Here is a 110,510-nt window from a genome sequence, read left to right as displayed (position 1 = left end):
CGAAAGCGGACTGCACTGACGGGCAGTCATGCGCTGGCGCTGTACTGCATCCGCATCCGTCGTAACGATTACGGCTCCTATCGTGGCCGTGGATAGTATGAAAAATGTCCGAAATATCGATCTATTAATTCTTTTCATTTCTATACTCCTAAAAACATTAACTTTAAAAATACTTTTTAGAATTGAATTAAAATTACCTGTGGTCAACTTACGAATTGTTAGTAGATGGCCATATCACTGCCTCATTTCGGGTTATCAACCATGGCTTAATCTATCTTAGCTAGTCTCTACGGCGAACCGGGGGACTTATGCCCGCCGTTGGAGAACGCCTCGTGAAACGCTTCATTGCGCAGACAGTCTTTTTGTTGCTGATCGCGGCCCCTGGGGCTGCCGATGCCGGTACAACCATGAGGACCGCCGGCAAGGCCTTCGCGCCGCCGGCCTTCGCATCCTTCTGCGCCCGCGAGCCGCGGCTCTGTAACACTGGCGGCGGCAAGAAGGCCGTCGTTCTCGCCCCGGAAAAGATCAGCGAGCTCAAACAGATCAACAGCACCGTCAATGCAAGCATCCGCGAACGCAGCGACCGCGCAAATGTCGGCAAGGACGATGACTGGCGCGTGCCGACCGCTTACGGAGACTGCGAGGACTTTGCAATTCTGAAGAAGCGGGAACTTCTGAAACGGGGGTGGCCGGCCTCGGCTCTGCTACTCACGGTTGCGCGTTATCGCGGGGAGGGCCACACGGTTCTCACCGTCCGCACGAGCGAAGGTGACCTTGTGCTCGACAATAGGACCAACTCGGTCAGAGATTGGTCACGCACTCCTTATAATTACTTCGCCCGACAATCCCAGTCGAACGGCAAGCGCTGGGAATTGATCGCAGGCGCCCAAAATATCTGATTTCGACTGAATGGGCGCTTTTCCAAGGCGGGAAAACCGCTACTGCGTGGAATTGATCTAATCCGCGCTGAGGGCCACCGCCGGCTGGAGGCGCGATGCATTTCTGGCCGGTAGATAGCCGAAGAGCAGGCCGGTGAGAAACGCACAGGCGAAGGCAAGCGCGACGGGGCCGGGCGTGAAGCTGACGGGCATGCCGAAGGCTTTAGCGGCGTAACCGGTCGATAGACCCGCCACGATGCCGATCGCCCCGCCGATCGCGGAAACGACCAGTGCCTCGACGATGAACTGCACGAGTATGTCCCGCTCGCGCGCTCCGGTCGCCATTCTCACGCCGATCTCGCGTGTGCGTTCGCTGACGCTGACGAGCATGATGTTCATCACGCCGATGCCGCCGACGAGCAGCGAAATCGCTGCGACCGATCCCAGGAAGAACTTCATGGTGTTCGAAGTCTCGGTAAAGGCCTCGCGCACGGAGGACATATTGGTGATCTGGGTATCGTCCTTCCTGTGGCGCTCGTTAAGCAGCGCCTGAATTCTCTCCTGGGTCAGGTCTATTGCCGAGGCATCCTGCACCTTGACGGTGATCGTGCGGATGTTGCGCTGACCGAAGAGGCGCATGCTGCCGGTCGTGAGCGGCACGAGGACCACGTCGTCCTGATCGTTGCCGCCGGCGCTAGCGCCCATCCCGCTCATCACCCCGATCACCTGGAAGGGAATCTTGTTCACGAGCACGTATTGACCGATCGGGTCGGAGCCCTCCGGGAAGAGCGTCTTGACGACGGTCTCGCCGAGCACCGCGACCGGTGCGTATGTTTCCATGTCGTTCCGGTTGATGAACTCGCCGCGGCCGATCTTCCAGGACTTCGCTTCCGTGAACTGCGGCACCGTTCCGTTAGCGGTCGTCTGATAGTCGATGTTGCCGCGCCGAAGCGTCACGGTGCTCGTCATTTCCGGGACGGCGAATGCGACATTCGCAAGCTCCGTGATCGCGTCCGCATCTGCCGGCACGAGGGTAACATTCGTCCCGCCGGCGCTGCCGCGGAAATTCGCCATGCTGGGGCGGACGACGAGAAGATCCGACCCCATCGACGAGATGCGGTCGAGTACCGAATTCTGCGCGCCGGTGCCGATGGCGAGCATGGCGACAACCGAGCCGACGCCGATGACGATGCCGAGAAGCGTCAGGATCGTACGGAAGAGGTTTGCCCGCAGCGCCCGCAGTGCCATCTTCACCGCTTCCGAGACGTCCGCGATAGCCGCGAAGCCCTCACGCGTGCTTTGGGCGAGACCGACGGCTGCATCGGGATTGCTGCGTCCCTTCTTGGAGCGGTCGGCAACGATCCGCCCATCGCTGATCTCTATCAGCCGGTCGGCCTGTGCGGCGACCTCGCGCGAATGGGTGATGACGATGACGGTGTGGCCGTTTTCGTTCATATCGCGAAGGAGGCGCATCACCTCTTCGCCGCTCTGGCTGTCGAGCGCGCCGGTCGGCTCGTCGGCAAGGATGACGCGGCCTCCATTCATCAGGGCGCGGGCGATCGAGACGCGCTGCTGCTGGCCACCGGAAAGCTGGTTCGGACGATGATCGAGCCGTTCGCCGAGCTTGAGCGACTGCAGGAGCGCCTCGGCACGATCGTGCCGGTCGCGGGCGGAAACGCCGGCATAGACGGCGGGTACCTCGACATTCTCCCGGGCGCTTGCGGTCGGGATCAGATTGTAGGACTGGAAGATGAAGCCGAAGGTGCGGCGGCGCAACGCCGCGAGGGCGTCGCCGTCGAAGCCGGAGACGCTTTCGCCTTCGATGAAGTAGTTGCCCGAGGTCGGCTGGTCGAGGCAGCCGAGAATGTTCATCAGCGTCGACTTGCCGGAACCGGACTGGCCGATGATCGCGACGAACTCGCCGGCCTCGATATCGAGGGAGATATGGTGCAAGACCTCGACGGCGATGTCGCCGTTGAAATAGGTCTTGCTGACATCCCGGAGTGAAATGAGCGGAGCCATCGGCGTGCTCAGAACATCGGCGGCATGCGCATGCCGCGCCGGTTGGTATTGGGACCGCGGTTGCCGTTCGTGGCGGAGGCAGCGTCGACGACGACTTTCTCACCTTCCTCCAGCCCGCGGACGATTTCGGCGCTCACCCGGTTGCGGACACCGACCTCGACGGTGCGCGTCTGCCTCGCACCGGACGGCGCGACGACGGTCACTTCCGCTCTTGCGGGCCCGTCGGAGGCCGCCGCCTCCATGGTGCGGAGTGCCGTGCTCGGGACGACCAGCACATTCTTGGCCGCCGCCTGGACGAAGAAAACCTGCGCGCTCATCGACATCATCAATTCGCCCGTGGGATTGGGGACATCGAACAGGGCATAGTAGAGGACGACGTTGTTCTCGGTATCGGGCATCGGCTCGATCTGACGCAACTTGCCGGTGAAGCGCTTTCCGGGCTGTCCGAGAAGGGTGAAATACGCATCCATGCCGAGCCTCAGCTTGCCGACATCGGCTTCGGAGACCTGCGCCTTGACCGTCATCGTGGAAAGATCGGCGATGGTGACGATCGTCGGCGTCGTCTGGTTTGCGTTGAGGGTCTGTCCCTCCTTGGCGGGATCGTCGACGATGGTGCCGGCCATCGGAGCATAGATCTTGGTATAGCCGAGATCGACCCGGTCCCCGGCAAGGGTGGCCTTCTGCTTGCGGATCTGCGCCTCGATCGCCTGCACGTCGGCGCCAGCGGCCGCATGATCGGCGACGGCCTGGTCGAGCGTCGATTGCGAAACGCTTTTCGTGGCGACGAGATTGCGTTGACGCTCGATGTTGGCCTGCTTCAATACGAGCTGGGCCTTCTTCGAGACGAGCTGCGCTTCAAGATTGGCCAGTTCCGCCTCGTCGATCTCGATCCTGTTCTCGATGGAGGCGGGGTCTATCTCGGCGATGAGCTGATTCTGTTCGACCTTGTCGCCGATCCCGACATGCAGCGACTTCAACTGGCCGGAGACCTGTGCGCCGGCATCGACCGATTTGACCGCCTCCAGCGTGCCGACGGCAGTCACGCTCTCTTCGATGTCGCCGCGCGTGACCGCCTGAGTGATCATGGTGGTGGCCGGCTGCGCGCCCTGGCGGCTCCAGGCATAGTAGCCCGTGCCGACGATAGCGAGCACCAGGAGCGCAAAGATCCAGCGGCGGCGCGAACGGCGCTTTTTGCGTGGCGGCATCACCGGAGCCGGGATGACGGTGACGTTCGACGGTGTCGAACGCGACGCTTCGTCCGTCGTCTTGGCTGTCTTGCTCATCGTTTTTCTCTATCCCAGGCATCTTCATTCAACATAAAGATCAACCCGATCAGCGAAAAGCTTTGAGATCATTATATTTTCGTAATGTAGAGAGGCGCGCACCGGTAAAGCGGGCGCGGGGGCGACGCAGGCACGGAAATCGGAGTCCCGACAGTGGGTTGCTCCCATTTTTGTCCGGGGCTGCCTTGAAACGAACCGGATATCCAAAACCGCTTGACGTCGCCGGATCGGACAATTAGAAACCTCACGAACCGTACCGTACGGTACTGATAGGGCGAAGCGAGTGCAAAGCGTCGGAGCGATAAGAGAGGCAGGTGCCGCAAACGGCCTGACCGAGCGCCAGGGAGCGGTGCTCGAACAGGCTTTGCGCCTGCTTGTCGATGGGGGCGAAAAGGCGCTGACGACGGCGGGAGTGGCGCGCGCAGCGAACTGCTCCAAGGAGAGCCTCTACAAGTGGTTCGGCGATCGTGAAGGGCTCCTTTCGGCGATGATCGCCTTTCAGGCGAGCAAGGTTCGCACGCTCGACGTCTCCGCCGCAAAGCTGGACGGGGGCAGCTTGAGGGTGCATCTCGTCGCTTTCGCCAAGGACCTTCTCGACGTGCTGGCGGGCGACGTGTCGCTGGCGCTCAACCGGCTGGCGATCGGACAGGTGAGCCGGGAAGGCTCGAAGCTCGGCCACATGCTGCAGGAACGCGGCCGCCGGCAGATCGGACGCAGGGCGGGAGCGCTGCTCGAAGCGGGCCGCAAGGCCGGTCTCCTGGCTTTCGACAACGCTGACGAAGCCTATGGCGCTCTTTACGGGCTCGTCGTCTCCGACTGGCATTTGCGCATGCTTCTCGGCGAGGAGCCGGGTAGCCTGAAGAAGGATTTCAGCCGCAGGGCGGAGCGGGCGGTCGACGCCTTTCTCACGCTCTACGGCGCGAAAAGGTAGGGCGGCCGTATCTGCGGCTGCCAAAGCGAAACGGACAAGCAAAGGGAAGGAAAATTCGATGCGCGTCTATTACGATCGTGATGCCGATCTCAACCTCATCAAGTCGAAGAAGGTCGCCATCATCGGCTACGGCAGCCAGGGCCGCGCCCATGCGCTGAACCTCAAGGATTCCGGTGCGCAGAACGTCGCCATTGCGCTTAAGTCGGGTTCCGCCACGGCAAAGAAGGCCGAAGCGGACGGCTTCAAGGTCATGACGGTTGCCGAAGCTGCCGCCTGGGCCGACCTGATGATGATGGCGACGCCGGACGAACTGCAGGCCGACATCTACAAGGCCGAGATCGCCGGAAACATCCGCGACGGCGCGGCAATCGCCTTTGCGCACGGCCTGAACGTCCACTTCGGCCTCATCGAGCCGAAAGCCTCGGTCGACGTCGTAATGATCGCGCCGAAGGGCCCGGGTCATACGGTCCGCGGCGAATACCAGAAGGGCGGCGGCGTCCCCTGCCTGGTCGCCGTTCATCAGGACGCTTCCGGTAATGCCCTCGATCTCGCTCTCTCCTACGCCTGCGGCGTCGGCGGCGGCCGCTCGGGCATCATCGAGACCAACTTCAAGGAAGAGTGCGAAACCGATCTCTTCGGCGAACAGGTCGTTCTCTGCGGCGGCCTGGTCGAACTCATCCGCGCCGGTTTCGAGACGCTGGTCGAGGCTGGTTATGCGCCGGAGATGGCCTATTTCGAGTGCTTGCACGAGGTGAAGCTGATCGTCGACCTGATCTATGAAGGCGGCATCGCCAACATGAACTACTCGATCTCGAACACGGCCGAGTGGGGCGAATACGTCACCGGACCGCGCATCATCACCGAAGAGACCAAGGCCGAGATGAAGCGGGTCCTCAAGGACATCCAGACCGGCAAGTTCACCTCGGAATGGATGCAGGAATACCGCTCCGGTGCCGCCCGCTTCAAGGGTATCCGTCGCGTCAACGACTCTCACCAGATCGAGGAAGTCGGCGCGAAGCTGCGCGCGATGATGCCTTGGATCGGCAAAAACAAGCTGGTCGACAAGGCGAAAAACTAAGATCTGCCTGCAATGAACAAAAGGGAAGCCGGAGCCCACGCTCCGGCTTCTTCATATGCAGCGGCTTACATCGGATCCTTACCCTTCATGGCATTCGCCATATGGGACTTGCACTTTTCCTGATCGTTGGCCGCGAGTGCCTCCTTGGCCATGGCGAGTTCCTTCTGCGCCATCTCCTTCCGACCCGTGTCGGTGATCTGGCCCACGTCAGTCTCGAGCTTCGTCATGCCTGCCTGGTCGCAAACCATATCGGCCTGAGCAAAGGCTGGGGACACGCAAGCGGCGGATATCGCGGCTGCAACCAACATTTTTCTCAACATCTGTAACCTCCAGTTTCGTCGCTTCATGCGATACACGGCTCCAAACCACCGAGGGACCGATCAGTTCCTTGCCGCAAGCTGCCGGTGCTCCCGTACGCAAAGCCGTCACACACTTTCCTGGAGTGCTCTAAGCACGCAGTGACGCGCGGCAGATGCATCCGGCATTGAGAATCGCGACGGCGTCGCTATCCTGCGAGGCGCGGGCCTTCGGCCAGCCTCCGAGCGAGGGCGAAATCCAATGTCACCAACGCGCCGTAAGCTGACCACCATTTTCTGCGCCGACGTGCAGGATTATTCGCGCCTGATGGGGAAAGACGAGGAGGGAACGCTTCAGGCTCTCAAGCGCAGCCGGGATGCCATGGCGCGCCTGATCGAGGCGCATGAAGGACGGGTGGTCAATACGTGGGGCGACGGGGTGATCGCGGAGTTTCCGAGCGTGGTGGAGGCGGTGAGGGCGGCGATAGACGTTCAGAACGAGTTGGCCGGACTGAATGCCGAGCGGCAAGGCGAGGCGCGGATGGATTATCGCATCGGCCTCAATCTCGGCGATGTGATCGCTGACGGCGACGACCTTTACGGCGACGGCGTCAATATCGCGGCCCGCCTGCAAGCCTCGGCGCCGGCCGGTGGCATCGTGATTTCGAGCACCGTCTATGATCAGGTTCGCAACAAGCTGACCGTCGGCTTCGAATTCCTTGGCGCGCTGACGGTCAAGAACATCGACGGGGGCGTTCCGAGTTATGTGGTCCAGATCGGAACGGCCGAGGGCGCGGTGTCGCAAAAACGGGGCCGCGACTGGGGGAGGCCGGGTGCACTTCCGGACCGCGAGACCCCGGCCGCCGAGACCGAGGCAGGGCGAGCGACGATCGTAAGACGCGCAGCGCCCGGCCGTCGCCTTTTCGGCGTTCTCGCCGTAGCCGCAGCGGCGGTCGTTGCCATAAATCTGCTGTCGTGGGAGGGAACGTTCTGGGCCAGATGGCCCCTGTTTGCGCTGGCCTTGATCGCGATGATCGGTGGCCTGTGGACGTCCACGCGGCTCGACCGCGGACTGGCCCTGCTCGGGGTAGCCGGATTTGCGGTCCTTGCGGTCAATCTCCTTTCCTGGGAGGGGAGATTCTGGGCGGTATGGCCTCTGCTTGGAATTGCGGTGGCGGCGGGACTTCGGTGGGTCACGCACCGTCCCGGACGGTGAGCACCGGCTCGCATAGGTTAAGCGGCGAAATGCATGCGGTGTAACCGGAAGTTGACGGGACTCGGCAAGCCGTGCATTGTGCCCCCAAGGAAGATAAAGCTCAGCAGGCATTCGCATCGGAACGACGTTCAGATAAATCTTTTCGGGGGGGCACTGTGAGGAGAGGCCGGGAGTTCCTTTGCGCGGCGGCGCTGGCGTTGGTCGTGGCTGCGCCGGCAGCGGCGGCGGATCTGGTGATCGCGATGCCGCCCTGGCCATCCGGACAGGCAGCCGCGAACATTCTCAAGCTCGGCATCGCCAAGAAGTTCAGCCTCGAGGCGGAGGTGCGCGAACTCGGGACGCTGACCGCCTTCATCGGCCTCGAAAAGGGCGAGGTCGATATCCAGCCGGAGGTTTGGCGGCCGAATTTCGACGAACTCGTCCGCAAATTCGTGACCGAAAAAGGCGTCGTGACGCTCAGCGAGCGTGCGGTGCCTGCATGGCAGGGGCTTTGCGCCACGCCGGAAGCGGCTGCGACGATCAAATCGGTCGCGGATCTCGGCGATCCGGCCAAGACCAAGATACTGGATACCGACGGCGACGGGCGCGGCGAAATGTGGATCGGCGCCACCGAATGGCTTTCGACGGGCATCGAACGGGCGCGGGCGGCGGGCTACGGCTATGCGGCGAACCTGACGCTCGTCGAGGCCAAGGAGGAAGTGGCGATGGCGGCGGTCGACGCGGCGATCGCGACCGCGCGCCCCATGGTCTTCTACTGCTATGCTCCGCACCATGTTTTCAAGCTGCACCAGATCTCCCGACTCGAGGAGCCGCCTCACGACCCGGCGAAATGGAAGATCGCGCCGCCGAACGACCCGCTATGGGTCAGCAAATCGAGCGCCGCCACGGCCTGGGACGCCGGACAATTTCAGATCGGCTATGCGACGGCGTTCGCAAAGAAGCATCCGGAAGTCGCGCAGTTCCTTCAGAAGGTAGATTTCTCGCCGGATGAAGTGACGGCGATGAGCTATGCGCTCGAAGTCGAGCGGCAGGCGCCTGCGGACTACGCCAGGAAATGGGTTGAAAGCCACGCGGAACGGATCGACGGATGGGCGAAATGACGATGCTCCAGACGCTCTCGAAAAGACAGGCAGGCCGGCGTAAATTCGGCAAGGCGCTGTTTCTCCTCGGTCTTTGCCTCGTTCCGCTTGCAGCGCTTGCCCAAACCCAGATCTACGATTCCAAGACGAAGAAATGGGTGAACTACGACAAGAGGAAAGCGCGACAGTACTTCGCGCGAAACAATCAGGTTCCCGAGGCCTTTCGCCGGCAGATGGTGCCGTTCCGCACGGCAGAAGTTCCGGGCACGATCATCATCGATGGCAACCAGCATTTTCTCTATCTCGTGCAGCCCGGCGGTCAGGCGATCCGCTACGGCATCGGTGTAGGCCGCGAAGGTTTCGGCTGGGCGGGCATCGTTCGGGTAGGGCGCACGGCCGAGTGGCCGACCTGGACGCCGCCGGCCGAGATGGTTGCGCGCGATCCGAACGCGGCAAAATGGGCAGGCGGCATGCCGGGCGGGCCCGACAATCCGCTAGGCGCTCGCGCGCTCTACCTTTACGAAGGTGATAACGATACGATCTACCGCATCCATGGTACGGTGGAGCCCTGGACGATCGGGCTGGACGTTTCCTCCGGGTGCATAAGAATGAACAATGATGACATTATCGACCTGCATTCGCGCGTCAGCGTGGGCGCGAAGGTCATCGTGCTGATGCAGGGGGCTGCTCTCTATAAGGGCGTGTGACCGGATAAGGGCGTGTGACCGGCCGAAACGCGGCCGCACGGGCGAGAGCGCGAAGATACGGGCGATAGGCCAAGACCGGAGGATGTGGATTTGTCGACGAGTAAATTGGGAAGCCGTCCAATTCAAGCGTCCGTGATGGCTGCGGTCTTTCTTCTTGCCGCATGCCAATCGACCCCGGAACCTCAGGAAATGGCCCGCACGAGCCTCCAGACAGCCCCCGCCGACCTGCAGCTCTTGTGCGCCAATGCCGTGGTCGCCCAAGCCGGCGGCGCCAAGGTCCTGCCGATGAGTTCTCGACAGCTCGATGCGACGAGCTACAGCGTCGACCTCGATGCCGCCGGTCGCAAGTTTACCTGCATCGTGGACAGCAGCGGCAGCGTGAGGTCGGTCCAGCCGGCATAGGTATTCAAGACGGCGGATGCAAACAAACGCCTCTTCCGGTTCGCTTTTGCGGCGCAGTATAAATGTTGCGCCGCATAAAAATTAAAGAATAGAGTTCTCCTTTGGAAGTTATCCGGAGAATTTTCTTCCAAAAATTCTGAAATTGTGTTCTGATACCCTTGTGGGTAGGAGGAGCACTATGTCCACGATCATACAACACTTCGCTCTTTTCGATTTACTTATCTTGGCTGGGATCTCTTTTCTTCTGATCTGCAGCTATTTCGACGAGGGTGAGGCCTGAGTATCAGGAAGCGTTCGCCGCCTCCTGCCGACCGGAACTTATCCGGTCCGGCCCTTGGCGTCTCGAGCCGAAGCGGCTAGCCGATCGTTGCCTGCCGGTGCTGACGGCCGCGGCGACACAGTCCCGTATGCTTCGATCCCGTACGCCGCCCTTCCCAACGCCTCCCATTTCCGACGAGCGTATCGAACGTCTGTAACTGCACGACTGGCGTAACGGCGCAGGCGACAGCTGGCAAAATAGGTCAGGAATATTGACTTAAATATTGCGCTGTGTTCATGTCCCTCGGATGCAACCGGGAGGACCTCCATGCTGGATTGGGAAAGCATTTTCGCCACGCGCTCGAGCCGGATGAAGGCTTCGGAAATCCGCGAATTGCTGAAGCTGCTCGATCGTCCCGACATCATTTCGTTTGCGGGCGGAATTCCCGATCCTGAGCTTTTTCCGAATGATGCGTTCAGGGAAGCTTACGCCGAGATTTTCGATGGGCCGTCGGTCGGTGCCGCGCTGCAATATTCGGTGAGCGAGGGCTATCGGCCGCTTCGCGAGTGGCTCGCCGGGCAGATGGCGGCACTTGGCATTCCGGCGAGCGTCGACAACATCTTCATCACCTCCGGGTCGCAGCAGGGGCTCGACTACCTCGGCAAGCTGTTTCTGTCGCCGAAAGACACGGCGCTCGTCACCTGGCCGACCTATCTAGGTGCGCTGCAGGCCTTCAACGCCTATGAACCCAATTACGATCAGCTGAACCCCGCCGGCAACCGGACGCCGGCAGCCTATGCCCAGGCTGCAGCGGAAGCGGGCGGGCGCGTCAAGTTCGCCTATCTCTCGGCCGACTTCGCCAACCCCACCGGCGAGACGGTGGGCCGCGCCGGGCGCGAGCACGTCCTTGCACTTGCCGAGGAGCTCGACATCGCCATCATCGAGGATGCGGCCTACCAGTCGCTGCGTTATGACGGCGAGGCGATCCCGCCGATCCTCGCGCTCGAGATCGCCCGCAAAGGCGACATAAACAGCACGCGCACGATCTATTGCGGCAGCTTCTCGAAGACGCTGGCGCCTGGCCTTCGCGTCGGCTGGATCTGCGCCGCCGAACCGGTGATCCGCAAGCTGGTGCTGATGAAGCAGGCCGCCGACCTTCACTCCTCCACCATCAACCAGATGGCGATCGCGACCGTCGCCGGGCGGGGCTTCGAGGCGCAGGTGGCGAAAATCCACAAGGCCTACAGGCAGCGGCGTGACGCGATGCTGTCGGCGCTCGAAAAATACATGCCCGCCGGCGTCACCTGGACGAAGCCCGAAGGCGGCATGTTCATCTGGGTCACGCTGCCGAAGGGGAGCGACGGCGCTGAGCTGCTGGCCAAGTCGATCCAGACGGCCAAGGTGGCTTTCGTCCCCGGCCGCGCCTTTTTCGCCCACGGGTCCGGCGAAAACACCCTGCGGCTCAGCTTCTCCTGCGCCAACGACAGGATGATCGACGAGGGCATCCGCCGGCTGGCCGATCTCATTCACGGCGAGGTCGCGCAGGCGGCCTGAGTGGAAGTCGCGGCAGGCTGGCGATTTCGCCCCTCATCCGCCTGCCGGCACCTTCTCCCCGCAAATCGGGGAGAAGGGACAAGCGGCATGCACTCAGTTCCAATGAACCGTTGCGGAGAGATATCGAGCGGCTACCGCGAGTCTCCTTCGCCCCGCTAGCGGGGAGAAGGTGCCGGAAGGCGGATGAGGGTGCATAAAGAGCTGTCGTCGCTCAAATATGCGGCCCGAGCAGCGACAGATCGGCTTTGCCGAGGCGGTCCTTGGCGGTCCAGAGCTGATGCCAATAGGGATAGATGACCGGCGGCAGGCTGACGGCGTCGAGGAGCTCGCGTTCCTCGTCGGTGAGCTTCAGGCCGGCGGCGGCGAGATTGTCGCGGAACTGCTCTTCGGTGCGCCCGCCGATGATCACCGAGGTGACGGCATCTCGGCCGATCAGCCAGGCGAGCGCGACCTGCGCCGGCGACACGTTGCGCTCGGCGGCGATCGCCACCAGCATTTCGACGATCTTCCACAGCCGTTCCTCGTCGCGGATCGGCGGCTCGTTCCAGCCGGCAAGCTGGCGGGTGCCTTCCGGCGACTGTCCGCGCCTGTGTTTGCCTGACAGAAGGCCGCCCGCCAGCGGACTCCAAACGAGGATGCCGAGACCCTGGTCGATGGAGATCGGGACCAGTTCGTACTCGGCCTCGCGTGCTTCGAGCGTGTAATGAATCTGTTGGCTGACGAAGCGCTGGCGGTGTTCGAGCGCACTGATGCCGAGTGCCTTCATGATGTGCCAACCGGAATAGTTGGAGCAGCCGATATAGCGCACCTTGCCCTGGCGCACGAGCGTATCGAGCGCTTCCATGGTTTCCTCGAGCGGCGTCTGACCGTCCCATTCGTGAACCTGGTAAAGGTCGATCACGTCGGTCTTCAAACGCTTCAGGCTCGCCTCGCAGGCGTGAACCAGGTGATGGCGCGACAGACCTCCGTCATTGGGGCCGGGGCCCATCGAGAAGCGCGCCTTGGTGGCGATGAGCACGCCGTCCTTGCGCTTTCCGCCGAGAACTTCGCCGATGATCTCCTCGCAGGCGCCGGTCGAATAGATGTCCGCCGTATCGATCAGATTGACGCCCGCATCCAGGCAGAGGTCGACATAGCGGCGGGCATCCGCGACACCGACATCGCCGACCTGGGCGAACTTTCCACCGCCGCCGATCGTCATCGTACCCATGGTGATGGTCGAGATCTTGAGCCCGGAGCGGCCGAGCCGACGATATTCCATTGTCTCGCTCCTTGTGTTGTTGGTCGCCTATAGGATGTTAGAGGAATCTTGCGGGTATCGCGTCCTTATAGGGAAACAGCGGGAAGTAAGGCCGCGCCTCGGCCAAGGTGCGCTGGAAGGAGGGGCGCTCCAGCAGACGCTCGAAATAGGCGCCGAGGTTCGGGTGCGTGCCGTCGAACGGGGCCACGATCCCGGCGTAGAAGAGGGCGGGCGCGGCGGCGCAGTCGGCGATCGAGAAGCTTTCCCCGACCGCAAAGCGCCGGTCCTCGAAGTGGCGTTCGGCAAGGTCATACGCGTTCGCAAGCGCCGCTTGCGCATCGGCGACGCCGCGCCGGTCGTTCTCGCCGGAGGCGCGCAGCGTATCGGTCACGATCTTCTGCATCGGGACCTGGACGTAGAGGTCGAAGAAGCGGTCCCAGAGCCGCGCCTCGAGCGCCAGGGCGTCGTCGTGCGGTATCAGCGGCTGCTCACCGGGGTAATGCTGGTCGAGATATTCGATGATCACTGACGTTTCCGGCACCGTCCTGTCGCGTGCAGCATCGTGCAGCACGGGGATCTTGCCGACGGGCCAGACCTCCAGATAGCGAGCATGCTCCGCCGGGTCTCCGAGATCCACGACCTGCGGGGTGAACGGCGTGCCGGCTTCGTAAAGCGCGATCAGCACCTTGTGACAGAAGGAAGCAAGCGGATGAAGGTAGAGGGTGAGCGTCATGCGACATGTCCTTGGGCCGGCCCCATTGACTATAGCGCGGATTCGGGAGGGGAAAAGCAGGCTTCTCTGCAGCGCCCTTTAGGGTGGAAATTCCTCATAACCCTAACCGACGGTTGCCATGAAAATGCCGGGATGCCCTGATGGTCTGCATCCGGCATGCTGCCGCCCAGGATCCCGCTCGATGTTCATTGCCCATCTTCCCGCCGGCTACATTCTCACCCATTGCATCGCTCGAAAGAATGAAACCATCCGATCCCGCGCGCTCGCGGTAGGGCTGATCTTCTCCGTGCTTCCGGATTTGGATCTGCTTTATTTTTACCTCGTAGACGGCCGGCGTACGCCACATCACGACTACTGGACCCATTTGCCGATTTTCTGGCTGGGGGTTGCGGCGCTCACGGCCGCGGCGCTGATCCTTGCCGGGAAGCGGCACTCTATGTTTCTCGTTTGGGTCGCGCTCGCAAACGTGATGATGCACCTTCTTCTCGATTCGATCGCCGCAGACATACGCTGGCTCCATCCCCTTTCAGGGACCCGCTTCAACCTCGTCGAGGTGCCGGCGCGCTTTGAGACCTGGTATCTCAATTTCATACTGCACTGGACGTTTGCGGCGGAAATTGCGATCTGCGCGGCCGCGTTGTGGGTCTGGCGGATGCAAAGGCGCAGGAACCGGGATCGCAGGGTCGAAGGAAACGCCGCAGAGGGGACCGAGCGAATTCACGCATGAAAACGACGCGCAAGGGCGCGTCGCAAAGTGGTACCAGCCTACAGCGCCGCGCGCTCATCAGACGTGCGAGGATCGCCGTAGCTGCTGTGCAGCCGGAGGGCGCGCCTCAGCGCGCGCGGGCTACTTTCTTCGGCGACGGCAACAGACCTTCGCGTTGAAGCTTCTTGCGCGCCAGCTTGCGGGTGCGGCGGACAGCTTCTGCTTTTTCGCGGACGCGCTTTTCGGACGGTTTTTCGTAGGCGCTGCGCATCTTCATTTCGCGGAAGACGCCTTCACGCTGCATCTTCTTCTTGAGAACGCGAAGAGCCTGGTCGATGTTATTGTCCCTGACGAGTACCTGCAAAGTATATCCTTTCCGATTTTATAGGATTGCTGATTGGGTTCTTTATTTCGGCGTCCTGATGTTCAAGGGTTTGAACCAGGGCTTGCCTTCGACCGATGCCGCCTGGCCGTGTTCCTGGACCGGCGAAGCCGTTTCCGAAGGATCGATGTCGTGTTCGAAGATACGCCGTTCGAAGTTCTCCGTTCCGAACCGCACCCGATATTGCGCTTCCCCATGTTCGGCCGCGGGCAGGATGGACACGATGCGGCAGGTCCGGTCCGCAGCGGCCGTGCGCGTGAGATCGGCTCTCAGGACGACACTGTCGCCAACGCTGTAGGTGTTCCGGCCCATGGCCATCTCCTTCGTCCGTGCCACCCGGGGGCGGCACAAGCAAAAAAGGCCGGGCGTTACCCCGACCTCCTCTTGAGCGCCGCGCGTCTTTACCAGACGCGCTGGGGCGCCCCGTCATTCAAACGCTCCCTGCCAGTACATCCGTGGTCAGCGGAGGCGAATGACGAATTTATGCGGCCCGCAGATTGTCTGCAGAGCTCTTGCCGGACTTGTTGTCACGGACGATGTCGTAGGTAACCTTCTGGCCTTCTACGAGCGAACGCATTCCAGCGCGTTCAACGGCGGAGGCGTGCACGAATACGTCCGTGGCGCCATCGTCGGGCTGGATGAAGCCGAAGCCCTTGGTGCTGTTGAACCACTTTACGGTGCCTGAGTTCATAACGATTTCCTTTCAATCGCTAGAGTTCCCGGACGAATATCAGCCCGGTTTGATCGATATTGAGAGGAAATCTGACGAAGCGCTTCGGCGCGTAGACAAAGGTCACAAGCAAGTTTCGATGAGCTATATATAAACGCTGCTTCGAGATATGCAATGGATGAACCGAATTTAATTGTGAGAGGGACTCACCCCGTCCCGAAAATACGATCAAGCCGCTGATTTGAATCGCCAATAATATTTTAGAGAGATCGTCCGAGAACATTCGTGGAACTCTCCGGCCGGCCGACGAGCTGAGGTTTTTCCGGCTTTTCGCTGTCACATCCCTGTAAAACACCCGCTCTATCCCTCGGCGCGATCTTTCTCCGACCGAGGGCAAATTCATGAAACCGCTTCTCCCCGCCGTCGCCGCAGCGCTCGTCGCCGGCCTCCTGTCCACCGCCGCTTTCGCGGAAAGCCTCGTGCTTTACACCAGCCAGCCGAACGAGGACGCGCAGGCGACGGTGGACGCGTTTCAGGCCGCGAATCCGGGTGTCGAGGTCGAGTGGGTGCGGGACGGGACGACGAAGATAATGGCCAAGCTGATGGCGGAGATCGAAGCGGGCAACCCGGTGGCGGACGTGCTTCTGATCGCCGACACGGTGACGATGCAGCGGCTGAAGGAAACGGGATATCTGATGCCCTACAAATCTCCGGAAGCGGCGGCTTATGACGCCTCGCTCTTCGATGCCGAGGGCGCCTATTATTCGACGAAGATGATCACGACCGGCATCGTCTACAACGCTTCCGCTTCAATGAAGCCGGCCGGCTGGCAGGATCTTGCGAAACCCGAGGCCAATGGTCTGGTCACCATGCCGAGCCCGCTCACCTCGGGTGCGGCGCTGATCCATGCGCAGACGCTTGCCGGCATCGACGGGCTCGGCTGGGACTATTACAAGGCGCTCGCCGAAAACGGCGCGACGGCCGCCGGCGGCAATGGCGGCGTATTGAAGGCGGTCGCGACCGGCGAGAAGGCGTTTGGCATGGTGGTCGATTTCATGGCCATCCGCGAGAAGGCCAAGGGTGCGCCGGTGGAATTCGTCTTCCCGGCCGAGGGCGTTTCCGCCGTCACGGAGCCGGTCGCCATTCTGAAGACCGCAAGAAACCCGGAGACAGCAAAGAAATTCGTTGATTTCCTGCTCTCCGAGGAAGGCCAGCAAGTTGCGGTGAAAATGGGCTATATCCCGGCGCGCGACGGCATGGCCTTGCCGGAGGGCTTCCCGGCGCGCGAGACGATCAAGGTGCTGCCGGTCGATGCTGCCGAAGCCGTGAAGAACTCCGAGGCGGACCTGAAAACCTTCTCCGGCATTTTCGGTACCAACTGACCTCTCGATGCCGGACACTGACGAGAATCGCCCGCAGCGGGCGCCGGGTACCTTGCACGCCGGCTGCCGACCCGAATGCGGAGGAAGGTTCCGGCTTGAAAAAGCTGGAGCGCCCGCTGCGCGTTCTATCGAAGGCGCGGTCCTGGCTTCGGTTCGCATTCGACGGCGCGATGGAGGAGGAGGCCGACCGGAGCAGGGAACCGAGCCGGGCTCCGCTACCGAAACCGCTGACGCGGACGCTGCGCGGCTTCGAGGTGCCGCCGTCACCTTACGTGACGGAGGGTCGATCGCCTAAGGCGAACTCTTCGAAGGCCGGGACGGGTTGGCGAGCGGCATATTTCCGGCTGCGTGGCCCGCGCATGTCTGCGGGCGGGGAGCCCGCATGGCTCCTGGCGGCGGTGTTCGGCGCAGTCTTTCTGCTTTCGGCGCTGCCGCTGATCCGACTCGGATGGGCAGGTATCAAGGGACTCGAAGGAGGCGAGGCGGTCGGGGTGCTCTTCGAGGCGGCGACCTTCGCGGCGCTCCGCAATACGCTGATCACGGCGGCCGGCGGCACGGCGATCTCGCTCTTCGTGGGGGCACTCTTCGCCTTTGTCGTGGCGCTTACGGACATCCGTGGCAAGCTTGCCTTGAGCTTCGCTTTCATGCTGCCGATGATGATCCCCCCGCAGGTGACGGCGCTCGCCTGGGTGGAGATGTCGGGTCCATCGAGCCCCCTTCTCAAGACGCTGGGGCTTGCACCGCCGCTCGGCAGCCCTCAGCCACTCTATTCGCTTGCGGGGATCGCCTTGCTTCTCGGCGTACAGCATGCGCCGCTCGTCTTCCTGGCGATCAGGGCCGGACTTGCAGCGGCGCCCCGCGACGGGGTCGAAGCGGCGCGGCTTTGCGGCGCCTCGCCCTGGCGCGTCCTTAGCGACATCGTTCTGCCGCTTTCCTCTCCGGGGCTCATCGCCGGAGCGGCGATCGCCTTCGTATCCGGTATCGGCAATTTCGGTATCCCGGCGATACTCGGCATTCCCGCCTCGATCGAAACGCTGCCGACCTTGATCTTCAGCCGGTTTGCGAGTTTCGGTTCGTCCACCTTCGGCGAAATCGCGGTGCTTTCGACGCTGATCGCCCTGATTTCCGCCGCAGGGCTGCTTCTGCAGCAGCGAGCGCTCAAGCGCAGAGACTATCGCCTGATCGGCCTTGCCGGCGCGAGGGCCGCCTTCACGCTCGGGCGCATGCGGTTCGCCGCGGAGGCGCTGCTTTGGACAATCCTGGCGCTGCTGCTGGTCGCACCGCTTCTGGCGCTCGTCGCAAGTTCCCTGGTGCCGGCCTACGGCGTGCCGCTGAGTTTCGACACCATGACCTTGAACGCCTATGGGGAAATACTCTTCCGCCAGTCGATGACGTTGACGGCGCTCAAGAATTCCCTTTTCCTCGCCTCCGCCGCTGCAGTCGGCCTGCTTGCGGTCAGCGTACCGGCCGGTTACCTGCTCGTGACGCGGCGCGGGCGGCTTGCCAGTCTGATGGCGATCCTCATCGAGATCCCCTATGCGCTGCCCGGCATCGTGCTCGCCGTCGCCTTCATCCTTGCCTTCGCGGCACCGCTGCCGCTGATCGGCGTTTCGATCTACGGTACGATCTGGATCATTCTTGCCGCCTATTTCTCCTCCTTCCTCGCCGTTAGCCTCAAGCCGGTGATGAGCGCCTTCCTGCAGATAGATCCCTCGCTCGAGGAGGCGGCGCGGCTTGCGGGCGCGGGGTTCCTGCGCCGCATGCGCGATGTGCTGCTGCCGCTTCTGGCGCCGGCCGCCGGCGCTTCGGTCATCCTCGTCTTCCTGATCGCGGCGAACGAATTGACCGTCTCGGCGCTCCTCTGGTCCGCCGGCACGCAGACGCTCGGCGTCGCAATCTTCAATCTCGACGACAGCGGCTCTTCCGATCTCGCCTCGGCGCTCTCGGTGCTCGTCGTCGTCATGGTCATCGGGCTGATGGCGGCGCTGGAATTCCTCGCGAAATATTTGCCGGAGGGCGTGCTGCCATGGCGCAACTGATCCTCAACCACCTGACCAAAAACTTCGGTGTCAAAGGTGCAGAGCAGGTGAGGCCGGCCGTTTCGGACGTGTCGCTGGCGCTGCGCAAGCAGGGGTTTCTCGCGCTGCTCGGGCCTTCCGGCTGTGGCAAGACGACGGTGCTCCGGATGATCGCCGGCTTCGAGCAGCCGACGGACGGCTCGATCGAGTTCGGCGAGCGCCGGCTTTCGGATGCAGCCCGTGTGCTGCCGCCGGAGAAGCGCAACATGGCGATGGTATTCCAATCCTATGCGCTCTGGCCGCATATGACGGTGGCGGAGAATGTCGGCTACCCCTTGAAGGTCCGCGGCTTTTCCGGCGAGGCCTGGCGCAAGCGGGTAGGCGACGCGCTTTCGCTGGTGAAGCTTACCGATTTCGCCGATCGGCGGCCGGCTGTACTTTCCGGCGGCCAGCGGCAGCGTGTGGCGCTGGCGCGCTGCCTGGTCACGGAACCGGACGTGGTGCTGCTCGATGAGCCGCTCGCCAATCTCGATCAGCATTTGAGGAAGTCGATGGAGGAGACCTTCCGCGCCTTTCACGAGCGCTCCGGCGCGACGATGATCTATGTGACTCACGACCAGGCCGAGGCGATGGCGCTTGCGACCGACGTCGCGGTGATGTCGGAAGGCAAGCTTCTTCAGGTGGCGCCGCCGGCGGATATCTATGCGCGGCCTGAGGGTCGGGTGGTGGGGGGTCTGATCGGTCGCGGCGCGATCGTGCGGTTGAATTTGCCGGAGGGAGCGGGGCGTGCGCTCGACTGGCCGCTCCTCCGCGCTGCGCTTGCCGACAGGCGCGCCGGCAAAGGGCATGCAGTCGAAGCGCATGCAGGCGAGGGGCCGCTTTGCGACGTGCTCATTCGTCCGGAGCAGGTTCATCGGGATGGCGAAGGCATCCCGATGCGGGTTCTCTCCTCGGTCTTCGAGGGCGAACGCTCCGCACTCACACTCGCGCTGCCCGACGGGCAAAGCCTCAAAGCCTATAGCAGCGTGCCGCTCTGCGACGGTGCTCGCGTTCCTTTCGTCGTGCGTGGAGGCTGGCGGCTTTAGACAAAGCTTGCGGCGACAGGCGGCCTTGCGGGCCGGAACCAGCCTTGGCCTTGCACGTTCCACCGTGCAGCACGACAATAGCGGCGGCTAAAGATCGAGCGGATCCGGCGGCCGGTAACAGAAGGAGGCGGCACGCAGATGTATGTCATGGCTCTTGCGACGGATTACGACGGTACACTGGCCGATTACGGTGCCGTCCGTCCGGAAACTCTGGAGACCTTGAAGAGGCTGAAGGAGAGCGGGCGCAAGCTTCTGCTCGTGACCGGGCGCGAGCTGCCGGACCTCAAGAGCGTGTTTCCCGAAATCGATGTGTTCGACAAGGTCGTCGTCGAGAACGGTGCGCTGCTCTATACGCCGGAAACCGGCGAGGAGCGGCTGCTTGCACCCTCGCCGCCGGAGGCCTTCATCGAGCGCCTCAAGGAGAAGGGCGTCGACAGGATGTCGGTCGGCCGTTCCATCGTCGCCACCTGGGAGCCGTTCCAGACAGCCGCGCTCGAAGCGATCAACGAGCTCGGCCTCGAACTCGAGATCATCTTCAACAAGGGCGCCGTCATGGTGCTCCCGACGGGTGTGAACAAGGCCACGGGGCTGAAGGCGGCCCTGAAGGAGATGGGGCTTTCCTTTCTCAACGTGGTGGGGGTGGGCGATGCCGAGAACGATCACGCGCTTTTGAGGATGTGCGGCTGCGGAGCCGCCGTGGCCAACGCCTTACCGGCGCTCAAGGACACGGCCGACGTGATCCTCGAGGGTGTGCGCGGGGCCGGCGTCGAGCAACTGATGAACCGGATCATGGAGTCCGATTATGCGTTGTGCGCGAGTGCCCGCCACCAGGTGCCGATCGGTGAGGATGACGAGGGGCCGGTGGAGATCGGACCGCAGGACGTGCTGCTGATAGCGGGGAGTTCCGGCATCGGCAAGTCGAGACTGGCGACCGCCCTTGCGGAGCGATTACGGGAACGGCGCTTCCAGCTCTGCATATTCGATCCGGAGGGCGACTATGAGGGGCTTGAAGGCGCGGTGACCGTGGGGAACGGGTCTGTCGCGCCTACGGGCAGGGAGGTGCTGGAGCTCCTGGCCAATCCGGACGATAACGTCGTCGTCAGCGCAACAGGCGTCGAGCCCAACGACCGGCCCGAGTTCTTCGCCGGCCTGATGCCCGATTTGTCGGCGCTGCGTGCCAAGACCGGCAGGCCGCATTGGCTGATTATCGACGAGGCCCATCATCTCATGCCCGCAGCGCGCGACAGTGCCTCGCTCGCGCTTTCCGACGACCGCTCCGGCATGATCATGATCACGGTCCATCCGGACTCCGTCTCGCCCGATGCTCTCAAGGAGATCACTGCGGTCGCAGCGCTCGGTCCCAAGGGGCGCGACGTAATCGCGACGGTTTGCTCCGTCTTGGGTGAGGCGCTGCCGGACGGGCTGGATGCTTCTTTCGGGGAAGACGAGGTTCTTTTCTGGCGGCGCACGCCGCGCACGCCGGTTCGGCGGATCAAGAGCGAGCAACCCCGGGAAGCCCGCAAGCGGCATACGCGCAAATATGCGGAGGGCCGGTTGGGCGAGGAGGCAAGCTTCTATTTCCGCGGTCCGAAGAACGAGATGAATTTGCGCGCCCACAATCTGACGATGTTTCTGCAGATCGCCGAAGGCATAGACGACACGACCTGGGAGCACCATCTGCGCCACGGCGATTACTCGAAGTGGTTCGAGGAACGCATCGGCGACGAGGAACTGGCCGAGGAGGCTGCGGGCATAGAAGAGGACCGTTCGCTCTCGCCTGCCGAAAGCCGGCAGAGGCTGGCCGAGGCGGTGCGCCGGCGCTATACCGCGCCCGCATCCGAAGCGGGTTGAACCGGCGCCCGCGGCGGGCGTTGAAGAGACGCCTCTTTACTTTTTCGGCTTCTGCTTCGAGGCGGCGCTGCGGCCGTCGGAACTTTTCGAACGTTCGTCGAACCGATCGGCGCCTTTTCTAAGGTCCGATCCCTTTTGTGCTTCGGTCTTTTTCTCTTCCTTGGCGGCGCTTTTGTGCAGGCCGGTGCTGGATTGCTTGCCCTTCGCCGTCGGGGCTTGTTCGGTACCCATGGCAGCCATTCCTCCTTGCGCGAAACCCAGATTGAACGTGCCCGGATATTTCTTTGTTCCCCTGCCGACGAAGGTAGTTGTGGACTGCCATGATTTTGTCGCTCTTGCCTTCTCTGTGGCTTTTTTGAATTCCTAGAATGAAGGCGCCTGATTCGCGCCGCACCGCATTCGCTCTCCGTGTTCCGAGTTTTCGGGCGGCCGGGGAACTGCCCAAGGAGAAGAACCATGACGGAATACAAGAAGCCGATCATTACCGAGATGCGCCCGAAGATCACGGTCATCGGCGTCGGCGGCGGCGGCGGCAACGCGATCAACAACATGATCGCCGAAAACCTGCAGGGCGTCGATTTCATCGCCGCGAACACGGACGCGCAGGCGCTGGCGACGTCGAAGGCGGAGCGGCGAATCCAGCTGGGCGCTGCCATCACCGAGGGTCTCGGCGCCGGTTCGGTACCCGACATCGGCAATGCGGCCGCGCAGGAATCGATCGACGAGATCATGGACCACCTCGGCGGCACGCATATGTGCTTCGTCACGGCAGGCATGGGCGGCGGCACCGGTACGGGAGCGGCGCCGGTGATCGCGGAAGCGGCGCGGCGGGCCGGGATCCTGACGGTCGCGGTCGTCACCAAGCCCTTCAGCTTCGAGGGACAGCGGCGCATGCAGACGGCGGAGCTCGGCGTCGAGCGGCTGCGGGAGAGTGCAGACACGGTCATCGTTATCCCCAACCAGAACCTCTTTCGCATCGCCGATGCCAAGACGACCTTCGCCGACGCATTCATGATTGCCGACCGGGTCCTCTATTCGGGCGTCAGCTGCATCACCGACCTGATCGTCAAGGAGGGGCTGATGAATCTCGACTTCGCCGACGTCAAGACGGTGATGAAGGGCATGGGCCGGGCGATGATGGGCACGGGCGAAGCGACCGGCGAGAACCGCGCGATGCTGGCGGCGGAAGCGGCGATCGCCAACCCGCTGCTCGACGAAGTCTCCATGCGCGGTGCCAAAGGCGTGCTCGTGTCGATCTCCGGCGGAATGGACATGACGCTTTTCGAGGTGGACGAGGCGGCGACCCGCATCCGCGAGGAAGTTTACGACGAAGCCGACATCGTCGTCGGTGCGATCTTCGACCGGAGCCTGGACGGCACTTTCCGCGTGTCCGTCGTCGCGACCGGCCTCGACAGCAACCGCGGAACTCAGGCGACGGCGCCGGAGGCCATGAACGGCCAGGCGGCCGCCGCTCCTTCGCGCACGCTGCAATAGGATAGGGCGACCCGGCGGATACCCCCGTACGGGGGAGATGTCACGAAAGTGACGAACGGGGGCGGGGTTTCAGGGAACACAACCCTGCTGCAGTTTGCCCCGCAAGGGGGGAGAGGGGACGTGCACCACGTGGGCGATTTTATTTGCGGTTACGCTGTGGTGGACAGGCGCCGCCGCATGTCCCTTCGAGCGGGCCATTCGGCAGCAGCTCGATATCAGTCAGGCAGGCCGGCGCGGCGCAGATCGCTGACGAAACGGGCGATGAAATCTTCCGGCATGACCGGCACGCTGCCGAAGTAGAATTCGGCGCGGGCCGTTTTCACGGTCATGTCCGGGCGCCGGCGAAGAAGGTTTGCCACGGCCGAACTGCGTTCGTCGGTCCGGTCGATGGCACCGAGCGAGGCCGCCAGGACCATTGCCGGCCAGAATGTGGCGTTCTCCTGGCGTAGGGAGGCACGGGCCGCTTCGGCGGCTTGCGCGAAGCGACCCGACTGATAGTGGGCGATAGCCACCATATTGTAAAAGGTCCACAGATGCGGATCGCGGGGGCTCAACCGGAAGGCTTCGTTGATCGCGGCAATGCCTTCCTCCGGGCGGCCGACATAGCAAAGCGCTTGCCCGAGGGCGAAGTGGCCCTGGGCGAAGCTTGCATCGAGCCTCAGCGCATTCCGCAGATGGTCTATGCCACGCTGCGGCTGGCCGCCGAGCGCCCGTGCCCGGCCGAGCGCAAGATGGGCGGCCGGCTCACGGTCGTCGAGCGCGATTGCGCGTTCCGCGAGCGCCGTCGCGTCGGCGATCCGCTCGGCCCGCTCTTCCAGAGGGCCGTACCAGCCGAGCTGTATATGGACATAGGCAAGCCGCGCATGGGCCTGGGCAAAGGCGGGCTCGAGATCGACCGCCCGCTCGAAGAGCGTCTTGGATATCCTCAGATTTTCCAGATCGAACTTGTAAAGATGCCATAGCGCCTTCAGGTAAATGTTCCAGGCATCCATGTCCGTCGCGGTGTGGCCGCGCCACGCAGCGAATTCGATGAAGCCGAGTTCCGGCTCCACGGTGCCGGTGATCTGCCCCGCGATCTCGTCCTGGAGCACGAAAACATCGTCCAGCATGCGGTCGTAGCGTTCTGCCCAGAGCAGCATGCCGGTTTCGCCGCTCAGCAATTGCGCCGTGATGCGGATGCGGTTGGCCGCGCGACGTATGCTGCCCTCGATCACATATTTGACACCCAGGTCTTCCGCCACTCTCCTCGCGTCGACCGCCTTCCCCTTGAAGGTGAAGGAGGAGTTGCGAGCGACGACGCGCAGCCACCGGCATCGGGCGAGCGTGGTGATCAACTCCTCGGTAAAGCCGTCGGAGAAATGTTCCTGTTCGTCGGCGCTCGAAAGATTCACGAAGGGTAGGACCGCGATCGATGGGCGCTTCTTACCGGGCAGGGGGTCGGTTTGCGCCGGCGCCGGCGGCACTTCCCCTGCCGCGCCGCCCGGCTGCCAGCGCCAGGCGCGCAGCGGACCGGGAAGATCGGCGAATGTCCTGCAGCCGATTTCGGTCAAGGGGAAATCCACCTTCAAGCCGATCTGGTCATAGACCTGCTGCGACACGCACACGCCGCCGGGCGGCGCCATTTCCTGCAGGTGCTCGGCAACGGCAATGCCTTCGCCATGGATGTCGCCATCGTCAGCGACGATATCGCCGAGATGGACGCCGATGCGCAACTCCAGACGCTCCGCTTCGGCGCCTCCGGCGTGATCATGCATCGTTCGCTGGATCGCGATCGCGCAGGCGACCGCGTCGAGGACGCTTGCGAATTCCGCGAGCGTCCCGTCTCCCGCCTGCTTGACGATCCTTCCGCCATGGACCGCGACCAAAGGGAGAATGAAGGCATCACGGCATTGCTTGACCGCCCGGTACGTGCCTGCTTCATCCAGCCCCATCAGCCGGCTATAGCCGACGACGTCCGCGTCCATGATCGCTGCCAGCCGCCTCATGCCGTCCGTCTCCCGGCGATGTCGTGAGCGAAAATACCGATCGGTTGAACATGTGTGAGCGGTAATTCGTGCGTACTTTCCGGTCCGCTCCAAAGAGCCGCGGACGCCATGAAAAATCGCATTGCGATCGCCTCGAGTGGGAGAGTAGCAATGGGGAAGCGGCAAGTCTATCGGGGCGAAGACCGCTATCTACGGCTGACGCGCCAGATGACATTGCCGACATCGTCGGCGACGAGCAGGGCGCCCTGCTCGTCGATCGCAACGCCGACCGGCCGGCCCATCGCCTTCCCGCTCCGGCTGACAAAGCCGGCGAGGACGTCTCTCGGTCGTCCGTTCGGCTTGCCCTTGGCAAAGGGAACGAAGATCACCTTGTATCCGCTGTGGACGCTGCGGTTCCAGGAGCCGTGCTGGCCTACGAAGGCACCGTTGGCATAGGCGCGCCCGAGCGATGCGCCTTCGGAGAATGTCAGCCCCAGCGAAGCGGTGTGCGAACCAAGAGCGTAGTCGGGTTTTACCGCCTTCGCCACGAGATCCGGGCGCGGCGGCTTGACGCGCGTATCGACATTCTGACCGAAGTAGCTGTAGGGCCAGCCATAGAAGGCGCCGTCCCTGACGGAGGTCATGTAGTCCGGAACGAGATCGTCGCCGAGCTCGTCACGCTCGTTGACGGCGACCCAGAGCTCGCCGCTTTCCGGGTTCCAGGACAGGCCGTTAGGATTGCGCAGGCCCGAAGCGAAGACCCGGGTGCGGCGACTTGCCTTGTCCACCTCCAGAACGGCCGCGCGATATTTTTCCGCAGCCATGCCGTTTTCCCCGACATTGCTGTTGGAGCCGACGGTGACATAGAGCTTTCGTCCGTCCGGGCTCGCGATCACGTCTTTCGTCCAATGGTGATTGAGATTTCCCGACGGCAGGTCGATGATCTTTTCCGGCGTGCCCAGGCGAGTCTGACCGCGGGAATAGGGGAATGCGACGAGCGCGTCGGTATTGGCGACATAGAGCTTGCCCTTGGAAAGCGTCATGCCGAAGGGAGAATTGAGACCTTCCGCGAAGGTTCTGCGAAGATCGGCGACACCGTCGCCGTCGGTATCGCGCAGAAGCGTGATCCGGTTGGCGCTTGGCGGTGCGGCACCCGCTCGTTTCATCGCCAGCTTCATGAATGCCTTTTTGAGGCTGAAGCCTTCGTCGTGCTTGGCCGGTGCATTGGTTTCGGCCACCAGCACGTCGCCGTTCGGCAGTACATGCAGCCAGCGCGGGTGATCGAGGCCCGCAGCGAAGGCGTTCACCTTCAGCCCTTTTGCGGGTGTCGGCGTGGCGCCTTCCTGCCAGCCTTTTGCGTCGGCGATGTTGACGGTCGGGATCACCGTGGGGTTCGGCTTCGGCAAAGTCGGATTCGGGCCGTAGCCGACCAGGCCCGTCGTGCGAGCCGCATTTCGGGCCGAAACGCCGGCGCAGCCGGCCATAAGCGCACCGGCCATGGTGATGACGATCAGGTTTCGCGGAACGGTAGTCATGCCATGCCCTCCCGAAGAGATCGGCCGCTCTCGCAGTGAGACAGAACGCTGTGCCATACTATTCCCTTCCGCATCCGACTGGCAGCGTTCTCCGCTCGTTCCCTGCAATCTTTGCGAGGGGCGCATTCGGGAGTATTCTCTCCTGCAGCAAGAAAAAAATCGGGGCGCAGCGCGTCTCCAGACGATGCTTGTGCCTCTTCAGCGATTGTGAATGCCCGCGAAAAAGTCCGCTCCCAAAAGGGGAGGGAGTTCGCGCGCAGCCTTGGGAGGAAAGCATGAAACACAAAGCCGAAAGCGGGGGGCCATCGCGCCGCAAATTTCTCCGCGGCGCCGCAGCGGCCGGGGCGGCCATGGCTGCAGCGCCGAGCATCGTGAGGGCACAAGGGCCGGTCAGCATGCGCTGGCAAAGCACGTGGCCGTCCAAGGACATCTTTCACGAGTTCGCGCTCGACTTCGCAAAGAAGGTCAACGATATGACTGGTGGCGACCTCAAGATAGAGGTGCTTCCGGCCGGTGCCGTCGTGCCGGCATTCGGACTGCTCGACGCGGTTTCCGAAGGAACGCTCGATGGGGGCCACGGCGTGATGGTCTATCACTACGGCAAGCAGACTGCGCTGGCGCTGTGGGGATCGGGGCCCGGCTTCGCCATGGACGCCAACATGATGCTGGCCTGGCACAAATACGGCGGCGGCAGGGACCTGCTCGCCAAGCTTTACGAGTCGATCGGCGCCAATGTCGTGTCGTTTCCCTACGGGCCCATGCCGACACAGCCGCTGGGCTGGTTCAAGAAGCCGGTGGCCAAGGCCGAGGACCTGCAGGGACTGAAGTTCCGCACCGTCGGTATCTCGATCGATGTGTTCACAGGGCTCGGCGCAGCGGTCAACGCCTTGCCCGGAGGCGAGATCGTCGCCGCACTCGACCGCGGTCTGCTCGACGCGGCGGAATTCAACAATGCCTCATCCGATCGCCTGCTCGGCTTTCCCGACGTCTCCAAGGTGTGCATGCTGCAGGGCTATCATCAGAATGCCGAGACATTCGAGATACTGTTCAACAAAGGAAAGTTCGACGGCCTGCCGGACCAGATGAAGGCAATCATAACCAATGCGGTGGACGCGGCGTCGGCGGACATGGCCTGGAAAGCGATCGACCGCTACTCCACGGACTATCGCGAGATGCAGACGGCCGATCAGGTCAAGTTCTACAAGACGCCCGAAGCGATCCTCAAGCGGCAACTCGAAGTCTATGACGAGGTGGTGAAGAAGAAGTCGGCGGAAAATCCGGTGTTCAAGGAGGTTCTGCAGTCCCAGATCGCCTTTGCCGAACGCGCGACACGCTGGGAGCAGGATACCGTCGTCAACCGGCGGATGGCCTTCGACCACTATTTCGGGCGAGACGGGGTCGCCAAGTCGCTCTGACTTCATCCCGATCCAGCACATCACCGGCGCAGGGCCGGTGATGTACGGTCAGGACCTGGCCATCCCGGGGGTGCGCGTGAACGTTCAGCATCTGCTCATGAGGATCGACGCCATCAGCGTCTGGACCGGCAAGGCGGCGGCGTGGCTGATCATCGGTCTGATGATGCTGGTCTGCGGTGAAGTCTTCAAACGCTATATCCTGAACATGCCGACCGCATGGATCTTCGATGCCAGCAACATGCTCTACGGCAGCCTCTTCATGCTGGCGGGCGCCTATGCCCTGGCGCAGAACGCGCATGTGCGCGGTGATTTCATCTACAGTTCGTTGAAGCCGCGCACGCAGGCGGCGTTGGACCTCATCCTTTACATCTTCTTCTTCCTGCCCGGGATCGCCGCCCTCATCTATGCAGGCTACGACTATGCCGCATTGTCATGGCGGATCGGCGAGCACTCGACGGTGACCGCCGAAGGGCCGCCGATCTATTACTTCAAGACGGTCATTCCGATCGCAGGCGCACTCGTCATTCTTCAGGGACTGGCGGAGATCCTGCGCTGCATCATCTGTCTCCGAACCGGGGCGTGGCCGGCGCGGCTGAAGGACGTCGAAGAGATCGATGTCGTCGCCGAGCAGCTTGCCCATAGCGAGCATCTGGACGAGGAAACGCGTGAGGCTGCCATCGAACGCGCGCAGGATATCGACAGGGCGGCCCGGCAGCGCGGCCTCGGAGGGGGAGAGCGGTGAGTGAACCTTTTCTTGGCTTGACGATGCTGGGCCTCATCGTGGTCGTGATCATGATGGGATTTCCGACGGCCTTCACCCTCATGGGTCTCGGAATGCTGTTCGGCTTCTACGCCTTCTACAATCCGGTGGAACCCTGGATCGACAATCGCGTCTTCGATCTCATGGTCCAGCGCACCTACGGCGCCATGACCAATGACGTGCTGATCTCCATCCCGCTTTTCGTGCTGATGGGCTACGTGATGGAGCGCGGCGCGCTGGTCGACAAGATGTTCTACAGCATACAGCTGTCATTCCGGCGCGTTCCGGCATCGCTCGCGGTGACAACGCTCATCGTCTGCACCTTCTGGGGCATCGCCAGCGGCCTCGTCGGCGCCGTTGTCGTGCTGATGGGGGTGATCGCCATGAACCCGATGCTGCGGGCCGGTTACGATGTGAAGCTTGCCTCGGGCGTCATCACCGCCGGAGGCACGCTGGGCATCCTGATCCCTCCTTCGGTGATGATCATCGTCTATGCGGCCGTCGCCGGCCAGTCGGTGGTCAAGCTTTATGCGGCGACGATGTTTCCCGGCTTCTTTCTGGCGCTCCTCTATCTCGCCTATGTTCTCGGCTGGGCGATGCTCAATCCGAAGATCGCTCCGAGCCTGCCCGAGGAACAGACGCGCGTCCCGGTGCCGCCATGGATGACGCATTTCGCAGAGGTCTATTCACCCAACATGCTCGCCGGTCTTCTCGCAGCGCTCGTCTCGCCATCACGCGCGCTCGGGATCAAAGGGGAAGAGGGACGGCTCACCTATTGGAAACTCGTCAAGAACCTTGCTGCGGCGCTCTTTCCGCTTCTGCTGACGGCGTCCACGCTCTGGCTTCTCTGGTGGTATGTCGTCATTCATCAACAGGCGGCCGCGACCGAAGCACCGGAGGGGCTGGAAGAGCTCGGCGCGCCGGTCGCGGATGCCGGGCCTGCAGCGGCTGGCGGCCCTGCGACGAGCTTCTACGTCTGGTTCGGCCTCGCCGCCGCAGTCGCCGTCTTCGCGCTGCTGCGCTACTACCGCAACATGACGGCGGAACGGCTGCAGGTGGTGAAGCTCCTCGTTTCCTCCGTCATGCCGCTCGCAATCCTCACGGTGGTGGTGCTCGGGGTGATCCTGTTCGGCATAACCACCGCGACGGAATCCGCCGCCGTCGGCGCGGCCGGTGCCTTCCTGCTGGCACTCCAGGCGCGGACGCTCGACTGGCAGCGCACCAAGGAAGCGGTGTTCCTGACCGCGAAGACGACCGCCATGGTCTGCTGGCTCTTCGTCGGGTCAGCGCTTTTCTCCGCCGTTTTCGCGATCCTCGGCGGACAGGCGCTGGTGGAGCAATGGGTTCTCGCGCTGGATCTCACGCCGGTGCAGTTCATGATTTTGTCTCAGGCGATCATCTTCATTCTCGGCTGGCCGCTCGAATGGACCGAGATCATCATCATCTTCGTGCCGATCTTTCTGCCGATGCTCCACCATTTCGACATCGACCCGATCCTCTGGGGCGTGCTCGTCTTCGTCAATTTGCAGGCTGCGTTCCTGTCCCCGCCGGTTGCGATGTCGGCCTACTATCTCAAGGGCGTGTCACCGCCGCAGGTGACCCTCAACCAGATATTCGCGGGCATGATGCCTTACATGCTCATCGTCATTCTCTGCATGATCATGATGTATATCTGGCCGGGCATGACGCTCTGGCTGCCCGACTATCTCTATGGCTGACGCGCTTGCTGCGGCGTTGAACGGTGCCGCGGAAATGACCCGGCGCCCTAGGAGCGCCCATACAAAACCAGGGCCCGCCGTCAGCGAGCGGGTCCTGGTAAATTGCGGCGAAAATTTCAATCTCTCTATTTTCCCGGCGGCAATATCACACCCGGCTGCCAGACGCCCCGGGCATATCCATCACTCTCCGCCCGGGGGCTGCCGCGAGCTCGACCGGGTAAATCCTCGCAATCGGCGTTCACCCCGAAGGGAGCTCCGATCTAAATTGCTACTGAAATCATTTCCCTGATTGCACCGTTAGTTTTGACGAGATCGGTGGCCTTGGTCCAGTAACTTTTCAGGGCGATTTGTTACGAACGACGACCGATTCTTGCGCAGCAGGCGGCTTGGAGAGCGGTACAACCGAGCGCTTCCTGTAAAGATTTCATAAAAGCCGAACGTGTTTGGTAACGATCTTAAAATTAGTTAATGCTTATGTGTTGCGGTGGGGCTGCTGAGAGGGAAGGCTATGAGGGCCGCGACGTTCCGCCTGCATCTGAGAAGATTGGTGCGCGACAGGGGCGGCAACTTCGCCGTTCTGGGCGCGATCGCTTTCGTTCCGATCATCGGCGCGGCTGCGCTGGCGATCGACTTCGCCGGGGCTTACCTGGAGGCGGAGAAAATCCAGAGCGCTCTCGATGCGGCCGCGCTCGGCTCGGTCCGGGCCTATGGCGAGGGCGCCACCGAGGACGAGGCCTACGCCGCGGCGCAAAAGTTCTTCTGGAGCAATTATACGCTGCCGCAGGAGAGCGTCGTCGACGCGCTGGCCGTCGCCACGGAGCCGTCCACGCAGGCGCTGTCCGTAAAGTTCACGCGCAATGTGAATGAAGATACCGCTACCGCCGAGTTCGTGCTGGACCACAAGCCGCTCTTCCTCGAGCGCCTGCCGCTGCAGATCCGGCGCCTGGCGATTGCCGCGCGCGCCTCCGGGGCGGAGGCCTGCATTCTTGCGCTTCATCACACGGCAGACCGGGCATTCGAGGTCAGCGGCAGCGCAATTGCCGATCTGACGGGATGCGCGGTCCTTTCGAACTCCGACGACGATCAGTCGGTCTATATCGGCGGCTCAGGCAAGCTCAAAGCCGAGTGTCTTTACGCGGCGGGCGGCATCTACAGCTCGCCGCAGGCGGTACAGCTCGCCTGCGAGGCCGCCGTGGAGGGATCGCCGCGCATACCCGATCCATTTGCGAGCAAGGTGCTCCCCAGGCCTTCGGGCTGGACGGATCTTTCCGGCTGCGGTCAGGCCTACGTCGCCGGAGGCGGCGGCAACGGCGATTGCAACGGCACCGGAAAGACACCGAAAAATGCCGACGGCTATGTGGTGACGCTGAAACCCGGTACCTACGGAGGCCTGGATCTGAAAGGAGCAGTCGCACTCCAGGCGGGCAATTACATCATCGACGGCGGCCGGCTCGAACTCGGCAGCCAGACGGTCGTCAGCGGTCAGGGCGTGACCTTTTTCCTGATCAACGATGCGGAACTCAGGATCAATGGAGGCGCCACCTTCAATATCTCGCCTTCGCTCGAGGGCAGTTGGGCCGGCTTCTCGATCGTTGCAGAGCACGGCAACACCGCACCAGCCGTCATCAACGGCAACAGCAAATCCTCGCTGACAGGGATCCTCTATTTGCCCGACGCCGGCGAGCTCCAATATGCCGGCAACGGCACGACCAGCGGTGAGTGCATCAGATTGATCGCACAGGAGATCACGCTGATCGGCAACAGCACTTTCAAGATGGATTGCAGCAAGGAGCTTGCCAATACCCATTTCAATTATCCGGGCGCCATTCGTCTGGTGCGCTGATCCTGAAAGCAGCGACGCCAGGCCGCCATGCTGGCCGCCGGGGCGGGACAAGGGTCAACAGCCGCCGACCGATAGGCAAAAACGCGCCAATTTCGGGCCACAGTAGCGAATTGGCGAAGAAATCGACGCCAATTGCGCAAGTCAAGCGGTCTTTGCCACAATTTCGCTTCACCTAGCCGGCAAGTTTTCGCCTGCTGACCACCGGCTGGCAGGGGAATTTCGAACTCTCGCAAAGCGAACGCCATCAGGTTGGGGGCACGGCCATTGCAATTCGCGGGCCGGCTGCAACACCGCGCTGAAAATCCATATTCGGTTTTCGGAGACGGTCATGTGCAGCCTCAAAGCGCTAGAGAGTCCTTTGTGCTTTGTGCCGAAGGCGTAGTGCAGCCTTGACGGCTGCCGACACGGTACCGCTCACGGGCGGACCGTGCAGCGATCCAGGCATGCGGCCTTGGCGCCTTTAACGGGCGCTGGGCGCGGCCGTTGCTGCACGCCTCGGTGGAGGACGCTCTAGCCCTTTGATTCCGGAGCCATCTTCATCTGCGATCGGGACGCATTCCCGAATGCGGAGCGGCTCGGCGCGTGCATATGCGCGTCTGCGGAAGGGGCGAACTTCTTGCGATGGACGGAGACGAAGAGGCAGGCGAAGGCCGGCATGACGCCGTCCGCGCCGGCTGCATCTTTTGGATCGAAGTCAATCCGGAAGATGCGGCAAAACCAGGTGCTACGGCGACTTTGCGTCTGATTGGACGCGCAGCGCCGTGAGGGAGACCAACTCATGAAGGTTGTCGCGCTTCTGACTGCAGCATTTCTTGCGCTTACGTCACCCGACACCGCATCAGCGGGAATGCTCACCCAGGCCCAGCAATATGCCGGGCTGCACGAGGTGAAGAACAACAGGCGCCTGCGCGCCGCTCTCGGCATCAATCCGGCCCGTACGCCCTGGTGCGGCCATTTCATGGGGATGGTCGCCCGGAAATCCGGCCGGCAGCCACCGAAGAGCTATGGCATCGCCCGCTCGTGGCTGAGGTTCGGTGCGCCCGTCAAGCTGTCCTACGCAAAGCCGGGCGACGTCGTCGTCGTCAGAGCCGGACGGAGCTATCACGTCGGCGTCCTGTCGCAGATGTCCAAATCGACCGCACGTCTTATCGGCGGCAACCAGTCGGGTCGCGTGCAGTTGTCCTATTTCAGCCGGGCCCAGGTGGTGGCGGTAAGACGATAGCGGCCAAGGCCGCGCACGGGCTCATCGCAAGGTTCCCGGCGGATGGCGACGCCGCGGAGGGCTCGCGCGCGGCACAATCTGCAGCTTTACACTCTTGCTCGTCCCGCTCTAATCTCCGCGGCAATTCAATGTGGAATTGCCCCTGATGTCGCTTCGCCTTGCCACCTTCAATATCGAAAACCTCATGAGCCGCTTCGATTTTTCCGGCTTTCGCAACCAGCTCAAGCAGGATCGGGTGTTGCGGCTCTTCGACGTTCGCAGCGAGGCGGAGTACCAGCGTCTGGAAGAGGCACGCACGATCGCGCATACGGACGACACCCGGCAGATGTCGGCGCTGGCGATTGCCGATTGCGACGCCGATATTCTCTGCCTGCAGGAGGCCGACAACATGGCGGCGCTGCAGGCCTTCGAATATGGCTATCTGTTTCGCATGGCCGGCAACGGCTATCGCCAGAAATATCTGATCGAAGGCAACAACTCCCGCGGCATAGATGTCGCCGTGCTGATGCGGGAGGAGACCCGCGACGGCCAGAAGATCGAGTGCCTGGAGGTAAAGAGCCACGCTGCGCTCACCTATGAGGATCTCGACCTTTTCAACGACGAACTGGCACTTACGAACCGGCCCCGCGACCGCATCTTCAAACGCGATTGCCTCGAATTGGATGTGAGAATCGGCGGGAGGCCGCTGACCCTCTATGTGGTGCATTTCAAGTCCATGGGGCCGGCGCGCGAAGGTCTCGACGGCCGGCAGGCGACGATGGCCGTGCGTGTCGCGGAGGTGAAGGCCGTGCGCCATATCATCGAACGCCGCTTCGGCCGCGGACATACGGCCGACAAAGTCTTCGCCATCTGTGGCGATATGAATGACTATCAGGAGAAGGTGAAGGTGCTGGGCGACCGGCGCAACGGCTATGAATTCGTGCCGCATGAGGAAACGACGAGCGCGCTCGACATCCTCAGTCACGACGGTTTTGTCGAAAATCCCAATCTGCGCCGGCCGGTCCTCGACCGCTGGACGCTCTTCCACAGCAGGGGGCCGGAAGATCGGCATCTCTGCCAGCTCGACTATATCTGGCTGTCGCCGGAGCTGGCGCGCCGCAACGCGGCCCGGCTGCCTGAAATCATCCGTTCCGGGCAGCCCTATCGCACGATCTTTCCCGCGGGGCAGGAGGTCGAGCGTTATCCGCGCACCGGCTGGGACCGTCCGAAAGCCTCCGACCATTGCCCTGTTGTAATGACCTTGGATATTTGAAGATGACCTTACTGGAAACCAGCCAGGGGCAATGGCCTCTCGACGGGACGATCTTCCCGGTCTCGGACATCGATATAGAGGTCTCGCCCGAGCCCCATCCGTTCCATCTGGCAGAGGCGGATCGGGCGCGCGAAAGCTGGCGGCGGGAAATCGCCGCGAACCCACACCTTTTCGACGGCCGGATGGTGCTGCAGAGATCGGTCCGGATCACGGACGGGCGCATCAGCGCGCGGGCCCATATCGTTCCCTATTCGACCTTTCTCTGGTGGCGGAAAACGAGGGCGGCGGGCGCGAGCCATATCTTCGGCATGCCGATGCTCGTCTCTTCGGACGGCGCTTTGATCGCGATCCGCATGGGTGCGCACACGGCCAATCCGGGCCGGGTCTATAGCCCCGGCGGTTCGCTGGAGCCGGAGGACATCATCGACGGGCGCTGCGACGTCGGGCGCAACATCGCGCGCGAGGTCATGGAGGAAACCGGCATCTCGCTTTCCGAGGCGATCGCAGAACCGGGCTGGCACGCCATCCGCATGGATGGCACCCTTACCGTTTTCCGCGTTTTCCGGTTGGCGGCCACGGCGGAGGAAATCCTTGCGCGGGTGGCGGCGCATGTTGCTGCCGATCCCCATCCCGAGATCGACGAGGCGGTGGCGATCCGGGGGCCAGAGCCGACCGCACATAATTATCCGCCGTTCATTCCACCCATACTTGAATGGCTTTTTGCGCGTAGCCGCGGGCAGCAGATGGCGTGAAGGTACGTCGCCGCGGGCATTTTGCCTTGCCGCCGGGGCGCTGGCGTTGCAAGGTCGCGAGCGGTGCGGCACAGCAGAGTTTTGACCCGACGTCGCGGCGTCGGCAGACGGGATCTTCGTAATACCGCGCTACCCGGACCTAATCTGCAACGACCCGGACCAATAAGGGGACATGTATGGCACGGCGTTACGCGATCTACGATGTCTTCACCGAGAAACGGCTGGCGGGCAACCCTCTGGCAGTGGTGTTCGAGGCCGAGGGGCTTGCCGAGGAAGCCATGCAGGCGATCGCCCAGGAGTTCAACCTTTCCGAAACGGTTTTCATCCTGCGGCCCGGCAACGCCGCCCATTCCGCCCGGCTTCGGATATTCACGCCGGCACACGAGCTGCCCTTCGCCGGACACCCGACAGTCGGAGCGGCCGTAGCAATTGCGGAAGCGGCCTACGGGGAGGCCAACAGTGCGCTCGAACTGATGCAGGTGCTGGAAGAAAGCGTGGGGCCGGTCCGCGCTGCCGTCAGGCTGAAGCCGGGAGCGGCGACCTTCGCCGAATTCGACCTGCCGCGCAAACCGATCCGGCTCCACGCGCAGTTGGACCGGCAGGAGATCGCCGACGCACTTGCGCTCAAGACCACTCAGGTCGGCTTTGAAAATCATGTGCCGTCGTTCTGGAGCGCCGGCGTTCCCTTCGTCATGGTGCCCCTCCATGACGTCGGCGCGGCGGCTTCGGTGGAATTCGATCCGCAGCGCTGGGAGCACCTGGCACCGCTTGCCGAGGGCCGGCTCGCTGCAGCCTATCTCTACTGTCGCGGCGGCATCAATCATACAGCCCGCTTTCATGCCCGGATGTTCGCCCCCGGCATGGGCCTCGTCGAAGACCCGGCAACCGGCTCGGCCGCGGCCGCTCTTTCAGGCGCCATCAACTTCTTCGACGGCCTGGTCGATGGCCACCACCCCATGCTGATCGAGCAGGGGGTCGAAATGGGCCGCCCTTCCTTCATTCATCTGCATCTGGACATAGCGGAGGGCAAGATCGCGAGCGCGCGGATAGGCGGCCATGCCATAAAAGTTGCCGAGGGGGAGTTGACGGTCTGAAGTGGCGGCGAAGGACGCACGAATGCACCGCGCTGAAATTTTTGCAGAAAACTTGCAAAGGGCGCTGGACAAGCCCGGCGAACGCCATTATACGCCCCACCAGACCGCAGCGAAGCGGTTCCGGTCGGGTGATTAGCTCAGTTGGTAGAGCAGCTGACTCTTAATCAGCGGGTCCACGGTTCGAGCCCGTGATCACCCACCAAAACCTTAAATTTTCTCTCGGAACGCAGCAATGGTTCGGCCTACGCCCTGATGGCTCGGGCTCAGCGGACGCCACAGCCTCTTGCCTATGACCGGCGGGAGCACATTCCGGGAAAGATCAAGAACTTCGTCAAGCTTGGCAGCCGGACCCTGCGACCGCGGCATCCGTTTGCATTCTAGGCCGACGGTTCTGCCCTCAGCCGGCGCAAGATCCGCGGTTGCGGCGGAGTTGAATTCGCGCGCCGATGCCGATAAACGCTTCCTCTCGCAGCGGTCGATCGGGAGCAGACCTTGAAAGAACTTCACTATCCTTTTCGCCGAGCTGAGAGCGAGCGGGTTCGGAGAGGGATATTCGATCGCGTTCTTACCCGTTACGAAACCTACAAGCTGACGGCGCGGGTCCGCAAGCGGAGGCGGACGATCGAGATGTCGTGCCTGACGCCGGGCGGGCAGCGGGCGCTCGGCAAGGAAGACATTCCGCTCGTGTTCAATACGCATAACGACCGGAAGCTGCTGCCTTCGTTTCTCGCGCACTACCGAAGGCTCGGCGTTACCCGCTTCATCTGCGTCGATGACGTATCGTCGGACGGGACGCGGGATTATCTGCTTGCGCAAGCCGACGTGGACCTTTGGAGCTCGCCGGTGCGGTATCGCGATGCCCGCAGGGGGCGTGAATGGCGAGAGGCTCTGTTCGAGCGCTATGGCTGGAACCGGTGGTATCTGAATGTCGATTCCGACGAGTTCCTGATCTACGAGGATTGCGAGAACCGGCCGCTCGATGCTCTTCTGCGAGCGCTGGAGAGCAAAGGGGAAAAGCGCCTCGCAGCCCCGATGCTCGACATGTATCCGATCGGACCGCTCGGGGCTGCCACGCTCGACAGCGATGATGGCCGCATGCCGTGGGAAATCGCCGATCATTTCGATGGCTCCGGATACGAGATCAGCTATACGAAGCGGGCGATCAGCATCACGGGCGGCCCGCGAAAGCGCAAATTCGCCCATCTGCTCGAACTCATCAAATATCCTGTCATCTTCTGGGACAAGGAATGCAGCCTCGGCGTCAGCATTCATCAGCCGTTGCCCTGCGAAAGGAATTTCACCGCCGTCTCCGGTGTGCTGCTGCACTTCAAGTTCTTCTCCGACTACAAGGAAAAGATCGAACAGGCAGTCGCCGACGGGCAGTATTTCGATGCTGCGGCCGTCTACCGCAAGATGTTTGAAGATCTTCAGGAGACCGGTGAGTTCGACTTTTCCGATGCGTGCTCGACGCGGTTCTCGAGTTCCAGGCAGTTGCTCGAACTCGGCTTTATCGGACCCGTGCGCTAGCCGTAGCCGCGTCCGAGGCATCGGGAGGAACGGCGCCAAACGCCTCAATCGGGTGGACAGTTTACCGTTAGCTCACGCCGAATAGGAGGAAAGACGGGGCAGCACTCTTAAATTCCTGCGCCTCTGGCTCTATATGACCTCTTATTGACCGATTGCGGTCGAGAGACAGGGAAGGGTGGAAATGCAGCGTTTCGGACGTGTTCTGGCCATTGCGGCAATCGGTGTTGCGGCGATGATGACGGTGGTCGACGTCGCTGACGCGAGGCGGGCAGGCGGTGGCTTCGGCTCTCGCGGCAGCCGGACCTTTTCCGCCCCGCCGGTCACTCGGACGGCACCGGCACCGGCCGCGCCGATCGACAGAACCATGACACCGCGGCAGAGCACCCAGCCTTCTACCGCGACCAATCCGGCCAGCCAGAACCGGACCAATGCACGGCCGGGCTTTTTCAATGGTTTCGGCGGATCCATGCTCGGCGGTCTCATGATGGGCGGTCTCATCGGCATGCTGCTCGGCCATGGCATCGGCGGCGGCATCGGCTTCCTCGGCCTGCTGCTGCAGGTCGGCCTCGTCGTTCTGCTGATCTCCCTGGCAATGCGCTTCTTCGGCCGCAACCAGCGTCCGGCCTATTCGGCGCCCGCTGCCTCGGCCCGCTCTTCGGCGGCAGCCGGCGCAGCCCCGTCCTTCCGTATTCCGCGGATAGGTGAAGCCATGGGTGGTGCTGCCACAGGGGCGTCAGCCGCCGCACCGGTACCGGTGCAGACAGATGAGATCAGCGTGGGCCAGGACGATCTCGATCGCTTCGAGGCGATGCTGAAGGATGTCCAGGCTGCCTACGGAGCGGAGGATTATGCGGCGCTGCGTAAGCTGACCACACCCGAAGCCATGTCCTACCTCGCGGAAGAGCTGAGCGACAACGCAACAAAGGGTCTCAAGAACGAAGTCCGCGACGTTCACCTCGTTCAGGGCGACCTCGCGGAGGCATGGAGAGAAAGCGGTACCGAATATGCGACGGTCGCCATGCGCTACGAGAGCATCGACGTGATGCGTGACAGGGCCACAGGCAGGGTCGTGAGCGGCAATGCCGACGAGGCGACAGACGCCGTCGAGATATGGACGTTCGCGCGAAAGCCCGGCGCCGACTGGCAGGTATCTGCCATCCAGGGCGTCGAGGCCTGAACGCCCGCCAGCCTAACCGCCGGGCGGCAAGCCTGCCACCGGCATCACGATCCGATCAGAAGAAGGCGAAGATCGGCTATTGACGGCGCCGCTCTTTGCCGCTCTTTTCTGACGGGCGGATTCGCCTTAACATCTTGAATTCCGGTTGAGTTCTGCGCGGTGGTTCGTTCAGTCCGGCACGTGTCGGCCTGCTGATCTTTCGCCCGCAGCCGATCGAGGAGCGGCGATATGACGAAGCTTGGCAAGACGGGTGGCAGCGCGCGTACAACGTTCTGCGCTGCGGCGATCACGGTGTGGGCCCTTGCCGCCGGCGTCGCCGCAGCGGCGGATTGCAAGAGCGCTGCTGGACCGGGCACGGACTGGCAGGACTGCAACAAAAAGCAGATCATGCTGGGTGGTAGCGACCTCCCGGGAAGCAATTTGTTCAACACCGATTTTACGATGACCGACCTGCGCGGGGCCAATCTCACGTCCGCTAATCTGGAGAAGGCGACGCTCGTTCGTGCTTCGCTCGCCAGGGCGAAAGCGGACAAGGCGAATTTCAGCAGGGTGGAGGCCTATCGCGGCAACTTTTCAGCCATCTCTGCGGAGAATGCATCCTTCGCAAGTGCCGAGCTGCAGCGCACCGACTTCAGCGGAGCACGGCTGGCAGGCGCCGACTTCGAGAAAGCGGAACTCGGGCGCGCCAATTTCGACAAGGCCGTGCTGACGGGCACGCGCTTCGCGATGGCCAATCTTTCGCGCGCCAAGCTGAGCGGTGCGGTTCTCGAAGGACCGATCGATCTGGATCGCGCCTTTCTTTTCCTGACGAGGATAGAGGGCGTCGACCTTTCCAGAGCCTCCGGGCTCACACAGGAACAGGTCGATCTCACCTGCGGTGACGGCGCGACCAAGTTGCCGTCGGGACTGGCCGCGCCCGCTAAATGGCCGTGCCCTCCCGATGACGATTGAAGCGTGAAGGGCGGGCGCTTCAACGATCACCGTTCGGTGCCGCAAGCTCGGCGGACACAAGCCTGAGACCCGGTCGTGCCTGCGGCGACTCCGCGCCGGCTCTCCGTTGCGGCCGATCGTCCTGCGCCGCCGCTTCAGCCAGATCATAGCCGAGAGCGAAGGCGATTTTCTTCAGCATTTCGCGAGCGCGAAACTCATGACGGGCGATGGCCTGGCTTTCGGTGACGAAGTAGGCGGCACTGACAGCCTCGATGAGATTGAGGGCAGCGAGATTGACGACGGCGTATGTCTCGGCGCGGATCACAGGGCGCCTCCGAATTGCTGCCGGGGATTGTGCGTACCGAGCTGCCGCTGGACCTGGCTCGCATCCGCGCCGCTGCCGAACTCGCGCTCGCGATCGAGTGCGAAGAAGGCGTCGTCGACGAGATCCGACGCGGGCCGGGCTTCACGCTGGAAGACATGCCCATCTGCACCAAGATGCCAGGCGAGCGAAGCCAGACTGGAATAGGCGGAGGAGAGAAAGCACTTCAGCGCCATCTGGTTCTGCGCGTCGGTTGAACGGAGAAAGTCGGCGGCGAAGAGTTCGTCGACTTGGTCATGAAGATCGGATCTGATGCGGGGGAGGGACATGTGGCGCTTATTCTCCTCGTATCGCTGCCGGCGTTCGTCCGCCGTGCAATTCTGCCCTGTGTTCACCCAACATTGCATCCGACACGATACATGTCAACACGAATTGTGTTGAATCGGACGACATGAGTGATGTCGTCGGGGTGCGGCAAAGGAATAAGCTCGCTGGTTCGACTTTCGCCTGACGACTGGGGGCTTTGCGTCCCTCAGGCGTTGCCGGCGAGCGCGATATAATGGACCGAGTGAACGGTACAGGCTTCGAAGCGCAGTTCCTTATGGGGGTTGAACTGCTCGAGAACCAGTTCGGAGCTGTTGTGGCGCACGAACTTCTTGACGTAGGCCAGCAGGGCCCCGCCTTCTTCCAGCCGAATCTGAGCGATCACGTAGTCGCCTTTCCGGACGCGGCGGCTGGGATCGACGAAGCAGACCTCGCCGTCTTCGTAGCGCGGGTACATCGAATCGCCTGAAACCGAGACCGCATAGGCGCCCGAGATGTCCGAGAGTATCGGCGGCGCCATGACTTCGTACAGCACGTTGCCGTTCATTATGAATTCACCATCAACCCCGCCGACTGCCTGACCGAAGACCGGGATCTTTTCCCCCTGGCCGATTACCTTGGCGCCGATCCGGGCGTTCGGCGCGTCGACTTCGACCATTGTCGAGCCGGTCGCGGAGCCCGTGGAGCTTCGGCGGTCGGTGCCGGTCAGCAGCCAAAGCGGGTCGACATTGAACTTGCGGCCGTAGATCTCGGCTTCGCTGAGTTCGAACTCGTTCTGCCCATTCTCGTGGGCGCGATAGGTCGAGGCCACGATGCCCAAGGCATTCGCTGCGTCGGAGGCGAACCGATAGCCCGCTTTGACGCGCGCCTCGCGCAGTCTTTCAGCTCTTTCGCTCATGGCATGGGACTTAGCAATGTTGATAACATAAATCATGTTGACAACACGACATTATAGATGTCATTGGTAAAGTCAAGTCGCGGCTGCGGAGGCACCGCGGCTGCTGGGAGCACGGGAAAGGGAGTTCGGGAGCAGTGGCGGAGAATTCGGAACTGGCAAGGCAGACGCGACATTATCGCGCCGTACGGGAGCGGCTGGCTCGCCCGAGCGAAGCGATGGGCCGATGTGCGCGCATCAAAGAACTCGAAGGACAGTTGGTCGACCTTGTTTCCGACAACGAAGCGAAAGGACGGCGGATTGAGAGACTGGAAGCCGATCTCGCCGATGCGGGAGCGCGGCTGCTCGCGCAGGCCCGAATTCTGCTTGGCAGCCGAGATAACGGTGCGTCGAATGAGAACGGCCGCGGCAGAGCGCCGATCGAGGAGATCGTTGCTGCCGTGCTCGAGGATTTTCCCGGTGTTAGCTGGGACGACATCATCAGTGTGCGCCGGGAGCGCCGGCTGGTGAAGCCGAGGCATGCCTGCATGCGCGCGGTCTATGAGCGCCGCCGGGATCTCTCGCTGGCGGGGATCGGCCGCATCTTCCATCGAGACCACACGACCGTGCTTGCGGTCGTGAATGATGGCGGCGCCGGAAGCCGGACAGCTTCCAGAGATGACACCGTCGGCTGAGCCTTGCGGCGGCTCGCATTCCATACCCACCCTCAGTTCACCCTGAATACCGTCACGTCCCACCGCTTCACGGCAGGTCGCCCGCAACGGATGTCTCAATCACCACGCTCGAAAGGATTCCCATGTTGACCAAGGCTCAGAAATTGCGTGCAAAGCGCAAGGCACAACTCGGACGGCCGCGGAAGGCCAATGCCGAGCGCTTTGCATGCGGCAAGATAAAGCCGGAGTGGTCCAAACAGGAAAGCGAAAAGGAAGCGATGGCTGTGGCGCTTGCAGCGCGCAAGCGCATGCATGGCCTCGAGTCCAGAGGCGCGCTCGCCGGCTACACGCTCGGCCGGCTGTTTCTAGACGGGCGGATTACCGAGCAGCAGCGGGAGGCGGGCGACGACTACGCGGCGGCGATGGTGCGCTATTATCATTTGACCGGCATTCCGTTTCCAAGCGTCAGGGCCCAGCAGATCGGCCACGTAAGAGGACATGCAAGCGAGCCGAGCGAGGCCCGCGCCGCGAAGGCGAAGAACGCGGCGGAGAGAATGATGAGGCTTGAAGGCCTGTTGCTCGGATGCGAGGAGGGGCGGCAGGTGAAAGCCACCGTCTTCAACGTCTGCGTGATGGATTACGAAGGGTTGAGAATGATGCCGGAAGCCCAATTGGATTGGCTGAAGCGGGGCCTGAATGCCCTCCTCTTCGAAAAGGGCTTGCGTGAATATGGTAAGAAGGATATTTCGTTTACTCCATAATAGGAATAATATCCTATATTTCGATCCGGCCTAAGCCGGTTCAGACCGTGCCACAAGAATGCCGGGCAAACCGTCGTCCCAAAACCGCTGCACTTTTGGGCGAATAGAGGTTAAATGCTTTCAATGCGAAGGTGCCTCGAACGAGCATGTCGAGGCGCATCGACCGTTTCCCCGGAGCAGAAAGAAGGTGAGTCCGTGAAAGCTTCAGCAATGCTCGCCTTTGCGGTGATTGCCGTAGCGACAGGTATGCTACCGGCACAAGCCCAGACCTGCAGCACGGGAATTTGCGCCGGTCGTCCCGCGGGCAGCAGCAACCACGATCTCTTCATCGAGAGGGAATACCGCGACTTCCTGCAACAGCGATATCCGAACTACGGCTCCCGCTATCGCGGCAGGGCTCCCGACATCGGCATAGGCCCCGGTGCGACGGTGGGAGGCCCTTCGCCCCGGGCGGTGGACAGATCGCGCCTGCGCCAACGGCAAAGGGGGCAGTTCGACGCCAATGCGCATCTTCGCTGGTGCCAGGAGCGGTACGCTTCGTATCGCGCTGCGGACGACACGTTTCAGCCCTTCGACGGCGGGCGCCGCCGGTGTAACTCGCCTTACAATTAGAGGGGGTAACCCGTCAGCGCGTTTTGCGCAGGAGCTTCATTGCGACGTAAGCCGCGGACTGCGCCTGAAGCTGAGTGGCGAACTGACCCTGGGCCGGATAGGTGACGCCGCGATAGCTGAGGACGAAGGCCCAGCGCCCGTTCGTTCGCTTTTCGACTCTGATTTCGGCATCGGGCTTGTTATCTGGACTCACCGCAGTCTTCCTCGTTCGCCATTCAGCGCCGGCATGACCCCGGCGCGAGTAACTTGCGCATCCGGCGGCGGAAAGCAAGAGTTCGCGGCGGTGCCCGGCATGCCTGAAGCGCTGCCTGCCGCACCTGTAAATGGTCCAGTGCAGGTTTGAACGTCGTGCCCGCTTACTCGACGGATTTAACCGGGCCGAAACGCTCCATGACGAACGAAGTCTGGACGCCACCCTGCAGGCGGTCGGTCTTTTCAAGTTTTACGCTGGCGAACTGACCGGATTCGGCGAGGGGCGTGCGGTGCCAGGCCGTGGTGACGAACAAGCCGGCACCGACGATGAAACCGACGGCGACATAGATCCAAGGATTGCGCATGGACGAAGCTCCTTCTCTCGGGAAGGCAAATGCATTGCGGGCTGTCGTGGTTCCCCGACGATCGGGATACTGGCCTAAATTTCAGTCTCTATAGTAATGTTCAAAGCAATGTGTTTTGCCTCGGCACGAAACGTCGTCCGACATCGAGCAACGATAGCGAACCGATCGCTGCCGTTCATCCGAGACATCATTATCGAAATATATACCCAAGCCCTCAAGCATCAGCCTTTCAGGATTGAAGCAGAGGCCAATGTCTTATGCAAGGAAATTATAATATACATCTGTACAACAAAATTTGAGCAGCCTCTTCATCAAGCAGGCATCCGAGCAGCGGGTTCATAGCGGGCTGCGCGTTGGCAGCAGCAGGCGAACTTACCTCCTGCGGTCCGTCGTGAGACATCGGAGAGATTTCCCGTGGGCAAATCGAAAAACAAGCGCTCTTGGCGTGACGAAGGCTTGCGCACCGAGAGGCATTGCGGTATTCCATAAATCAAGGATAGGAATTTTATCCTCTCAGGGCTTCAGCATTGTGATACCCGCCGCGGCTTGTTTGATCTCCTCATCCCTGTGCTCGTCACAGGGTCCAGTGAGACCAAGCCCTTGAGCCGAAAGAACGCTTCCCGCGCCGCAGACGCGGCGCTGCTGGATCTCTGTGACAAGCACAGAGATGAGGGAGGGGATTGCAGTCCTCCGATATGTTTCCCGGGCCGCGCAGTCGGCAAGATGGCTTAAATACACGCAAACGGCAGCTGCCGTAATGTCCACCCTCCCGATCTCCTCATCCCTGCGACAAGCACAGGGATGAGCACGGAGGAGGAATTGCAATCCTGCTCTGATCCTGCGGAGGCGACCTCGAAAACGTCCGGCGCTCCTCTCGGCGCGGCGTGCTCCTCACTTCCAATTCATGGTTCACGGCGATGCCGCGCGTTCCAAGACGCCGCGACGCCGTGTGCGGCCGGCGATGCGCTTCCGCGTCTCCCGAATCCGCGAGGCGGATTCTGCGTGAAGACGCGTTGACCCCAATATCTCGCATGATCCAGGCGCCAGCGGCGCCGGGCGAGTGGGCGGCATCGCCGGCCGCAAATGAATTTGATCCACCGCAATACCCGCGAAACGCAAATGTTCATGAGGAGAAGTCCATGAGTGAAAGGAAGGGCCAGCCCCTCCTGGGCCAACGATGACACTTAAACAGGCGTTATCGAGATGGCGGGAATAGGCGGCATCCAACATGCTTTCCCAAGGGATCCGCTTCAGAGACCTGGCTTCGGCGACCGGAGGCGGTTAGCCCAAGTACTCGACTGCTATGACGAGATTGCCGAAGAGTATCTGCCCCGGGTCGCCTGATACTCTCGGGGTGTAGTAAAGAGGAACGACGCGGGGACGTCCGCTCCAAAGGCGCAACGTAGGAAAACCAGTGTGGCTCACGCAGCAGGCATCCTGCTGCGTGGGGTCGTTCCAAAAGCTGAATGAGTAAGATGGGGCCGACATATCCCGCAACTGGATCACGTGCTCACCGATCGGCACGAAACAATCATCTTCTCCATCGCACCAGCCGCTCGTGTACTCGAAACTTCTGTCAGGCATTTGAAGCCAGGCCTTCACAAAGTATTGCGGTTCGCCCCGTTCCCCGGCAGAGGCGGAGATCGTCGATGCGGCAATGAGAAAGGCGGTGGCGAGGCTTCGGCGCATATTCCCTCCTGGCGTGGCGGATTTCTCTTCGATAAACGAGGCGGCACAGTCCTGTTGCGCCAATCTGATCCGGGATTTCGGCGCAATTATAGATTGCATATGGCGGGAAGATTGTTCCAGAAATTGTGGTCATGAGCTGCCGGCCCGAGAAGGACGAGGAGCGGAGAAATTCATGATGAAAGATCAGAGCGCCATGCCGGAGGCGGAAGCGCCGGACGCGGCGGGCATGCCGGCTGCGAGAGGTGAGGGCAGCCCGCTGGGGAGCAGCTTTCTCGGTGCCGTGCGCGCGGATTTCGCCCAGCATGGCAGCGAGGTCATCGCTCGCATTCGCGACGAGAAGCCGGAAGCCTATCTGAAGCTCGTCGCCTCGGTTCTGCCGAAGGACCTGAGTGCCGCAACCGGCGGGGTTGACGATTTGTCGGACGAACAGATCATCGACCGGATCCGCGCGCTGGACGCTGCGATCCGGCCACTGCTTCCAGCCAGGAAGAGGGCAGGCGGCCTGCGAAAGCGCGTGCCGCCCGCGAAAGTGCAGCTTTAATGCGTCGGCGCCACTCTTGCCGAGACAGACGCTTCGCTGCTCGAGAAGATGATGACGGCAAAGAGCAGAACGCCGGCGAAGGCGATGAGCGACGAAACGGCGACGATCGGCTCCACGGCCGTGTTTCCGGAAAGCATCAGGTAGAGCGACGGGATCAGGACGGCCACCCCGAAGGTGTAGACCGCATACTGAATCACCGCCAGCCGCCTTGCCGCCTTTTGAGGATTAAGCGCGTGATAGCCGCCGAAAATCGCCATGGTTACCCAGCCGAGCAGATTGGCGTGGGCATGGGCGCCCGTTGCGGCATGGTTGCCTGTGATCGACATATGCAGGCCGATCGAAATGCCCAGGATCAAAAAAACAATCGCCGTTCTGAAATAAAGATTTGCAATACGTGGCATCGGTTTCCCCTCCGAGAAAAAAAGAAAATTAGCATGTTCTCATGCGTATGAGAACATGCAGATAAAAGGCCCTTTCACGCCGCCTCGCTGTTCCAGATGTGACAAATCGGAAAACGAGGACCAGGCTTCCAAGGAAACTGCCCGTTCTGATTGAGTGTTGCCCGCATATGGGTCGCGTGGGGCGTGGAACATATTCTGACTTCTCGCATTCGTAGGATGAACGATGTTCTTTGTAGCGCACCCACATCTTCGGAGGCGCGCAAAAGTCGCTGCAGAAACTCGATTTGGCGCGTGATTTCGTTCGCAGAAATTTCGATCGTGCAAGGGAGAACCGCAATATGCTTGGCACCGTCCTCCTCATTATTCTGATCCTGCTTTTGATCGGCGCCATTCCGGCCTGGCCCTACTCGTCCGGCTGGGGATACGGCCCTTCGGGAATTCTCGGCGTTCTGGTCGTGGTCCTGTTGATCTTGCTCTTGATGGGCAGAATCTGAAGGCCCGAGGCACGCAGAGCCGATTTCACCAACTCGCGCCGTCGATAAGGCGGTGCGGGATGTCTTCCCAGACCGAACGATCGAAGACGCGCATGTTGACCCCCATGCGCGGTGAGCTGCGGCCGGCCGGCGACCAGTGGGTTATGCAGCCGCAAACGCCGCAGTGATGCATGGTCAAGGTCCTGTCGCCTTGGACATATCCGACGAGCTTTCTTTCAGGATCGGTGATGCTGACCTCGCTGGAAGGGTAATAGCCCCAAAGCGTGCCGAGCCTGCTGCAGAGCGAGCAGTTGCAATCGCCGAGCGTCTCCGGGCGGACGGGGACCGCGACGCGGACCGCCCTGCAATGGCAATGGCCTTCGATCATGATTTTCTCCCATCGGCGCTTCGTATGTCAGCACGGCATTGGGGACATTATTGATCTTATTCCGGCGCAGTCCAGCAAAGACGAAGCGATGCTTACGCCGGCTACGACCGCAATTCGCAAAAATATAGAGGCGTGATCACGGATGAGCGTATCCAACCCATCCGAGGGGACAATTGCGTCCGGCCTTTCCGCGATGCTCAGGGAACAGATGCTGCTGATGGCGCAGCTCCACAGGCGGCAACGAACGAATATCCTTGCCGCCTACCGGCCCTATGCCAAGCAGCGGGAGTTCCATGCGGCGGGCGCGGCTTTTCGCGAGAGGCTGTTCATGGCCGGCAACCAGCTCGGCAAGACGCTGGCCGGCGCAGCGGAGGCGGCGATGCACCTGACGGGGCGCTATCCCGACTGGTGGCAGGGCCGGCGGTTCGACCGGCCGATCGTCTTGCTGGCGGGCTCGGAATCCTATGAACTGACCCGCGACGGCGTGCAACGGCTCTTGGTCGGGCCGCCCCTCAACGAGGAGGAGTGGGGCACCGGATTTCTCCCGAAAGCGGCGATCAAGGCGACGACGCGCCGCGCCGGCGCTTCCGGTGCTCTCGACAGCGTGACGGTGCGGCATGTTTCGGGCAGAGCCTCGACGCTGCTCTTCAAGGCATACGAACAGGGGCGCGCCAAATGGCAGGCCAATACGGTGGATTACGTCTGGTTCGACGAGGAGCCGCCGGAAGACGTCTATTTCGAAGGGATTACCCGCACCAATGCAACGCGCGGCGCCATCGCGGTCACCTTTACGCCGCTCAGGGGCCTGAGCGCGGTCGTGGCCAGGTACCTCATGGAAAAATCGCCGGATCGCGCGGTGATCACCATGACGATCGAGGATGCCGAGCACTATACGCTCGAGGATCGCCAGCGGGTGATCGACAGCTATCCCGCCCATGAGCGGGAGGCGCGCACCAGGGGCGTGCCGGCGCTCGGATCCGGCAGGATATTTCCTGTGACGGAGGAGAGCATACGTGTCGATCCGTTCGAAATCCCAAAGCATTGGGTGCAGATCGGCGGGCTCGACTTCGGCTGGGACCATCCTTTCGCGGCGGTGGGCTGCGCCTGGGACCGGGACGCGGACGTCTTCCATGTGACGAAGATTTATCGCGAGCGGGAGGCGACGCCGATCATCCACGCGGCGGCATTGAAGCCGTGGGGAGCGGCGATGCCCTGGGCATGGCCGCACGACGGATTGCAGCACGACAAGGGCAGCGGCGAGCAACTGGCAGCGCAATACCACGCGCAGGGATTGGCCCTTCTTCCCGAGCGGGCGACCTTCGACGACGGCACCAACGGCGTGGAAGCGGGGCTTTCCGACATGCTGCAGCGGATGCAGACGGGGCGCTGGAAGGTCTTTTCCACCTGCACGGAATGGTTCGAGGAGTTCCGCCTCTATCACCGCAAGGATGGCAGGATCGTCAAGGAACGCGACGATCTGATCTCCGCCTCACGCTACGCCTTGATGATGAAGCGCCACGCACGGGCGAACAACGGCTACTCAAACTGGAACTTCACCGCCAGAAAGGTTCTCTGATGGCCGCAATGACCGATGAACGCCTGTCCGCCTACGTCAGCCGACTGGTGAAGGACTGCGAAAACTACCGCGACGAGCTGGCGGTCGACCGCATCAAGGCGATGGAGTATTACGACGGTACGATGAAGGACGTGCCGGCGGATGCAAACCGCTCCAAGGTCGTCTCGCGCGACGTCCGCGCTGCGATCAAGAAGGTGCTGCCCTCGTTGATCCGCACCATCCTTGGCAACGACAAGGTGGTGGAATACGCCCCGGTCGACGAAGGCGACGAGGCGGCGGCAGATCAGGCGAGCGATTACATCAACTATGTCGTCTTTCCCGAAAGCAATGGCTACGACGCCGTGCAGGATGCGGCGCATGATGCGCTGAAACTCAGGAACGGCGTGATCCGCTGGTGGTACGAGAAGCAGACTTCCATTGCGATCTCGGCCCATACCGGTCTGGACGAAGCGGCGCTCGTCCAGCTCGTCGGCGACGACGAGGTGGATGTGCTGGAACAGTCGCAAACGGTCGAAAGGATCGAAACGCCGCAGGGGCCGGTGGAGCAGCCGAGCTACAGCGTCAAGATCCGGCGCCGCACCGAGCGCGGTACGCCGAGGCTGGCGGCGGTGCCGCTCGAGGAATTCCTGATCCATCCGGACGCCATCTCGATCGATGACAGCGCGATCACCGGCATCGTCAAGCGGATGCGGCGCTCAGACCTGATCGCCATGGGTTATGACCGCGGCCTGATCGAAGGCCTTCCGGCTTCGAACGGCGGAAGCGGAACCGACGACGAGGTGTTCGCACGCCGGCGCGAAGCCTTCGAAGCCGGGGATGCCGTGCCGAAGGCGCTGGAGGAGGTGGACTATTACGAGCTCTACGTGAAGGTGGACGCGGACGACGACGGCATCGCGGAGCTGCGCCGCCTCGTCTTTGCCGGAGGCACCGGCGAAGAGCACCTGCTCTCGAACGACGAATGGGACGAGGTGCCCTTCGCCGATCTGATCGTCGAGCGGCGGCCGCATCAGCGCGAAGGCAATTCCGTCACCGACGACATGGCGGAGATCCAGCGTGTGAAAACCGTTCTGATGCGCCAGACGCTCGACAATCTCTACTGGCAGAACAATCAGCAGCCGATCGTCCAGGAGGGGGCTATCGCCAATCCCGAAAGCGTGCTGAACCCGAAATTCGGCCAGCCGATCCGTGTCGGCCAGGGTATCGATGCGCGCGCGGCGCTCGGCTACACCATGGTGCCGTTCGTCGCCAAAGAATCCTTCGCGATGCTTTCCTATCTCGACCAGGAGGCGACCGATCGTACCGGGATTTCCGACGTTTCGAGCGGCATGGCGCCGGACGCGCTGCAGAACATGACGGCGCGGGCGACCGCGCTTATCGAGCAGGCGGGCATCGGCCAGACGGAGCTGACGGTGCGCACCTTCGCGCAGGGGTTGAAGCGGGTATTCCAAGGGCTGCTCCGTCTCGTCGTCAAGCATCAGGACAGGCCGCGCATGGTGCGGCTGCGCGGGGAGTGGGTGACCTTCGACCCGCGCCAGTGGAATGCCGGGATGGATGCGACCGTCAATACCGGGCTCGGTGCCGGCACGCGCGAACGCGACATGATGATGATTCAGATGATTCTGCAGCTGCAGGAAAAGCTGTTGATGACGCTGGGACCGGACAACCCCTATGTCTCGCCGGACAATCTCTATAACGGCATCGCCAAGTCGGTGGAGGCGGCGGGGTTGAAATCGCCCGACCTCTACTTCACCAAGCCGGCGCCGGAGGAGATTCGGCGGCGAACGCAGGCAGCTGCCGACAAGCCTGATCCCGAGATGCAGAAAGTGCAGGCGCAGGCGCAGGCGGAGGCCGCGAAGGCGCGGCTGACGGCGGAGAACCAGCGCCGGAAGCTGGAGATCGAACGCGAGCTGAAGCTCGTCGAAATCCAGCAAAAAGGCGCGCTCACGCGCTACCAGATCGACGCCGAACTGAACCTGAAGCGACAACAAAACGCCGCGCAACTGTTGGGCGGCGAGCCGCTGGCGGCGGCACATATCGGGGGGATTCCGGGGTGAAGCGAATAAGCGATTTAGGGGACTTTTACGAAGCGGCGATGGGCTTGGGCAATACCCGCAGAGCCTCATTACGTGACGCCGAACGCAAGTGGCGGGATTGAACGTTCTATAGGAGACCGCTACGTCCGCGTCACGCTTAGATAGGCAAGGAGGCAGAGCAGCCAGAAGACGGCGCCTGCCAACATGCTCATCGTGGAGTTGAGCAGCAGGCGACCGGAGGGAAGACGCTTGAAACCCAGCCAGTTGAAGCCGTTGATGTCGGCATAGATTGCCTCGACCTCGACCACGCCGAAACTGAACAGCGGCACCACGATACGGGCTGTCCGATGCAGTAAAAAATCGAAGATGAGAAGGTCGATGATGTTGAGGATGAAGCAGACGGCAACATCGAGGGCCACGGCCATTTTCTTCATAATTCGAGACCTCCCGGATACTCCGCTTCATCGCTGCTCCAGCGGCCCCTGGGTTCGGGCGTGCGTTGCTGTGCGCCCCAACAGGTAGTTCAGGACAAAACCTAAATCAACTATTCCGTGTGGCGATGCCTTCTCGAGCGGCAGATAACCGGTGCCGGGGGAAAGCAGCGAATGCAGGCGGCCGCCAAAAAGGCCGGTCCCGGAAATGCAGAGCTCGAGATGCGGGCGCAGGCCCATGCAGGGAGGCGAGCCCGGGAACCCAGGTGGCCGACTGAACTCGGCGACCAGATCCGCCAGATGAAAAAAGAGAAAGATGTCGGAGAGGCAATCGACCTGGAGTGCTTCAGGCGGCTGTGCGCCACCTGTTGCGTTTCGATCCGGAGCCGGGCGACGCCCTTCAATATTCCAACAGTTCTTCTGGACAAGCTTCAATGAAATCCGAAGCGGCAGCAGAAAAGGTGCGGGCGACCGGCGGGGCCGCTTGCATACCACTATAGGTAGCATAAAATCGCCGCAATCGGAATGGATGTAATGACAATGGATCCCGAGATTGAACAGTTCAGGAATGAAGCGCAGATCGATCAGCAGAAATTGCCGAACGCAGTTGAGCGCGTGCGGCAGGGAGGTGCGCTCAAGCCTATTAGAGGTGAATCGGGAAGTCGCGTGGACGTCAGAGCGGTGCCGCCGAGCTTTTGGCCGGCGGCACCCCGCAGTGATCATTGCCGGAGGGCCGAATGAACGAACATTTACGCAAGCGGATAGTCCAAAAAATGTTGGCCGAGGCGGAACAACCGCCGGCTCCGATGTCGCCGGCAGGGCGGACGGCAGGCACCCAGCCATTGAACGTGAGCAGCCCTTTGGGCGTAGCGGAAGCTGGCGCCGCAACCGCGTATTATCAGTATCCAGGCTATTTCAAGAAAGGACAGGGAGGGCTCGCCGAGTTCCAACGGGAAAAACTGGCGGCGGAATTCGGGTGGTCGTCCGAAGGTATGGGCGAATATGAGACCGCCTTGCGTGCCGGACCATTGAACGGCCTTGCAGCATGGCGGGATTCCCGAACCGCCTCAGCCGCGGCGCCAGAGTTGAACGTTCCCGGATGCGCGCCGGGCAACGGTTATGCCGTCGCCAACAAAAACCCTCACAACGATTGCCGTGATGCGTTCCGTCACGCTTATTGGAGCGCATTGATGGCTCAACGCGACGAGGAGAGCGCCGCCAGGCTGGGGGATGCCCATGAACGGTCATCTAAAGGGCCATATCCCGAAGTCTACATGGACCTGCACAACAACAGGGTCGGGCGACGGATCGGAGCGGCTAATAAAGATGCAAGCCGCGAGCAAATCTTCGACCTCGTCGCTGGTGAGCTGGAGAAACGGCGTCTAATCACCGATCCGTTTCAGGCGCTAAAACGATGATTAAACGAAGCACATTGCTGCGTATTGCCAAGTACACATTGGGACTGTTTCTATTAGTTTCCTTGTTCGTCGGCTTCATGTTGAGCAACCTCCTTTCGAGGAAAGTCATCGTTCATGTCGCAAACAGGTCCAGCAACGCAATCGCCGTCGAAGTGGTGCTTTGGGAGCCCAACGTGTGTGACTACGGCGACGAACCGGTGCGCCACATGTTGCGTTTCAACCTGGAGCCGGGCGAAGCCCTCCAACGTCTCCTGCTGCCGGCTCATGGCGGGGGGAACATCAGCACCACCGTGCGAGACGGGCCAAACGAATATCAGGATTATGGACAGTATCTTCTGGGAATGGGGAGCTTCTTTTACCTGGAGAACTATACGGTGGTCTACGACGGCTCGGGCGTCATAAAGATACGACCCCCCAAAATATGGTGAGTGCAGCCTTCGCTTCAGGACGTTCCGTGGGCATTGCGTTGTCGCGGTGAGCAACCCAATGCGGTTCGGGTAGCCGTACATCGGGAGGTGCACAACAAGAGCGAGGCCGATCAACACCGGAATACTGCGGATGGGCGAACTCGAAACCGCGGCCATCGACGGCTGCGCTTGCGGGCCCGATTGAACGCCCTGCGCCGTGACCGTTCGGTACGCCGACCGTGTGCGCGAGAGTGCTGCCGGGAGCCTCTGACCATTGTAGTGACGGCTACCGTGGTTTACCCCGCTTGGGCTGCAAGATCGCCTGGGTCTCCTGATCCGTGATCCGCGCCTTGACGATAGAAGGGATCGGCCCATTTCGCGAGGTTCAGCAGACCATGTGGCCGGTCGGACTGGATAACCAGCTTCGTCGGCTTAAGAAACATGTCGGGGAAGCGAGTGACCCGGAGAGCCTGAGGCGGCTGCTTTCAAAGTGAGGTAGGGCGGATGCCGCAGCCCTGATTCAACCATAGAGGGATAATGAGGAAAATTCTACCAAAGGTAGCATAATGCGGTCATAATCCGAAGGTAAGCGAAGAAAGCCAACCGGAGGATGTTCGATGCTTTACGCTGCCCTCAATACGATCCGTGTTCTGTTTTGCTATGCCGTCATGTTTGCGTTCATGGATCTTGCCTATGGCAAATTCTTTCATTGGTATATGGCACCATCGTTGGCTTCTGTATGCGTCTTTTCTTTCGTTCCTCTTCCGAGGGTGCGACTTCGGCATCGCTTACCGCTGTTGATCGCTTCTGTAATCGTGGCCAGGTCTCATCAGGCGGCGTGGCGGTGGTACTTCGAGAGCGTTTTCGACTTTCTGTTTTGGTTCGGCCCGCACAATATGGTTTTTCTGCTGGCCTACGCTTTTCTGGAGGGCGGTCTGCTGAGCGTGTTCGCGGCGGTTCGGCCGGCCGGTCGTAAGGGGTAACGCTTGTAAGTATTTGCGCGGAAGTGCTTCATCCGCGGCGTCGGAGTGCCGCGCGAATTCGCCCGCATGGGGTGCGTCACTGCTGACCGCCGTAGCAGGTCAATTGCCGCTGAAATGCTGCCGAGAGCATACTTATCCAGGCGGTCGGCTTCGGCTCACGCGCGTTCGCCCCACATTCGCCTTCCCCATGCTCTTTCTCTAGAATTTTTACCTGTGGCGTTGCCGGGACGATGCAGCCGGTGTGCAATTCAAAGACCGAAATCAACCATACCGTGTCGCGGGCTCTTCGCCGGCTGCCAGGGTGGACAGCGCAATAGCCGCTCAAGCCTCTTCGAATCGATAACGTTCATGTTTTTAGGTCGCCGCCTGCTGATGGGCGAACGCGCGTGTGGCCCCTCGTCCGCCTGCCGGCAGCGCAGGCGGGGCGAAGAGACACGCGGGCCCCCTCAGCTTCGGGCATTCGACGGGAGCCGGGTTTGACATGAAGACAGAAGACAGGATCGCAGCCGCCCGCGTGCTCATCGACATGCCGCTCTTTCACCTGCTGATGGACGAGCTCGAAACCGCGGCCGTCAACGGCTGCGTGAACGCCAAGCACACAGATCACGAGACCCGCGCGGCCTTTGCGGCCGAAGTGCGGGCAATCCGGAATTTCCGCGGCAAGCTCAAGTTCCTCGCCGAGGGACAAGCCAATGCCGACGGGAAGGAAGCTCCGGCATAGGGCCGGCGCGAAACCTTAAAGGCAAGCCAGACATGACAGACGCAACCACCAACTCGCCGTTTTCCGGCGAGAGTGATAGTGCGCGGCCCTCGCTTTCCCTCGATGACGCTTCAAGCCTCGAGTTCTCCGAGTCCGGCGGGACCGACGAAGAGGAGGAGAGCGGGCGGCTATGGACGAGCGAGACGGGTGAGACCAGCGAAGATGGTCAAGAGACCGACCAACCCGCAGACCAGGGCGACGAGACACCCAAATCCGAAGAAAAGGGCGAGGAGTCCAACGAAACCCCGGACACCATCATTACCCTGAAAGGTGGCGAGCAGGTTCCGCTCGAGGAACTGAAGCTGGGGTATTTGCGGGAACGCGACTACCGCCACAAAACTCAGGAGCTCGGCAACAAGGGCCGAAATCTTGAGGCGATGACAACCCGCGTCGCCGACACGGCGAACGCCATCGCTCAATTCCTGATCGAACAGCTGCCGGAAGAACCGAAGCAGGCTCTGGCTATCCAGAACCCGGCGGAATACGTCCGGAAGAAGGCTATCTACGACGCAGCCCTGACGCATGTGCACCAGCTCGCCGGCATGGGACAGGAGCCTCGCAAGGTCGCCGACGAACTCAGCCGGGCCGCCACCGAGGAAACTCTCGCGGCCGAGAATTCAAAGCTGCTCGAAGCCTTTCCGCATCTCGCGAAGGACGAGGCTCGCCAGAAGTTCTTTGCCGACGCCTTCGCGGCCGGCGAGGACTTCGGCTTCTCCGCCGAGGAGATGCGGCCGGTCACCGATCACCGCTATTTCAAGGTCCTGCACTACGCCATGCTCGGCCTCCGGGCCGAACAGGCGAAGAACAGGGCGCTGCAGAAGGTGGCGAACGCTCCGCCGGTGACGGCCAGAGCCAGGCCGAACGGACCGGTAAATCTGCAAGCACGAAAAAACCGGGAAGCGATGAAGAGGTTGTCGAAAACCGGGTCGATCAAAGACGCAATGGCGATCGACTTCGAATAACCATCCCCAAACATTTGACGCGTTTGCAGGCCGAAAACGTCCTTGCAAGCGCATTCGAAGGACCAGAAAAACATGGCTGCTCTCGCCAATACCTTCCTGACCACGGATGCCGTCGGCAACCGCGAGGAACTCTCGGACGTGGTATCCCGCATCACGCCCGAGGACACCCCGATCTATTCGCTCATCGAAAAGGGCAAGTGCGCTTCGATCCATCCCGAATGGGAGACGGACGAGCTTGCCGCTCCGGGGGCGAACATCAAGAGCGAAGGCGACGAATATTCTTTCGGCGCCATCACGCCGCCTGACCGCATGGGCAACTATACCCAGATCATGCGCAAGGACTGGGTCATCTCCGGCACGCAGGAAGTCGTTTCCGAAGCCGGCAACGTGCAGAAACGGAAGTACCAGAAGCTCAAGAAGGGCGTCGAGATACGCAAGGATGTCGAATATGCGATCGTCGACACCAACGCTTCGGTCGCCGGCGCGACCCGCGAATTCGGCTCGCTCAACACCTGGACCGAGACCAATGTGTCGCGTGGTGCCGGCGGCGCAAACGGCGGCTTCGACAAGGCCACCGGCCTGACGGTCGCCCCGACCGACGGCACGCAGCGCGCCTTCAGCAAGGCGATACTAGACGACGTGATGCAGCAGGGCTACCAGAGCGGCGCCAATTTCCGGCACGTCTGCGTATCCCCCTATGTCAAGAGCGTGTTCGTCACCTTCATGTCGGACGCCAACGTTGCACCGTTCCGCTATGCCGTCTCCAAAGACGGCGAGCGTAACACCATCATCGCAACGGCGGACTACTACGAAGGCCCGTTCGGCACCGTCATGATCCATCCGAACCGCGTGCAGGCAGCCAATGCGACCACGGCGCGCAACGCCTTCTTCCTCGATACCGACATGCTGGAATTCCTCTGGCTGCGGCAGATCCAGGAAGACAAGGACATTGCCCGGACCGGCGACGCCGACAAGGGTGTGATCATCGGCGAAGGCACGCTCAAGGTGAAAAACGAAAAGGGCCTCGGCGTCGCGGCCGATCTTTTCGGCTTGAGCGAGGCAAGCTGACGGGTAGACGGAGTCCCCCAGGCGCGTTTCAGTGCCCCATCGAGGCACTGAAACGCGCTTCCGGACGAAAAACCGCTGCGCACCTTCCTGGGGATCTCCCTTCAGGGGCAAGGGGCAGATGGCCGGATGCTGAAGGGGATCCGGTGCTTTTGCCGAAACGGGTGTTCCCATCCAAGTGCTGCCCGATATCGAAGAGCTGCTCTGGACGTTTTGAACATTAGCCCGACGACTTGAATCAAACGGTCAACAAGCGGCGGGCTTCGGCTCGCTTTTTCTTTTCAGGAGAGATGAACATGGCAGAAGCCACAGAAAAGACCACGCCGGTCAAGCTGCTTTACGACGTCTGGGCGGCCGGCGACGGACGCGTGCCGAGAGGAACGGTCCTCGACCTGCCAGTGAAGGCGGCAAAGACCCTCATCCGGCAGGGGAAGGCCGAGCGCGCCGACCCGCTGCCCGGAGACGCCGAATGATCGTGCGCGATGGTTCGTGGTCCCTCTACGATTACGACCGCAAGAGCGGGCGCTCCGTCTGGCACTATTTCGACGGGGAGAAAGACGTTTTCCGCGTCGACTATCCCGTCGACAATCTCCTGAGCGAAAATGCCGAGATCCGCAACGGCGCCGAGCGCGCCTGGAAGGGGGACTGGCACCGCGTCGCCTCGATCCCGCTGAACATCGCCTACGGTTCCGGCATCGTGCAGGCCCACTCGGAAGGCGACGACCGTTCCGTGAAGCGGTTCCTCAACAACTCCGACAACCGCGCGTGGCGGACGAAGGAAGGCCACCTATGACCATTTCGGACTATGCGTCCCTCCTGGTCGATGCCGGCGAATATGCCGGCCGCGAGGACATCGCGCACAACTTCCCGCGCTTTCTCGGCCTGGCGGAGCTGAAGCTCAACCGCAGGCTTCGCGTCGCCGACATGGAAGTGACTGATGAAATCGCGCTGATCGACGGGGAGGGCACGCTACCGGCCGACTTCCTCGAAGCGCGCGAGGTCAGGAACGCTTCGGGAATTCCGATCCGCGCCGTATCGCTGCAGCAACTGACGAACAGCTGCGTGGACCGCAGCGGCACGCCGGCGGGCTACGCCATCGTCGGCAGCACCATCAAGGTCCGCCCGGTCTCCGACAATGAGCTGACGGTCACCTATTACGCCCGCATCCCGGCGCTCACGCCGTCGAATCCGACGAACTGGCTGCTGGAGAAGGGGGCCGACGTGTACCTCTATGCCCTGGTGACAGAAATCGCGATCTGGGAGCGCGATGCCCCCAAGGCACAGGCGGGGCAGCAGCTTTTGGCTCTCGCGCTTTCCGGGCTCACTGTCGAAGACGAGCGTACCCGCTGGGGCAATGCGAAGATGGTCGTTGGAGGGGTGACGCCATGACGGATACGAAGAACTTGATTTTCTCCTGGCTGACGAACGGCGTCGAACCTTCGCGCACAAATCATCAGGAATTGGCGGACGCCATTCTCTACGGCAGCCCCGCACAATCTCCGGCGCGCAGGGCGGCAACGCCGATCGCCGGGCAGGAGTGGGCGGCGGTGGAACAAAACGACATCGACGGTATCCAGAAACCGGTTCCGCCCCGCGCCGACGGCATAAACGGCGCGGTCCGCGCCGCGGGGCAGGGCGTCCTGGGGATCGGTTCCTACCTGGACGAAATGGAGGCGGCGACGAATGCCATGCTGGCACCGGTATTCGATCCCCTGTTGCCCGACAGCTTTGAGAAGCTTCCCGGTGAAACATGGAGCGAGCGATACGACCAGGCGCTGGAAATTCAGCGGCGTGACAGCCGCGAATATGATGAGGACCATCCTTATCTTTCTACCTCCCTCAAACTGGCTGGCGGTGTCGGTTCCGCGGCGGCGCTGTTGAGGGCGCTGCCGTCGATCGGGAACTATGCGCTTGGAAACACCGGCGCATCGATTGCCGGCCGGATGGCTTCGGGTACCGGTGCCGGTGCCGGGACCGGCATCGTACAGGGGTATGGCGCCGGAGAAGGGGGTGCCGAGAACCGGTCGAGCGAGGCTCAGATCGAAGCGCTCTGGGGCGCCGGCGCTGTCGCGGTGCCGCTGGCATCGGGGCTCGGGAGGCTTGGCTCTGCGGCCTACCGCAAGTTTTTCGGCACAGGCGGTGATGTGCCCGTGCCGAGCGCCCCGGCCAATAGGGCACCCGGCATGGCCGCCGAGAAGGCGCAGGACGGTGGAGAACTTGCCGCCGGCAGAGTGGGGCTTTACAATCATCCGGCCAGGCCTCAGCCCTCCTTTCGAGGTGGATCTTCCGGCAAAGGAGAAGAGCTATGCCGAACGGGGAATCGCCGACGAAAACGGAAAACTCCTGCAGGACATCGAGGGATACGACTTCGATGGAAACGAAATCATCGCCGGTCGGCGTTATGCGGGACAGGCTGATAGCAATCTCTCTACCGGAGAACTGGGACACGTTGTCGAGAGAACAACGGGAACAGTGCCTCTTAGAGTTGCGCGAGGAAGCGTTAGGGGCGACCACGGCGTAACGCTCTACGACAAAGCCTCCCGCCGACCTGGCGAGGTTCTGACCGCCGACGATGTTTCGCCGGAGGACTATCCACTTCTGCTCGCTCACGAGACCGGCCATGTCGTCGATCAGGCGAGCGGGGAGCGGTTCTCGCTCGGGATGAAGGGCATGAGCCCGGAGGAGATCGCCCGGATGGCTAAGACGCGGGCATCCGGACAAGGCCTTTCCCCGCAAGAGATTGCCCGGTTGATCGAGGCCAGATACTCGCGGACCCTGGAAGGGCTTCCTCCCGAAGAGCGGGAGCTGATCATCCGCCAGGCCCGCCGAATCTACAACGACCGCAACATGCATCCGGACAATCCGCGGATGGCAATGCAGGAGCGTACAGGCGTGCCAGTAAAAGAAGAATACCAGGTGACGCCGCAGAAGCAGGGTTATCCAGACGATACCGCCGAACGTGAATATGCCGCGGAAGCCTTTGCCGCCTATATGAGCAACGCAAACGGCACCAAGACGGATGCCCCCGATCTGGCGAAGATGCTGCGGCAGATCGTCCGGGAGACGCCGGAACTGAAGGGTCTTCTGCGGCTCAACGGCGTTGGCGGCTTGGGGGCTACCGGGATCGCGGCCGGGTCCAACGGCCTGGCTGGATACGACGCCCAAGGGAGCAGGACCGGGGAGAGTTGGCCATGACCCTGGCGATTGTCTTCTCGCCGATGACCTGCTCGCCATGCGGGGTGGCAGGCGAAGCCAGTCCCGCGCTGCTTTTGCCGCCGACGTTCAATCGCTCATTCGCGGGCTATCTTCGCAGATGGTTCAGTTGAACCGGACAATATGTTTGAGCGTCGGGTGGCGCCTGACTTGGTCACGGATAAGAAAGGCAATGTCCGGCCCCACCGTCTTGACATAGTTCGGATCGAGCAAATAGGCGCAGATCGAAATGGCCGCATATTCCCGGCGGATGGCGTCGCCTTGATATCCGTGGTTCTCGGGGCCGACCCAGTGTTCTTCCGGTATGGGCACGCCGCTCTGCTCCTGCCGGACCATGCGCGGATCGTCCGGGGGAGTGTGCATATCGTTGTAAATACGGCGCGCTTGCATCAAGGCTGCCCCGGCCAGCGGTATTCCACCGACCTTCCGGTCGATCATGTGTCCGATTTCAAGGCAGAGAGCGAGCTTGTCTTGCGGCGACATCCCGTCCACGACGCGCTCGATTTCGCGATCGGGGGCGGACTCATCCACCGCCTCGCGATCTTCGGTCGATGCCGGCGACGATTTTGCGTTCGGCGCGGCCTCCGGCTTCCGGGGGGGCAAACCATTTCAAAACGGCGTCGAGAGACGACCGCAGGAAGGTATGCCCGGCACCCGCCGGTTTCGCCTGCGACTCTTCGTTCGACACGCCTTTTCTCCCCGCCGGATAAGCCTCCACGAACGGACGTCGAGGCATAGCCGGAGGAGCGTATCGACACGCGTTATCGAGAGCAAGCTTTCAGCACGAGCCATTGTGCCGACGCGGCAAGACTCCCGGCCGCGGCTTTTGCAAGCCCGCACCGGAGCGCATTTACCGCGGCACAGGAGAACCGCATGAGCGAATATCTTCACGACTGAATCGTGCAAAAAAATGCTGAACGAAGCTTCGACGCCGCGGCGTGCGATTGATGCCGCCTGCCATCCGACATCGTCGGCAGCATCCGGTGCTTTGCCGAGCGGGTGTTCTGGACACGGTGCAAGTCCTGTCCGATTTCGAGAGCGGCTCCGGACGTTTTGAACATATGCCCACGTCTTGAATGGGGGTCCGCATCAACAAGCGGCGGGTTCGGCTCGCCCTTCTTTTAGAGGAAAGACCATGGGGGAAGCCAAGGAGAAGACGACGATCGGAGACGAGCGCGCCCGTTGCGGGAATGCGCGGACAGTCATCGCAGGAGCGACGCCATGACCGATGCGGCGAAGAAGCGGATCGCATCCATGATTCTCGATGGCGTTCCGCCGCAGGCTGAGGGCCTGCAACCCCAGATTGCTGGGTCACTTTCCTCCCGACAGGAGATGGAGCATGATTCTCCAACCTTGCCTGAGCGGCCGGTCGAGTTGGATTATCCCGCAGGAGAAAAGAGCTATGTCGAACGAGGAATCGCCGATGAATCAGGACGATTGCTGCAAGACATCGACGGAAGACCCCTCACAGCGCGCTATGTCGCGGGCCGTACGCATGTGCGCGGGGCTGATACCGTACTCGGCAACGAGGGACTCGGTCGAATTGTCCTTTGGGGAACAGGAGAGTTTCCTAGACAAGTTCATGGAAGCAAGATCCAAGGCGCAAACGGCGCAACGGAAATAGATCTCAATACGGGCGAACCAAGAGGCGTCCTTCTTTCCGCCGACCTTCATCCGAACGTTATCCCGCGCGTTCTTGCCCATGAGCGCGTTCTTGCCCGTGAGACGGGGCATGTCATCGATCAGCTCACCGACACCATGTCGATCAACGGGATCGAGGACGAAGCGCGACGCAATTATCACTGGCTCATCACGGGCAAAGCGCCACAGCCCGGCGCAAAGCTCGTCGGCCCCGAGGATCTCGGATATCCGCAGCACCTGATCGATCTCGCCGGGACCGGCGGATTGGCAGGTTTCAAGGAAACCGGGACGGGGGGAGGCGAGCTATGACCCTGCTTTCCGCAGTCAATCGAGTTTGCGACATCGTCTCGCTCTCGCCGTTCGACAGCGTCTACGGCTCCGACGAGCCGAACGCGCAGACGATGGTTGCCATGGCGCAGGAGGCAGGCGACGAGATCGCCCGTCGCACCGACTGGCAGAAGCTCTTGAAGGCGCACACCGCTGCCGCCTCGCCGGTGACCCTGCCTGACGATTTCCAACGGCTGACGCCTGGCGGCCCGGTCAGGACAGCCGCCGGCGTCTTCGTCCGCCCCGTCACCAATTCCGGCCAGTGGGCGGTCATCGCCCGGATATCCGCGGCGCAGCCATATTTCTTCATCAGGGGCGGGCAGGCGCTGTTCTCGCCGGCCTCTGCTGCCGCGAGCGCCGTCATCGATTACGTCTCGAAGAACTGGATCCTGCACGATCCGGATGGGCCGCAGGATGCCTTTTCGGCAGACGATGACACGACGCTTTTCCCCGAGCGACTGCTCGTCAAGGGCATCGTGTGGCGCTGGAAGAGGCAAAAAGGCCTCGCCTACGAGGACAACCTTGCCGAGTTCGAAGCCGACCTCGCGCAGGAGATCAACGCCGACAGGGGCGCCCAATGAGAATTCAGCCAAGGCCGGCCCGTATAGGGCAATCCAATCGCGGGGCGGTATCCATCGGCCGTCAGCAGACATCGCAGCCGGTGACCTTCCCTGCGCCCAAGGGCGGGCTGGTCACGACCGCGGACATGGCGTCGCAAGAGCCGGGCTCGGCCACCGTGCTGCGCAACTTCTTCCCGACGCTGATGGGCTGCAAGATCCGCGGCGGCTCGCAGAAGAAAGGTCTTGCGGTAGACGGCGGCGATATCAAGAGCGCCTTCAAATACAAATACGGCAGCAACGAAAAGCTGTTCATGGCGACGAACGCCGGCATCTACAACATGACGTCGCCGGCCGCGCCCCCGATCACGACCGCGGCGGATGTTTCCGGTATGAGCGGCGGTGATTGGTGCGCCTTTCAGCATACCAATGCCGGCACGTCCTATCTCGTGTGCCTCAACGGCGCCAATAACCGGCAGCTTTACAACGGCACGAGCTGGACGACTTCTCCTGCCATCACCTTCACCGATGGCACGACGATGCCGCGGCTCAATTACGGCTGGCTGTTCAAGAACCGGCAGTTCTTCCTGAAAAACGCGACGCTTGACGCCTATTACCTGGCGGTCAACGCGGTCGGTGGCGCCGCTTCCGTCTTTCCCCTTGGCGGCGTGATGAAGAAGGGCGGCTCACTACTTACCGGCTTCTCCTGGTCGCTGGAAAGCGGGGACGGCCTCAGCGACATGTGCGTGTTCGTCTCGACAGAGGGCGAAATTGCGGTCTATGCCGGGTCCGATCCGTCGAGCGCTTCCGACTTTGCATTGAAAGGCGTCTATCAGATCGGAAAGCCGCTCGGAAAGAATGCCTGGATCAGGGCAGGGGGCGACATTCTCGTTGCCACGACGGACGGACTCACGCCGATGTCGCAGGTGTTCCAGCGCGACCGGCAGGCTCTTTCGCTGGTGTCCGTCTCTCGCCCGATCGAGGATGACTGGCGCAAGGCAGCCAACGCCACCGGGAGCGGCTGGACGCTGACGCAGTGGCCGGAACAGAACCTCGTCTTCGTGGCCTTTCCGGAAAACACCGTGGTCACCGACACGACCTTCGTCCTCAACGTGCTGACCGGCCGCTGGTCGACGATCAGCAACTGGCAGGCGCTCTGCTACGAGACGCTGCAGGGCGGACTGTTCTTCGGCTCGCTCGACGGCGTTATGTGGCAGGGAGATGCGGGCGGGACGGATGACGGGATGGCCTTCTCGGCGACCTATCTTTCGCAGTTCTCGCCGGCCGGCCAGTTCGGCCAGCGGGCGACGGCCACGATGGCGCATATGTACTTCCGGGCGAAGTCCAGCCCCAAGGTAAGGCTGTTTGCCCGTGCCGACCACGACCGGTCGACGCCCACATTCGCCACCGCGACCGAAGGCGATGCAACCTCGTCCGAATGGGACGTCGGTCTCTGGGGCGTGGCGATCTGGGACGGCGTTTCACAGGTGCGGCGCTACGAATTCCGGCAGAACGTCCGGGCGGCTGGCGACATGCTGGCCGCCGGCTGTGTGATCACCTCGGGCGGGAATTTCAAGCTCGATATCGAGGTCGATCTCGCCACGGTGCAAGTCTCGGTCGGGGAGGCCAGCGCTTGAGCCTGATCTGGGGCGGGGCATCGAACCCCGCCGTCAATCAGGCCATAGCCCGGTTCGTCGCAAGCCGCATTCCCGGCTGCGACCGCGGCTTCGAGCATTTCACGACACTGGGAATGATCGAAGGCGAGCACCTCGTCGCCGGCATCGTCTTCCACAACTACACGCCCGAGGCCGGGGTCATAGAGCTTTCGTCCGCTTCGACCAGCAAGCGCTGGCTGACGCGCCCGATGCTCAAAGCGATGTTCGGCTACCCCTTCGATCAGATCGGCTGCCAGTTGGTCGTTCTCAGGGTCTCCGAGCGCAACACCGTGATGATCGAAATAGCCGAGCGTTTCGGCTTCAAGGCCTACCGCATCCCGCGCCTCAGGGGCCGGGAGGAAGCGGAAATCATTTTTACGTTCACAGATGACGACTGGCGCAGCCACGCCGTCAACAGAAGGTAGACGCCATGGGGAAGCAAAAAGCTCCGAGCCCTCCGGATCCGAACAAGACGGCCGCGGCACAGACGGCAACCAATATCGGCACGGCGATTGCCAACCAGACGCTCGGCAACGTCAACCAGGTGACGCCCGACGGCAACCTGACCTATTCGCAGACGGGCTCGACGAAATGGACGGATCCGTTGAACGGCAAGGAATATGATCTGCCGACCTATACGGCAACGCAAACGCTTTCGCCCGAGCAGCAGGCCATCAAGAACCAGACCGATGCCGCCGAACTGAACATGGCGACGCTTGCCAGCACACAATCGGGCAAGCTCAACACTCTGCTCGGCAGCCAACTCGACATCTCCCAGGCGCCGGCAGCGGGAAGCGCGGGTGCGATCGGGCTGCCGAAGTACCAGAGCTTCACCGGCGGCCCGCAGCTTCAGACCGGCCTTGGCAATTACGGGAACGTGCAAAGCTCGATCGCCGGAGCCGGCCCCATCCAGACGGGCCTTGGAAATACCGGCAAAGTTCAGACGGCGCTTGCCGGCGCCGGGAACGTTCAAAGCGCGATCGCGAGCGCCGGCCCCATTCAGAACCAGGTTGCCAATGCCGGCAAGATCCAGACATCACTTGGCAATGCAGGCGACATCACCAAGTCCTATGCTTTCGATATCGACACCTCGAAATACGAACAGGCGTTGCTCGACCGGCTGAACCCGCAGCTCGAGCGGGACCGGGCGGCGCTCGAAACGAAGCTCAGCAACCAAGGCCTGCAGCCGGGTTCCGAAGCCTATAACCGCGCGATCGACGAAGCGAACCGCGCAGCGAACGATGCACGGATAGGGGCGACGCTGAGCGCGGGGCAGGAACAGTCCCGGATCGCCGGGCTCGCGCAAGGCCAGGCGATGTTCCAAAACTCCGCCCAGCAGCAGGCCTATGACCAGATGACGGGGATCGGCCAGTTCTACAATTCAGCTCAGGCGCAGCAATATGCGCAGAACGCGAACGACATGCAGATGGCCAACGCCGCCCAGGGGCAGACGTTCGGCCAGAACAAGGCGCAGCTCGAGGCCGGCAATGCCGCCCAGCAGCAGCAGTACGACCAAACCCTTTCTTCCGGCCAATTCGCGAATGCCGCCCAGCAGCAGCTGTTCAACAATGCCCTGCAGGCCGCCCAGTTCACGAACGCCGCCCAAGAGCAGACGTTCGGCCAGAACAAGGCGCAACTCGAAGCCGGCAATGCAGCCCAGAACCAGAAGTTCACCCAAGGATTGGCGGGTGCCGAGTTCGGCAACAACGCGCTGCAGCAGCAATACCAGAACCAGAACACCGCCACGGCCGGCAACAATGCGCTTGCCGATCAGCGCTTCAACGCCCAGCAGGCGAAGTTCAACCTGCAGAACCAGGAGAGAGCGCAATATCTGAACGAGCTCTATGCCCAGCGCAACCAGCCGGTCAACGAGATTTCGGCGCTCCTGTCCGGCGCCCAGGTCGGCAGCCCGAATTTCGTGCCGACGCAGGGGGTGCAAGTCCCGACGGTCGACTACGCCGGTCTCGTCAACCAAAACTACCAGAATCAGCTCAGTACATGGCAGCAGAACAACGCCAACTCGCAAAACCTGCTCGGCGGCCTGCTCGGCTTCGGAGGGCAACTCGCCGCGCTCTCCGACAAGCGGGCGAAGAAGGACGTCGAGAAAGTCGGCCAACTCAAGGGCCATGGCCTCTACGAGTATCGCTATAAAGGCAAGCACGACGACGGGAAGCGGCACATCGGCGTGATGGCCCAGGAAGTCGAGAAGATGCGGCCGGACGCAGTGTCGCGCCGCCCTGACGGGCTCCGCCAAGTCGACTACGGCAAGCTTTTCACTGCTGGAAGGAAGAAATAATGGCTCCATCCTTCATCTTCGGTGGGAATACGGGCGAGACGCCCCAATCCGTCAAGCGCAAGCGGGATCTCGCCATGGCGATCATGGGTGCTTCCGCTGCGCCCAGGAACGTCGGCGAAGGCCTCAATGCGCTCGGCTCCGGGATTGTCGCGGGCATCATGAACCGGCGCGCCGACAAGGCCGAAAAGAGTGGCAGGGCCGGTGCCGACAGTGTGTTCCAAGGCATCGTGAACAGGATTACCGGTCAAGCGCCGGATGCGGAAGGGTCACGCATGGTTTCGACCGGGGCGGGACCGGCGAGCACTGGCCCTGTATCTTCGCAGTCTTCCGCTTATCGAGATGCAATCGCCTCGATCGAGAGTGCAGGCAGCGGCGGCTACAAAGCGGTTGGCCCGACGCATCCGAAAATGGGCCGCGCGCTCGGCCGATACCAGATCATGGAGGCAAATGTCGGCCCATGGTCTCGCGAAGTGCTCGGCCGCGAAGTATCGCCGGACGAGTTCATGGCCGACGCGCGGATTCAGGACGCCATTTTCGACGGCAAATTCAACAGCTATGTGCAGCAGTTCGGTCCAGAGGGCGCGGCTCAGGCGTGGTTCGCGGGCCCCGGCGGGGTCGGCAAGACAGACCGGAAGGATGCGCTCGGAACCGACACAGGCACCTATGGACGCAAGTTCATGCGCGCCCTTGGATCACAGGGACAGCCGCAGAAAGCCGCCGGCCGCGATCCCTCGATCGGGATGCCGCATCAAACCGCCGCGGGCGCGGTCAACGCCATGAGTGCGGGGATAAGCAGCCCTTCAGCGTCGCTTTCGGAAGAGGTCGCCGCCTTCGAGCAGACGCCTGAGTACCGGGCCCAATTCCCCGGCATGAACGTGCCGCAGGGCATCCCCGCGCAGTTCCAAGGCTCCCGGAAGCTCGCCAATGCGCAGGGCGGCATCATGCCGGCGCTCATGGGCGGCGCCCCGGCCTCGCCCGAGCAGATCGCAGAGGCGCAGGCGATCGGGCAGCAGCAGGCGCCGCAAGCCCCGACCCGGATGGAGCTACTTCAAGCCCTCGGCAATCCGTTCCTCAGCGAAGAGCAGCGCGCGATTCTGCAGACACTCTATCAGCAGCAGGTGCAGCAGTCCGATCCGGTGCGACTGATGGAGCTTGAAAGAGGACGCCTTGAAATCGATGCCATGCGAAACGGCGACTGGTCAAAACTCGATGACGGCAGACTCTACAATCAGCGTACGGGAGAAGTGAGGGACACCCGAACCAAACCGAACGCGTGCCTCCCGAACTTGCCCTGAGCCCGCGATACGGCGTTGACAACGTGGTCGTACGACCCTGCCTGACGCCGTCAGTTTGTCGAAGCCACCCAAGGGCCGGGTGTGGCGCTGGCGGGGCTGAGGCAATCAAGGAAGAGTGTTGCCGGCAGTCCAGCGGAATGAACGAAACGGGAAAACACGGGCGGTTCTTCGGAGCCGCCTTATTTCATGGAGGTTACGATGCCACGCACAGGCGGAGTCTATTCACCACCTGCCGGCACGAAAGGTGTGTCCAATACGACCATTCAGAGCGTGCCCTACAATGCGCTTGTGGATGACCTCAGCGCCGACGCCAATGCCGCGCGGCCGGTCACGGCAGGAGGGACGGGGGCGACCTCGGCAAGCGCAGCCCGGACCAACCTCGGATTGGCGATCGGTACGAACGTGCAGGCCTACGACGCCGGCCTGCAATCGATTGCCGCGCTCGCGACTGCCGCCGACAGGATGATCTACACAACGGCAGCCGATGCCTATGCCACGACGGCGCTGACGCCGTTCGCGCGCACGATCCTCGGCGACGCAGACGCAGCGGCGGCGCTGACGACCCTGGGTGTGTCCGCCTTCGCCAAAGCGATCCTGGACGACACGGATGCGTCTACCGCCCGGACGACGCTCGGAGTGGCAATCGGAGCGGACGTGCAGGCCTACGACGCCGGTTTGCAGTCGATCTCCGGGCTGACGACCGCCGCAGACAGGACGATCTACACGACCGCATCGGATGTCTATGCGACCACGGCGCTGACACCATTTGCGCGAACGATCCTCGACGACACCAGCGCCGCTGCCGTGAAGACCACGCTCGGCCTTGCGGCCGTGGCGTCGTCAGGATCGGCCTCGGATCTCAGCTCGGGAACGATTTCCGACGCACGGCTTCCGGGCTCGATGGCGGGCAAGAATTTCTCGTCCGGCATAAGCTTCGCCAATGCGGTTGCTGCCGGGAATACCGACCTGTCGAAGCATATCCAGCTCTACAGCGGTTACGGATTCACTATCACGGGTTCGACCCTGAACTATACGGTCCCGGCCAACTCCTCTCATGTGTGGAACGTCAACGGAACGGAAGTCGCCCGCCTCAATTCCTCGGGCCTGACGCTGGCAACACCGCTTGCGCTCGCCGAAGGAGGTACGGGCTCGACGGACGCCGCGACGGCGAGATCCAATCTCGGTGCGAACAGCGCTTCCAATCTCACGACCGGAACCGTTCCGAACGCCAGAATTTCCGGAGCCTATGACGGCATCACGACGCTCGGCCAGACCGGCACCCATACGATCACCACCCCCGGCGAGGCGATACGTATCGTTGGCCCCGCCTCCACCGACGATCCGTATGTGACCTTCTATAAGGGCGCCACTCGCCAAGCTTATATCCAGCACACCGACGGCACGGGGGTGAATCAAGGGCTTCGCATTTATAACGATACGGCGACCGGCGGAGACACGGCCCTCACACTGAAGAATTCCGGCGGCGTCGACAGCCTGGAATTCCAGGTCAACGGCGCCGAGCACGTCGTCTATCACTCCGGAAACCTATCCTCGGCCGACCTTAACTCGATCTATGGCTACACGCCGGCGTCAAACGCGGTCAGTACCACTGCCGGCAACGGCTTGACCGGCGGCGGCACGCTTGCGGCAAGCCGGACCCTGACGCTCGGCACGCCTGGCGACATTACCAACTCGACGACAAACTCCGTCACTGCGACCAGCCACACCCATGCCCTCGGGTTTACTGCGGCGGAGGTCTATGTTGGAACTGGTGCCAACGACACGAGCTTTCCGCTCGGCCATATTGTGGCACTGGGTAACGACGCCAACATTGCACGCAATGCCTCCGGCACCCCCACCCTCCACAATTCGATCAACAGGTACTACGTCCCATCGACCCACCCGAGCGCCGGAGCAGCATTGGCGGGGACCTGGCGCTCACGCGGAGTAGTCAATGGCAACGGCGAGTACAACATCATGCAAAGGGTCGCTTAAATGGAAAAGTCGATTTTCGAGGTGGTCACCGTCCACAACGTCACGGATACGCCGACCCCTGGCATCTACGACCTTGATCTCACGTTGAGGATCAACGGCGTGGAGGAACGTTTCGAACACTACGTTTCCACACCTGACGACTCGATCGGTGCGAACCCAGCAATCCGTACCTGGATGAAGCAGCATCCGGACTTTCCGGTTCAAAGCTATGTACCGCCGACGACGGAGCAAGTCCGTGCATCGCTTCCGCTACTGACCACCCGTCGGTTTCGTCTAGGCCTCGTCAAGAACGGGTTTACTCCGGCTCAGGTCGCGGCCGCTATTGAGACAATGCAGGAAGGTCCTGAGAAGGAGGTTGCGAAAATTGAGTGGGAATACGCCACCACATTCAACCGCGCGCATCCGCTCATAGACCTCATTGGCACCGCCCTCGGCCTCTCGGACGAGCAGATTGACGCAATGTGGTCCACATCTGCCGACCTCTAGCCTGTCCTGTCACGGATCGACATACAAAGCTGCGCTGTGGCAACGAAACAATTGCCATCAAATGACATTAGAAAATCCAAAAAATCTTATACCGAGTCTTTCGTCGCGCGTCGTTCCAACACATCCGAAAGAATTTCATCCGGGTCGACCAGCTGACATCTGGAAGCTTTTTTACCAGATTGTAGCAGCCTTTAGTATATTTCAGTCTCTGAGTTAGGCGATCTCGAAAACTTTTGGCCCCATAACGCGCCTCAGAGCCAGATCCCTCTGTGAAATCGAATGTTGGTCCGTCGACGTACACTACGAGGTCGCGGACGACAAGTTCTGAAACGACGTATGATGCGAAACACCAAGGATTTCCAAGTTCGAACCAGCGTTCCATGAGCATTTCTTTTGCGCTGGCTCTGTACAGACCGTAGATCCACTCAGCCGGGAACGTTAGATTTCTCGGGACCTTGCCTGATGCGTATTTACTTGTGAATTCGAAGACAGAGTCGTCCGGGGCTTTGATTCTGGACCCGCTTCGCCCTACCAGCTTCGTCGAGCATGCGGCAAGAAGCTTTCCGGGATTTTCGTCAAGTGCTTCAACCAAGCGCGCGAGAAAGTCCGGCGACGAATGGTCATCGCATGCACGCAGGCAAAAATATTCGCCACGTTCGGCGCCGAGCCGGACTGCTCTCGCGAAGTTATCGATCGCGCTTACATGTTCTGCGCATTTGACGACGGAGAAGCGTTCATCCGACCGGCAAAATTGTTCGGCTATGTCGACCGTCTTATCCGTCGATTTATTGTCGAGAATGATTGCTTCGAAGCCATCGAACGTCTGTTCGGCAATGCACCGTAGACTGCTGGTGAGTGTCTTTTCGCCATTGTAGACGGGGAAAACGACGACAACCTTCGGCTTGGGCACTGATTTTATCTCTACCGTTGAATCAGTCTTGCACATATCCAATGGCGCAACGATCCGCAACGGGCGTCCATGGCGAGAGCGCCAGGCGCTTCTTCGGCGGCAGCAAGCTCGCAACGGACGAAGGCCTGTTGAGGAGATCAAGCAAGCCGCTGCGGGTATCCCGAATCTCAACAGGCCTTAGTCCGCCTTTTTTCGCCGACGAACTGCAATTTCAGCAGAAAGGAAACCCATGACCAAAACCGTGCCTCCGGGCGCGGCGATGCTGCTCGACTTTATCCGGGAGGCGGAAGTCGGCAGCAAAGGCCGCGCGTCTTACGACGTGATCTACGGACATAACCAGGGAAAGCTCACAAAGCCGCTTACGCACATGGCGATCGCCGAGGTGATCCGTGCGCAGAAGGGGTGGGCGAGGGCGCATGGATCGAGTGCGGCGGGGGGCTATCAGTTCATGCGGGTCACGCTTTCCGGGCTTTTGAAGGAAGTACCGGGATTGGGCGGAGATCAGCGCTTCGATCCTGCGCTTCAGGACCGGCTCGCCCTTCACCTTCTGAACCGCCGCGGTTTCGCCGGCTTTATCTCCGGCAAGATCGGCCCCGTTGAATTCGCGAGGCGCCTGGCGATGGAATGGGCATCTCTGCCGGTTCTCGCCGATAGCCAGGGTGACCGGCAGCGGATAAGGCGCGGGCAGTCCTATTATGCCGGCGACGGGCTCAACCGAGCGCTGGTGCGGCCGGAAAAGCTGGAGGCCGTGCTTCGCGCAGTGCTGGCAGCCGGTCCACGAGAGGTCGAGGCGGACCGCGCGGGCGAGGCGGCGGCGCTTGTGGTTCCGGCACGCTCGCGCAAGCCGGTTTCCCGGTCCGGCCGCTTCTGGACCTGGTTGCTGACGGCCGGCGGCACGATCGTCACGGCGCTGAAGGAGCTGAACCTCGTCGCGCTGGATTGGCGGGTGCAGCTTGCGATCCTCGTCATAATCGTCAGCTTTGCCGTTTACGCGATCTGGTCGATGCCGGCGGTCCGCGACGCTTTGAGGCTCACACGATGACGTTTCCGTGGAGCAACCTGGTCATCGCTGCCTTGATCCTGGCCGGATTTTCCTGGGCCATACTCGAAATCCGTTCGAATGCCGCGCAGGCGGTCCGCAATTCAATCGAAAGGCAGAACAATGAAGCAGCAAAGAGCGCTGACGCGAAGCGCCTTGACTATGACGTCTGTTCTTCTTCTGGCGGGCTGTGGAACTTCGGGACCGGTCGATGTGAGCGGCCTTCGCAGCATCGTGGGAACTGAACTTGCCGGCGCCCGCGGCGCGACCCAGATCGACCAGCGCAAGATCGACCGCACGGTGGTCGGCCTCTGCGCGGCGTCCGTCTGGACCAGGGCGGAGTGTGCGAGACACGGGGGAGGGCGGAGATGATTGACGCCGGCGTTCACCAGCAGCTCGGCACCTTGGTCGCCGAGGTGAAGAACCTGCGGGAGGACCTGCGCCGATCGGAGGACAGGTCGGATGCCGGCCGCGTATCCATGACGCGCCGGATGGACGAGTTGGTCGAGCGCATGCGGACCCTCGAGGGCTCGATGATGCTCGTCAAGGACGATATTGCAGCGATGAAACCCGTGACCGAGGACGTGCGCAAATGGAAGCTGATGGGGATGGGCGCTCTCGGCGTTATCGGCATCGGCGGGGCGGCGCTCGGCGTGACCTTTGCCGATGTGGCAAGACGCGTGCTGATGCTCACGAAGGCAGGGTAGAGAAATTTTCGCAGTAATTACGTTGCAGCGGCGCTGAAGACGCCGTTGCAATAGGTTCCTTTTTTACCGGAATCCGTTGGCCCGACCGGCGTCACTTTCCTCGAAGAGGCTCCAGGGTGCTCCAGCGCAGGAACGCGGCCCAATTCAGTCGTCGTCGAAGAGGGGAAGGTCGCGATAGCGGCGGCTTACCAACCGCAACGATCGGTCCGGCTCTATGACATAGCTTTCGTAGACCCGGCGGCCGAATCGGTCGATGAACTGATGCGGCACAATGCTGCCGACCGGTGCCTTGGTAAGCCTGGTGCGCGGCTGACCACCATAGGTGATGCTGCCGGGAATCGGCTCCAAATAGGGCGAATAGCCCATCGAGGTCGCCTCACAGCCGGTCAGAAGTGTGAGCATGCACAGGATAGGAAGAACATATTTCATGACGATCCTCGCCACTTGCATGATTCTCGCCGGCATTCAGTCGCTGAAGATGTCGTAATCTATGCGGCGGCTGGTCAGTCGCAACGAGCGGTCCGGATTAATGACATAGGTCTCGTAGACCCGGTGACCATAGGTGTCGAAGAACTGGTGCGGCACCATGCTGCCGATCGGCGCCTTCGTCAGCTTCGTTCGCGGTTGACCGCCATAGGTAATGCTGCCGGGAATGGGTTCCAGTCTGGGGCCGTAGCCAACCGTTTGCGTCGATGTACAGGCGCTGAGCGCGACGGCGGCGCAGAGGGTGAAGAGAGCTGTGCTCAGGGCACCGCGCCTCCGAATGGACGTGTGGGGATGTCCTGCTGCGGCTTGCATTGTCGCGCGGTTCTCCGGCTTCGTTTCGGATTCAGGGAAGATGCGGTAGGCTGCGGCGGATTGCATCGCGTGACGGTTCATGTACATGCTTCGCCTCACATGAGTTGCACCACCTTATTCCTTATTCGACAACGTGCAAAGAAAGCAGGAAGTTCGGCGTGTCGCGGCAACCACCCGCGTTTCGTGGGGATTTCGCGATATTTCGATTGCATAGGCAGAAATCTTTGAACGATGTAATGGCCGAAGCCCGCCGATGCTCGCGCAATGCCGCCCGAACCTTCGGGTGGTATCGCGCGTTTGATCCGGTGTCGGTAAATGGGCTTGCAAACAGAACCCCGGTTCCCGACGATTCGCTGCTCAGGTACTGCCCATGACCGCCGAACAGACCCTTTCGTTTCTCGTGCTCGGCGCCATGATGATCTTCTTCATTTGGGGTCGCTTTCGCTACGACATCATCGCCTGCTCGGCGTTGATGCTTTCGGTAGCCGTCGGCATCGTTCCTTTCGATAACGCTTTTGACGGCTTCAGCGACGACATCGTCATCATCGTCGGCAGCGCACTGATCGTCAGCGCGGGCGTGGCGCGTTCGGGTGTGGTCGATGCCGCCATCCAGCGATTTCTTCCGGACCTGCAATCGGTAAGGGCACAGCTCGCTCTTCTCGTCGTCACGGTCACGGTCCTTTCCGCCTTCATCAAGAACATCGGCGCGCTTGCGATCATGATTCCGGTAGCGTTCCAGTTCGCGCGTCGCTCGAACGTGCAACCGTCCGTCTTCCTGATGCCCATGGCTTTCGGCTCGCTGATCGGTGGTCTGATGACGCAGGTCGGCACCTCGCCCAACGTCGTCGTGTCCCGGGTGCGTGCGGATCTGACGGGCGAGAGTTTCACCATGTTCGACTTCACGCCTGTCGGCGCTTCGCTGGCACTGGTCGGCGCGGTGTTCCTGCTGTTCGGCTATCGCCTGGTGCCGGAGCGGAAAAGTCAGCAGGTCGGCATGCATCAGGCGATCGAGATCACCGACTACACGTCCGAGGCGATGGTCCCGGCCGGATCGCCTGTGATCGGCAAGCCACTCAGTAATCTTGTCAAGATCGGCGATGGCGGAGCCGTGGTGATCGCCGTCTTCCGTCGCGGCACGCATCTGGCGCCGCTGCCCGATGTCGTCGTCGAACTGGACGATATCCTTCTGCTCGAAGGCGGTCCCGCTGCGCTCGATCGCATCGTCTCCCAGGCAAAGCTCAAGATCTCCGGCGATCGTGCGCCGATGCCGAACGACAAGGAGAAAGCCGAGACCGAAGCCATCGAGGCGGTGATCGCCACCGGCTCACCGCTCATCGGCATGTCGGCTCAGCGCCTGGCGCTCTTCAACAATCACAACATCAACCTGCTGGCCGTCAGCCGCCAAGGCGAACGACTGAAACAGAGGCTTGGCAGCATCAGGCTGCGGGCCGGCGACATCGTCGTGCTGCAGGGTACCCGCAGGGACTTGCCGTCTTTCCTGCAGGACTTCGGTTGCCTGCCGCTCGCACAACGGGAAATCCTGCTCGGCACCATTCGGCGTGCCACTGTCCCGTTGCTTGTTCTGGCGACCGCGATGGGGGCGACCGCGGTTGGGGTCGTGCCTGTGCAAATCGCCTTTTTTGCCGCGGCGCTTGCCATGGTGGTGTTTCGCGTCATCCCTCTGCGTGACGTTTACCGCGCCGTGGACGGACCGATTCTGGTCATGCTTGCCGCGCTGATTCCCGTCAGCGACACTTTACGCACGACGGGCGGCTCGGACCTGATCGCGGGCTGGCTGAGCGGGATGGCGGTGAATCTACCGCCTGCGGGGGCGCTTGCCATCATGGTCGTTGCGGCCATGGCGGTGACACCCTTCCTGAACAATGCCGCCACGGTCCTCGTCATGGCGCCGATTGCCGCCAGTTTTGCAACGGCGCTCGAATACAGGCCAGACGCGTTCCTGATGGCGGTAGCGATCGGTGCCGGCTCTGACTTCCTCACGCCGATCGGCCACCAATGCAACACGCTGGTAATGGGACCCGGCGGTTACCGGTTCAGCGACTACCCACGACTGGGGCTGCCGCTTTCCATCGTCATCGTCATCGTCGCGGTGCCGATGCTGATGTGGATCTGGCCGCTGCGTTAGAATGCCGGGGACAAATGAAACCGCGCGAATACGGATCGCCTGCTAAATCGCAGGCATTCGGTGGAAACGGCCTGATCGCCGCCTATCTTGCGGCGGAAGCGTATCTTTTGTGGAATTGCTCTGGCAGCAGGGAGGCATGTGAGCGTCATGACTGGCGATATCGAGATCTGCACGCCGGAAGAGGTGCTGAAATTCTGGTTCACGGAACTTTCCTATGACCACTGGTTCACGCCGGATCCCGGACTCGATGAGCAGTGCGCGCGGCGATTTCAGGCGTCGCACCTGGCCCTGTCCAGAAACCTCGACAATGTCTGGCGCGAGACCCCGCAGAACTGGCTGGCGGCGGTCATTCTTTTCGATCAGATGCCGCGCAACATGTATCGCGGGTCGCCCTTGGCCTTTGCCACCGATTGTCTGGCATTGCGCGAGGCGAAGCTCGCCATCGGCGCGAGCGCCGACATGGCAGTGCCGACGGAATGGCGCGCGTTTTTCTATATGCCCTTCGAACACTCCGAAAACCTGACCGACCAGACCATGTCGGTCAAGCTGTTCTCGGAACTCGGAGACGCCGGCTACCTCGACTATGCGATCCGGCATCGGGACGTGATCGAGCGGTTCGGCCGCTTCCCGCATCGCAATGGCATTTTGGCCCGCACTTCGTCACCGGCCGAGGAAGAGTACCTCGCGCAGCCCGGCGCCGGGTTCTAGGCATGAACCATGGCGAAAAACGCTGAGATCAGGAGGAAACCATGAGTGCCGGAGAACTGCCCTGGCAAGGGGGATGCCGTTGCGGAGAGGTCCGCATCAAGGTGAGCGCGCAACCGCTTCTCACGATGGCATGCCATTGTACCGGCTGCCAGCGAATGACCGGGAGCGCGTTCTCGTTGAGTGTCGCCATTCCGAGCGAAGGCTTCGAGGTCACACGCGGCGAGCCTGTCATCGGCGGCCTTCATGGCGCAACGCGCCACTATTTCTGTCCTCATTGCATGAGCTGGATGTTCACGCGCCCGGAAGGCATGGACTGGTTCGTCAATCTCCGCGCGACCATGCTCGACGATCCCAGCTGGTGCAGGCCTTTCATCGAAACCTGGACCAGTGAAAAGCTGCCGTGGGTGAGCACATCCGCCGTTCATAGCTATGCGGCGTTGCCACCGCTGGAGGATTACGAACAGTTGCTGGCGGACTACGCCGGGCATTCCGAAGGGGATTGAACCGCGAGACTGTTCGGATCCGCCTGGATCTCAAGGGGTTTGCATCTTTTCGCCGTTATGCATGTGCAGACCGGTCTTGGCGAAGCCTGGAGCGGTTCTGCGCGGCGCAGGGATTATCGAAGGGTAGAATGTTGCATCTCCTGGATAAACTAAGGGCGCTTTCGATTGCCCTGTCCTTCGGTGCGCTGACGCTGGCTGCCGGCGGATTCGCAGTTGCGCAGGAGCCCGCGCCGAGCGTTGAGCAAACCCGGCCGGCCGCACCGGCCGCACCGGTCGCACCCGCCCAGCCTGCCCAATCCGGCCAGCCTGCGCCGCAGGCCGAACCGGCACAGCGGGCGGAGCAAACGGGGGCCGGTCAGGCGCCGGATGCCGCATCGCCGGTACTGCAGCAGGCGGAGGATCAGCTTGCCCAGGCCGACCGGGAGCTGAAGCGTCTCATCGAGCGTACCAATGCCGTCGAGGACGACGACGCCATGCTCGCCGAACTCAGGGTGCAGGTCGACGAGCTTTCAAAGCGGATCATCGCGGCCTCCGTCCCCACTCGTCCGAGGCTCGACGAAATCAAGGCGAGGCTCACGGAACTCGGCGATCCTCCCGGTGAGGGACAGCCGCCCGAAGACGCGGTCATCACCGATGAGCGAAAACGGCTCCTGGCGGAGCGCGGGGCGGTCAATGCTCTGACGGGCAAGGCGGAGAACCTGTCGATCGAGGCGAGGAAACTTGCCAACCGGATCACCGCGACGCGCCGGGCGATCTTCTCCAACACTCTGCTGAGACATACGGATGTCTCGGCGGCGATGCTGAGCGAGGCAATCACTGCAACGATGCACGAAGCGATGGCACTGTCGCGCAGCATCGGCGGTTGGCTGACATTCGCCTGGAACTACAAGCGCGTGCCGCTGCTGAGCGCGATCTTCCTTTCGCTCTGCGCCGCGCTGCTCTTCCTGGTCGGCGGTTACAGGCTTTTTTCGCCGGTCCTCATGCGCGACGAGGCAGACGACGAGCCCACCTATTTCCGGCAGCTTTCGCTTGCGTTCTGGTCGACGCTCATCCCCACTCTGGCGCTCGCAGCCTTCGCTATGTCGAGCTACTTCTTCCTCAGTAGCTTCAACGTCTTGCGGACGGATATCGCTCCCATCGTTGCGATCACGCTCGCCATGGGCGTCGTGCTGTTCTTCATAGCCAGGCTGGCAGGCGCGGTGCTATCGCCGCGCCGGTCGAGCTGGCGGCTCGTGCGTGTTTCGGATCGCGGTGCCAAAATGCTGATGGTGCCGATCTTCGCGATGGCGCTCGTCAACGGGCTCGACTATCTGCTCGGCAGCATCAGCGAGTCGCTCGGTTCCCCGGTGGTGTTGACGATTGCCAAAAGCTTCGTGGCATCGATCATCATCGGTCTCATTCTGATGTCGATGGCGTGGATCCGGCCTGTGCTGAGGGCCGATGAGCCTTACGATGCACCGGGACATGCCTGGCCGCGGGTGATCTCGCTCTCCTTCCTCCTGCTGGGGGCGGCGCTTATCGCGACTGCATTGTCGGGCTATGTCGGCCTGGCGCGTTTCATCGCCACCCAGATCACGGTGACGAGCGCGATCCTGGTGACGGTCTATATCGGCCTCCTTACGGGGAAGTCTGTCTCCAAGCAGGGCGCCTTTGCCGAAACGGTAGCCGGGCGCTACCTGGAGCGCCGATTCCATCTGGAGCCGGTTGCGCTCGACCAATTCGGCCTTTTTGCCGGTCTCGGCATCTATGTGCTCGTTCTCTCCTTTTTCGTCCCGCTGATATTGATGCAGTGGGGCTTCAAGACTGCGGATATCGAGTCCTGGGCCTATCAGGTGCTGACCGAAATCAGGATCGGTACGATCACGATTTCGCTGGTGGGCATTCTCGCGGGAGTACTGCTCTTTGCCCTCGGCTATCTCGTCACGCGTTGGGTGCAGCGCTGGATCGACGGCAACGTCATGGCGCGCAGTCGTGTCGACGCCGGCGTGCGCAACTCCATACGAACCGGCATCGGCTATACGGGCGTGGGCATTGCCGGCCTTATCGGCTTGTCTGCCGCCGGCATCGATCTTTCGAGCCTCGCCCTCGTTGCCGGCGCTCTCTCCCTCGGCGTCGGTTTCGGCCTGCAGAACATCGTCTCCAACTTCGTTTCGGGGCTGATCCTGCTGGTGGAGCGTCCCTTCAAGGTGGGCGACTGGATCGTCAGCGGTACGACCGAAGGCTTTGTGCGGCGCATCTCCGTCCGCGCGACCGAGATCGAGACCTTCCAGCATCAGTCGATCATGATGCCGAATTCCCTGCTCATCAACGCGTCGGTCGGAAACTGGACGCACCGCAACAAGCTCGGCCGGTCGGAAATCGCCGTGACGGTGACCTATGCCAGCGATCCGCGCCGGGTTATCGAACTGCTCTACGAAATCGCCGCAGCCCATCCGATGATCCTCAAGAATCCGGCTCCCAATGTCGGCTTCACGGCCTTCCAAGACGAGCGAATGACGTTTGAATTGCGGATCTATGTCGCTGACGTGCTGACGGCCGGCGGCGTTCGCAACGACCTTCGCGTCTCGATCTACGAGCGCTTTCGTGACGAGGGAATCGGCGCGCCGTTCCCGATGAAGGTCGAAGATGTAACGCCTGAGGAAGAAGCCGGAGGCGCCGGCGCCGAACCGTCTGTTATCGAAAAAGAGAAGGCCTAAGCTGGCTGAAAACAACGCCTGACGCGCCGGTGCTGTTGGCGAAGGCCGGAAAAGCGAAGAAGGAGCGGAAATGCCGCTCCTTCTTCTCTATCGGCCGGACCCCGGCCGCAGGTTGAAATTACGCACTTCCGCACGGAAAAACGTTACGCGCTAAAGCCCAGCCAGCGCCTGCGCCACCGGCACAACGTGTGGCCACACCTCCATTGTGCCGCGATAGATCATGTCGAGTGCGACGTAGAAGATGATCGCCAGGCCGATGTAAGCGATCCAGTGATAGCGGCTGAGCAGGCGGGCAATAAAGCTGGCGGCGATGCCCATCATCGCGATCGAGAGCGCCAGACCGAAGACGAGCACGGTCGGATGCTCTCGGGCGGCGCCGGCGACGGCGAGGACGTTGTCGAGCGACATCGACACGTCCGCTATCACGATCTGTGTTGCCGCTTGTTTGAAAGTCTTCTTTGGGGCCGAGGCGTCCGCATTTTCGAGCCCGTCAACGCCTTCGTGACCGCCAGTGCGAATCTCGCGCCACATCTTCCAGCAGACCCAAAGCAACAGAAGCCCGCCGGCGAGCAGGAGCCCGATGATCGCAAGCAGTTGCACCGTGAAGATGGCGAGCACGATGCGAAGCACGGTGGCGGCGAGAATGCCGACGAGGATAGCCTTCTTGCGCTGCTCCAGCGGCAAGCCGGCTGCTGCAAGGCCGATAACGACAGCGTTGTCGCCGGCAAGCACCAGGTCGATCACAATGACCTGCAGCAGTGCCGTCAGGCCGGCGGAAGTGAAAATCTCCATGTGTGGTAACCCTTCTTGTCCCCGAAACGCCTGCGGCGTCGCAAACGCATAGACCGCCAACAATCGACGGATCAAGTGGGCCGGCTAAACTAATCGGCACTTTCGAAAGACATACGATCGCCGGGCAGCTTTCGGTGCCTCCGACGCGGCTCGAGCCGCCGCATCGTTTTTCCTGCACGCCTTACGCTTCGAGAAATTCTACGCTGCCGCGCCGCGCTTCTTATCAGACGCGCAAAGGCCTGCAGCACTTCGATCTGCTGCATGTTTTTGACCTTTGATCGGTTACGATCAAGCAAATATGCGGTAGGCTGGCCGCGGCTAGAGGGGTGGCCTGCGTCTTCTTCTCGCGACGGGAAGGCGGCCGGCCGAAACGGGGGCGGCGCTCGTGCGCCGAATGTGATGAAGACGTATGCTGTTATTCTGGTGCCTGCAATGCTGTGGGCTGGCGTGGCCTATGCCGCAACTGTTACAAACACGGACGGCGAGGCCGCTGTTCTGGTGATCGTCGAAGGGGAGAGCCGGATCGAAGTGGCAATCGATGCAGGTGCGACCGAAGTGATCTGCCCCGGCGGCTGCTTCGTCACTGCGCCGAACGGCGACCGGGTGGGACTCCAGGGCGACGAGACGATCGAAATCGTCAACGGCTCCGTCGTTGTGAAGTGACGCCCCTCGGGGCGCAGGAGGAGTCTTTTCACGACAATTGCGGGGCCGTAGCCCCGCATCAGTGACGAGCGACGGCACTATACACAGGCAGAAGATCAGCTCAGCTTTCTTCGCCGCTCCAGCTCCGCTTCGGTCGGCTGTTCGAACTCGAACGAACCTGGCACGACAGGACCGCTGCGGACGTATTGGTTGACGGTGACGCCTGTCCCCGAGACTTTTGAGCCGACGAGTTTCAACGCCATCGGCATGGCGCCGTGACCGAAAAGCCGCTTGCCCTTTCGGAGCACGACCGGAAAGTACGAGATGTACATCTCGTCTATCAAATCATTGCTGAACAGGGTCTGCAGGAAATCGGTCGAACCCTGGGTCAACAGATCGGGGCCTTCCTCGCTCTTGAGTTTCTTGAGCGTTGCTACCGGGTCGGAGCCGAGAGTACGGCTATTTTGCCAGTCGAGCCTCAGATCGGGGTTGCGCGTAGCGACATATTTGGTGATCCGGTCAAAGAGCGGACCGATCGGATCGTCAGGGCCGGCATAGGGCCAGTGTGCGGCGAAGATGTCATAGGTCTTCCGACCAAGCAGAAGATCGAACGGCCTGGAAAACATCTCGTCCACCGCTTGTCCCATGGTTTCGTCGAAATAGGGAGCGGCCCAGCCGCCATGGTCGAAGCCGCCGACCGGGTCTTCGTGTGGTCCGCCCGGCGCCTGCATGATTCCGTCAAGGCTTACGAATGCGCCAACGATGATCTTTCTCATTCCTGCTCTCCTCGTTCGTGGTGTTACCGAAGCAAGGACGCTGGACGAAGGCCGATGCCGACAGAAGCGCCACAAGCTGCAAGAATTTCTTTGAGAACTTTGGCGTATGAGCGGCTCACGGGATCGCAAAAATACTGATCTCGTTGGCGATCCCTCTTAGCGCCACGTTGTGCGCCACCGGGCTTAGGCCCCGATCAGAGAGCACGCTGGATGCTCGCGGATCCTCGAGGACGGAGCCGGTCGCGAAGATCTCACGCGAGGTGGCGAGATGCTGGACGCGCGAGGCGATGTTGACGGTCTGGCCGAAATAGTCCTGCCGGTCGTTGAGATTGACCGCGATGCATGGCCCCTCATGGATGCCGATCTTGAGGAGCAGGTCCTCGCTGCCGCGCTCTTCGTTGAGTTTGCGCATTGCCTCGCGCATCCGCATTGCCGCGGTGATGGCCCGGTCGGGCGCTGGAAAAGTTGCCATAACCGCATCACCGATCGTCTTGACGACGGCGCCGGTCTCGGCCGCGACGATTTCGTTCAAGACGTTGAAATGCGTTTTCACCAGGTCGAAGGCCGCGAGGTCGCCAACGCGCTCGTAGAGTTCCGTCGAGCCGCGCAGATCGGTGAAGAGGAAAGTAAGGCTGGTGATTTTCAGCCGTTGGTCCACATCGAGCGTGTCGGTGCGGTAGATGTCGCGGAATGTCTGGTTGGAGAGCAGCCGCTTGGCGGTGAGAAACGGCCGACGGCGGCCGAGCAGGGCATGCAGCGCTTCGCCTGCCACGCAGATCGAGGGCAGGGTACGAACTTCGGCGTGGTTCTCCACCGAAACGCGCAAGGGGCCGGGCGGCAAGCTCAGCGTCTCGTGATGGCGGTGCGAGCGATCGAAGACGAGCCCGAGATTCCTCCTTTCCCTTGTCGGTTCGCCGCTCACATCCAGGAATTGCGCAGCATGCGTCACCGGCTCGAAGACGATGACGAACTCCGCGGGAAGCTGCAGCGAGATCACGGCTTTCTCGCCAGGCGGCAGTTCCAGCGCCTCCAGCAGGAATTCATCGACCTTTGCTTCGTAATCCTCTTCCGGCAGGTCGATGCCGGAACCCCAGTAGATCTGGCGGAAATATTCGGCCGGCGGCAATTCATGCGGCGTATGTGCCCCTATGTGGCGCACGCGCGGACTGATCGTGAAGGTGACTTCGACCATCTCGTCGAGCGTCGGTTCGTAACCGGCGGCACACAGCGCGCAGGTATATTCCGTACTCTGCACCGTCTTCAGGGACGTGTTGGCATCAAGCACACCGCCGCAACCGGGACAGAGCACGTTCCAGGAAAGCTCGAAAATTCCCAGGCGCGAGGCATGCAGAAAGCCTGCGATCGTCTCTTCCTCGTCGAGTCCCTCGCGCGCGGCGAATGCGAGCGCATTGACGCGGCAAAGCTTGTGATCGGGTGCATCCAGAACGAGCCGCTCGAATGCATCGGCGACCTCCGTCCTTGCCGAATGGCGCAGCACATCGAAAAGGGTTTGGGCCTCGCTCATGAACACATCTTATACGGAAATCGGCGGGCGGTCAGGCCGCATTTCGGTTTGGGTACAAAGTAATTATATATTTGAAGTAATGTAATCTATATTTACAGATTGAAAAATATTTGCGGCCACGTCTCGATTTATACTTTGAAATTTAATATTAGTGGCATGCTTCGCAATTCATGGGGGAAGAGCGACATGACCACAGTCGTGGGGACGGCCGGAGACGATACGCTATCTGGAACCGGGGAGAAGGATCGCATCTGGGGTCTAGCCGGCGCCGATGAGATCGAAGCTGGCGGCGGCGATGACCTCGTCGACGGCGGGGCGGGAAACGACCGTCTGACAAGCAGGAGCGGCTATGACCGACTCGACGGCGGCGAGGGAGATGATCTCATCAGCCTGATCGGGACCGGCGGCGCGGTTACAGGCGGTGCCGGCGTCGATACGTTGGTGGTCGACCTGTCGAGCGTCAGCTCGGACGTCCGGTTCAGCGGCGAGCACGGGCACGGCATCATCGGCTACAACACGGCGAATTGGGAACACATCTTCTTCAATCGCATCGAGCGGCTGGTGCTGACGACCGGCAGCGGCAACGACCGGATCTTCGGCGCCGCCACCGACGACATCATTTCGACCGGCGCCGGGAACGACGTCGTGGGCCCATATGGCGTCGACGGCGACGACGGCACCAGCATGCTCGGCGACGACACGATCGACACAGGCAGCGGCGGCGACATCATCAACGACACTGTTGGCGCGAACCGGATCTTTGCCGGCGACCACAACGACATCATCATCACCACGCTTTCCTCCGCGGTGATCGACGGCGGGAGCGGCTGGGATAAACTATCCATCTTCGATGAAGGGCGAACCGACGACGTCACCGTCGATTTCGGACAGGGGTTTGCCTCGACGGGCACGCGGATCGGCGGGATCGAGGTTGCCAGCGTGGATCTCGGCGGCGGCAGTGATACGCTGATTGCCGGAAATCTGTCTTCGCTCAGCGCCCATATGGGCGAGGGCGACAATTATGTCGCCGGCAGCAGCGGCAGGGACTATGTCGCCTCCGGAAGCGGCGACGATGCCCTTTATGGGGGCGCTGGCGACGACATCCTGATCAGTGCCGGCGGAAACGACGTGCTCGTCGGCGGCGATGGGAACGATGACATCTACGACGGCGGAACGAGTTTCGGCGACGGAGAGACATATATCGACGGCGGCGCCGGCGACGACCTTATCCAGGTGGTTGCGCCATCAGGCTTTATCGATGGCGGGACCGGCAGCGATACGTTGCGCGTCGTCGATCCCCTGCCGGGCACGAATTTCGACGCTTCGACCGGCATGCTGGGTACGTCGCTGATCTTCACCGGTATCGAGAGATTCGAGCTGTCCGGCGGCTCGGGGAACGATACCATCCGCACTCTTGGAGGCAACGATCAGCTCGCCGGCAACGCCGGCAGCGACCGTCTGGACGGCGGCGCCGGAAGCGACGTGCTTTGGGGGGGCGCGGGTGACGATGTCATGACGGGCGGAGCAGGCGCAGATACCTTCCTTTGGTCGTCCGATACATTTTCGTTCTCAGGTGTGGATCGTATCACGGATTTCGATGCGGACGGAGGCGACCTGCTGCGCTTTACCGGCTATGCACCCGACACGACGCGCATCGAGAGCTTCGCCGACCTGGTTGCCGCCGCGACGGAAACCGAAGACGGGCTCTATATCGCCTTGAACGGATCCGATACATTCGGTCTGTTGCTGGACAAGGTCGCACTTGCCGACCTTTCGGCGGATGATGTGGTCTTCGTTTGAGGGATGTCTTCGCCGGACATCGGGATGAGTGCGCCCATTAACACCGGATAAAGCGTTTTGCTCCTAGGGTGCCTTCCGGGGACACTCTTTTTCATAGGCGATCAATGTCATTCTTCGGCATTTCCGGAATGTACTTTTCCGGCGAATCCCTCGGCGAACACCGTATCGTGCTTGCCGAGGACTCCAACCTCTTTGCCTCGATGGTCTCGAAGCGGCTGAAGGAGCTTTTCGATATCGACGTGATCGTCTGTCGCGACTACGAGGACTTGCAGTTCGCGGTCGAAAACGCTTCCTTCGCGCCATCTCTGGCAATTTCCAATATCAACCTTCCAGGCGCCGAGAACGGCGAAGCGCTCACCTACCTGATCGAGATGAGCGTACCGACGATCGTCTTCACCGGCTCGTTTCAGGAAAGCACGCGCGAGGCGATCCTCGCCAAGGACATTGTCGATTATGTCATCAAGGACAGCGTCTTTGCTGTCGATATGCTGGCAGAATCCGTCTGCCGTTTCCTGACGAACCAGCAGCATCACGTGTTGATCGTCGACGATAGTGCGACGGCCCGGGCCGTGTTGACGACGCAGTTGAAGCGCTACAATTTCAGAACGAGCTCGGCGGAAAGCGGCTCTGCGGCGCTGGAAATCCTGAAGAGCAATCCGGACATCGCCCTCGTCATAACCGACTACAACATGCCCGATATCGACGGTTTCGAACTTACGCGGCGAATCCGCGCCGCCCACGGCCCGCATCAGCTAAGGATCATCGGTGTGTCGTCGTCGACGGACCGGCTGCTTTCCGCCCGGTTCCTCAAAGCCGGCGGCAACGATTTTGTCGTCCGTCCTTTCGTCAACGAGGAGTTCTACTGCCGCGTCAATCAGAACCTCGATACCCTCACCAAGGTGAGAACGTTGAACTCGAGGACCAAGATTCCGGCCTGAAGGACGATCGCCATTCGGCGACCGGCGCCGATTGATTTGGGCCGGATTCAGGAGAAAACAGCAGAGCGAGACGCAGTGTCCGTCATAAGCGTTGACGTGGACATCAGCACCGGCAGTTGCCGGTGCCGCCCAATGAAGGCCTCGTTGTTCAATCGTTCCGAAAACGATGCGATCTACCGTGCCATCTGCAGCGTCAGCTTGCGCTCGGCGCGTTCCTGCTGCGGCGAGCGGTTGTAAAGCTCGCGGTAACACTTCGAGAAATGCGAAGCGGAAACGAAGCCGCAGGCGACGGCGACTTCCACAACCGGCATGGACGACTGGATAAGCAGGTGCCGGGCGCGGTCGAGGCGGATTTCCAGATAATAGCGGGCAGGCGATCTGCCCATTTCCTGGCGGAAAAGCCGTTCTATCTGACGGCGAGACAGGTCCGCGCTTTCTGCGATCTCCAGTAGCGACAGCGGCTCGGAGAGGTTGCTCTCCATCAATTCGATGATTGACAGGACCTTTGCGTTCTGGACGCCGAGACGCGCTCTCAGCGGCAGCCGCTGGCGGTCGTGCGGCCCGCGCACCCGATCCGTCAGCGCCTGTTCGCATACGCGGTTGACGAGGTTCTCGCCGAAATCCTGATCGATCAGGTTCAGCATCATGTCGAGTGAGGCGGTGCCGCCGGCGCACGTGTAGATGTTGCCGTCGATCTCGTAGAGGTCCGCATATACATCGGCCTGGGGGAAGCTCTCGGAGAAGCCCGGCAGGTTTTCCCAATGGATCGCGCAGCGCTTGCCCGTGAGCAGGCCCGCCGAGGCGAGCACATGGGCGCCGGTACAGAGACTGCCGACGGCGATGCCGCGATTATAGGCTTCGCGCAGCCATGCATTCACCGACTTGTTCTGGAAGTCCTCGACATAGACGCCCGAACAGACCAGCACCATCGATGGGCGGCTTTCTCCGCCGAGATATTTGCGTTCGTCGGCGAGCGAGGTGTTGACTTCGAGCGCAATGCCCGCCGACGAATAGACCTTTTGCCCGTCGGTCGAGGCGAGACGCCACGTATAGGCTTCATAACCGAGCATCCGGTTCGCGATGCGAAGTGTCTCGATCGCCGCCGAAAAGGGCAGCATCGAAAAGTTTGGCACCAGAAAGAAGACGAGCGAGCGCTTCTTCGTCAGCGGTTTGTGCATAGAACCTCCCAGGCTAAAGCACGTTGCAGAGATAGAATTCATGCGACGCACTTCAGGTCGTCGCTTCCGTGCATGTCGTCAGCCCCAAACCGCTGCGCACTTTTGGGCGACATGCATTAAGGCTCGTATATTCGTCGCTTGGAATATGCGCTTCAGCTTGCCGAATTGCGACATTGGCATGGAAAGCCGCGACTGGGAAGAAATTTCGCATTGCGACATCCATCGGCCCGGGCCTCTCGCGGGCCGGATCGACGAGTATATGGAATGCGACAAGATCACGGACCGCGATGACGTAATCGAGCAAAAATGAGGCAAACTGAGCGAAAGCTGCGCAACAGCGCCTGAGTTGCGACTTTGCCGCCAGCGACTTTTCATCTTCGCGGAGTCTGGATGTCGGTATCTGACAAGACGCATTGGAGATCGCGCAGCTTCGTGGCCCGGCGTCAAGGCAACACAGCGACGGCGCGGCTTGCATGGGCGTCTGAAATAGGGTACCCCCCTATGCTATGTCCCACACGATCAGAGATCAGGAAAAGTTGCTCGCCCGTGTCCGCCGGCTAAAGGGGCAGATGGAAGCGGTCGAGCGTGCGCTCGAAGCTCGCCAGGCCTGCGGCGATATTCTCAACCTCGTCGCCTCCGTGCGCGGTGCAGTCAACGGGCTGACGATCGAACTGATCGAAGATCATATTCGCGGCCACGTCGCCGGCCACGAATCTCAAGGAGAGCGCGAAGAGGGCGCTGCCGAACTGATCGAAATCGTCAGGAGATACCTGAAATGAGCGAAACCCATTCACCGGCGCCCACTGGTCATGATCATGTATTCCTCGGCGACAATCACCAGCGCAACGAAAGGCGCACCTGGTCCGTCATCGCACTGACTGCGGGAATGATGGTGGCGGAGATCGCCGCCGGTACCTTTTACGGTTCCATGGCATTGGTCGCCGACGGCTGGCACATGTCGACACACGCCGCGGCCCTGCTCATCGCGGCGCTCGCCTATCTCTATGCCCGGCGTAACGCGCGCAACCCACGCTTTACCTTCGGTACGGGCAAGCTTGGCGATCTCGCCGGTTTCTCCAGCGCGATCGTACTTGCCTTGATCGCGCTGCTGATCGGCTGGGAAAGCCTCTTGCGGCTTGCCGATCCGGTGGCAATCAGTTTTCCGCAGGCCATTTCGGTGGCCGTACTCGGACTTGCGGTCAATCTCGCCTGTGCCTGGCTGCTTCGTGAGGATCATTCACATCACCACCATAGTCACAATCACCACGGCCATCATCACCATCACGAGCACCACCATGGCGTCTCGGCCCAGGGGCGGGACAACAACCTGCGTGCCGCCTACCTGCATGTGCTGGCGGACGCGCTCACCTCGGTCCTTGCGATTGTCGCGCTTGCGGCCGGCAGCGTCTTTGGCTGGATATGGCTCGATCCGATGATGGGCATTGTCGGCGCGCTGGTGATTGCCCGCTGGTCATGGGGCCTGATACGAGACAGCGGTAGCGTGTTGCTCGATTACATTCCGCCGGGCGAGGACCTGCCCGACGAAATACGCGCGGCAATCGAGCGGGACGGGGATCGGATCACCGATCTGCACGTGTGGCAGCTTGGGCCCGGCCACCACGGTGCCATCGTTTCGCTGGTGACGAAGAATCCGCAAAGTCCGTCGAGCTACCGCCGCAAGCTCGAGCATATCCACGAGCTTTCGCACGTGACGGTCGAGGTCGAACCGCTGGCGGCCTGAGAGGCAGATCGATCTATCGCGCCTTGCGTCGTGGGTAAGGCGTCTCGCCGCGGGCAAGCATGCCGACATATTTTTCGATGCGCGCAGCCCGCGTCTCGGTCTTCTTCGCATCGTGAATGCGAAATAGGATTGCGTAGCGATTTTGGCTGTCGAGTTCGTCGAACAGCATCTTAGCCGCTGCGTTCTGCGCAAGCGCATGGTGAAGATCGTCGGGCACGGTCGCCTTGCTCGGCGGTGGCGCGGCGGCATCCCACCGGCCGTCGTTCTTGGCGCGTTCAACTTCGGCAAGGCCGCGCGGCATCATGCGCCCCTCGGCGATCAATTCGGTCGCCCGAGCGCAATTCACCTGCGACCATCGGCTGCGCGCACGGCGCGGCGTGTATTTGTTCAGGTAAAAGTCGCTGTCGGATCCAATACGCTGACCGTCGATCCAGCCGTAACAGAGCGCCACATCGAGCGCCTCCCTCGGCGTGATGGTCGCTATCCCGGACGCCTTCTTGGCGAATTTCACCCAAAGCCCCTTGCAATCAGGTCCTTGCTCCGCGATCCACGTTTCGAAGGTCTTTGCGTCCGCAAAATGGATCACCGGCAATTGGGCTTCACTTTCACTCATGAGGATTACCGATCTACTGGGGAACTCTCGACACGGACCGCTTTTACAAAAGCAAAAACATGCCACTGATGCCAGCCGCAAATATTACCAGGAGGCGAGGGGGTCGTCCGGGTAAAGGCAGTCACAGGTTGCGTAGCGCTGCAAAAATTGTGTTGCTCATGTCGGGGAGCGGGAGCCTCGCTCGTCTTATCATCGAAACCGGCACAGGCCGGTCCCAAACCGAGGAGAAGAACGATGTTCCGCACCGCCCTGATTACCGCGACGCTGCTCGTTGCGGGCGCCACGCTTGCCCGATCCGAACCGGCGGGCGATCGGGTCAAGGTCAACGGCATGGAAATGTATTACGAAGTCTCGGGCGAGGGCGACCCGCTCATCGTGCTGCATGGCGCCTACATGAACATCCCTTCGATGGGTGCCATTATCCCGAAGCTCGCCGAGACCCACAAGGTCTATGCGATCGAGTTTCAGGGCCACGGCCGCACCACGGATATCGACCGGCCGATCACCTATCCCAATCTTGCCGATGACGTCGCAGCCTTCATGGATGCCGTGAAGATCGAAAAGGCCGATGTCTTCGGCTACTCGATGGGTGCGGCTGCCGGTCTGCAGCTTGCCATTCGCCATCCGGAAAAAGTCAACAAGCTCGCCGCCGCCTCCGTGGCCTATGATGCCGAGGGCTGGCAGCCGGCGTTCAAGGCCTTCATTCCCCAGATGTCGGTCGAGATGTTCGTCAACATGCCGTTTGCCGAGGACTATCGCAAGCTAGCAGCCAATCCCGACGGCTTCCCCGAGCTCGTCAGGAAACTGATCGCGCTGGAGAAGGAGCCGATGGCATGGGAAGCGGACGTCAGGACATTGAAAACCCCGGTTTTGATCATCACCGGCGATGCGGACGTGGCGACGCTCGAACATTCGGTCGCTCTGTTCCGGCTGCTCGGCGGGGGCGTCATGGGCGACATGGGCAAACCACTGCCCGCCTCTCGACTTGCCGTCCTCCCGGCGACGTCGCACACCGCCGTCATCAGCCAGCCCGAGCTGCTTCATGCGTTCGTCGAACCTTTTCTGAAGGGCAAGGCGCCGAAGGGATTCTTCGAGTAGGGAGCACTTGCTGGCGCCAAGTGCTTGGCGCTTTTCGAAACAAAAAGGGCATTCCGTTGCGGGAATGCCCTTATAGTCTGGTCTTGCGGTCAATGCCGGGAGGATGGCATCTGCAGTCTTTATTCATTGATCCGTCTTATGCACTGCATCATCGACGGAGGGGAAGCCGATATCCTTCAACGTGTCATAGGAGAGGTTCTCCAGGACACGTTCGTTGCGGTGTCGCTTCCAGGCGGCCCAGGCACGTGCCCGCAGGTTGAAAAGTCCGGGCAGGGCTGCGAGACCCGGGCTCGATGCGGATGAAAAATGCTCGTTCAGAGACATAGCTGGTTCCTTCTGAGTTCCTCAAAAGGTCGCGACCATGGACGTTATGGTGCAACGCGATTGATCATTCAAACGAATATGTTTGATGCGATTCATCAAACCCCGTGATTGATTTCGCCTGCTTTAGTCGTTCTATCGGATGCTCTGATCGGTTGCTGTTCCGCGGGTAACAGGTCGTTTCGGACCCTAGCTGGCAGTCTCGCCAATTGGCGGCGTGTTTCCACCCGATTCCTGACTAGATTGCCGGCACGACGCCGTTCGGCAATCCGTTCGATAAGAGATCGGGCATGCCACAGCATCGCCAGAATGATGTCCCCTTCATCGACGGTTCGAGCCTGCCTGGGCGCCCGGCCGGTGGGCGCGGCACTCGGGCCCGGTCTTTCGTCAGGGGCGCCATTATCGATCGCCAACATCAGAGCGGACATAGCCTTCTCCTTCTGGTTCAGGGCGTTTCCGTCCCTTGGAAGCTTGACTATCGCGCATGCGTGATGTTCAATCAAACGAAATGAAGTTAAGTTATCTTTCAGTTTTTCTGATCTAGGATGCCGCCATGAACATGATGATGCGCCACGCGCTTCCGCTGCTCGAAATGGACGTGCTCAAGACTTTCGTCGCCATTGCCGAGACCGGAAACTTCACGACCGCCGCGGAGACGGTCTACCGCACGCCTTCGGCCGTTTCGATGCAGATCAAGAAGCTCGAGGAAATGCTCGGCTGCACGTTGTTCCTGCGCGACGCCCGCTCGGTGTCGCTGACGCCGAAGGGCGAACTCCTGCTCGGCTATGCCCGGCGGCTTCTATCGCTCAACAACGAGACGGTGTCCCGCTTCCTGTTGCCCGACATGAACGGTGTGGTGCGGGTCGGTGCGCCGGAGGATGTCGGCGAGCGAATTCTGCCTGATGTATTGAAGCGGTTTGCCGAGACGTATCCGAACGTCACCATCGACGTTTCGATCGGCATGAGCAACGCGATGCGCAAGCGGGTCGACGAGCATCGGCTGGACATCGCCGTGTTCAACAGCCTTTCCGAGGACTCTGCCAGGGGCGCAGAAATCCTGATGCAGGAGAAATTGGTCTGGGCAGGTGCGAAATGCGGGAACGCGCATCTGCGCGATCCTCTGCCGGTTTCCATGTGGGAGGACGGCTGCGTCTGGCGTGCCGATGCGGTCGAGAAGCTGTCGCGTGCGGGCCGCAAGTTCCGCGTCGCCTTTTTGAGCGCCTATACGACCGGACAGCGTGCGGCTGTTCTCGCCGGGCTCGCGATCGCGCCGCTGCCGCGCTATCTCGTCCAAGGCGAGATGGTCCAGCTCGGCGAGCGTGACGGCCTGCCGGATCTAGGTCACTACAACATCGGCCTCAAGGTCATCGAAGATGCGCCGGCGCCGGTTCTGGCGGTCGCGGAGCATGTTCGCGCTGCCTTCGCCGAGCTGCAGATGCAGGCGGCATAATTCCGCAAGCGGCGTCCCGGGACCGCCAAACGATTCGGGAAGCAAATGCCGCGCGAAACCGGGGTGGACGATCATAAGTTATGGCTTATAATAAGCTGTGACTTATGACCAGGATAAAGCCTTTGCTGCACTCGCCGATCCAACGCGCCGTGCCATCTTCGAGAAGGTGGCTGAGCGGCGGCAGTCGGTCGCCGAGATCGCCCGGGCGATGCCGGTTTCACAGCCGGCAATCTCACAGCATTTGAAGATACTGAAGGCGGCACATCTCGTGCGCGACGTGCCGTCGGGTGCGCGGCGAATCTATTCGATCGATCCCAACGGACTGGGGTCACTCAGGAAATGGCTCGACCGATTCTGGGATGATCAACTCGCCGCATTCAAGCAGGCGGTCGAGGCGGCCGAGTGGTCTGAAGAAGCCGAAGAGTAACTCTGTCGCGATCTCACGGGAGGAGACCTCATGAACATGATCGAGCCGGCACCGGTCCGCAAGTCGGTTATCGTGCCTACATCGCCGCAGCAGGCGTTCGACATTTTCGTCAGCGGAATGGGGACGTGGTGGATCAAGGGCCACAGCCTCACGCAGTCCGGTCAAAAGACGGTTGTGGTAGAGGCCGTCGCGGGTGGCCGCTGGTACGAGATCGGCAACGCGGGAGAAGAATGCGAGTGGGGGCGTGTCATCGCGTGCGACCGACCGAACCGAATTCTCTTCGACTGGCAGCTCAACGCCGATTTCGACTACGATCCCGGCCTGCATACCGAAGTGGAGATCCTGTTCGAGCCAAATGGGGAAGGTGGCACAACCGTCATTCTCGAGCACCGCCATCTCGAAAATTACGGCGTGAAGGCCGAGGAAATGCGCGGTATTTTCAATTCGGAAAACGGCTGGGGCGGCCTGTTGGCGTCCTATGTGGAGATGGCAGCAGCTTGAGTTCACCGTTCCCGGTCATCATGCGCCATTAGAACCTATGGCTGGCTCTGCCGACCGATCGGCCCATAAAGCGTATATGGGGACTGCAATCGGCGCGGGAAGCGTTCTTCCTGCCCAAGGACTTGGTCGGCTGGATCCTTGTGACAAGCACATTGACATGAAACAAGCCGCCGCGGATATCGCGACTCTCAACAGACTTTAATCCGGCTGCGAAATGCTGGCCATTCTGGCCAGCCGTTGGAATGCTGTCGGAGCCAGGGGCTCTGCTTCGAGCCGTTTGCGGATGAGCGCGGCGCATTCGTCAGGCGTCATCATGGACGTGTCGACTGCGAGATCGTAGATACCGGGGCGATGCACCTCTCGCTGCCAGGCGAGCACCTGGCGCGGAACAGGCTCCGCCTCGCTGCCGGTGAGGTAACCGCCTTCGCGGCCGAGCTGGCCGCGATTGCGCCGCTCCATTATCGTCTCAACCGGACACCGCACCCCGACGAAGAGGACGGGAAGGCCGAGAAGCCGCCGAGCGCAGTCGGGGAGGATATGGCGTGGTTCGCCATAGGCCTCGTGATGCCCGACATCGGCGACAACGTTCAGACCCAGCCGGCTATGCGCGGCAACGGACTCGTAGAGGGCAGCATAGAATAGGGGTACGAGCGCTTCGATTTCAGGCAATTCACCGCCGGGCCGCAACCCGATACCCGGCAGGTAGCGGCGAGGCATTACTCGCTCCATGTAAGTGTCGACGCCAAGGTTCATCCATGGCCCGTCGAATGTCTCCTGGATCACCTCGGCTATGCTCGACTTGCCGGACCGCGGCGCCCCGTTGAGAATGACGATTCGTCCAGGATTGCGGCCGCTTTTCATCGGATCTCCTCGGCCGTCGACACAAGGTCCGGCTATTCGAAGCGGTGAGAGAGGCGGGGGCTACTCCCTGCTGCGTCGCCGTCTGCGGCCGCCCCCTTCGCCACCGTCGTCAATCAGTGCCTTGCGCGCCGGCAGGGTAACCACTTCGGCGAGTTTCGGGAAGGCATCCACCTTGTTCGGCATCGCCATGGCGTTGACGAAATGCTCCTGAAACTTCGATTCAAGCGCCGTCTCTATCTTCTCGATTTTCCTCACTGTTTGCTCGATCTCGCGGCGGTGACCACGATTGAGGAGCGCCATCAGCGCGCCTGTGCCGGCGGCATTGCCGACCGCCTTCACTTCGGTGAGGTCGCAATCGGGAATCAGTCCGAGCACCATGGCATATTTCGGATCGATGAAGGAGCCGAAGGCACCGGCAAACCGGATCGTGTCGACGTGATCGACACCTTGTTTCTCCATGAGCAGCTTGATGCCGGCATAGAGCGCGGACTTGGCGAGCTGGATCGCTCTGATATCGTTCTGCGTCACGGTGATGCGCTGTTCGCCTTCGTGGAGCAGATAGGAGAAGGTGCGGCCGTTCGGGATGATACGCGGGCTCTTCGCGACCATTGCGCCGTCGACGACGCCGTCCTGCGAAATGATGCCGGTGAGGTACATCTCCGCGACGACTTCGATGATCGCCGAGCCACAGATCCCTGTGACACCGACTGCCGCAGCGGCCTCGGCGAAACCTTCTTCATTCGACCATTTGTCGACGCCGATCACCCGGAACCGCGGCTCCAGCGTCTCGGGATCGATGCGAACGCGCTCGATCGCTCCGGGTGCGGCTCGTTGGCCGGAGGAGATCTCGGCCCCCTCGAAGGCCGGTCCGGTCGGCGATGAGGCGGCCACGACGCGCTCCCTGTTGCCGAGCACGATCTCGGCATTGGTGCCGACATCGACGAGCAGCATCATCTTATCCTGACGATGCGGCCCTTCGGAAAGCGTCGCACCCGCGGCGTCCGCTCCGACATGGCCGGCGATGCACGGGAGCATATAGAGGCGCGCGCCGCGATTGACCTCGATGTCGATTTCGTGCGCCCAATATTGCAGGGCGCCGGAGACGGCCAGTGCGAATGGCGCCTGGCCGAGCTCCGTCGGGTCGATCCCGAGGAACAGGTGATGCATGATCGGATTGGCGACGACGACCATGTCGAGAATGTCGCGGCGGTCGACCTCGCCCTCGGCGCAGACCTTGCCGATCAGGCCGTTCAACGCTTCGCGTACCGCTTTGGTCATCGCCTCGCGGCCATCCGGATTCATCATCACATAGGAGACGCGGCTCATCAGATCCTCACCGAAGCGGATCTGCGGATTCGATGTGCCGGAGGAGGCCACGATGCGTCCGGAGAGCAGCGATACGAGATGCATCGCAATCGTCGTCGAGCCAATGTCGCAGGCGACGCCATAGGCCTCGTTCTTCAGCCCCGGCCAGAGAGCGACAATGAAGGGACGCGAGGAGTCCATGTCGCGATGGATCGCCGCAGTCACCGCCCAATTGCCCTTGCGCAATATGCCTTGTACCTGGGGGATCAGGTGGGGGGCGATCAGAAGGTCCTTCCAACCCCAGTCTTTTTCCAGGACGACCTTTAACCGATCGAGATCGCCGAGCGGCTTATGCATGTCCGGTTCGTCGATCTCGACATAGCACAGTTGCACCGCCGCATTGCGCTCGATCACGCGGTCGGTTGCGGCCTTGCGCACCACCTGTGCGTTGATGACGGTGTCCTGCGGCACGTCGATGACGAGATCGCCGAGAATCTGGGCCGAACAGGACAGCCGCCGCCCGTCAGGCAATTCGCGCACGCTCGCGTAACGCTGCTCCTTGGGACCAATCGGCGAGATATGGTCGTTGGACGAAACGATCTTGTGCTTGGCGAAATTACCTTCCTGGACGGAAACCTGGCAACGTCCGCAGGTGGCGCGGCCGCCACAGACGCTTTCGACATAGACCCCAAGTGAACGTGCGGCGTCGAGGATCGGCGTACCGACGGGGAAACGGCCACGTTTGCCCGAGGGCATGAAGAGCACCAGCGGATCGTTCTTTTCGTCCTTCGAGGGCACGTTCAACATTTTCTGTCTCGCCAGCAGTTTATTTCGCGAGCCGGCGGGCGTTTGCCCGCACGCGCTTGGCATAGGGCCGGACTGCGGCCGCCGCTATCCGGTTGTGCGCGGCGGCAGAGCCCGGCTTTCCGGCGGCCAGTGCCGCGGCCGCACCCATCCCTTCCTTCACCAGAGCGACATTGGCGGCGACGACGCTTTCGGCGACAGCCGCCATTTTTTCGGTCACCATCCGGCTTGCCTCGACATAGTCGGTTGCCGAGCCGGTGATAGCGGCTACGGCCATCGCCTGCGTACGCGCGGCAATGACCATGGGTGCCTGAAACCAGAGTGCCGCCAGGTCGCTTGCGAAGGAGTGGTGCCTGGCCATTTTTACTCCGCCCGTGCGACGCCGGCGCGCGCCGCGCGTCCGCCGCGCCGCCCGCCGGCACCCGCCGGTGCGGCCGCAGCAGCGACGGCCTGGCCGCCTTCGGCCGGCTTGTGGTCGCGATAGGTCATGATCCAGTTTGTGCAGTTCGGGTCGGTGCCGTTAAGCACGTTTGCGGCTCGAACCGCCTCCATTTCCTGCGGACGGCAGGGGTTCATGATGGCCGAGGTCATGCCGGCGCCGATCACCATGGGGATGAAGCCGGCATTGATGCCGTGGCGATGCGGCAGGCCGAAGGAGATGTTGGAGAGGCCGCAGGTGGTGTTGACCTTGAGCTCTTCGCGAAGGCGGCGAAGCAGCGCGAAAACCTGCTGGCCCGCAGATCCCAGTGCGCCGATCGGCATGACCAGCGGATCGACGACGATATCGTGCGGCTTGATGCCGTAATCGGCGGCGCGCTCGACGATCTTCTTGGCGACCGCGAAGCGGACGTCCGGGTCCATTGAAATGCCGGTCTCGTCATTGGAGATCGCCACCACCGGAACGTCGTATTTCTTGCAGAGCGGCAGGATCGCTTCGAGCTTCTCTTCCTCGCCGGTCACCGAGTTGACGAGCGGGCGGCCCTTTGCGACGCGCAGGCCGGCTTCGATGGCGGCAGTAACCGAACTGTCGATCGACAGCGGCACGTCGACGAGGCCCTGAACGATCTCCAGAGTCTTGACCAGGAGCGGCGGCTCGGTCTCGTTCGGGTCGACGGCCGTCACGCCTGCATTGACGTCGAGCATCGTCGCGCCGGCGGCAACCTGCTCCAGCGCATCCTTGATCACTGTGTCGAAGTTGCCCTCGATCATCTCGGCGGCGAGCTTCTTACGGCCGGTCGGATTGATGCGTTCGCCGATGACGCAGAAGGGCTGGTCGAAGCCGATGATGATCTCGCGGGTGGCGGAGGCGACGATGGTGCGGGTCATATGAGATCCTCTGAACCTTGAGCGTTGGCCTATGTAATAGGGCCGTTCTGTGTTTGTAAGGCGCTGGACGAGCAGGAGCGCCGGTTATCCTCTGCTAAAGCCGCCGACTCACGGCTTTATCTCAATGCGGGTGGTGCGCAGCGGCCTCGGCCATCTGCTGCTGATTTTCTTCTTTGCCTTCGCGGATATGTTCCAGCCGCTCCGCAACCAGCGCATCGGTCGGCGCGGCTTCGCGAGTCCAGGGTTTGCGGCCCCTCAGGACACCTGATTCATGGACGATTTCGGCAACATACTCTTCCTGGCGGTAGGCCATGACGTGGACGCCGGAAACGCCCTCGATCTCCTTCACCTCGTTCATGATGTCGATGCAGAGCTGCTTGCCTTCCTTTTTCTGGTCCTGTGCGCCCTCGAGCCGCTTGATGATGCTGTCCGGAATGTGGATGCCCGGAACATTGGAGCGGATCCAGCGGGCAGTCTTGGCGGATGCCATCGGCCCGACGCCCACCAGGATGTAGCACTTCTCGTGAAGACCGAGATCGCGCACCTTCTTCATGTATTCGCGAAACATCGGAACATCGAAGCAATACTGGCTCTGCACGAACTGTGCGCCGGCCTCGATCTTCTTGGCGAGGCGATAGGGGCGGAAATCATAGGGCGGAGCGAAGGGGTTGATCGCTGCTCCGAGGAATACCTGAGGCGGCGTCGTCAGCTTGCGGCCCGAAAGAAACTTTGAATTGTCGCGCATGATGCGCACCGTCTCGAGCAGGGACATGCAGTCGAGATCGAAAACCGGCTTGGCCCCGGGCTGGTCGCCCGCCTGCACGCCGTCGCCAGTGAGGCACATGATGTTCTGGACACCCATGGCCGAGGCGCCGAGCACGTCACCCTGAATCGCAATGCGGTTCTTGTCGCGGCAGGCGATCTGCATGATCGGCGCATAGCCCATGCGCGTCAGGAGCGCGCAGATGCCGACGGATGACATGTGGCAGTTGGCGCCTGAAGCGTCGACCGCATTGATGCCGTCCACCCATCCGTCGAAGACTGCCGCTCGCTCGTAGACGTCCTGGGGATCGGCGCTGTCCGGCGGATTGAGTTCGGCGGTCACTGCGAACTCGCCGCGGCGCAGCACGCGTTCCAACCGCCCGCGCGAGGAATGGCCGGGCAGGGGATCGAGCGGTGCGCCGGGATCGTGGGGATTGATGTCCGGACTCATTGCTGCGGACCTTCCTTGTTCGCCGCTTCGCGGGCGGCCGCGGCCTCGGCCGTTACCCGCAACCAGGAAGAGGTTTCGCGCAGCGACTGGTTGACCGGTTTCTGCACGTTCATGATTGCATCACCCTTCACCATGTTCTGCGAGCCCTTCCACGCCTGCACCCAGACGCAGGGCATGTCAGGTTCGACTTCGCAATTGCCGTTTGCGCGTACGCCGCCGCAGGGGCCGTTCCTCAGCTGTTTCGGACAGTTCATGGGGCACGACATACCGGTTGAGGACAACGCGCACTGGCCGCACATGCGACAGTCGAACAGGAAGCCCTTGACGTGACGCTCGACGAAGGTGACAGGCCTTTCAACCCGGTTGTAGCCGATTGCGTTCCAAAGCGGATGGAGAAGCAGGAACATGTCGGCGAAACGGTTGTAGAACCACTCGAGGAAACGCGAATTGCGCACGGCCCAGAGACGTACCGTGTATTTGTGGCGCGAGCGGCGGCTGGGCGACACACCCTGGGGCGTATAGGCGCCCGTCGCCGCCTTCCTGGCGGACTGGGCGTTGCCGGTCACGACCTTGGGGTCAGGCATTGTCCCGGCCTCCGGCCTTGACGAGTGCGACGAGGCGCTCCCGGTCATAGGCGGCTTCCAATTCCGCGGCCGCCCTGTCGGCTTCCGCCTCGAGGTCGTCGGAGACCGGAACGGGATCGGCCTTGCGCCATTCGGCGAGGTAGTCGTCGGTCTCGGCGGCTCCGGTGCGCATGGCGCACATGTCGATCGCCTCGGTGAAACGCAGCGAGAGCTCGCGTTTGGCGGTCTTGCGGCCCTGCTTGATGATGACTTGCGCGGGGATATCGCGCCAGTAGACGATAATGCGGTCTGCCATCGGATTCCTGTTCTCCTATAGGGGCGACAATGCGCATGTCCACGCGCCGTGGCTCACCTTGCCACGACGTCCGATATGTCCAAAAACGACGCTGCACGATCGCGCATACGAACCTTGCGTTCGCGGAGCGCGCCGCTTGTGCCGGCGCGGCGAAATGCCTGCCTTATCGGCGGCGACAAAGGACCGGGAATAGGCGTGCACCGGCCTTCGGATGGTCCTTAAGAATATCATGAATCTTGCATTCACTGCGTGTTCACCTGGCCGGCGGCAAAAGCTCTGACCTATTCGAACAGATAGGTGTGGAGATGAAGAAGATTGGGATACTGTTCCTCGCGGCTGTGACGGCTTTCACCGCCTATGCGCCTGCGCAAGCTATGCCCTTCCCAACCGTTCCGGTGTCGCAGGCGAGCGACGTGCAGACGGTCGACCACCGCGGCTGGCATGGTCACCGACATCGCCCGCGGCACGGCTGGCGCCGGCACGGCCATCGTCACGGCTGGTATAACGGGCATCGCGGCTACAGCTATCGCCGCCACGGCTACCGCCGGCACAGCGACGGCTGGTGGTATCCTCTGGGAGCCTTCGGTGCCGGCATGATCATTGGCGGCGCCATCGCCCAGCCGCGTTACGCAGAGCCACGCTATGCGGCGCCGGGACTGCCTTCCAGCCACGTCAACTGGTGCTATGACCGCTACCGCTCGTACCGCGCTGCGGACAATTCCTATCAGCCCTATGGTGGCCCAAGACAGCAGTGCTATTCGCCGTATTACTGATGTGTCGCGAGGCCGTCCGTCGGTAACGGGCGGCCTTAAAAGCGCGTCGCGCCGAAGTGTGGCTCAGTAACCCGAACTGCCGCCTCCCGAACTGCCCATGCTGCTGCCGCCGGAACTGCTTCCGGCAGGGTTCATCGTGTTTCGGCTGGATTGATTTGTCATGCACCCGGCGAGTGTCAAAAGGGCAATCGCGGCTGCGAGTATCGTCGATCTGCGGGCCATTGTCTCTCTCCCATCGTGAATTGGATAGGACATGTGACGGCGCCCAACTATTCCCTCGGGCGGCACAAACGCCGACTCAGAGGGATCAAATCTCGATCAGCGATGTCGTGAGATCGCCATAGCCGGTATAGCGGTACTCATATTCGAGCCCGAGAATATCGGCGGCGCGACGCGCCTTTTCCTGCAACACCGCGTCCTCCTGCTGGGAGAGATAGACGAGCTTGCGGTAGTGGCCGAAATACATGTCGCGCAGTTCCGGGTGCCGGTCGAGGCCGAGCGGCTCGATGACGAAGGCTTCGAACTGCCGGGCAAGGAAATCCGTCAGGAAGAAGGCTGTGATGTCATCGTCCCAGCGGGCTGCGAAATCCGTGTTTCCGGCAAAGAACGAGTAGCAATGCGGCCCCGGGATGCGCGTCACCCCTTCCTCTTCGCAGAGGCGGTCGATAAGCCCGCCGGTGCCGCAATCGGCATAGGCGATGAAGATGCGCTCGAAACCGTTGGCGCGCGCCCGGGTGATAGCCTCACGCAGGCCCGGAGTGATCTTTTCCGGCGTGTTGTGCCAGATGGCCGGCAGACAGTTGAGCTCGATGTGGTCGAGCCCGTTGGCCGCGCAGACGGCAAGAATTTCGCGCGCGATCGCGCCGCAACCAATGACATGAACTTTCTTCGGTTGTGCACGTTCTCTTGCCGACGTTGCGTTTTCCATCTTTATTCCGCCTTGCATCAACAAAGGAATCACGGTCATGACGACAAAATCCATCGCGACCATCGGAGCCGTTTTGATATCGCTGGCAACCCTGAGTTCCTGCGCAAACACGATCCGCGGCGTAGGACAGGATACTGCAAATGCAGTAAACGCGACACAGGGAGCCGGCCATCGGGTCGCCAAGGCCGCCAACTGACGGCCTGAGCGCAAGAGCGACGCTCTTTCCGAAAAACAAAAAAGCCGGCTGCTCGTTCACACGGGCAGCCGGCTTTTTCATGTCGGATCGTCTCAGCCGGCTGCGAGCTGATTGTGCTTGCGCTTCATGTAGTCCTTTGCCGTCTCGACGGCGACGGCCGCATCGCGGCAGTAGGCGTCGGCCCCGACGGCCTTGCCGAATTCCTCGTTGAGCGGTGCACCGCCGACGAGGACGACGTATTCGTCGCGCAATCCCTTTTCCTTCATCGTGTCGATGACGACCTTCATGTAGGGCATGGTCGTCGTGAGCAGGGCAGACATGCCGAGGATGTCCGGCTTCTCACGCTCAAGCGCTTCGAGGTAGTTCTCGACCGGATTGTTGATGCCGAGGTCGACGACGTCGAAGCCGGCGCCTTCCATCATCATGCCGACGAGGTTCTTGCCGATGTCGTGGATGTCGCCCTTGACCGTGCCGATCACCATCTTGCCGAGCTTCGGGGCACCGGTCTCAACAAGCAACGGGCGCAGGATGAACATGCCGGCCTTCATGGCATTGGCCGAAAGGAGCACTTCCGGGACGAAGAGAATGCCGTCGCGGAAATCGATGCCGACGATGCGCATGCCTTCGACCAGAGCCTGGGTCAGGACGTCGTAAGGCGTCCAGCCACGCTTGAGGAGGATGCGCGTCCCTTCCTCGATTTCCTCCTTGAGACCGTCATAGAGGTCGTCATGCATCTGCTGCACGAGTTCCTCATCGGAAAGGTCCTCGAGAATGATTTCATCGTCTGCCATAGTTGGGTTCCTCGGTTCCTGGCACAGTCATTTCGCACGGGTGGCACGAGAGAGGGCGCAATCCGGACGCGTCGCCCAATCCTTAGCGGGCTATACCTAAAAATCTCTTGTTGAAAGCGACGTCGCATGTGATGAAAAACGACGGCGCCCGGCGTAAATGCTCCCACGCGGCGGCGGCGGCATTATTCCGCGGTTCGGAATCTGCCGCCTGCAAAATTATACAGCACTTCAAGGCGTTAGAGTGGCGCTTGCGCGGTGCCGATCTGAAGCAGCCGAAAGACGACTGCAATGGCAGCGACCGGAGAACGAGTGTCTAAGATGCGCCAGCCGTTGGCGCATTAAGACCCGTACCGGTCCGGCGCCTTGGTAGCATTAGGTCAAATCGACTACCGGATGCATATGCCCGCCGCTGGATTAGCCTCGCGAAAGGGGTATGCACCCACCCATCAAAGTGTTGCGGCGTTCATCGCGCATGATGCGCGGGGCACCGCGGGAAGAGGAATGAGCGAATGAGCGACGTTACAGAACAAGGTGCGGCCGAAGGCGGCGGACGCCGCGCGCGTGGCGAGGGGCGGGGAGCGGCAGCGCGTCGCGCTTCCCGCACCGGCGGTGGCCCGGGGCCGTCTCTGCCTTATATCCAGCGCAGGATTCGCGAATACGAAGTTCTTGACGAGGAAGGGCTGCAGCTCATCGAACGCAACGCCGAGGTCGTTCTCGAAGAGATCGGCATCGAGTTTCGCGATGATGCCGAAGCGCTCGATCTGTGGAAGGCCGCTGGTGCCGACGTGCGCGGTCAACGCGTGCATTTCCCGAAGGGACTTTGCCGCGAGCTCTTGAAGACGGCGCCGAAGGATTTTACCTGGCACGCGCGCAATCCGGAGCGCAGCGCTCAGATCGGCGGCAAGGCGACCGTCTTCGCGCCGGTTTACGGTCCGCCCTTCGTGCGCGATCTCGACGGCAACCGCCGCTATGCGACGATCGAGGATTTCCGCAACTTCGTTAAGCTCGCCTATATGGCGCCGTCGATGCACTCTTCGGGCGGCACGGTATGCGAACCGGTCGACATCGCCGTGAACAAGCGCCACCTCGATATGGTCTATAGCCATATCCGCTATTCCGACAAACCCTTCATGGGATCGGTCACCGCGCCCGAGCGCGCCGAAGACACGGTCGCAATGGCGAAGATCCTTTTCGGCGACGATTTCGTCGAGAACAATGCGGTGACGTTGAACCTCATCAACGCGAACTCGCCGATGGTCTTCGACGAGACGATGCTCGGTGCCGCGAAGGTCTACGCCCGCCATAACCAGGCTTGCGTCGTTTCGCCCTTCATCCTGTCGGGCGCGATGAGCCCGGTCACGGTCGCCGGCACACTGACGCAGATCCTCGCCGAAGTGCTCGCAGGTGCGGCCTTTACCCAGCTCATCCGCAAGGGCGCGCCGGTGCTGTTCGGCACCTTCGCCGCGTCGATCTCGATGCAGTCGGGCGCGCCGACCTTCGGCACGCCGGAGCCGTCGCTCGTCTCCTACGGCGCTGCTCAGCTGGCTCGCCGCCTCGGCCTGCCGTTCCGTACCGGCGGTTCGCTCTGCGGCTCGAAGGTTCCGGATGCGCAGGCCGCACATGAATCGGCAAATACGCTGAACATGACGCTGCTTGCCGGCACCAACTTCGTGCTGCATGCAGCCGGCTGGCTCGAGGGCGGTCTCGTCTCGTCCTACGAGAAGTTCATGATCGACCAGGATCAGCTCGGCATGATGCAGAAGATGGCCGAGGGCGTGGACCTTTCCGAAGACGCGCAGGCGCTCGACGCCATCCGCGAAGTCGGCCCCGGAAGCCACTATCTCGGCTGTGCACATACGCAGGCGAACTTCCAGAGCGCCTTCTATCGCTCGCCGCTCGCCGATAACAACTCCTTCGAGCAGTGGGAGATCGAGGGCGAGAAGCGGATCGAACAGCGCGCCAACGCGCTCGCCCGCTCGTGGCTCGAAAACTATGAGGCGCCCTATCTCGACCCGGCAATCGACGAGGCGCTGAAGGAATTCATCGCCAAGCGGAAGGACTCGATGCCCGACGCCTTCACCTGAAAGGCTCCCGAGCGAGCCAGGGAGCAAGGCGGCGCGGCGCAGGTGGCCGATATGATACAGAAAGAGGTCTGGCGCCCGCATTACGAAACTCAAGGGCCGAAACCGAAATGACGGCTCCTTACGCATCGGAAAGCGATGTGCTTGAAACCATCCGTGCGGCGCTTGCGCCGCACGGTCTTTTTTTGCGCGGAACCGTGAACTTCGCACCGGGCGAGGGGGCGCCGACGCTCGAAGGCGGCAAGTCCGCGGCGAGCGTGGTGCTGATCGGCAATGTCGGCGGCTCGGTGTGGGAGTCCTTCAGTCGGTGGCGCGAAGGCGAACCGGACGGCGGCGGTGCGGAGCCGCTCGACAAGTGGTCGAAGCAGGTCATCCGCCCGGCGGCTGCGGCAGCAGGCGCCTCGGCGTATTTCCCGTCCGATCCCCCTTGGCAGCCCTTCCAGCAATGGGCAATGCGTGCCGAGGGGCTGAAGCCGTCGCCGCTCGGCATCCTCATTCATCCGCGCTACGGCCTATGGCACGGCTATCGCGGCGCGCTGGGCTTCGATCGAGCCATGCCGGTGACGGGCGATCCGGCGGGTGGCCACCCCTGCGAACGCTGTGTTGGACGGCCCTGCCTTTCTGGCTGCCCGGCGGACGCCTTGGCAGGCGCTACGTTCGATATGGGGCGCTGTCGCGGGCATCTGAGAACCGGAGAAGGGGTGACCGGCTGCCTTGCTCACGGCTGTCTGTCCCGCGATGCCTGTCCGGTGGGGGGCGACTATCGCTATCCGGCGGGGCAATTGCGTTTCCATATGGCGGCGATCGAGCTTTAATCAGCGCGCGCGCGCATAAATCCGCTGCAATCCATGCGATGCTACGTCGTATGATTCCCTCCGGGTCTGTTCGATGCCGCTGTTTACAAGAGCCTTCATCGCCGGCGCCGCCCTTCTATCCGCCGGTCTAGCTGCACCCGCATTCGGTGCCTGTCGCGATGTTCTCCATCTCGGCGAAACCTACCTCGCCTGCAGCTTCGACCCGGTGACGAGCGACATACGGCTCTACAACAAGGATCAGACGGGGGTGCCGTTCAGGTCCTTCAGGGCGCTGTCGCTCGAACTTCGTCGTCGCGAACAGTATCTCGTCTTCGCGATGAACGGCGGCATGTACCACGAGGACCTCGCTCCGGTCGGGCTGCATGTGGAGGAGGGTGCGGAACTGGCGCCGCTCAATAGAAATCCGGGTTGGGGCAACTTTCACATGCTGCCGAACGGCGTCTTTTATGTCGGCGATGGCAAGGCCGGGGTCATGGCGGCGGAGGCCTATCGCCTTGCCGGCATCGAGCCGCGTTTCGCAACGCAATCCGGTCCGATGCTCGTCATCGATGGTGCGCTGCATCCCCGTTTCCTGCCTGAGAGCGACAGCCTCAAGACCCGCAACGGCGTCGGGGTGACGAACAGCGGGGAGGTGGTCTTCGCCGTGTCGAAACGGCCGGTGCGCTTTCACGATTTCGCGACTTTGTTTCGCGACGCGCTCGATTGCCCGAATGCGCTCTTTCTCGACGGAACGATCTCGAGCCTTTATGCGCCGGAGATCAATCGGCACGACCGGCTGTTTCCGCTCGGCCCGATCATCGCTGTCGTCGCGACGTTTCCACGCTGACTTCTCGATCCGTCGATCCGTGATGATGTATAATAAGTCTAATGTTGACAAAACGTATAAATCGTTTCAGATGCATGCATGAATATAGATCCGGGCCTTCCCACCTGTCTTGCTATGCACGCGCCCTCGGCCGCGGCGATAAGCGCGTTGCTTTACCCGCATGCGGAGGTCGTTCTGCACGATCTGTCCACCGGCAAGATTGCGGCTCTCTGGAACGCCTTTTCCGGTCGCACCGCGGCGACCGACTCCCTCATCGAGGATGGCCTGGACGGCATGGCTGAGGGCGCCTGCGTGCTCGGCCCTTATGAGAAGACGGGTGCGGACGGACGGCGGCTGAAATCGGTTTCGGCGGTGCTTCGCAACAATGAGGGACATGCCGTCGGGCTGCTCTGCATCAATCTCGATGTCTCACGAATCGATGACGCCGTGAGGCTGCTCGCGGCCTTTGCCGGCACGCCGGAACCACGGCCGCCGGCATTGTTTTCGCGCGACTGGCGCGAGGAGATCAATGCAGCGCTGCACGCTTGGCTAAAGGTGAGAGGCCTTGCGCTTTCCGCCTTGAAGCGCCCGGATCGCGTGGCACTGGTTGCGGCCCTCGAAGAGCAGGGGCTCTTCAAGACCCGCAATGCGGTCGACCATCTGGCGAGCCTGATCGGCACCTCGCGCGCATCCATCTACAACTACCTCTCGGCCGCGCGCGAAGAAGGCGCCGCCTGAATCAGCAGCGAGCCTCGCGTTCAAAGGGAAGAACGACCATGACGACTTTGCCGGCCTTTCGCCTCGAGACGCATTTCTCGCGTTGGGAGTTCACGGCGCGCCACCACATGACCGCGAGCGACAGCGAAACCATGTCGATGGCGGAGCTGCTTTCCTGCGCCGACGACGCCGATCGCGACGCGTGGGAGCGGCTGACGCTCGGCTATACCGAGACCCATGGCGCTCCAGCGCTCCGCAAGGCGATCGCCGCGACCTATGAGGGGCTGGAGCCGGAAGATATCCTCTGCTTCGCCGGTGCCGAGGAAGGGCTCTACTGTGCCATGCTGGCTGCGCTCGGTCCCGAGGACCATGCCATCGTCACCGTGCCCAATTACCAGTCGATGGAAACGCTTCCGGTCACGCTCGCCGCGTCGGTGAGCGGCGTTGCACTCCGTCCCGAGAACAATTGGCAGATCGATATCGCCGATGTCCGGGCGGCGTTGCAGCCGAATACGAAGCTGATCGCGGTCAATTTCCCCAATAACCCGACGGGCGCTGTCGCCGAGCCGTCGGTCTTTCGCGCGCTCGCGGCGCTCTGCGCCGAGCGCGGCATTCATCTTTTCAGCGATGAGGTCTATCGAGGACTGGAGCGCGATGAGGAGAAGCGCCTGCCGCAGGCGGCCGAACTCTTCGATCGCGGTATTTCGCTCAACGTCATGTCCAAGGCCTATGGCCTTCCAGGTCTTCGGATCGGCTGGATCGCCTGCCGCGATCGCGCGCTTCTCCAGCGCATGGAAGGCATGAAGCACTACCTCTCCATCTGCAACTCCCGGCCATCGGAGGTACTGGCGACGATCGCGCTGAAATCGCGCCATCGGATACTTGAACGCAATCGCGCGCTCTGCACGCGAAATCTCGAGAAACTCGGAGCCTTCTTCGCCGAGTTCGCAGATCTCTACGCGTGGCAGGCGCCAGACGGCGGCTGCGTCGGCTTCGCCCGCTATCACGGGGCAGACGGCGTGGAGGAACATTGCCGGCGGCTTGTCGAGGAATCAGGCGTGCTGTTGCTTCCTTCGAGCCTTTTCGTCTCCGATCTACTGCCGGTCCCGCAGGATCGCTTCCGCGTCGGATTCGGCCGCAGGAACATCGAAGAGGGGCTCGAAGCCTGGCGCCATCACGTGCTGCGGGCGCCCGTGAGGTGATCGGCGGCGTGGCGCCGGCCGATTGACCGTGTTAACGATGCGCCAACCTCATGGAAATACCTGCCTCGCATTATGCATTATAGACCCGAGATCGACGGGCTGCGCGCCGTCGCCGTAATACCCGTCCTGCTGTTTCATGCCGGTTTCGGCTTTATCTCTGGCGGTTTCGCGGGAGTCGACGTTTTCTTCGTGATCAGCGGCTTTCTGATCACGAGCCTCATTCACCAGGAGATCCGCAGCGGCGCATTCAGCGTCGTCGCTTTCTATGAGCGGCGTGCACGACGCCTCGCGCCAGCGCTTCTGTTCGTCTGTGTGGCCTCTATTCCCTTCGCGCTCATGTGGATGCTGCCGAAGGAATTGAATGAATTCGGCAAGAGCCTCTACGCGGCGAACTTGTTCGCGGCCAATTTCTTGTTCTGGGACCAGACGAACTATTTCACGCCCGACACCGATCTCATGCCGCTGCTTCACACCTGGTCCCTTGCGGTCGAGGAGCAGTTTTACATCGTCTTTCCCCTACTTCTGCTTTCGCTGCGCCGCCTGTCGGAGGCGACCGGGCTCAAGGTGATCGTCGCGGCGACGGTTCTGAGCTTCGGCGCGACGCAGCTTTTCGCGCGCATCGATCCGGCGGCAAACTTCTATCTCCTGCCCAGTCGCTTTTGGGAACTAGGCCTCGGTGCCGCCGTCGCTCTCTCGGGTGTTTCAAATCGTGAATTCTCCAGATCCGTCCGCGAGTGCTTCGCCTGGGGCGGGCTTATCCTCATCGCTGCAAGCTATCTCTCGACAACCGACACGCAACATTATCCGGGCTGGGCGACCGTTCCAGTCGTCGCCGGTACGGCCCTTGTTCTCGCTTTCGCTCGCGGCGACACGCTGATCGGCAGGTGCCTCTCGGCCCGCCCGCTCGTTGCGATCGGCCTCTGCAGCTACAGCCTCTATCTCTGGCATCAGCCGGTATTCGCATTTGCGCGCCTGCGCACGAGTGACGGAGTGACGCCTGCCGGCTACGCCGGCCTCATCGTGCTCTGCTTCGGTCTCGCCTACCTCAGCTGGCGATATGTCGAAGGTCCCTTTCGCAATCGTGCCCGTCTCGGGCGGAAGGCGATCTTCGCAACGGTCGCGGCGGTGGGGTCCATGGCCGTTGCGACTGGCCTGGTGCTCGACGGCAGCGACGGTCTCGCCTCCGGGAATGCCGAGCTTGCCCGCCTCACCAAGCCGAGCGTCGGCATAGGGAAGGATTGCAATGCGGTTGTCGACCTGAAATGCGGCACAAGCAGCGAACCGGTCATTGCCGTCTGGGGAGACTCCTTTGCCAGGCACCTCGTCGATGGCAT

At 61.8% G+C, this 110,510-nt stretch carries 116 protein-coding genes, 1 tRNA gene and 1 pseudogene (2 of these 118 running past the window's edge); 77 read left to right on the top strand and 41 right to left on the bottom strand.

The window, feature by feature from the left end; translation table 11 throughout:
- Nucleotides 1-138: the 5' end (the start) of a hypothetical protein gene (locus AC5J09_RS22810; protein WP_494298551.1), read on the bottom strand. The gene continues 636 nt to the left of window position 1, outside the view; only the first 138 of its 774 coding nucleotides appear in the window; the start codon lies at nt 136-138; its stop codon lies beyond the left edge, outside the window.
- Nucleotides 139-308: 170 nt separating this feature from the next.
- On the opposite strand from AC5J09_RS22810, the gene AC5J09_RS22805 reads away from it, so the two are divergent.
- Nucleotides 309-899, top strand: a complete 591-nt coding sequence (locus tag AC5J09_RS22805) for a transglutaminase-like cysteine peptidase (protein ID WP_100675112.1) — start codon at nt 309-311, stop codon at nt 897-899.
- A 57-nt stretch (nt 900-956) separates the two neighbouring features.
- On the opposite strand, the gene AC5J09_RS22800 is transcribed toward AC5J09_RS22805, so the two are convergent.
- Both AC5J09_RS22800 and macA read right to left on the bottom strand, forming a co-directional pair.
- A complete protein-coding gene (locus tag AC5J09_RS22800) occupies nt 957-2,900 on the bottom strand; it encodes a MacB family efflux pump subunit (RefSeq protein WP_494298550.1) in 1,944 nt (647 codons plus the stop codon).
- Nucleotides 2,901-2,908: 8 nt separating this feature from the next.
- Nucleotides 2,909-4,183, bottom strand: coding sequence for a macrolide transporter subunit MacA (macA, locus tag AC5J09_RS22795; protein WP_494298549.1), 1,275 nt, complete (start codon nt 4,181-4,183; stop codon nt 2,909-2,911).
- A gap of 283 nt (nt 4,184-4,466) precedes the next feature.
- Here macA and AC5J09_RS22790 point away from each other — a divergent pair, with 283 nt between their 5' ends.
- Nucleotides 4,467-5,114 (top strand): TetR/AcrR family transcriptional regulator C-terminal domain-containing protein, encoded by a 648-nt coding sequence (locus tag AC5J09_RS22790; protein WP_494298548.1) that lies wholly within the window; start codon nt 4,467-4,469, stop codon nt 5,112-5,114.
- 58 nt (nt 5,115-5,172) lie between these two features.
- Nucleotides 5,173-6,192 carry a ketol-acid reductoisomerase gene (ilvC, locus tag AC5J09_RS22785; protein ID WP_018095353.1) on the top strand — a complete coding sequence of 340 codons (1,020 nt, stop codon included), beginning with the start codon at nt 5,173-5,175 and terminating at the stop codon, nt 6,190-6,192.
- A gap of 65 nt (nt 6,193-6,257) precedes the next feature.
- Here the strand turns inward: ilvC and AC5J09_RS22780 are convergent, their stop codons facing one another.
- A complete protein-coding gene (locus tag AC5J09_RS22780; RefSeq protein ID WP_018095352.1) occupies nt 6,258-6,512 on the bottom strand; it encodes a hypothetical protein in 255 nt (84 codons plus the stop codon).
- A gap of 238 nt (nt 6,513-6,750) precedes the next feature.
- On the opposite strand from AC5J09_RS22780, the gene AC5J09_RS22775 reads away from it, so the two are divergent.
- The 5 genes from AC5J09_RS22775 (at nt 6,751) to AC5J09_RS22755 (ending at nt 11,705) form a co-directional block, all read left to right on the top strand.
- On the top strand, nt 6,751-7,704 hold the full coding sequence (locus AC5J09_RS22775) for an adenylate/guanylate cyclase domain-containing protein (RefSeq protein ID WP_494298547.1): 954 nt from the start codon (nt 6,751-6,753) through the stop codon (nt 7,702-7,704).
- A gap of 155 nt (nt 7,705-7,859) precedes the next feature.
- Nucleotides 7,860-8,804: an ABC transporter substrate-binding protein gene (locus AC5J09_RS22770; protein WP_494298546.1), complete on the top strand. Its 945-nt coding sequence runs from the start codon at nt 7,860-7,862 to the stop codon at nt 8,802-8,804.
- A complete protein-coding gene (locus tag AC5J09_RS22765; RefSeq protein ID WP_494298545.1) occupies nt 8,792-9,490 on the top strand; it encodes a L,D-transpeptidase in 699 nt (232 codons plus the stop codon). The genes AC5J09_RS22770 and AC5J09_RS22765 overlap by 13 nt, the downstream gene beginning before the upstream one ends.
- A 135-nt stretch (nt 9,491-9,625) precedes the next feature.
- Nucleotides 9,626-9,892, top strand: coding sequence for a hypothetical protein (locus AC5J09_RS22760; RefSeq protein ID WP_018095348.1), 267 nt, complete (start codon nt 9,626-9,628; stop codon nt 9,890-9,892).
- 586 nt (nt 9,893-10,478) lie between these two features.
- A complete protein-coding gene (locus AC5J09_RS22755) occupies nt 10,479-11,705 on the top strand; it encodes an aminotransferase-like domain-containing protein (RefSeq protein WP_494298544.1) in 1,227 nt (408 codons plus the stop codon).
- A gap of 211 nt (nt 11,706-11,916) precedes the next feature.
- Here AC5J09_RS22755 and AC5J09_RS22750 read toward each other — a convergent pair whose 3' ends face one another.
- Both AC5J09_RS22750 and AC5J09_RS22745 read right to left on the bottom strand, forming a co-directional pair.
- Nucleotides 11,917-12,966, bottom strand: a complete 1,050-nt coding sequence (locus tag AC5J09_RS22750; protein WP_494298543.1) for an aldo/keto reductase — start codon at nt 12,964-12,966, stop codon at nt 11,917-11,919.
- A gap of 37 nt (nt 12,967-13,003) precedes the next feature.
- Entirely contained in the window at nt 13,004-13,678 is a 675-nt protein-coding gene (locus AC5J09_RS22745) for a glutathione S-transferase family protein (RefSeq protein ID WP_494298542.1), read from the bottom strand.
- Nucleotides 13,679-13,859: 181 nt separating this feature from the next.
- Here AC5J09_RS22745 and AC5J09_RS22740 point away from each other — a divergent pair, with 181 nt between their 5' ends.
- Nucleotides 13,860-14,405 (top strand): metal-dependent hydrolase, encoded by a 546-nt coding sequence (locus AC5J09_RS22740; RefSeq protein WP_324761954.1) that lies wholly within the window; start codon nt 13,860-13,862, stop codon nt 14,403-14,405.
- 106 nt (nt 14,406-14,511) lie between these two features.
- Here AC5J09_RS22740 and rpsU read toward each other — a convergent pair whose 3' ends face one another.
- From rpsU to AC5J09_RS22725, 3 genes are all read right to left on the bottom strand, one after another.
- Complete coding sequence (gene rpsU, locus AC5J09_RS22735) at nt 14,512-14,748, bottom strand: 30S ribosomal protein S21 (RefSeq protein WP_003537123.1); 237 nt, start codon at nt 14,746-14,748, stop codon at nt 14,512-14,514.
- A gap of 42 nt (nt 14,749-14,790) precedes the next feature.
- Complete coding sequence (locus AC5J09_RS22730; protein WP_324761953.1) at nt 14,791-15,078, bottom strand: cold-shock protein; 288 nt, start codon at nt 15,076-15,078, stop codon at nt 14,791-14,793.
- A 169-nt stretch (nt 15,079-15,247) separates the two neighbouring features.
- Nucleotides 15,248-15,457: a cold-shock protein gene (locus AC5J09_RS22725; protein ID WP_018095341.1), complete on the bottom strand. Its 210-nt coding sequence runs from the start codon at nt 15,455-15,457 to the stop codon at nt 15,248-15,250.
- Nucleotides 15,458-15,837: 380 nt separating this feature from the next.
- Here AC5J09_RS22725 and AC5J09_RS22720 point away from each other — a divergent pair, with 380 nt between their 5' ends.
- The 4 genes from AC5J09_RS22720 to AC5J09_RS22705 all read left to right on the top strand — a co-directional run bounded on the left by AC5J09_RS22720 (nt 15,838) and on the right by AC5J09_RS22705 (nt 21,772).
- The gene (locus AC5J09_RS22720) at nt 15,838-16,818 is read left to right on the top strand and encodes an ABC transporter substrate-binding protein (RefSeq protein WP_494298541.1); all 981 of its coding nucleotides are present in this window, start codon (nt 15,838-15,840) and stop codon (nt 16,816-16,818) included.
- A 95-nt stretch (nt 16,819-16,913) separates the two neighbouring features.
- Complete coding sequence (locus tag AC5J09_RS22715; RefSeq protein WP_494298540.1) at nt 16,914-18,857, top strand: ABC transporter permease; 1,944 nt, start codon at nt 16,914-16,916, stop codon at nt 18,855-18,857.
- Entirely contained in the window at nt 18,845-19,921 is a 1,077-nt protein-coding gene (locus tag AC5J09_RS22710; protein ID WP_494298539.1) for an ABC transporter ATP-binding protein, read from the top strand. Before AC5J09_RS22715 ends, AC5J09_RS22710 begins: the two co-directional genes overlap by 13 nt.
- Before the next feature lie 138 nt (nt 19,922-20,059).
- Nucleotides 20,060-21,772 (top strand): HAD-IIB family hydrolase, encoded by a 1,713-nt coding sequence (locus AC5J09_RS22705; protein WP_494298538.1) that lies wholly within the window; start codon nt 20,060-20,062, stop codon nt 21,770-21,772.
- A gap of 36 nt (nt 21,773-21,808) precedes the next feature.
- On the opposite strand, the gene AC5J09_RS22700 is transcribed toward AC5J09_RS22705, so the two are convergent.
- Complete coding sequence (locus tag AC5J09_RS22700) at nt 21,809-22,003, bottom strand: hypothetical protein (protein WP_018095335.1); 195 nt, start codon at nt 22,001-22,003, stop codon at nt 21,809-21,811.
- 225 nt (nt 22,004-22,228) lie between these two features.
- Here AC5J09_RS22700 and ftsZ point away from each other — a divergent pair, with 225 nt between their 5' ends.
- Nucleotides 22,229-23,266, top strand: a complete 1,038-nt coding sequence (ftsZ, locus tag AC5J09_RS22695; protein ID WP_018095334.1) for a cell division protein FtsZ — start codon at nt 22,229-22,231, stop codon at nt 23,264-23,266.
- A gap of 215 nt (nt 23,267-23,481) precedes the next feature.
- Here the strand turns inward: ftsZ and AC5J09_RS22690 are convergent, their stop codons facing one another.
- Both AC5J09_RS22690 and AC5J09_RS22685 read right to left on the bottom strand, forming a co-directional pair.
- Entirely contained in the window at nt 23,482-25,251 is a 1,770-nt protein-coding gene (locus AC5J09_RS22690) for an adenylate/guanylate cyclase domain-containing protein (protein ID WP_494298537.1), read from the bottom strand.
- Between the two features lie 185 nt (nt 25,252-25,436).
- Complete coding sequence (locus tag AC5J09_RS22685) at nt 25,437-26,765, bottom strand: PQQ-dependent sugar dehydrogenase (protein WP_324761947.1); 1,329 nt, start codon at nt 26,763-26,765, stop codon at nt 25,437-25,439.
- Between the two features lie 275 nt (nt 26,766-27,040).
- On the opposite strand from AC5J09_RS22685, the gene AC5J09_RS22680 reads away from it, so the two are divergent.
- The 13 genes and pseudogenes from AC5J09_RS22680 (at nt 27,041) to AC5J09_RS22620 (ending at nt 40,476) form a co-directional block, all read left to right on the top strand.
- Complete coding sequence (locus AC5J09_RS22680) at nt 27,041-28,180, top strand: TRAP transporter substrate-binding protein (protein WP_275597723.1); 1,140 nt, start codon at nt 27,041-27,043, stop codon at nt 28,178-28,180.
- 40 nt (nt 28,181-28,220) lie between these two features.
- Nucleotides 28,221-28,922: a TRAP transporter small permease subunit gene (locus tag AC5J09_RS22675; RefSeq protein ID WP_324761946.1), complete on the top strand. Its 702-nt coding sequence runs from the start codon at nt 28,221-28,223 to the stop codon at nt 28,920-28,922.
- Nucleotides 28,919-30,658, top strand: a complete 1,740-nt coding sequence (locus AC5J09_RS22670; RefSeq protein WP_494298536.1) for a TRAP transporter large permease — start codon at nt 28,919-28,921, stop codon at nt 30,656-30,658. Before AC5J09_RS22675 ends, AC5J09_RS22670 begins: the two co-directional genes overlap by 4 nt.
- Before the next feature lie 508 nt (nt 30,659-31,166).
- The gene (locus AC5J09_RS22665) at nt 31,167-32,501 is read left to right on the top strand and encodes a TadE/TadG family type IV pilus assembly protein (protein ID WP_275597725.1); all 1,335 of its coding nucleotides are present in this window, start codon (nt 31,167-31,169) and stop codon (nt 32,499-32,501) included.
- 778 nt (nt 32,502-33,279) lie between these two features.
- A complete protein-coding gene (locus tag AC5J09_RS22660; RefSeq protein WP_100674869.1) occupies nt 33,280-33,723 on the top strand; it encodes an NlpC/P60 family protein in 444 nt (147 codons plus the stop codon).
- A 145-nt stretch (nt 33,724-33,868) separates the two neighbouring features.
- Entirely contained in the window at nt 33,869-34,975 is a 1,107-nt protein-coding gene (locus tag AC5J09_RS22655) for an endonuclease/exonuclease/phosphatase family protein (protein ID WP_494298535.1), read from the top strand.
- Between the two features lie 2 nt (nt 34,976-34,977).
- Nucleotides 34,978-35,727: an NUDIX hydrolase gene (locus AC5J09_RS22650; RefSeq protein WP_494298534.1), complete on the top strand. Its 750-nt coding sequence runs from the start codon at nt 34,978-34,980 to the stop codon at nt 35,725-35,727.
- Between the two features lie 176 nt (nt 35,728-35,903).
- Nucleotides 35,904-36,821, top strand: a complete 918-nt coding sequence (locus AC5J09_RS22645; RefSeq protein ID WP_018095325.1) for a PhzF family phenazine biosynthesis protein — start codon at nt 35,904-35,906, stop codon at nt 36,819-36,821.
- Nucleotides 36,822-36,947: 126 nt separating this feature from the next.
- Nucleotides 36,948-37,023: transfer RNA gene (locus AC5J09_RS22640), tRNA-Lys, on the top strand.
- A gap of 83 nt (nt 37,024-37,106) precedes the next feature.
- Nucleotides 37,107-37,202: pseudogene (locus tag AC5J09_RS22635) on the top strand (Stf0 family sulfotransferase); the annotation flags it as partial.
- A gap of 246 nt (nt 37,203-37,448) precedes the next feature.
- On the top strand, nt 37,449-38,348 hold the full coding sequence (locus AC5J09_RS22630; protein WP_494298935.1) for a glycosyltransferase family 2 protein: 900 nt from the start codon (nt 37,449-37,451) through the stop codon (nt 38,346-38,348).
- A 181-nt stretch (nt 38,349-38,529) separates the two neighbouring features.
- Nucleotides 38,530-39,525 (top strand): Tim44 domain-containing protein, encoded by a 996-nt coding sequence (locus AC5J09_RS22625; protein WP_494298533.1) that lies wholly within the window; start codon nt 38,530-38,532, stop codon nt 39,523-39,525.
- A 228-nt stretch (nt 39,526-39,753) separates the two neighbouring features.
- The gene (locus AC5J09_RS22620) at nt 39,754-40,476 is read left to right on the top strand and encodes a pentapeptide repeat-containing protein (protein WP_127712116.1); all 723 of its coding nucleotides are present in this window, start codon (nt 39,754-39,756) and stop codon (nt 40,474-40,476) included.
- A gap of 19 nt (nt 40,477-40,495) precedes the next feature.
- Here the strand turns inward: AC5J09_RS22620 and AC5J09_RS22615 are convergent, their stop codons facing one another.
- From AC5J09_RS22615 to AC5J09_RS22605, 3 genes are all read right to left on the bottom strand, one after another.
- Nucleotides 40,496-40,780 carry a hypothetical protein gene (locus tag AC5J09_RS22615; RefSeq protein WP_100674863.1) on the bottom strand — a complete coding sequence of 95 codons (285 nt, stop codon included), beginning with the start codon at nt 40,778-40,780 and terminating at the stop codon, nt 40,496-40,498.
- Nucleotides 40,777-41,106, bottom strand: a complete 330-nt coding sequence (locus AC5J09_RS22610; protein WP_494298532.1) for a hypothetical protein — start codon at nt 41,104-41,106, stop codon at nt 40,777-40,779. Before AC5J09_RS22610 ends, AC5J09_RS22615 begins: the two co-directional genes overlap by 4 nt.
- A gap of 203 nt (nt 41,107-41,309) precedes the next feature.
- Entirely contained in the window at nt 41,310-41,999 is a 690-nt protein-coding gene (locus AC5J09_RS22605) for a LexA family transcriptional regulator (protein ID WP_198516931.1), read from the bottom strand.
- 134 nt (nt 42,000-42,133) lie between these two features.
- Between AC5J09_RS22605 and AC5J09_RS22600 the strand changes: the two genes are divergently transcribed.
- From AC5J09_RS22600 to AC5J09_RS22590, 3 genes are all read left to right on the top strand, one after another.
- Entirely contained in the window at nt 42,134-42,670 is a 537-nt protein-coding gene (locus tag AC5J09_RS22600; RefSeq protein WP_494298531.1) for a helix-turn-helix domain-containing protein, read from the top strand.
- A 122-nt stretch (nt 42,671-42,792) separates the two neighbouring features.
- A complete protein-coding gene (locus tag AC5J09_RS22595) occupies nt 42,793-43,410 on the top strand; it encodes a hypothetical protein (RefSeq protein ID WP_494298530.1) in 618 nt (205 codons plus the stop codon).
- A 246-nt stretch (nt 43,411-43,656) separates the two neighbouring features.
- Entirely contained in the window at nt 43,657-44,022 is a 366-nt protein-coding gene (locus AC5J09_RS22590) for a BA14K family protein (RefSeq protein WP_026168639.1), read from the top strand.
- Nucleotides 44,023-44,035: 13 nt separating this feature from the next.
- On the opposite strand, the gene AC5J09_RS22585 is transcribed toward AC5J09_RS22590, so the two are convergent.
- From AC5J09_RS22585 to AC5J09_RS22575, 3 genes are all read right to left on the bottom strand, one after another.
- Nucleotides 44,036-44,215: a hypothetical protein gene (locus AC5J09_RS22585; protein ID WP_018095316.1), complete on the bottom strand. Its 180-nt coding sequence runs from the start codon at nt 44,213-44,215 to the stop codon at nt 44,036-44,038.
- A 163-nt stretch (nt 44,216-44,378) separates the two neighbouring features.
- The gene (locus AC5J09_RS22580) at nt 44,379-44,579 is read right to left on the bottom strand and encodes a hypothetical protein (protein ID WP_018095315.1); all 201 of its coding nucleotides are present in this window, start codon (nt 44,577-44,579) and stop codon (nt 44,379-44,381) included.
- Nucleotides 44,580-45,860: 1,281 nt separating this feature from the next.
- Complete coding sequence (locus tag AC5J09_RS22575; protein WP_494298529.1) at nt 45,861-46,268, bottom strand: hypothetical protein; 408 nt, start codon at nt 46,266-46,268, stop codon at nt 45,861-45,863.
- 175 nt (nt 46,269-46,443) lie between these two features.
- Here AC5J09_RS22575 and AC5J09_RS22570 point away from each other — a divergent pair, with 175 nt between their 5' ends.
- Nucleotides 46,444-46,809 carry a hypothetical protein gene (locus AC5J09_RS22570; RefSeq protein ID WP_100674885.1) on the top strand — a complete coding sequence of 122 codons (366 nt, stop codon included), beginning with the start codon at nt 46,444-46,446 and terminating at the stop codon, nt 46,807-46,809.
- Here AC5J09_RS22570 and AC5J09_RS22565 read toward each other — a convergent pair.
- Nucleotides 46,806-47,210, bottom strand: coding sequence for a hypothetical protein (locus AC5J09_RS22565; RefSeq protein WP_018095312.1), 405 nt, complete (start codon nt 47,208-47,210; stop codon nt 46,806-46,808). The two genes, AC5J09_RS22570 and AC5J09_RS22565, sit on opposite strands and share 4 nt — an antisense overlap.
- 338 nt (nt 47,211-47,548) lie before the next feature.
- Between AC5J09_RS22565 and AC5J09_RS22560 the strand changes: the two genes are divergently transcribed.
- The gene (locus tag AC5J09_RS22560) at nt 47,549-47,704 is read left to right on the top strand and encodes a DUF3309 family protein (protein ID WP_020487478.1); all 156 of its coding nucleotides are present in this window, start codon (nt 47,549-47,551) and stop codon (nt 47,702-47,704) included.
- Nucleotides 47,705-47,729: 25 nt separating this feature from the next.
- Here AC5J09_RS22560 and AC5J09_RS22555 read toward each other — a convergent pair whose 3' ends face one another.
- Nucleotides 47,730-48,071, bottom strand: coding sequence for a GFA family protein (locus AC5J09_RS22555; RefSeq protein ID WP_018095310.1), 342 nt, complete (start codon nt 48,069-48,071; stop codon nt 47,730-47,732).
- Between the two features lie 142 nt (nt 48,072-48,213).
- Here AC5J09_RS22555 and AC5J09_RS22550 point away from each other — a divergent pair, with 142 nt between their 5' ends.
- Nucleotides 48,214-49,647, top strand: coding sequence for a terminase large subunit domain-containing protein (locus tag AC5J09_RS22550; RefSeq protein ID WP_494298528.1), 1,434 nt, complete (start codon nt 48,214-48,216; stop codon nt 49,645-49,647).
- Nucleotides 49,647-51,701 (top strand): portal protein, encoded by a 2,055-nt coding sequence (locus AC5J09_RS22545; protein ID WP_494298527.1) that lies wholly within the window; start codon nt 49,647-49,649, stop codon nt 51,699-51,701. Before AC5J09_RS22550 ends, AC5J09_RS22545 begins: the two co-directional genes overlap by 1 nt.
- A 119-nt stretch (nt 51,702-51,820) precedes the next feature.
- Here the strand turns inward: AC5J09_RS22545 and AC5J09_RS22540 are convergent, their stop codons facing one another.
- Nucleotides 51,821-52,114, bottom strand: a complete 294-nt coding sequence (locus AC5J09_RS22540; RefSeq protein ID WP_494298526.1) for a hypothetical protein — start codon at nt 52,112-52,114, stop codon at nt 51,821-51,823.
- A 27-nt stretch (nt 52,115-52,141) separates the two neighbouring features.
- Nucleotides 52,142-52,834, bottom strand: a complete 693-nt coding sequence (locus tag AC5J09_RS22535; RefSeq protein ID WP_494298525.1) for a hypothetical protein — start codon at nt 52,832-52,834, stop codon at nt 52,142-52,144.
- A 14-nt stretch (nt 52,835-52,848) separates the two neighbouring features.
- On the opposite strand from AC5J09_RS22535, the gene AC5J09_RS22530 reads away from it, so the two are divergent.
- The 11 genes from AC5J09_RS22530 to AC5J09_RS22480 all read left to right on the top strand — a co-directional run bounded on the left by AC5J09_RS22530 (nt 52,849) and on the right by AC5J09_RS22480 (nt 60,901).
- On the top strand, nt 52,849-53,529 hold the full coding sequence (locus AC5J09_RS22530) for a DUF6973 domain-containing protein (protein WP_494298524.1): 681 nt from the start codon (nt 52,849-52,851) through the stop codon (nt 53,527-53,529).
- On the top strand, nt 53,526-53,957 hold the full coding sequence (locus AC5J09_RS22525; RefSeq protein ID WP_437405040.1) for a hypothetical protein: 432 nt from the start codon (nt 53,526-53,528) through the stop codon (nt 53,955-53,957). The genes AC5J09_RS22530 and AC5J09_RS22525 overlap by 4 nt, the downstream gene beginning before the upstream one ends.
- Nucleotides 53,958-54,553: 596 nt before the next feature.
- Entirely contained in the window at nt 54,554-54,919 is a 366-nt protein-coding gene (locus tag AC5J09_RS22520) for a hypothetical protein (protein WP_437405042.1), read from the top strand.
- A 481-nt stretch (nt 54,920-55,400) separates the two neighbouring features.
- On the top strand, nt 55,401-55,640 hold the full coding sequence (locus AC5J09_RS22515) for a hypothetical protein (RefSeq protein ID WP_437405043.1): 240 nt from the start codon (nt 55,401-55,403) through the stop codon (nt 55,638-55,640).
- A gap of 32 nt (nt 55,641-55,672) precedes the next feature.
- Nucleotides 55,673-56,641, top strand: a complete 969-nt coding sequence (locus AC5J09_RS22510) for a hypothetical protein (RefSeq protein ID WP_494298523.1) — start codon at nt 55,673-55,675, stop codon at nt 56,639-56,641.
- A gap of 72 nt (nt 56,642-56,713) precedes the next feature.
- Nucleotides 56,714-57,709, top strand: coding sequence for a DUF5309 domain-containing protein (locus AC5J09_RS22505; protein ID WP_494298522.1), 996 nt, complete (start codon nt 56,714-56,716; stop codon nt 57,707-57,709).
- A gap of 293 nt (nt 57,710-58,002) precedes the next feature.
- Nucleotides 58,003-58,179, top strand: a complete 177-nt coding sequence (locus tag AC5J09_RS22500; protein ID WP_437405050.1) for a hypothetical protein — start codon at nt 58,003-58,005, stop codon at nt 58,177-58,179.
- Nucleotides 58,176-58,499, top strand: a complete 324-nt coding sequence (locus AC5J09_RS22495) for a hypothetical protein (RefSeq protein WP_494298521.1) — start codon at nt 58,176-58,178, stop codon at nt 58,497-58,499. The genes AC5J09_RS22500 and AC5J09_RS22495 overlap by 4 nt, the downstream gene beginning before the upstream one ends.
- On the top strand, nt 58,496-59,095 hold the full coding sequence (locus AC5J09_RS22490) for a phage adaptor protein (protein ID WP_494298520.1): 600 nt from the start codon (nt 58,496-58,498) through the stop codon (nt 59,093-59,095). The genes AC5J09_RS22495 and AC5J09_RS22490 overlap by 4 nt, the downstream gene beginning before the upstream one ends.
- Nucleotides 59,092-60,123: a hypothetical protein gene (locus AC5J09_RS22485; protein ID WP_494298519.1), complete on the top strand. Its 1,032-nt coding sequence runs from the start codon at nt 59,092-59,094 to the stop codon at nt 60,121-60,123. Before AC5J09_RS22490 ends, AC5J09_RS22485 begins: the two co-directional genes overlap by 4 nt.
- Before the next feature lie 55 nt (nt 60,124-60,178).
- Complete coding sequence (locus AC5J09_RS22480; RefSeq protein WP_494298518.1) at nt 60,179-60,901, top strand: hypothetical protein; 723 nt, start codon at nt 60,179-60,181, stop codon at nt 60,899-60,901.
- Nucleotides 60,902-61,024: 123 nt separating this feature from the next.
- Here the strand turns inward: AC5J09_RS22480 and AC5J09_RS22475 are convergent, their stop codons facing one another.
- A complete protein-coding gene (locus AC5J09_RS22475; protein ID WP_494298517.1) occupies nt 61,025-61,450 on the bottom strand; it encodes a hypothetical protein in 426 nt (141 codons plus the stop codon).
- Nucleotides 61,451-62,140: 690 nt separating this feature from the next.
- Here AC5J09_RS22475 and AC5J09_RS22470 point away from each other — a divergent pair.
- The 8 genes from AC5J09_RS22470 to AC5J09_RS22435 all read left to right on the top strand — a co-directional run bounded on the left by AC5J09_RS22470 (nt 62,141) and on the right by AC5J09_RS22435 (nt 71,171).
- The gene (locus AC5J09_RS22470) at nt 62,141-62,869 is read left to right on the top strand and encodes a hypothetical protein (RefSeq protein ID WP_494298516.1); all 729 of its coding nucleotides are present in this window, start codon (nt 62,141-62,143) and stop codon (nt 62,867-62,869) included.
- Entirely contained in the window at nt 62,866-63,468 is a 603-nt protein-coding gene (locus tag AC5J09_RS22465) for a phage adaptor protein (protein ID WP_494298515.1), read from the top strand. The genes AC5J09_RS22470 and AC5J09_RS22465 overlap by 4 nt, the downstream gene beginning before the upstream one ends.
- Nucleotides 63,465-65,081, top strand: coding sequence for a hypothetical protein (locus tag AC5J09_RS22460; protein WP_494298514.1), 1,617 nt, complete (start codon nt 63,465-63,467; stop codon nt 65,079-65,081). The genes AC5J09_RS22465 and AC5J09_RS22460 overlap by 4 nt, the downstream gene beginning before the upstream one ends.
- Nucleotides 65,078-65,524: a GNAT family N-acetyltransferase gene (locus AC5J09_RS22455; RefSeq protein WP_494298513.1), complete on the top strand. Its 447-nt coding sequence runs from the start codon at nt 65,078-65,080 to the stop codon at nt 65,522-65,524. Before AC5J09_RS22460 ends, AC5J09_RS22455 begins: the two co-directional genes overlap by 4 nt.
- A 5-nt stretch (nt 65,525-65,529) precedes the next feature.
- The gene (locus tag AC5J09_RS22450; protein ID WP_494298512.1) at nt 65,530-67,395 is read left to right on the top strand and encodes a tail fiber domain-containing protein; all 1,866 of its coding nucleotides are present in this window, start codon (nt 65,530-65,532) and stop codon (nt 67,393-67,395) included.
- Nucleotides 67,395-68,690, top strand: coding sequence for a hypothetical protein (locus AC5J09_RS22445; RefSeq protein WP_494298511.1), 1,296 nt, complete (start codon nt 67,395-67,397; stop codon nt 68,688-68,690). The genes AC5J09_RS22450 and AC5J09_RS22445 overlap by 1 nt, the downstream gene beginning before the upstream one ends.
- A gap of 198 nt (nt 68,691-68,888) precedes the next feature.
- Nucleotides 68,889-70,685 carry a hypothetical protein gene (locus AC5J09_RS22440; protein WP_494298510.1) on the top strand — a complete coding sequence of 599 codons (1,797 nt, stop codon included), beginning with the start codon at nt 68,889-68,891 and terminating at the stop codon, nt 70,683-70,685.
- Nucleotides 70,686-71,171 (top strand): hypothetical protein, encoded by a 486-nt coding sequence (locus tag AC5J09_RS22435; protein WP_494298509.1) that lies wholly within the window; start codon nt 70,686-70,688, stop codon nt 71,169-71,171.
- Nucleotides 71,172-71,238: 67 nt separating this feature from the next.
- On the opposite strand, the gene AC5J09_RS22430 is transcribed toward AC5J09_RS22435, so the two are convergent.
- The gene (locus tag AC5J09_RS22430; RefSeq protein ID WP_018095307.1) at nt 71,239-72,081 is read right to left on the bottom strand and encodes a glycosyltransferase family 2 protein; all 843 of its coding nucleotides are present in this window, start codon (nt 72,079-72,081) and stop codon (nt 71,239-71,241) included.
- Between the two features lie 229 nt (nt 72,082-72,310).
- Here AC5J09_RS22430 and AC5J09_RS22425 point away from each other — a divergent pair, with 229 nt between their 5' ends.
- The 3 genes from AC5J09_RS22425 (at nt 72,311) to AC5J09_RS22415 (ending at nt 73,827) form a co-directional block, all read left to right on the top strand.
- Entirely contained in the window at nt 72,311-73,123 is an 813-nt protein-coding gene (locus AC5J09_RS22425; protein WP_494298508.1) for a lysozyme family protein, read from the top strand.
- A 78-nt stretch (nt 73,124-73,201) separates the two neighbouring features.
- Nucleotides 73,202-73,492: a hypothetical protein gene (locus tag AC5J09_RS22420; RefSeq protein ID WP_494298507.1), complete on the top strand. Its 291-nt coding sequence runs from the start codon at nt 73,202-73,204 to the stop codon at nt 73,490-73,492.
- The gene (locus tag AC5J09_RS22415) at nt 73,489-73,827 is read left to right on the top strand and encodes a DUF1515 family protein (RefSeq protein ID WP_338283495.1); all 339 of its coding nucleotides are present in this window, start codon (nt 73,489-73,491) and stop codon (nt 73,825-73,827) included. The genes AC5J09_RS22420 and AC5J09_RS22415 overlap by 4 nt, the downstream gene beginning before the upstream one ends.
- 144 nt (nt 73,828-73,971) lie before the next feature.
- Here the strand turns inward: AC5J09_RS22415 and AC5J09_RS22410 are convergent, their stop codons facing one another.
- Nucleotides 73,972-74,256 (bottom strand): hypothetical protein, encoded by a 285-nt coding sequence (locus tag AC5J09_RS22410; protein ID WP_026168635.1) that lies wholly within the window; start codon nt 74,254-74,256, stop codon nt 73,972-73,974.
- Nucleotides 74,257-74,292: 36 nt separating this feature from the next.
- On the bottom strand, nt 74,293-74,712 hold the full coding sequence (locus AC5J09_RS22405; RefSeq protein ID WP_164866987.1) for a hypothetical protein: 420 nt from the start codon (nt 74,710-74,712) through the stop codon (nt 74,293-74,295).
- Between the two features lie 283 nt (nt 74,713-74,995).
- Between AC5J09_RS22405 and AC5J09_RS22400 the strand changes: the two genes are divergently transcribed.
- The 4 genes from AC5J09_RS22400 to AC5J09_RS22385 all read left to right on the top strand — a co-directional run bounded on the left by AC5J09_RS22400 (nt 74,996) and on the right by AC5J09_RS22385 (nt 80,678).
- Nucleotides 74,996-76,771 carry an SLC13 family permease gene (locus tag AC5J09_RS22400; RefSeq protein ID WP_018095300.1) on the top strand — a complete coding sequence of 592 codons (1,776 nt, stop codon included), beginning with the start codon at nt 74,996-74,998 and terminating at the stop codon, nt 76,769-76,771.
- Between the two features lie 147 nt (nt 76,772-76,918).
- The gene (locus AC5J09_RS22395) at nt 76,919-77,479 is read left to right on the top strand and encodes a DUF924 family protein (RefSeq protein ID WP_494298934.1); all 561 of its coding nucleotides are present in this window, start codon (nt 76,919-76,921) and stop codon (nt 77,477-77,479) included.
- Between the two features lie 41 nt (nt 77,480-77,520).
- Nucleotides 77,521-77,982: a GFA family protein gene (locus AC5J09_RS22390; RefSeq protein ID WP_437409505.1), complete on the top strand. Its 462-nt coding sequence runs from the start codon at nt 77,521-77,523 to the stop codon at nt 77,980-77,982.
- 131 nt (nt 77,983-78,113) lie between these two features.
- Complete coding sequence (locus AC5J09_RS22385; protein ID WP_494298933.1) at nt 78,114-80,678, top strand: mechanosensitive ion channel family protein; 2,565 nt, start codon at nt 78,114-78,116, stop codon at nt 80,676-80,678.
- A gap of 150 nt (nt 80,679-80,828) precedes the next feature.
- On the opposite strand, the gene AC5J09_RS22380 is transcribed toward AC5J09_RS22385, so the two are convergent.
- Nucleotides 80,829-81,470, bottom strand: coding sequence for a TerC family protein (locus AC5J09_RS22380; RefSeq protein WP_018095298.1), 642 nt, complete (start codon nt 81,468-81,470; stop codon nt 80,829-80,831).
- Nucleotides 81,471-81,869: 399 nt separating this feature from the next.
- Here AC5J09_RS22380 and AC5J09_RS22375 point away from each other — a divergent pair, with 399 nt between their 5' ends.
- On the top strand, nt 81,870-82,133 hold the full coding sequence (locus tag AC5J09_RS22375) for a hypothetical protein (RefSeq protein WP_164866988.1): 264 nt from the start codon (nt 81,870-81,872) through the stop codon (nt 82,131-82,133).
- 95 nt (nt 82,134-82,228) lie between these two features.
- On the opposite strand, the gene AC5J09_RS22370 is transcribed toward AC5J09_RS22375, so the two are convergent.
- On the bottom strand, nt 82,229-82,888 hold the full coding sequence (locus AC5J09_RS22370) for a dihydrofolate reductase family protein (RefSeq protein ID WP_018095295.1): 660 nt from the start codon (nt 82,886-82,888) through the stop codon (nt 82,229-82,231).
- A gap of 115 nt (nt 82,889-83,003) precedes the next feature.
- On the bottom strand, nt 83,004-84,413 hold the full coding sequence (locus tag AC5J09_RS22365) for an adenylate/guanylate cyclase domain-containing protein (RefSeq protein WP_102761330.1): 1,410 nt from the start codon (nt 84,411-84,413) through the stop codon (nt 83,004-83,006).
- Between the two features lie 186 nt (nt 84,414-84,599).
- On the opposite strand from AC5J09_RS22365, the gene AC5J09_RS22360 reads away from it, so the two are divergent.
- Both AC5J09_RS22360 and AC5J09_RS22355 read left to right on the top strand, forming a co-directional pair.
- Entirely contained in the window at nt 84,600-86,213 is a 1,614-nt protein-coding gene (locus AC5J09_RS22360) for an SMc04171 family calcium-binding repeat protein (protein WP_494298506.1), read from the top strand.
- A gap of 104 nt (nt 86,214-86,317) precedes the next feature.
- On the top strand, nt 86,318-87,151 hold the full coding sequence (locus AC5J09_RS22355) for a response regulator (RefSeq protein WP_494298505.1): 834 nt from the start codon (nt 86,318-86,320) through the stop codon (nt 87,149-87,151).
- A gap of 173 nt (nt 87,152-87,324) precedes the next feature.
- Here the strand turns inward: AC5J09_RS22355 and AC5J09_RS22350 are convergent, their stop codons facing one another.
- Nucleotides 87,325-88,329 carry a GlxA family transcriptional regulator gene (locus AC5J09_RS22350; RefSeq protein WP_003530649.1) on the bottom strand — a complete coding sequence of 335 codons (1,005 nt, stop codon included), beginning with the start codon at nt 88,327-88,329 and terminating at the stop codon, nt 87,325-87,327.
- Between the two features lie 506 nt (nt 88,330-88,835).
- Here AC5J09_RS22350 and AC5J09_RS22345 point away from each other — a divergent pair.
- Both AC5J09_RS22345 and dmeF read left to right on the top strand, forming a co-directional pair.
- The gene (locus AC5J09_RS22345) at nt 88,836-89,108 is read left to right on the top strand and encodes a metal/formaldehyde-sensitive transcriptional repressor (RefSeq protein ID WP_018095287.1); all 273 of its coding nucleotides are present in this window, start codon (nt 88,836-88,838) and stop codon (nt 89,106-89,108) included.
- On the top strand, nt 89,105-90,070 hold the full coding sequence (dmeF, locus tag AC5J09_RS22340) for a CDF family Co(II)/Ni(II) efflux transporter DmeF (protein ID WP_275597751.1): 966 nt from the start codon (nt 89,105-89,107) through the stop codon (nt 90,068-90,070). The genes AC5J09_RS22345 and dmeF overlap by 4 nt, the downstream gene beginning before the upstream one ends.
- A gap of 13 nt (nt 90,071-90,083) precedes the next feature.
- Here the strand turns inward: dmeF and AC5J09_RS22335 are convergent, their stop codons facing one another.
- A complete protein-coding gene (locus AC5J09_RS22335) occupies nt 90,084-90,683 on the bottom strand; it encodes a YdeI/OmpD-associated family protein (RefSeq protein WP_100673772.1) in 600 nt (199 codons plus the stop codon).
- A gap of 234 nt (nt 90,684-90,917) precedes the next feature.
- Between AC5J09_RS22335 and AC5J09_RS22330 the strand changes: the two genes are divergently transcribed.
- Nucleotides 90,918-91,781, top strand: a complete 864-nt coding sequence (locus AC5J09_RS22330; RefSeq protein WP_494298504.1) for an alpha/beta fold hydrolase — start codon at nt 90,918-90,920, stop codon at nt 91,779-91,781.
- Nucleotides 91,782-91,904: 123 nt separating this feature from the next.
- Here AC5J09_RS22330 and AC5J09_RS22325 read toward each other — a convergent pair whose 3' ends face one another.
- Nucleotides 91,905-92,105 carry a hypothetical protein gene (locus AC5J09_RS22325; RefSeq protein ID WP_494298503.1) on the bottom strand — a complete coding sequence of 67 codons (201 nt, stop codon included), beginning with the start codon at nt 92,103-92,105 and terminating at the stop codon, nt 91,905-91,907.
- Nucleotides 92,106-92,655: 550 nt separating this feature from the next.
- Here AC5J09_RS22325 and AC5J09_RS22320 point away from each other — a divergent pair.
- The 3 genes from AC5J09_RS22320 to AC5J09_RS22310 all read left to right on the top strand — a co-directional run bounded on the left by AC5J09_RS22320 (nt 92,656) and on the right by AC5J09_RS22310 (nt 94,480).
- Complete coding sequence (locus AC5J09_RS22320) at nt 92,656-93,552, top strand: LysR substrate-binding domain-containing protein (protein ID WP_437409168.1); 897 nt, start codon at nt 92,656-92,658, stop codon at nt 93,550-93,552.
- Nucleotides 93,553-93,649: 97 nt separating this feature from the next.
- Nucleotides 93,650-93,979 carry an ArsR/SmtB family transcription factor gene (locus AC5J09_RS22315; protein WP_494298502.1) on the top strand — a complete coding sequence of 110 codons (330 nt, stop codon included), beginning with the start codon at nt 93,650-93,652 and terminating at the stop codon, nt 93,977-93,979.
- A 30-nt stretch (nt 93,980-94,009) separates the two neighbouring features.
- Entirely contained in the window at nt 94,010-94,480 is a 471-nt protein-coding gene (locus AC5J09_RS22310; RefSeq protein ID WP_494298501.1) for an SRPBCC family protein, read from the top strand.
- Between the two features lie 198 nt (nt 94,481-94,678).
- Here AC5J09_RS22310 and AC5J09_RS22305 read toward each other — a convergent pair whose 3' ends face one another.
- The 7 genes from AC5J09_RS22305 to AC5J09_RS22275 form a co-directional block, all read right to left on the bottom strand.
- Complete coding sequence (locus AC5J09_RS22305; protein ID WP_494298500.1) at nt 94,679-95,341, bottom strand: phosphotransferase-like protein; 663 nt, start codon at nt 95,339-95,341, stop codon at nt 94,679-94,681.
- Nucleotides 95,342-95,401: 60 nt separating this feature from the next.
- Entirely contained in the window at nt 95,402-97,453 is a 2,052-nt protein-coding gene (locus AC5J09_RS22300) for an ASKHA domain-containing protein (RefSeq protein ID WP_379943099.1), read from the bottom strand.
- A 19-nt stretch (nt 97,454-97,472) separates the two neighbouring features.
- Nucleotides 97,473-97,811, bottom strand: a complete 339-nt coding sequence (locus AC5J09_RS22295) for a hypothetical protein (protein WP_018095276.1) — start codon at nt 97,809-97,811, stop codon at nt 97,473-97,475.
- A 2-nt stretch (nt 97,812-97,813) separates the two neighbouring features.
- Nucleotides 97,814-98,776, bottom strand: coding sequence for a methyltetrahydrofolate cobalamin methyltransferase (locus AC5J09_RS22290; RefSeq protein ID WP_100673765.1), 963 nt, complete (start codon nt 98,774-98,776; stop codon nt 97,814-97,816).
- Between the two features lie 121 nt (nt 98,777-98,897).
- A complete protein-coding gene (locus AC5J09_RS22285) occupies nt 98,898-99,989 on the bottom strand; it encodes a methylenetetrahydrofolate reductase (protein WP_018095274.1) in 1,092 nt (363 codons plus the stop codon).
- Entirely contained in the window at nt 99,986-100,573 is a 588-nt protein-coding gene (locus AC5J09_RS22280; RefSeq protein ID WP_275597755.1) for a methylenetetrahydrofolate reductase C-terminal domain-containing protein, read from the bottom strand. Before AC5J09_RS22280 ends, AC5J09_RS22285 begins: the two co-directional genes overlap by 4 nt.
- On the bottom strand, nt 100,566-100,868 hold the full coding sequence (locus tag AC5J09_RS22275) for a virulence factor (RefSeq protein WP_003530676.1): 303 nt from the start codon (nt 100,866-100,868) through the stop codon (nt 100,566-100,568). The genes AC5J09_RS22280 and AC5J09_RS22275 overlap by 8 nt, the downstream gene beginning before the upstream one ends.
- A 305-nt stretch (nt 100,869-101,173) precedes the next feature.
- Here AC5J09_RS22275 and AC5J09_RS22270 point away from each other — a divergent pair, with 305 nt between their 5' ends.
- Nucleotides 101,174-101,641 (top strand): BA14K family protein, encoded by a 468-nt coding sequence (locus tag AC5J09_RS22270; protein WP_275597756.1) that lies wholly within the window; start codon nt 101,174-101,176, stop codon nt 101,639-101,641.
- 307 nt (nt 101,642-101,948) lie between these two features.
- Here the strand turns inward: AC5J09_RS22270 and AC5J09_RS22265 are convergent, their stop codons facing one another.
- On the bottom strand, nt 101,949-102,569 hold the full coding sequence (locus AC5J09_RS22265; protein WP_275597757.1) for a DUF1638 domain-containing protein: 621 nt from the start codon (nt 102,567-102,569) through the stop codon (nt 101,949-101,951).
- Nucleotides 102,570-102,606: 37 nt separating this feature from the next.
- Between AC5J09_RS22265 and AC5J09_RS22260 the strand changes: the two genes are divergently transcribed.
- Nucleotides 102,607-102,765: an entericidin domain-containing protein gene (locus AC5J09_RS22260; RefSeq protein ID WP_440854040.1), complete on the top strand. Its 159-nt coding sequence runs from the start codon at nt 102,607-102,609 to the stop codon at nt 102,763-102,765.
- Nucleotides 102,766-102,857: 92 nt separating this feature from the next.
- On the opposite strand, the gene AC5J09_RS22255 is transcribed toward AC5J09_RS22260, so the two are convergent.
- Nucleotides 102,858-103,556 (bottom strand): corrinoid protein, encoded by a 699-nt coding sequence (locus AC5J09_RS22255; RefSeq protein ID WP_013844598.1) that lies wholly within the window; start codon nt 103,554-103,556, stop codon nt 102,858-102,860.
- 509 nt (nt 103,557-104,065) lie between these two features.
- Between AC5J09_RS22255 and AC5J09_RS22250 the strand changes: the two genes are divergently transcribed.
- From AC5J09_RS22250 to AC5J09_RS22225, 6 genes are all read left to right on the top strand, one after another.
- Nucleotides 104,066-105,640 (top strand): trimethylamine methyltransferase family protein, encoded by a 1,575-nt coding sequence (locus AC5J09_RS22250; RefSeq protein ID WP_018095268.1) that lies wholly within the window; start codon nt 104,066-104,068, stop codon nt 105,638-105,640.
- A 107-nt stretch (nt 105,641-105,747) separates the two neighbouring features.
- Nucleotides 105,748-106,452, top strand: a complete 705-nt coding sequence (locus AC5J09_RS22245; RefSeq protein ID WP_494298499.1) for a ferredoxin — start codon at nt 105,748-105,750, stop codon at nt 106,450-106,452.
- A 73-nt stretch (nt 106,453-106,525) separates the two neighbouring features.
- The gene (locus AC5J09_RS22240) at nt 106,526-107,278 is read left to right on the top strand and encodes a phosphodiester glycosidase family protein (protein ID WP_494298498.1); all 753 of its coding nucleotides are present in this window, start codon (nt 106,526-106,528) and stop codon (nt 107,276-107,278) included.
- Between the two features lie 78 nt (nt 107,279-107,356).
- Complete coding sequence (locus tag AC5J09_RS22235; protein WP_275597759.1) at nt 107,357-107,995, top strand: helix-turn-helix transcriptional regulator; 639 nt, start codon at nt 107,357-107,359, stop codon at nt 107,993-107,995.
- 38 nt (nt 107,996-108,033) lie between these two features.
- Nucleotides 108,034-109,176: an aminotransferase class I/II-fold pyridoxal phosphate-dependent enzyme gene (locus AC5J09_RS22230; RefSeq protein ID WP_411934130.1), complete on the top strand. Its 1,143-nt coding sequence runs from the start codon at nt 108,034-108,036 to the stop codon at nt 109,174-109,176.
- A 72-nt stretch (nt 109,177-109,248) separates the two neighbouring features.
- Nucleotides 109,249-110,510: the 5' portion of an acyltransferase family protein gene (locus AC5J09_RS22225; RefSeq protein ID WP_494298497.1), read on the top strand. 790 nt of this gene lie beyond the right edge of the window; the window shows 1,262 of its 2,052 coding nt (coding positions 1-1,262); it begins with the start codon at nt 109,249-109,251; its stop codon lies off the right edge, out of view.

Source organism: Sinorhizobium sp. (assembly GCF_059070375.1).
The sequence above is the reverse complement of the archived record's forward strand: the minus strand, read 5'-3'. Positions and strand labels throughout refer to the sequence as shown.

Coding starts and splice junctions, on each gene's coding strand:
- AC5J09_RS22805 (WP_100675112.1), top strand. CDS start 309: ATGCCCGCCGTTGGAGAACGCCTCGTGAAACGCTTCATTGCGCAGACA.
- AC5J09_RS22800 (WP_494298550.1), bottom strand. CDS start 2,900: ATGGCTCCGCTCATTTCACTCCGGGATGTCAGCAAGACCTATTTCAAC.
- macA (WP_494298549.1), bottom strand. CDS start 4,183: ATGAGCAAGACAGCCAAGACGACGGACGAAGCGTCGCGTTCGACACCG.
- ilvC (WP_018095353.1), top strand. CDS start 5,173: ATGCGCGTCTATTACGATCGTGATGCCGATCTCAACCTCATCAAGTCG.
- AC5J09_RS22780 (WP_018095352.1), bottom strand. CDS start 6,512: ATGTTGAGAAAAATGTTGGTTGCAGCCGCGATATCCGCCGCTTGCGTG.
- AC5J09_RS22775 (WP_494298547.1), top strand. CDS start 6,751: ATGTCACCAACGCGCCGTAAGCTGACCACCATTTTCTGCGCCGACGTG.
- AC5J09_RS22765 (WP_494298545.1), top strand. CDS start 8,792: ATGGGCGAAATGACGATGCTCCAGACGCTCTCGAAAAGACAGGCAGGC.
- AC5J09_RS22760 (WP_018095348.1), top strand. CDS start 9,626: ATGGCTGCGGTCTTTCTTCTTGCCGCATGCCAATCGACCCCGGAACCT.
- AC5J09_RS22755 (WP_494298544.1), top strand. CDS start 10,479: ATGCTGGATTGGGAAAGCATTTTCGCCACGCGCTCGAGCCGGATGAAG.
- AC5J09_RS22750 (WP_494298543.1), bottom strand. CDS start 12,966: ATGGAATATCGTCGGCTCGGCCGCTCCGGGCTCAAGATCTCGACCATC.
- AC5J09_RS22745 (WP_494298542.1), bottom strand. CDS start 13,678: ATGACGCTCACCCTCTACCTTCATCCGCTTGCTTCCTTCTGTCACAAG.
- AC5J09_RS22740 (WP_324761954.1), top strand. CDS start 13,860: ATGTTCATTGCCCATCTTCCCGCCGGCTACATTCTCACCCATTGCATC.
- AC5J09_RS22730 (WP_324761953.1), bottom strand. CDS start 15,078: ATGGGCCGGAACACCTACAGCGTTGGCGACAGTGTCGTCCTGAGAGCC.
- AC5J09_RS22725 (WP_018095341.1), bottom strand. CDS start 15,457: ATGAACTCAGGCACCGTAAAGTGGTTCAACAGCACCAAGGGCTTCGGC.
- AC5J09_RS22720 (WP_494298541.1), top strand. CDS start 15,838: ATGAAACCGCTTCTCCCCGCCGTCGCCGCAGCGCTCGTCGCCGGCCTC.
- AC5J09_RS22710 (WP_494298539.1), top strand. CDS start 18,845: ATGGCGCAACTGATCCTCAACCACCTGACCAAAAACTTCGGTGTCAAA.
- AC5J09_RS22705 (WP_494298538.1), top strand. CDS start 20,060: ATGTATGTCATGGCTCTTGCGACGGATTACGACGGTACACTGGCCGAT.
- AC5J09_RS22700 (WP_018095335.1), bottom strand. CDS start 22,003: ATGGGTACCGAACAAGCCCCGACGGCGAAGGGCAAGCAATCCAGCACC.
- ftsZ (WP_018095334.1), top strand. CDS start 22,229: ATGACGGAATACAAGAAGCCGATCATTACCGAGATGCGCCCGAAGATC.
- AC5J09_RS22690 (WP_494298537.1), bottom strand. CDS start 25,251: ATGAGGCGGCTGGCAGCGATCATGGACGCGGACGTCGTCGGCTATAGC.
- AC5J09_RS22685 (WP_324761947.1), bottom strand. CDS start 26,765: ATGACTACCGTTCCGCGAAACCTGATCGTCATCACCATGGCCGGTGCG.
- AC5J09_RS22680 (WP_275597723.1), top strand. CDS start 27,041: ATGAAACACAAAGCCGAAAGCGGGGGGCCATCGCGCCGCAAATTTCTC.
- AC5J09_RS22675 (WP_324761946.1), top strand. CDS start 28,221: ATGTACGGTCAGGACCTGGCCATCCCGGGGGTGCGCGTGAACGTTCAG.
- AC5J09_RS22665 (WP_275597725.1), top strand. CDS start 31,167: ATGAGGGCCGCGACGTTCCGCCTGCATCTGAGAAGATTGGTGCGCGAC.
- AC5J09_RS22660 (WP_100674869.1), top strand. CDS start 33,280: ATGAAGGTTGTCGCGCTTCTGACTGCAGCATTTCTTGCGCTTACGTCA.
- AC5J09_RS22655 (WP_494298535.1), top strand. CDS start 33,869: ATGTCGCTTCGCCTTGCCACCTTCAATATCGAAAACCTCATGAGCCGC.
- AC5J09_RS22650 (WP_494298534.1), top strand. CDS start 34,978: ATGACCTTACTGGAAACCAGCCAGGGGCAATGGCCTCTCGACGGGACG.
- AC5J09_RS22645 (WP_018095325.1), top strand. CDS start 35,904: ATGGCACGGCGTTACGCGATCTACGATGTCTTCACCGAGAAACGGCTG.
- AC5J09_RS22630 (WP_494298935.1), top strand. CDS start 37,449: ATGTCGTGCCTGACGCCGGGCGGGCAGCGGGCGCTCGGCAAGGAAGAC.
- AC5J09_RS22625 (WP_494298533.1), top strand. CDS start 38,530: ATGCAGCGTTTCGGACGTGTTCTGGCCATTGCGGCAATCGGTGTTGCG.
- AC5J09_RS22620 (WP_127712116.1), top strand. CDS start 39,754: ATGACGAAGCTTGGCAAGACGGGTGGCAGCGCGCGTACAACGTTCTGC.
- AC5J09_RS22610 (WP_494298532.1), bottom strand. CDS start 41,106: ATGTCCCTCCCCCGCATCAGATCCGATCTTCATGACCAAGTCGACGAA.
- AC5J09_RS22605 (WP_198516931.1), bottom strand. CDS start 41,999: ATGAGCGAAAGAGCTGAAAGACTGCGCGAGGCGCGCGTCAAAGCGGGC.
- AC5J09_RS22595 (WP_494298530.1), top strand. CDS start 42,793: ATGTTGACCAAGGCTCAGAAATTGCGTGCAAAGCGCAAGGCACAACTC.
- AC5J09_RS22590 (WP_026168639.1), top strand. CDS start 43,657: ATGCTACCGGCACAAGCCCAGACCTGCAGCACGGGAATTTGCGCCGGT.
- AC5J09_RS22580 (WP_018095315.1), bottom strand. CDS start 44,579: ATGCGCAATCCTTGGATCTATGTCGCCGTCGGTTTCATCGTCGGTGCC.
- AC5J09_RS22575 (WP_494298529.1), bottom strand. CDS start 46,268: ATGCGCCGAAGCCTCGCCACCGCCTTTCTCATTGCCGCATCGACGATC.
- AC5J09_RS22570 (WP_100674885.1), top strand. CDS start 46,444: ATGAAAGATCAGAGCGCCATGCCGGAGGCGGAAGCGCCGGACGCGGCG.
- AC5J09_RS22565 (WP_018095312.1), bottom strand. CDS start 47,210: ATGCCACGTATTGCAAATCTTTATTTCAGAACGGCGATTGTTTTTTTG.
- AC5J09_RS22560 (WP_020487478.1), top strand. CDS start 47,549: ATGCTTGGCACCGTCCTCCTCATTATTCTGATCCTGCTTTTGATCGGC.
- AC5J09_RS22555 (WP_018095310.1), bottom strand. CDS start 48,071: ATGATCGAAGGCCATTGCCATTGCAGGGCGGTCCGCGTCGCGGTCCCC.
- AC5J09_RS22550 (WP_494298528.1), top strand. CDS start 48,214: ATGAGCGTATCCAACCCATCCGAGGGGACAATTGCGTCCGGCCTTTCC.
- AC5J09_RS22545 (WP_494298527.1), top strand. CDS start 49,647: ATGGCCGCAATGACCGATGAACGCCTGTCCGCCTACGTCAGCCGACTG.
- AC5J09_RS22540 (WP_494298526.1), bottom strand. CDS start 52,114: ATGAAGAAAATGGCCGTGGCCCTCGATGTTGCCGTCTGCTTCATCCTC.
- AC5J09_RS22535 (WP_494298525.1), bottom strand. CDS start 52,834: ATGATCACTGCGGGGTGCCGCCGGCCAAAAGCTCGGCGGCACCGCTCT.
- AC5J09_RS22530 (WP_494298524.1), top strand. CDS start 52,849: ATGAACGAACATTTACGCAAGCGGATAGTCCAAAAAATGTTGGCCGAG.
- AC5J09_RS22525 (WP_437405040.1), top strand. CDS start 53,526: ATGATTAAACGAAGCACATTGCTGCGTATTGCCAAGTACACATTGGGA.
- AC5J09_RS22520 (WP_437405042.1), top strand. CDS start 54,554: ATGCTTTACGCTGCCCTCAATACGATCCGTGTTCTGTTTTGCTATGCC.
- AC5J09_RS22515 (WP_437405043.1), top strand. CDS start 55,401: ATGAAGACAGAAGACAGGATCGCAGCCGCCCGCGTGCTCATCGACATG.
- AC5J09_RS22510 (WP_494298523.1), top strand. CDS start 55,673: ATGACAGACGCAACCACCAACTCGCCGTTTTCCGGCGAGAGTGATAGT.
- AC5J09_RS22505 (WP_494298522.1), top strand. CDS start 56,714: ATGGCTGCTCTCGCCAATACCTTCCTGACCACGGATGCCGTCGGCAAC.
- AC5J09_RS22500 (WP_437405050.1), top strand. CDS start 58,003: ATGGCAGAAGCCACAGAAAAGACCACGCCGGTCAAGCTGCTTTACGAC.
- AC5J09_RS22495 (WP_494298521.1), top strand. CDS start 58,176: ATGATCGTGCGCGATGGTTCGTGGTCCCTCTACGATTACGACCGCAAG.
- AC5J09_RS22490 (WP_494298520.1), top strand. CDS start 58,496: ATGACCATTTCGGACTATGCGTCCCTCCTGGTCGATGCCGGCGAATAT.
- AC5J09_RS22485 (WP_494298519.1), top strand. CDS start 59,092: ATGACGGATACGAAGAACTTGATTTTCTCCTGGCTGACGAACGGCGTC.
- AC5J09_RS22470 (WP_494298516.1), top strand. CDS start 62,141: ATGACCGATGCGGCGAAGAAGCGGATCGCATCCATGATTCTCGATGGC.
- AC5J09_RS22465 (WP_494298515.1), top strand. CDS start 62,866: ATGACCCTGCTTTCCGCAGTCAATCGAGTTTGCGACATCGTCTCGCTC.
- AC5J09_RS22460 (WP_494298514.1), top strand. CDS start 63,465: ATGAGAATTCAGCCAAGGCCGGCCCGTATAGGGCAATCCAATCGCGGG.
- AC5J09_RS22450 (WP_494298512.1), top strand. CDS start 65,530: ATGGGGAAGCAAAAAGCTCCGAGCCCTCCGGATCCGAACAAGACGGCC.
- AC5J09_RS22445 (WP_494298511.1), top strand. CDS start 67,395: ATGGCTCCATCCTTCATCTTCGGTGGGAATACGGGCGAGACGCCCCAA.
- AC5J09_RS22440 (WP_494298510.1), top strand. CDS start 68,889: ATGCCACGCACAGGCGGAGTCTATTCACCACCTGCCGGCACGAAAGGT.
- AC5J09_RS22435 (WP_494298509.1), top strand. CDS start 70,686: ATGGAAAAGTCGATTTTCGAGGTGGTCACCGTCCACAACGTCACGGAT.
- AC5J09_RS22425 (WP_494298508.1), top strand. CDS start 72,311: ATGACCAAAACCGTGCCTCCGGGCGCGGCGATGCTGCTCGACTTTATC.
- AC5J09_RS22420 (WP_494298507.1), top strand. CDS start 73,202: ATGCCGCGCAGGCGGTCCGCAATTCAATCGAAAGGCAGAACAATGAAG.
- AC5J09_RS22415 (WP_338283495.1), top strand. CDS start 73,489: ATGATTGACGCCGGCGTTCACCAGCAGCTCGGCACCTTGGTCGCCGAG.
- AC5J09_RS22410 (WP_026168635.1), bottom strand. CDS start 74,256: ATGAAATATGTTCTTCCTATCCTGTGCATGCTCACACTTCTGACCGGC.
- AC5J09_RS22405 (WP_164866987.1), bottom strand. CDS start 74,712: ATGTACATGAACCGTCACGCGATGCAATCCGCCGCAGCCTACCGCATC.
- AC5J09_RS22400 (WP_018095300.1), top strand. CDS start 74,996: ATGACCGCCGAACAGACCCTTTCGTTTCTCGTGCTCGGCGCCATGATG.
- AC5J09_RS22395 (WP_494298934.1), top strand. CDS start 76,919: ATGACTGGCGATATCGAGATCTGCACGCCGGAAGAGGTGCTGAAATTC.
- AC5J09_RS22390 (WP_437409505.1), top strand. CDS start 77,521: ATGAGTGCCGGAGAACTGCCCTGGCAAGGGGGATGCCGTTGCGGAGAG.
- AC5J09_RS22380 (WP_018095298.1), bottom strand. CDS start 81,470: ATGGAGATTTTCACTTCCGCCGGCCTGACGGCACTGCTGCAGGTCATT.
- AC5J09_RS22375 (WP_164866988.1), top strand. CDS start 81,870: ATGAAGACGTATGCTGTTATTCTGGTGCCTGCAATGCTGTGGGCTGGC.
- AC5J09_RS22370 (WP_018095295.1), bottom strand. CDS start 82,888: ATGAGAAAGATCATCGTTGGCGCATTCGTAAGCCTTGACGGAATCATG.
- AC5J09_RS22365 (WP_102761330.1), bottom strand. CDS start 84,413: ATGAGCGAGGCCCAAACCCTTTTCGATGTGCTGCGCCATTCGGCAAGG.
- AC5J09_RS22360 (WP_494298506.1), top strand. CDS start 84,600: ATGACCACAGTCGTGGGGACGGCCGGAGACGATACGCTATCTGGAACC.
- AC5J09_RS22355 (WP_494298505.1), top strand. CDS start 86,318: ATGTCATTCTTCGGCATTTCCGGAATGTACTTTTCCGGCGAATCCCTC.
- AC5J09_RS22350 (WP_003530649.1), bottom strand. CDS start 88,329: ATGCACAAACCGCTGACGAAGAAGCGCTCGCTCGTCTTCTTTCTGGTG.
- AC5J09_RS22345 (WP_018095287.1), top strand. CDS start 88,836: ATGTCCCACACGATCAGAGATCAGGAAAAGTTGCTCGCCCGTGTCCGC.
- dmeF (WP_275597751.1), top strand. CDS start 89,105: ATGAGCGAAACCCATTCACCGGCGCCCACTGGTCATGATCATGTATTC.
- AC5J09_RS22335 (WP_100673772.1), bottom strand. CDS start 90,683: ATGAGTGAAAGTGAAGCCCAATTGCCGGTGATCCATTTTGCGGACGCA.
- AC5J09_RS22330 (WP_494298504.1), top strand. CDS start 90,918: ATGTTCCGCACCGCCCTGATTACCGCGACGCTGCTCGTTGCGGGCGCC.
- AC5J09_RS22325 (WP_494298503.1), bottom strand. CDS start 92,105: ATGTCTCTGAACGAGCATTTTTCATCCGCATCGAGCCCGGGTCTCGCA.
- AC5J09_RS22320 (WP_437409168.1), top strand. CDS start 92,656: ATGAACATGATGATGCGCCACGCGCTTCCGCTGCTCGAAATGGACGTG.
- AC5J09_RS22310 (WP_494298501.1), top strand. CDS start 94,010: ATGAACATGATCGAGCCGGCACCGGTCCGCAAGTCGGTTATCGTGCCT.
- AC5J09_RS22305 (WP_494298500.1), bottom strand. CDS start 95,341: ATGAAAAGCGGCCGCAATCCTGGACGAATCGTCATTCTCAACGGGGCG.
- AC5J09_RS22300 (WP_379943099.1), bottom strand. CDS start 97,453: ATGTTGAACGTGCCCTCGAAGGACGAAAAGAACGATCCGCTGGTGCTC.
- AC5J09_RS22295 (WP_018095276.1), bottom strand. CDS start 97,811: ATGGCCAGGCACCACTCCTTCGCAAGCGACCTGGCGGCACTCTGGTTT.
- AC5J09_RS22290 (WP_100673765.1), bottom strand. CDS start 98,776: ATGACCCGCACCATCGTCGCCTCCGCCACCCGCGAGATCATCATCGGC.
- AC5J09_RS22285 (WP_018095274.1), bottom strand. CDS start 99,989: ATGAGTCCGGACATCAATCCCCACGATCCCGGCGCACCGCTCGATCCC.
- AC5J09_RS22280 (WP_275597755.1), bottom strand. CDS start 100,573: ATGCCTGACCCCAAGGTCGTGACCGGCAACGCCCAGTCCGCCAGGAAG.
- AC5J09_RS22275 (WP_003530676.1), bottom strand. CDS start 100,868: ATGGCAGACCGCATTATCGTCTACTGGCGCGATATCCCCGCGCAAGTC.
- AC5J09_RS22270 (WP_275597756.1), top strand. CDS start 101,174: ATGAAGAAGATTGGGATACTGTTCCTCGCGGCTGTGACGGCTTTCACC.
- AC5J09_RS22265 (WP_275597757.1), bottom strand. CDS start 102,569: ATGGAAAACGCAACGTCGGCAAGAGAACGTGCACAACCGAAGAAAGTT.
- AC5J09_RS22260 (WP_440854040.1), top strand. CDS start 102,607: ATGACGACAAAATCCATCGCGACCATCGGAGCCGTTTTGATATCGCTG.
- AC5J09_RS22255 (WP_013844598.1), bottom strand. CDS start 103,556: ATGGCAGACGATGAAATCATTCTCGAGGACCTTTCCGATGAGGAACTC.
- AC5J09_RS22250 (WP_018095268.1), top strand. CDS start 104,066: ATGAGCGACGTTACAGAACAAGGTGCGGCCGAAGGCGGCGGACGCCGC.
- AC5J09_RS22245 (WP_494298499.1), top strand. CDS start 105,748: ATGACGGCTCCTTACGCATCGGAAAGCGATGTGCTTGAAACCATCCGT.
- AC5J09_RS22240 (WP_494298498.1), top strand. CDS start 106,526: ATGCCGCTGTTTACAAGAGCCTTCATCGCCGGCGCCGCCCTTCTATCC.
- AC5J09_RS22235 (WP_275597759.1), top strand. CDS start 107,357: ATGAATATAGATCCGGGCCTTCCCACCTGTCTTGCTATGCACGCGCCC.
- AC5J09_RS22230 (WP_411934130.1), top strand. CDS start 108,034: ATGACGACTTTGCCGGCCTTTCGCCTCGAGACGCATTTCTCGCGTTGG.